At 55.9% G+C, this 114,344-nt stretch carries 103 protein-coding genes, 1 tRNA gene, 3 rRNA genes and 1 pseudogene (1 of these 108 cut by a window edge); 52 read left to right on the top strand and 56 right to left on the bottom strand.

Translation table 11 applies throughout. From position 1 onward, the window contains the following. Together rpmB and radC are read right to left on the bottom strand one after the other, a co-directional pair. Positions 1-75: the start of a 50S ribosomal protein L28 gene (gene rpmB / locus CLM71_RS23295; RefSeq protein WP_015962363.1), read on the bottom strand. Its footprint begins 162 nt before the window's first position; the window shows 75 of its 237 coding nt (coding positions 1-75); the start codon lies at positions 73-75; the stop codon falls past the left edge of the window. A gap of 263 nt (positions 76-338) precedes the next feature. Next, positions 339-1,022 carry a DNA repair protein RadC gene (radC, locus tag CLM71_RS23300; RefSeq protein ID WP_105233088.1) on the bottom strand — a complete coding sequence of 228 codons (684 nt, stop codon included), beginning with the start codon at positions 1,020-1,022 and terminating at the stop codon, positions 339-341. Positions 1,023-1,206: 184 nt separating this feature from the next. Here radC and coaBC point away from each other — a divergent pair, with 184 nt between their 5' ends. The 3 genes from coaBC (at position 1,207) to slmA (ending at position 3,739) form a co-directional block, all read left to right on the top strand. Further along, positions 1,207-2,421 (top strand): bifunctional phosphopantothenoylcysteine decarboxylase/phosphopantothenate--cysteine ligase CoaBC, encoded by a 1,215-nt coding sequence (gene coaBC, locus CLM71_RS23305; protein WP_105233556.1) that lies wholly within the window; start codon positions 1,207-1,209, stop codon positions 2,419-2,421. Then, on the top strand, positions 2,399-2,857 hold the full coding sequence (dut, locus tag CLM71_RS23310) for a dUTP diphosphatase (protein ID WP_105233089.1): 459 nt from the start codon (positions 2,399-2,401) through the stop codon (positions 2,855-2,857). The genes coaBC and dut overlap by 23 nt, the downstream gene beginning before the upstream one ends. Positions 2,858-3,142: 285 nt before the next feature. Then, a complete protein-coding gene (slmA, locus tag CLM71_RS23315; RefSeq protein ID WP_015962367.1) occupies positions 3,143-3,739 on the top strand; it encodes a nucleoid occlusion factor SlmA in 597 nt (198 codons plus the stop codon). Positions 3,740-3,785: 46 nt separating this feature from the next. Here the strand turns inward: slmA and pyrE are convergent, their stop codons facing one another. Next, positions 3,786-4,427 carry an orotate phosphoribosyltransferase gene (gene pyrE / locus CLM71_RS23320; RefSeq protein ID WP_105233090.1) on the bottom strand — a complete coding sequence of 214 codons (642 nt, stop codon included), beginning with the start codon at positions 4,425-4,427 and terminating at the stop codon, positions 3,786-3,788. A gap of 85 nt (positions 4,428-4,512) precedes the next feature. Continuing rightward, entirely contained in the window at positions 4,513-5,229 is a 717-nt protein-coding gene (gene rph, locus CLM71_RS23325) for a ribonuclease PH (RefSeq protein WP_105233091.1), read from the bottom strand. 194 nt (positions 5,230-5,423) lie between these two features. Between rph and CLM71_RS23330 the strand changes: the two genes are divergently transcribed. The 3 genes and pseudogenes from CLM71_RS23330 (at position 5,424) to CLM71_RS23340 (ending at position 7,798) form a co-directional block, all read left to right on the top strand. After that, on the top strand, positions 5,424-6,287 hold the full coding sequence (locus CLM71_RS23330; protein ID WP_061321841.1) for a YicC/YloC family endoribonuclease: 864 nt from the start codon (positions 5,424-5,426) through the stop codon (positions 6,285-6,287). 210 nt (positions 6,288-6,497) lie between these two features. After that, positions 6,498-7,347 (top strand): annotated as a pseudogene (locus tag CLM71_RS23335) (YPO3983 family protein). After that, positions 7,331-7,798, top strand: a complete 468-nt coding sequence (locus CLM71_RS23340) for a DUF943 family protein (protein WP_105233092.1) — start codon at positions 7,331-7,333, stop codon at positions 7,796-7,798. The pseudogene CLM71_RS23335 and the gene CLM71_RS23340 overlap by 17 nt, the downstream one beginning before the upstream one ends. A gap of 229 nt (positions 7,799-8,027) precedes the next feature. Here CLM71_RS23340 and CLM71_RS23345 read toward each other — a convergent pair whose 3' ends face one another. The 13 genes from CLM71_RS23345 to CLM71_RS24070 all read right to left on the bottom strand — a co-directional run bounded on the left by CLM71_RS23345 (position 8,028) and on the right by CLM71_RS24070 (position 19,323). Further along, positions 8,028-8,420 (bottom strand): DUF4150 domain-containing protein, encoded by a 393-nt coding sequence (locus CLM71_RS23345; protein WP_105233093.1) that lies wholly within the window; start codon positions 8,418-8,420, stop codon positions 8,028-8,030. A 9-nt stretch (positions 8,421-8,429) separates the two neighbouring features. Then, complete coding sequence (locus CLM71_RS23350) at positions 8,430-9,035, bottom strand: DUF3540 domain-containing protein (RefSeq protein WP_061321839.1); 606 nt, start codon at positions 9,033-9,035, stop codon at positions 8,430-8,432. Positions 9,036-9,050: 15 nt separating this feature from the next. Continuing rightward, on the bottom strand, positions 9,051-10,121 hold the full coding sequence (locus CLM71_RS23355; protein WP_105233094.1) for a pentapeptide repeat-containing protein: 1,071 nt from the start codon (positions 10,119-10,121) through the stop codon (positions 9,051-9,053). Continuing rightward, a complete protein-coding gene (locus CLM71_RS23360; RefSeq protein WP_105233095.1) occupies positions 10,118-12,658 on the bottom strand; it encodes a DUF2169 domain-containing protein in 2,541 nt (846 codons plus the stop codon). The genes CLM71_RS23355 and CLM71_RS23360 overlap by 4 nt, the downstream gene beginning before the upstream one ends. Before the next feature lie 217 nt (positions 12,659-12,875). Continuing rightward, positions 12,876-13,262, bottom strand: a complete 387-nt coding sequence (locus CLM71_RS23365; RefSeq protein ID WP_234008603.1) for a hypothetical protein — start codon at positions 13,260-13,262, stop codon at positions 12,876-12,878. A 110-nt stretch (positions 13,263-13,372) separates the two neighbouring features. Continuing rightward, complete coding sequence (locus CLM71_RS23370) at positions 13,373-13,759, bottom strand: DUF3592 domain-containing protein (protein ID WP_105233096.1); 387 nt, start codon at positions 13,757-13,759, stop codon at positions 13,373-13,375. Between the two features lie 72 nt (positions 13,760-13,831). Continuing rightward, complete coding sequence (locus CLM71_RS24060) at positions 13,832-14,179, bottom strand: hypothetical protein (protein WP_158684856.1); 348 nt, start codon at positions 14,177-14,179, stop codon at positions 13,832-13,834. 252 nt (positions 14,180-14,431) lie between these two features. Then, entirely contained in the window at positions 14,432-14,821 is a 390-nt protein-coding gene (locus CLM71_RS23375) for a hypothetical protein (protein ID WP_105233097.1), read from the bottom strand. An 18-nt stretch (positions 14,822-14,839) separates the two neighbouring features. After that, on the bottom strand, positions 14,840-17,110 hold the full coding sequence (locus CLM71_RS23380; protein ID WP_105233098.1) for a type VI secretion system Vgr family protein: 2,271 nt from the start codon (positions 17,108-17,110) through the stop codon (positions 14,840-14,842). A 330-nt stretch (positions 17,111-17,440) separates the two neighbouring features. Continuing rightward, complete coding sequence (locus CLM71_RS23385; protein WP_234008604.1) at positions 17,441-17,818, bottom strand: hypothetical protein; 378 nt, start codon at positions 17,816-17,818, stop codon at positions 17,441-17,443. Positions 17,819-17,950: 132 nt separating this feature from the next. After that, positions 17,951-18,325 carry a hypothetical protein gene (locus CLM71_RS23390; protein ID WP_105233100.1) on the bottom strand — a complete coding sequence of 125 codons (375 nt, stop codon included), beginning with the start codon at positions 18,323-18,325 and terminating at the stop codon, positions 17,951-17,953. Between the two features lie 139 nt (positions 18,326-18,464). Next, entirely contained in the window at positions 18,465-18,857 is a 393-nt protein-coding gene (locus CLM71_RS24065; protein ID WP_158684857.1) for a hypothetical protein, read from the bottom strand. A 100-nt stretch (positions 18,858-18,957) separates the two neighbouring features. Next, positions 18,958-19,323, bottom strand: a complete 366-nt coding sequence (locus tag CLM71_RS24070; RefSeq protein WP_158684858.1) for a DUF3592 domain-containing protein — start codon at positions 19,321-19,323, stop codon at positions 18,958-18,960. A 762-nt stretch (positions 19,324-20,085) separates the two neighbouring features. Between CLM71_RS24070 and CLM71_RS23395 the strand changes: the two genes are divergently transcribed. After that, complete coding sequence (locus CLM71_RS23395) at positions 20,086-20,703, top strand: trimeric intracellular cation channel family protein (protein WP_105233101.1); 618 nt, start codon at positions 20,086-20,088, stop codon at positions 20,701-20,703. Here the strand turns inward: CLM71_RS23395 and ligB are convergent. Then, positions 20,678-22,402, bottom strand: coding sequence for an NAD-dependent DNA ligase LigB (gene ligB, locus CLM71_RS23400; protein ID WP_105233102.1), 1,725 nt, complete (start codon positions 22,400-22,402; stop codon positions 20,678-20,680). The two genes, CLM71_RS23395 and ligB, sit on opposite strands and share 26 nt — an antisense overlap. A gap of 282 nt (positions 22,403-22,684) precedes the next feature. Here ligB and gmk point away from each other — a divergent pair, with 282 nt between their 5' ends. The 5 genes from gmk to recG are packed head-to-tail and all read left to right on the top strand — an operon-like array spanning position 22,685 to position 28,541. Then, entirely contained in the window at positions 22,685-23,308 is a 624-nt protein-coding gene (gmk, locus tag CLM71_RS23405; protein ID WP_015962386.1) for a guanylate kinase, read from the top strand. A 54-nt stretch (positions 23,309-23,362) separates the two neighbouring features. Next, positions 23,363-23,638: a DNA-directed RNA polymerase subunit omega gene (gene rpoZ / locus CLM71_RS23410; protein WP_015962387.1), complete on the top strand. Its 276-nt coding sequence runs from the start codon at positions 23,363-23,365 to the stop codon at positions 23,636-23,638. Positions 23,639-23,656: 18 nt separating this feature from the next. Continuing rightward, positions 23,657-25,762, top strand: a complete 2,106-nt coding sequence (gene spoT / locus CLM71_RS23415; protein ID WP_015962388.1) for a bifunctional GTP diphosphokinase/guanosine-3',5'-bis pyrophosphate 3'-pyrophosphohydrolase — start codon at positions 23,657-23,659, stop codon at positions 25,760-25,762. Positions 25,763-25,767: 5 nt separating this feature from the next. Beyond that, entirely contained in the window at positions 25,768-26,463 is a 696-nt protein-coding gene (trmH, locus tag CLM71_RS23420; protein ID WP_105233103.1) for a tRNA (guanosine(18)-2'-O)-methyltransferase TrmH, read from the top strand. Then, entirely contained in the window at positions 26,460-28,541 is a 2,082-nt protein-coding gene (gene recG / locus CLM71_RS23425; RefSeq protein ID WP_105233560.1) for an ATP-dependent DNA helicase RecG, read from the top strand. Before trmH ends, recG begins: the two co-directional genes overlap by 4 nt. Positions 28,542-28,584: 43 nt before the next feature. Here the strand turns inward: recG and gltS are convergent, their stop codons facing one another. Then, complete coding sequence (gene gltS, locus CLM71_RS23430; RefSeq protein ID WP_105233104.1) at positions 28,585-29,796, bottom strand: sodium/glutamate symporter; 1,212 nt, start codon at positions 29,794-29,796, stop codon at positions 28,585-28,587. A 241-nt stretch (positions 29,797-30,037) separates the two neighbouring features. Here gltS and CLM71_RS23435 point away from each other — a divergent pair, with 241 nt between their 5' ends. After that, positions 30,038-31,432, top strand: a complete 1,395-nt coding sequence (locus tag CLM71_RS23435) for an NCS2 family protein (protein ID WP_105233105.1) — start codon at positions 30,038-30,040, stop codon at positions 31,430-31,432. A gap of 151 nt (positions 31,433-31,583) precedes the next feature. Next, positions 31,584-33,245: an AsmA family protein gene (locus tag CLM71_RS23440; RefSeq protein ID WP_105233106.1), complete on the top strand. Its 1,662-nt coding sequence runs from the start codon at positions 31,584-31,586 to the stop codon at positions 33,243-33,245. Positions 33,246-33,275: 30 nt separating this feature from the next. Here CLM71_RS23440 and fabY read toward each other — a convergent pair whose 3' ends face one another. From fabY to typA, 5 genes are all read right to left on the bottom strand, one after another. Further along, positions 33,276-34,223, bottom strand: a complete 948-nt coding sequence (gene fabY, locus CLM71_RS23445; RefSeq protein WP_105233107.1) for a fatty acid biosynthesis protein FabY — start codon at positions 34,221-34,223, stop codon at positions 33,276-33,278. 21 nt (positions 34,224-34,244) lie between these two features. Beyond that, a complete protein-coding gene (gene dtd / locus CLM71_RS23450; protein ID WP_015962395.1) occupies positions 34,245-34,682 on the bottom strand; it encodes a D-aminoacyl-tRNA deacylase in 438 nt (145 codons plus the stop codon). Next, positions 34,679-35,563 carry a virulence factor BrkB family protein gene (locus CLM71_RS23455; RefSeq protein ID WP_105233108.1) on the bottom strand — a complete coding sequence of 295 codons (885 nt, stop codon included), beginning with the start codon at positions 35,561-35,563 and terminating at the stop codon, positions 34,679-34,681. The genes dtd and CLM71_RS23455 overlap by 4 nt, the downstream gene beginning before the upstream one ends. Positions 35,564-35,609: 46 nt before the next feature. Then, complete coding sequence (gene yihX, locus CLM71_RS23460; protein WP_105233109.1) at positions 35,610-36,200, bottom strand: glucose-1-phosphatase; 591 nt, start codon at positions 36,198-36,200, stop codon at positions 35,610-35,612. 165 nt (positions 36,201-36,365) lie between these two features. After that, the gene (gene typA, locus CLM71_RS23465; protein WP_105233110.1) at positions 36,366-38,189 is read right to left on the bottom strand and encodes a ribosome-dependent GTPase TypA; all 1,824 of its coding nucleotides are present in this window, start codon (positions 38,187-38,189) and stop codon (positions 36,366-36,368) included. Between the two features lie 371 nt (positions 38,190-38,560). On the opposite strand from typA, the gene glnA reads away from it, so the two are divergent. The 4 genes from glnA (at position 38,561) to CLM71_RS24075 (ending at position 42,932) form a co-directional block, all read left to right on the top strand. Then, positions 38,561-39,970, top strand: coding sequence for a glutamate--ammonia ligase (glnA, locus tag CLM71_RS23470; protein ID WP_105233111.1), 1,410 nt, complete (start codon positions 38,561-38,563; stop codon positions 39,968-39,970). Between the two features lie 257 nt (positions 39,971-40,227). After that, a complete protein-coding gene (gene glnL, locus CLM71_RS23475) occupies positions 40,228-41,277 on the top strand; it encodes a nitrogen regulation protein NR(II) (RefSeq protein ID WP_105233112.1) in 1,050 nt (349 codons plus the stop codon). Between the two features lie 8 nt (positions 41,278-41,285). Then, positions 41,286-42,698, top strand: coding sequence for a nitrogen regulation protein NR(I) (glnG, locus tag CLM71_RS23480; RefSeq protein ID WP_105233113.1), 1,413 nt, complete (start codon positions 41,286-41,288; stop codon positions 42,696-42,698). Between the two features lie 111 nt (positions 42,699-42,809). Then, entirely contained in the window at positions 42,810-42,932 is a 123-nt protein-coding gene (locus CLM71_RS24075) for a YshB family small membrane protein (protein ID WP_145961165.1), read from the top strand. A gap of 41 nt (positions 42,933-42,973) precedes the next feature. On the opposite strand, the gene hemN is transcribed toward CLM71_RS24075, so the two are convergent. Together hemN and yihI are read right to left on the bottom strand one after the other, a co-directional pair. After that, entirely contained in the window at positions 42,974-44,347 is a 1,374-nt protein-coding gene (gene hemN, locus CLM71_RS23485) for an oxygen-independent coproporphyrinogen III oxidase (protein ID WP_105233114.1), read from the bottom strand. A 235-nt stretch (positions 44,348-44,582) separates the two neighbouring features. After that, the gene (gene yihI / locus CLM71_RS23495; RefSeq protein ID WP_105233116.1) at positions 44,583-45,128 is read right to left on the bottom strand and encodes a Der GTPase-activating protein YihI; all 546 of its coding nucleotides are present in this window, start codon (positions 45,126-45,128) and stop codon (positions 44,583-44,585) included. A gap of 737 nt (positions 45,129-45,865) precedes the next feature. On the opposite strand from yihI, the gene yihA reads away from it, so the two are divergent. Beyond that, positions 45,866-46,516, top strand: coding sequence for a ribosome biogenesis GTP-binding protein YihA/YsxC (yihA, locus tag CLM71_RS23505; RefSeq protein WP_105233117.1), 651 nt, complete (start codon positions 45,866-45,868; stop codon positions 46,514-46,516). A gap of 490 nt (positions 46,517-47,006) precedes the next feature. Here yihA and polA read toward each other — a convergent pair whose 3' ends face one another. Continuing rightward, complete coding sequence (gene polA / locus CLM71_RS23510) at positions 47,007-49,805, bottom strand: DNA polymerase I (RefSeq protein WP_105233118.1); 2,799 nt, start codon at positions 49,803-49,805, stop codon at positions 47,007-47,009. Between the two features lie 535 nt (positions 49,806-50,340). Between polA and CLM71_RS23515 the strand changes: the two genes are divergently transcribed. Next, the gene (locus CLM71_RS23515) at positions 50,341-51,249 is read left to right on the top strand and encodes an acyltransferase (protein ID WP_105233119.1); all 909 of its coding nucleotides are present in this window, start codon (positions 50,341-50,343) and stop codon (positions 51,247-51,249) included. Positions 51,250-51,280: 31 nt separating this feature from the next. Here the strand turns inward: CLM71_RS23515 and dsbA are convergent, their stop codons facing one another. The 3 genes from dsbA to CLM71_RS23530 all read right to left on the bottom strand — a co-directional run bounded on the left by dsbA (position 51,281) and on the right by CLM71_RS23530 (position 53,274). After that, positions 51,281-51,904, bottom strand: coding sequence for a thiol:disulfide interchange protein DsbA (gene dsbA, locus CLM71_RS23520; protein ID WP_015962409.1), 624 nt, complete (start codon positions 51,902-51,904; stop codon positions 51,281-51,283). Positions 51,905-51,933: 29 nt separating this feature from the next. Further along, positions 51,934-52,920, bottom strand: coding sequence for a serine/threonine protein kinase (locus CLM71_RS23525; protein ID WP_105233120.1), 987 nt, complete (start codon positions 52,918-52,920; stop codon positions 51,934-51,936). Between the two features lie 84 nt (positions 52,921-53,004). Next, on the bottom strand, positions 53,005-53,274 hold the full coding sequence (locus CLM71_RS23530; protein WP_105233121.1) for a YihD family protein: 270 nt from the start codon (positions 53,272-53,274) through the stop codon (positions 53,005-53,007). A 149-nt stretch (positions 53,275-53,423) separates the two neighbouring features. On the opposite strand from CLM71_RS23530, the gene mobA reads away from it, so the two are divergent. Together mobA and mobB are read left to right on the top strand one after the other, a co-directional pair. Continuing rightward, positions 53,424-54,017 carry a molybdenum cofactor guanylyltransferase MobA gene (gene mobA / locus CLM71_RS23535; protein ID WP_105233122.1) on the top strand — a complete coding sequence of 198 codons (594 nt, stop codon included), beginning with the start codon at positions 53,424-53,426 and terminating at the stop codon, positions 54,015-54,017. Continuing rightward, the gene (mobB, locus tag CLM71_RS23540; protein WP_105233123.1) at positions 54,010-54,522 is read left to right on the top strand and encodes a molybdopterin-guanine dinucleotide biosynthesis protein MobB; all 513 of its coding nucleotides are present in this window, start codon (positions 54,010-54,012) and stop codon (positions 54,520-54,522) included. The genes mobA and mobB overlap by 8 nt, the downstream gene beginning before the upstream one ends. Before the next feature lie 92 nt (positions 54,523-54,614). On the opposite strand, the gene rrf is transcribed toward mobB, so the two are convergent. The 4 genes from rrf to CLM71_RS23560 form a co-directional block, all read right to left on the bottom strand. Beyond that, a 5S ribosomal RNA gene (rrf, locus tag CLM71_RS23545) occupies positions 54,615-54,730 on the bottom strand. Positions 54,731-54,836: 106 nt separating this feature from the next. Next, positions 54,837-57,744, bottom strand: a 23S ribosomal RNA gene (locus CLM71_RS23550). Positions 57,745-57,965: 221 nt separating this feature from the next. After that, positions 57,966-58,041 (bottom strand) — tRNA-Glu (locus tag CLM71_RS23555). Between the two features lie 173 nt (positions 58,042-58,214). Further along, positions 58,215-59,756, bottom strand: a 16S ribosomal RNA gene (locus CLM71_RS23560). The 16S, 23S and 5S rRNA genes sit together here with 1 tRNA gene alongside, the layout of an rRNA operon. Before the next feature lie 476 nt (positions 59,757-60,232). Between CLM71_RS23560 and CLM71_RS23565 the strand changes: the two genes are divergently transcribed. Then, a complete protein-coding gene (locus tag CLM71_RS23565; RefSeq protein WP_105233124.1) occupies positions 60,233-60,934 on the top strand; it encodes a FadR/GntR family transcriptional regulator in 702 nt (233 codons plus the stop codon). 35 nt (positions 60,935-60,969) lie between these two features. Further along, positions 60,970-62,376, top strand: a complete 1,407-nt coding sequence (mdtD, locus tag CLM71_RS23570; RefSeq protein ID WP_105233125.1) for a multidrug transporter subunit MdtD — start codon at positions 60,970-60,972, stop codon at positions 62,374-62,376. On the opposite strand, the gene rbsR is transcribed toward mdtD, so the two are convergent. The 7 genes from rbsR to kup form a co-directional block, all read right to left on the bottom strand. After that, positions 62,369-63,373, bottom strand: a complete 1,005-nt coding sequence (gene rbsR, locus CLM71_RS23575) for a ribose operon transcriptional repressor RbsR (protein WP_105233126.1) — start codon at positions 63,371-63,373, stop codon at positions 62,369-62,371. The genes mdtD and rbsR overlap by 8 nt on opposite strands. Positions 63,374-63,377: 4 nt before the next feature. Next, positions 63,378-64,304 carry a ribokinase gene (gene rbsK / locus CLM71_RS23580; RefSeq protein WP_105233127.1) on the bottom strand — a complete coding sequence of 309 codons (927 nt, stop codon included), beginning with the start codon at positions 64,302-64,304 and terminating at the stop codon, positions 63,378-63,380. 62 nt (positions 64,305-64,366) lie between these two features. After that, positions 64,367-65,254 (bottom strand): ribose ABC transporter substrate-binding protein RbsB, encoded by an 888-nt coding sequence (gene rbsB / locus CLM71_RS23585; RefSeq protein WP_105233128.1) that lies wholly within the window; start codon positions 65,252-65,254, stop codon positions 64,367-64,369. A gap of 23 nt (positions 65,255-65,277) precedes the next feature. Beyond that, complete coding sequence (gene rbsC / locus CLM71_RS23590) at positions 65,278-66,246, bottom strand: ribose ABC transporter permease (RefSeq protein WP_105233129.1); 969 nt, start codon at positions 66,244-66,246, stop codon at positions 65,278-65,280. Between the two features lie 6 nt (positions 66,247-66,252). Beyond that, a complete protein-coding gene (rbsA, locus tag CLM71_RS23595) occupies positions 66,253-67,758 on the bottom strand; it encodes a ribose ABC transporter ATP-binding protein RbsA (RefSeq protein WP_105233130.1) in 1,506 nt (501 codons plus the stop codon). A 7-nt stretch (positions 67,759-67,765) separates the two neighbouring features. Beyond that, positions 67,766-68,185: a D-ribose pyranase gene (rbsD, locus tag CLM71_RS23600; RefSeq protein ID WP_105233131.1), complete on the bottom strand. Its 420-nt coding sequence runs from the start codon at positions 68,183-68,185 to the stop codon at positions 67,766-67,768. A 194-nt stretch (positions 68,186-68,379) separates the two neighbouring features. Beyond that, a complete protein-coding gene (gene kup / locus CLM71_RS23605) occupies positions 68,380-70,248 on the bottom strand; it encodes a low affinity potassium transporter Kup (RefSeq protein ID WP_105233132.1) in 1,869 nt (622 codons plus the stop codon). A 279-nt stretch (positions 70,249-70,527) separates the two neighbouring features. Between kup and ravA the strand changes: the two genes are divergently transcribed. Both ravA and viaA read left to right on the top strand, forming a co-directional pair. Further along, complete coding sequence (gene ravA, locus CLM71_RS23610; protein ID WP_105233133.1) at positions 70,528-72,036, top strand: ATPase RavA; 1,509 nt, start codon at positions 70,528-70,530, stop codon at positions 72,034-72,036. A gap of 2 nt (positions 72,037-72,038) precedes the next feature. After that, complete coding sequence (gene viaA / locus CLM71_RS23615) at positions 72,039-73,502, top strand: ATPase RavA stimulator ViaA (protein WP_105233134.1); 1,464 nt, start codon at positions 72,039-72,041, stop codon at positions 73,500-73,502. Positions 73,503-73,509: 7 nt separating this feature from the next. Here viaA and asnA read toward each other — a convergent pair whose 3' ends face one another. Next, entirely contained in the window at positions 73,510-74,502 is a 993-nt protein-coding gene (asnA, locus tag CLM71_RS23620; protein WP_105233135.1) for an aspartate--ammonia ligase, read from the bottom strand. A gap of 154 nt (positions 74,503-74,656) precedes the next feature. Between asnA and asnC the strand changes: the two genes are divergently transcribed. The 16 genes from asnC (at position 74,657) to CLM71_RS23700 (ending at position 90,773) form a co-directional block, all read left to right on the top strand. Beyond that, a complete protein-coding gene (asnC, locus tag CLM71_RS23625) occupies positions 74,657-75,118 on the top strand; it encodes a transcriptional regulator AsnC (protein WP_015962426.1) in 462 nt (153 codons plus the stop codon). Positions 75,119-75,214: 96 nt separating this feature from the next. Continuing rightward, complete coding sequence (gene mioC, locus CLM71_RS23630; protein WP_105233136.1) at positions 75,215-75,655, top strand: FMN-binding protein MioC; 441 nt, start codon at positions 75,215-75,217, stop codon at positions 75,653-75,655. Positions 75,656-76,036: 381 nt separating this feature from the next. Further along, on the top strand, positions 76,037-77,926 hold the full coding sequence (gene mnmG, locus CLM71_RS23635; RefSeq protein ID WP_105233137.1) for a tRNA uridine-5-carboxymethylaminomethyl(34) synthesis enzyme MnmG: 1,890 nt from the start codon (positions 76,037-76,039) through the stop codon (positions 77,924-77,926). Positions 77,927-78,051: 125 nt separating this feature from the next. Beyond that, a complete protein-coding gene (gene rsmG, locus CLM71_RS23640; protein ID WP_105233138.1) occupies positions 78,052-78,672 on the top strand; it encodes a 16S rRNA (guanine(527)-N(7))-methyltransferase RsmG in 621 nt (206 codons plus the stop codon). Between the two features lie 642 nt (positions 78,673-79,314). Beyond that, entirely contained in the window at positions 79,315-79,698 is a 384-nt protein-coding gene (gene atpI, locus CLM71_RS23645) for a F0F1 ATP synthase subunit I (protein WP_105233139.1), read from the top strand. A 20-nt stretch (positions 79,699-79,718) separates the two neighbouring features. Next, positions 79,719-80,498, top strand: coding sequence for a F0F1 ATP synthase subunit A (gene atpB, locus CLM71_RS23650; protein ID WP_015962431.1), 780 nt, complete (start codon positions 79,719-79,721; stop codon positions 80,496-80,498). A 50-nt stretch (positions 80,499-80,548) separates the two neighbouring features. After that, positions 80,549-80,788, top strand: a complete 240-nt coding sequence (gene atpE / locus CLM71_RS23655; protein ID WP_004093904.1) for a F0F1 ATP synthase subunit C — start codon at positions 80,549-80,551, stop codon at positions 80,786-80,788. 59 nt (positions 80,789-80,847) lie between these two features. Continuing rightward, positions 80,848-81,318 (top strand): F0F1 ATP synthase subunit B, encoded by a 471-nt coding sequence (gene atpF, locus CLM71_RS23660; protein WP_015962432.1) that lies wholly within the window; start codon positions 80,848-80,850, stop codon positions 81,316-81,318. Positions 81,319-81,332: 14 nt separating this feature from the next. After that, a complete protein-coding gene (atpH, locus tag CLM71_RS23665; protein ID WP_105233140.1) occupies positions 81,333-81,866 on the top strand; it encodes a F0F1 ATP synthase subunit delta in 534 nt (177 codons plus the stop codon). Between the two features lie 12 nt (positions 81,867-81,878). Next, positions 81,879-83,420 (top strand): F0F1 ATP synthase subunit alpha, encoded by a 1,542-nt coding sequence (gene atpA / locus CLM71_RS23670; protein WP_105233141.1) that lies wholly within the window; start codon positions 81,879-81,881, stop codon positions 83,418-83,420. A gap of 57 nt (positions 83,421-83,477) precedes the next feature. Further along, a complete protein-coding gene (atpG, locus tag CLM71_RS23675) occupies positions 83,478-84,341 on the top strand; it encodes a F0F1 ATP synthase subunit gamma (RefSeq protein ID WP_105233142.1) in 864 nt (287 codons plus the stop codon). Positions 84,342-84,497: 156 nt separating this feature from the next. Beyond that, the gene (gene atpD, locus CLM71_RS23680) at positions 84,498-85,880 is read left to right on the top strand and encodes a F0F1 ATP synthase subunit beta (protein WP_105233143.1); all 1,383 of its coding nucleotides are present in this window, start codon (positions 84,498-84,500) and stop codon (positions 85,878-85,880) included. 20 nt (positions 85,881-85,900) lie between these two features. Continuing rightward, positions 85,901-86,320: a F0F1 ATP synthase subunit epsilon gene (locus tag CLM71_RS23685; protein WP_004933814.1), complete on the top strand. Its 420-nt coding sequence runs from the start codon at positions 85,901-85,903 to the stop codon at positions 86,318-86,320. 279 nt (positions 86,321-86,599) lie between these two features. Beyond that, complete coding sequence (glmU, locus tag CLM71_RS23690; RefSeq protein WP_105233144.1) at positions 86,600-87,973, top strand: bifunctional UDP-N-acetylglucosamine diphosphorylase/glucosamine-1-phosphate N-acetyltransferase GlmU; 1,374 nt, start codon at positions 86,600-86,602, stop codon at positions 87,971-87,973. A gap of 197 nt (positions 87,974-88,170) precedes the next feature. Continuing rightward, entirely contained in the window at positions 88,171-90,000 is a 1,830-nt protein-coding gene (gene glmS, locus CLM71_RS23695; protein ID WP_105233145.1) for a glutamine--fructose-6-phosphate transaminase (isomerizing), read from the top strand. A gap of 116 nt (positions 90,001-90,116) precedes the next feature. After that, entirely contained in the window at positions 90,117-90,773 is a 657-nt protein-coding gene (locus CLM71_RS23700; RefSeq protein ID WP_105233146.1) for an O-methyltransferase, read from the top strand. Positions 90,774-90,819: 46 nt separating this feature from the next. Here CLM71_RS23700 and CLM71_RS23705 read toward each other — a convergent pair whose 3' ends face one another. Then, complete coding sequence (locus CLM71_RS23705) at positions 90,820-91,131, bottom strand: hypothetical protein (RefSeq protein ID WP_105233147.1); 312 nt, start codon at positions 91,129-91,131, stop codon at positions 90,820-90,822. 213 nt (positions 91,132-91,344) lie between these two features. Here CLM71_RS23705 and pstS point away from each other — a divergent pair, with 213 nt between their 5' ends. From pstS to CLM71_RS23750, 9 genes are all read left to right on the top strand, one after another. After that, the gene (gene pstS / locus CLM71_RS23710; RefSeq protein ID WP_105233148.1) at positions 91,345-92,385 is read left to right on the top strand and encodes a phosphate ABC transporter substrate-binding protein PstS; all 1,041 of its coding nucleotides are present in this window, start codon (positions 91,345-91,347) and stop codon (positions 92,383-92,385) included. A 78-nt stretch (positions 92,386-92,463) separates the two neighbouring features. Next, positions 92,464-93,420 carry a phosphate ABC transporter permease PstC gene (gene pstC, locus CLM71_RS23715; RefSeq protein ID WP_105233149.1) on the top strand — a complete coding sequence of 319 codons (957 nt, stop codon included), beginning with the start codon at positions 92,464-92,466 and terminating at the stop codon, positions 93,418-93,420. 1 nt (position 93,421) lies between these two features. Then, positions 93,422-94,312: a phosphate ABC transporter permease PstA gene (pstA, locus tag CLM71_RS23720; protein ID WP_105233150.1), complete on the top strand. Its 891-nt coding sequence runs from the start codon at positions 93,422-93,424 to the stop codon at positions 94,310-94,312. A gap of 48 nt (positions 94,313-94,360) precedes the next feature. Continuing rightward, positions 94,361-95,137 carry a phosphate ABC transporter ATP-binding protein PstB gene (pstB, locus tag CLM71_RS23725; RefSeq protein ID WP_105233151.1) on the top strand — a complete coding sequence of 259 codons (777 nt, stop codon included), beginning with the start codon at positions 94,361-94,363 and terminating at the stop codon, positions 95,135-95,137. 12 nt (positions 95,138-95,149) lie between these two features. Further along, entirely contained in the window at positions 95,150-95,893 is a 744-nt protein-coding gene (gene phoU / locus CLM71_RS23730) for a phosphate signaling complex protein PhoU (protein ID WP_105233152.1), read from the top strand. Positions 95,894-96,144: 251 nt separating this feature from the next. Beyond that, positions 96,145-97,989: a polyurethanase gene (locus tag CLM71_RS23735; RefSeq protein ID WP_105233153.1), complete on the top strand. Its 1,845-nt coding sequence runs from the start codon at positions 96,145-96,147 to the stop codon at positions 97,987-97,989. A gap of 169 nt (positions 97,990-98,158) precedes the next feature. Next, the gene (locus CLM71_RS23740; RefSeq protein ID WP_105233154.1) at positions 98,159-98,998 is read left to right on the top strand and encodes an ABC transporter substrate-binding protein; all 840 of its coding nucleotides are present in this window, start codon (positions 98,159-98,161) and stop codon (positions 98,996-98,998) included. A 77-nt stretch (positions 98,999-99,075) separates the two neighbouring features. Then, positions 99,076-99,801, top strand: coding sequence for an amino acid ABC transporter permease (locus tag CLM71_RS23745; protein ID WP_105233155.1), 726 nt, complete (start codon positions 99,076-99,078; stop codon positions 99,799-99,801). Position 99,802: 1 nt separating this feature from the next. Next, positions 99,803-100,540 (top strand): amino acid ABC transporter permease, encoded by a 738-nt coding sequence (locus CLM71_RS23750; protein ID WP_105233156.1) that lies wholly within the window; start codon positions 99,803-99,805, stop codon positions 100,538-100,540. Here CLM71_RS23750 and yieH read toward each other — a convergent pair. After that, positions 100,537-101,202 carry a 6-phosphogluconate phosphatase gene (gene yieH, locus CLM71_RS23755; RefSeq protein ID WP_105233157.1) on the bottom strand — a complete coding sequence of 222 codons (666 nt, stop codon included), beginning with the start codon at positions 101,200-101,202 and terminating at the stop codon, positions 100,537-100,539. The two genes, CLM71_RS23750 and yieH, sit on opposite strands and share 4 nt — an antisense overlap. A 195-nt stretch (positions 101,203-101,397) precedes the next feature. Between yieH and CLM71_RS23760 the strand changes: the two genes are divergently transcribed. Then, positions 101,398-102,735, top strand: coding sequence for an NCS2 family permease (locus CLM71_RS23760; RefSeq protein ID WP_105233158.1), 1,338 nt, complete (start codon positions 101,398-101,400; stop codon positions 102,733-102,735). Between the two features lie 48 nt (positions 102,736-102,783). Here CLM71_RS23760 and CLM71_RS23765 read toward each other — a convergent pair whose 3' ends face one another. The 12 genes from CLM71_RS23765 to rpmH form a co-directional block, all read right to left on the bottom strand. After that, a complete protein-coding gene (locus CLM71_RS23765; RefSeq protein ID WP_105233159.1) occupies positions 102,784-103,827 on the bottom strand; it encodes a hypothetical protein in 1,044 nt (347 codons plus the stop codon). Positions 103,828-103,921: 94 nt separating this feature from the next. Then, positions 103,922-104,488, bottom strand: coding sequence for an NADPH-dependent FMN reductase (locus CLM71_RS23770; RefSeq protein ID WP_105233160.1), 567 nt, complete (start codon positions 104,486-104,488; stop codon positions 103,922-103,924). A gap of 29 nt (positions 104,489-104,517) precedes the next feature. Continuing rightward, positions 104,518-104,835 (bottom strand): hypothetical protein, encoded by a 318-nt coding sequence (locus CLM71_RS24180; protein ID WP_199776391.1) that lies wholly within the window; start codon positions 104,833-104,835, stop codon positions 104,518-104,520. Between the two features lie 67 nt (positions 104,836-104,902). After that, positions 104,903-106,183, bottom strand: coding sequence for a histidine-type phosphatase (locus CLM71_RS23780; RefSeq protein WP_105233161.1), 1,281 nt, complete (start codon positions 106,181-106,183; stop codon positions 104,903-104,905). Between the two features lie 48 nt (positions 106,184-106,231). Beyond that, a complete protein-coding gene (locus CLM71_RS23785; protein ID WP_105233162.1) occupies positions 106,232-107,596 on the bottom strand; it encodes an MFS transporter in 1,365 nt (454 codons plus the stop codon). Positions 107,597-107,749: 153 nt separating this feature from the next. Continuing rightward, positions 107,750-108,559: an inositol monophosphatase family protein gene (locus CLM71_RS23790; RefSeq protein ID WP_105233163.1), complete on the bottom strand. Its 810-nt coding sequence runs from the start codon at positions 108,557-108,559 to the stop codon at positions 107,750-107,752. A gap of 133 nt (positions 108,560-108,692) precedes the next feature. Further along, positions 108,693-109,685 carry a LacI family DNA-binding transcriptional regulator gene (locus CLM71_RS23795; protein WP_105233164.1) on the bottom strand — a complete coding sequence of 331 codons (993 nt, stop codon included), beginning with the start codon at positions 109,683-109,685 and terminating at the stop codon, positions 108,693-108,695. A gap of 47 nt (positions 109,686-109,732) precedes the next feature. Beyond that, positions 109,733-111,097: a tRNA uridine-5-carboxymethylaminomethyl(34) synthesis GTPase MnmE gene (gene mnmE, locus CLM71_RS23800; RefSeq protein ID WP_105233165.1), complete on the bottom strand. Its 1,365-nt coding sequence runs from the start codon at positions 111,095-111,097 to the stop codon at positions 109,733-109,735. Between the two features lie 132 nt (positions 111,098-111,229). Next, a complete protein-coding gene (yidC, locus tag CLM71_RS23805) occupies positions 111,230-112,867 on the bottom strand; it encodes a membrane protein insertase YidC (RefSeq protein ID WP_105233166.1) in 1,638 nt (545 codons plus the stop codon). A 2-nt stretch (positions 112,868-112,869) separates the two neighbouring features. Further along, entirely contained in the window at positions 112,870-113,127 is a 258-nt protein-coding gene (gene yidD / locus CLM71_RS23810; RefSeq protein WP_105233167.1) for a membrane protein insertion efficiency factor YidD, read from the bottom strand. After that, positions 113,091-113,450, bottom strand: coding sequence for a ribonuclease P protein component (gene rnpA / locus CLM71_RS23815; RefSeq protein WP_105233168.1), 360 nt, complete (start codon positions 113,448-113,450; stop codon positions 113,091-113,093). Before rnpA ends, yidD begins: the two co-directional genes overlap by 37 nt. Before the next feature lie 18 nt (positions 113,451-113,468). Continuing rightward, positions 113,469-113,609: a 50S ribosomal protein L34 gene (gene rpmH / locus CLM71_RS23820; protein WP_015842368.1), complete on the bottom strand. Its 141-nt coding sequence runs from the start codon at positions 113,607-113,609 to the stop codon at positions 113,469-113,471. Positions 113,610-114,344 lie beyond the last annotated feature (735 nt).

The raw sequence follows: 114,344 nt of genomic DNA on the forward strand, positions 1-114,344 counted from the left end.
GGTCGCGTTCATTGCGTGGGAACGGTTGTTACCGCTCACCGGGCGCTTGCCAGTAACTTGGCAGACTCGGGACATGTCTATTCTCCAAAAATCAAATCAGCTCGAGCTTCGTATAGGGTATGGCCGCCTCGTCAGGCTTTAGAGCCCATCTCAGCAAACTTCATACTGAGGAGACTCTCGTCATCAGGTCAGAAACCACACATCAGGTCAGAAACCTGCTGAGATAGGCTCTTAACGCCAAACCCAAGATTCTCAAAGGTGGCGTAGTATACGCTCTGAAGCGTAAGTGCTCAAGTCCCGAACAGCTAAAGATCCCTCAAGGATCGCGAAATTTTTTCCTAAAGCCAGCCGCGCTCGGCAAAAGAGACGCATTCGCCCCGGCCGATAACCAGATGATCGAGCACCCGGATCTCCAATAATTGGCAGGCATTGACGATTTGTTCGGTGATTTGGCGGTCGGCCAGGCTGGGTTCAGCCCGCCCCGAGGGGTGATTATGCGCCAAAATAATGGCGGCAGCATTCGCTTTTAAGGCTTCGCGCACGATTTCCCGCGGGTGAACCACCACGCTGCTGATGCTGCCCGCAAACATTTCCTGATGGCGGAGCACCCGGTGCTGGTTATCCAGCAACAACACTAAAAAAACCTCTCGTTCGCGATGCGTCAGCAGACTTTGCAGGTAATTGCGGGTGACCTGCGGGTTCAGCAGCGCGTCCTCCTGCGTCAACCGGCTGGAAAAGCAGCGAAACGCCAGTTCCGACGTAGCGCTCAGCTGGCTGTATGTGGCGTCCCCCACGCCCTTCTGAGCGCACAGCTGGGCATAATCCGCCGACACCAGCCGATGCAGCGAGCCAAACTGCCGCAGCAGCTGTTCCGCACGCGACATAACGTGTACGCCGGGAAAACCGGTACGCAAAAAAATCGCCAGCAGTTCAACATCCGAAAGTGCCGCCGCGCCGTCGCGCAGCAATTTTTCCCTTGGCGCCAGCTCACCCGGCCACGGCGCCAGACCGTGATTATTCATGATTCGTCCTCCCTGAGCTGGCTATCATGCCATGCGATGCCGGGGTTAACGACGGCTGCCGGATAAGCTTGCGATGCACCGCGCAAAGCTCAATGTAACGACCACCAGGTTATGCAGAAACGCTCATCCACGCGGCGAGTATGCTAAAATGGCGCATCTTTCGGTTTTCAATCGGACAATGACGATGACGGGACTTTCCGGCAAACATATCGTACTGGGCATCAGCGGCGGCATCGCCGCGTATAAATGCCCGGAGCTGGTGCGCCGCCTGCGCGACAGGGGCGCCGAAGTACGCGTAGTGATGACCCAGGCTGCGCAGTCGTTCATTACCCCGCTGACGCTGCAGGCGGTTTCCGGCTATCCGGTGTCGGACGATCTGCTGGATCCCGCCGCAGAGGCCGCCATGGGCCATATCGAGCTGGGCAAGTGGGCCGATCTGGTGATTCTGGCGCCGGCAACGGCGGATTTGCTGGCGCGCGTCGCCGCCGGCATGGCCAACGACCTGCTCACCACCCTGTGCCTGGCAACCGCCGCCCCCATCGCAGCCGCACCGGCGATGAACCAACAGATGTACCGTGCCACGGCGACGCAGGCTAACCTGCGCACCCTGCAGGCGCGCGGCATGCTGATGTGGGGGCCGGACAGCGGCAGCCAGGCCTGCGGCGACGTCGGTCCGGGACGCATGCTCGACCCGCTGGAGCTGGTCGACCTGGCGAACCGCCACTTCTCAACGCCGCAGGACCTCACGCACCTTAAGCTGATGGTCACCGCCGGCCCGACGCGCGAGGCGCTGGATCCGGTACGCTTTATCAGCAACCACAGCTCGGGCAAAATGGGCTTTGCCATTGCCGCCGCAGCCGCAGCGCGCGGCGCGCAGGTGACGCTGATCGCCGGGCCGGTGGATCAGCCGACCCCGCCGTCGGTAACGCGTATTGACGTCACCAGCGCGCTGGAGATGGAGCAGGCCGTGCAGCAGCGGGCGGCTCAGCAGGATATTTTCGTCTCCTGCGCCGCGGTGGCGGATTACCGCCCGGCACAGGTGGCCGATGAAAAAATAAAAAAACAGGGTGATGACATCACCATCAAGATGGTAAAAAACCCCGACATTGTCGCCGGCGTTGCCGCCATGAACAAAAACCGACCGTTTGTCGTTGGGTTTGCTGCCGAAACCCAGAATGTGGAAGAATACGCGCGACAAAAACTGGCGCGTAAGAAACTGGATGTAATCTGCGCCAACGATGTATCGCTTGCAGGGCAGGGTTTCAACAGTGACACCAATGCCTTACACCTTTTTTGGCAGGATGGGGAAAAGCGCCTGGCGCTTAGCGATAAAGCTCTCCTTGGCCAACGTTTAATAGACGAGATAGTCAGCCGTTATGATGAAAAAAATCGACGTTAAGATTCTCGACCCGCGTATCGGTCAAGATTTTCCATTACCGACCTACGCCACGCCGGGTTCTGCGGGCCTCGATCTGCGCGCCTGCCTGGACGCTGCGGTCGAGCTGGCGCCGGGGGAAACCACCCTGCTGCCGACCGGTCTGGCCATTCACATCGCTGACGCCAACCTGGCGGCGGTGATCCTGCCGCGCTCCGGCCTGGGCCATAAGCACGGCGTCGTGCTGGGCAATCTGGTCGGCCTGATCGACTCCGACTATCAGGGGCAACTGATGGTTTCCGTATGGAACCGCGGGCAAAAGACGTTCACCATCGAGCCGGGCGAACGCATCGCGCAGATGGTCTTCGTACCGGTGGTGCAGGCGGAATTCAACCTGGTCGAAGAATTCGACAGCAGCGAACGCGGCGAGGGCGGCTTCGGCCACTCGGGTCGCCAATAAGCAATACCGCATTAGGATGGCCGGCAGGGAAGCCGCCTGAAACACCGTATTCCGGAGGCATGGAGACCTCAGCAACGGGTTTCCCGGCTGCCGACAAGGCTCTGCGCGTCATACCATGAGGCGCATAACCGCCGCAGGCCAGGCAATGCGAAGAAAACCGGTCGTAAAGACCGCTGACCCCACACCGTAAAAAAGCTATCACATAAGCCGCACAGAATAGCTTCTGGCGCGGCCGGTGCCGGGTTTCCAAAAGTCCAAGCCGTTTTAGCAAGGGTCTAATCAGACATGGCAGAAAAAGAAAATACCAAAAGGAATCGGCGCGAGGAGATACTGCAGGCGTTAGCCCAGATGCTGGAATCCAGCGACGGCAGCCAGCGCATCACCACGGCAAAACTGGCTGCGAATGTCGGTGTCTCTGAAGCCGCGCTGTACCGGCATTTTCCCAGCAAGACGCGGATGTTCGACAGCCTGATCGAGTTTATCGAAGACAGCCTGATCACGCGTATCAACCTGATCCTGCAGGATGAAAAAGAGACCTTCAGCCGCCTGCGGCTGATTCTGCTGCTCGTCCTCAGCTTTGCCGAGCGCAACCCGGGGTTAACGCGGATTATGACCGGCCATGCGCTGATGTTTGAACAGGATCGCCTGCAGGGCCGGATTAACCAGCTGTTTGAACGCATAGAAGCGCAACTGCGCCAGGTGTTGAAAGAGCGCAAGCTGCGGGAAGGGAAAGGTTTTATCGTGGATGAAACCATGCTGGCCAGCCAGCTGCTGGCATTCTGCGAAGGCATGCTGTCACGCTATGTGCGTTCCGAATTCCGCTACCGCCCAACGGAAGAGTTTGAAGGACGCTGGCCGCTGCTGGCGGCGCAGTTACAGTAAGATAACGCCGGGCATGCCCGGCGTTATTATATCGTCAGCCGCGCGATTAAATGCCGTACTGTTCGCGGTAAGCGCGCACCGCCGCCAGATGCTCCGCCATTTCCGGCTTTTCTGCCAAATAGGCGATCAGATCCTGCAACGTGACGATAGAGATGACCTTGCAGTGATAATCGCGCTCCACTTCCTGAATCGCTGACACTTCGCCACGGCCGCGCTCCTGGCGGTCGAGGGAAATCAGCACGCCGGCCAGGCTGGCGCCGCTGGCGTTGATAATCTCCATAGACTCACGGATAGCAGTACCGGCGGTGATCACATCATCCACCAGCATCACGCGCCCCTGCAACGGGCTGCCGACCAACGAGCCGCCTTCGCCGTGGGTTTTCGCCTCTTTACGGTTGAAGCAGTAAGGCACGTCGCGATCGTGATGTTCGGCCAGCGCGACGGCGGTGGTGGTAGCAATCGGAATGCCTTTATACGCCGGGCCAAACAGCAAATCGAAATCAATGCCGGCATCCACCAGCGCCTCAGCATAAAAACGCCCTAACAGCGCAAGGTCGCGCCCGGTATTGAACAGGCCGGCGTTGAAGAAATACGGGCTGGTGCGGCCGGATTTCAGGGTGAACTCGCCGAACTTCAATACCTGCTTGTTAAGCGCAAACTCGATAAACCGGCGCTGATAGGCTTTCATGACTGCTTCTCCTCGTCTTGATACTGATTCATACTGCGCCCGATCGCCGGGCGTAAAAAAGGCGACTTCTCAGTCGCCTTAAAAATTATTCTGCCAGCGCCGCTTTCTGCGCCTGGAAAATAGTGTCGATGCCCCCTCGGGCCAACGCCAGCAACGCCAGCAGCTCATCATGGCTGAACGGCTCACCTTCTGCGGTGCCCTGCACCTCGATCATGCGGCCATCTTCCATCATCACCACGTTCATATCGGTTTCCGCTGCGGAATCTTCCACATATTCCAGATCGCAGACCGGCTCGCCGCCCACGATGCCGACAGAAACGGCGGCCACCATGCCTTTCATCGGGTTAGCCTTCAGCTTGCCGGCGGCAACCAGCGCATTGAGCGCGTCGGCCAGCGCCACGCAGGCGCCGGTAATCGAGGCGGTGCGGGTGCCGCCATCCGCCTGCAGCACGTCGCAGTCGAGCGTAATGGTGAACTCGCCCAGTTTTTTCAGATCGACCGCCGCACGCAGCGAACGGGCGATCAACCGCTGAATCTCCAGCGTGCGTCCGCCCTGCTTGCCTTTCGCCGCTTCACGGGCGTTGCGGCTGTGGGTCGAACGCGGCAGCATGCCGTATTCTGCAGTGATCCAGCCTTGCCCCTGGCCTTTCAGAAAGCGCGGTACGCCATCTTCAACCGTGGCGGTGCACAGAACTTTGGTATCGCCAAACTCAACCAGCACTGAACCTTCAGCGTGTTTCGTGTAGTGACGGGTGAGTGTCAGGGGGCGAACTTGTTGTGGTGCTCTGCCAGCTGGACGCATGGGGCTTTCTCCGACGTTAAATCATCATTGGCTGCGCATTATACCCAAAATATCGCCAGTTGCAGCAACGTGACGAGATAACCGCCCAAAGTGCCCGCTGCGCGGCGATCTTGCCGCATCGTGACGTTATGCCTATCTTGCCCGCGGCGGCAACGCTATAATCGAACCATCATTTCTTAATTCGGGTACGCACAATGATCCGCAGCATGACCGCCTACGCCCGGCGTGAAATCAAGGGTGAATGGGGCAGCGCAGCTTGGGAGCTGCGTTCCGTTAACCAACGTTACCTGGAAACCTATATCCGCCTGCCGGAGCAGTTCCGCAGCCTGGAGCCGGTGGTTCGTGAACGCATCCGCGGCCGCCTGACACGCGGTAAAGTGGAGTGCAACCTGCGCTTTGAGCTGGATCCCAGCGCGCAAAGCTCGCTGATTCTGAACGAAAAGCTGGCCAAACAGCTGGTGGAAGCCGCCAACTGGGTGAAAATGCAAAGCGACGAAGGGGAAATCAACCCGATCGACGTGCTGCGCTGGCCGGGCGTGATGTCCGCACAGGAGCAGGATCTGGACGCCATCAGCGCACAGCTGCTGCAGGCGCTGGACGGCGCGCTGGATGACTTTATCGCCGCGCGGGAGAGCGAAGGCACCGCACTGAAAGCGCTGATCGAACAGCGCCTGGACGCCGTCGGCGAAGAAGTGGTCAAGGTGCGCGCGCAGATGCCGAATATTCTGCAATGGCAGCGGGAGCGCCTGGTCAGCAAGCTGGAAGAAGCGCAGGTGCAGCTGGAAAATACCCGTCTTGAGCAGGAACTGGTGCTGATGGCGCAGCGTATCGACGTGGCCGAAGAGCTGGACCGCCTGGAGGCGCACGTTAAAGAGACGCGCAACATCCTGAAGAAAAAAGAGGCCGTGGGTCGTCGCCTCGACTTTATGATGCAGGAGTTCAACCGCGAATCGAACACGCTGGCCTCCAAATCCATCAATGCCGACGTCACCACCTCCGCGATTGAGCTGAAGGTGCTGATCGAGCAAATGCGCGAGCAGATTCAGAATATCGAGTGATTTTGCATGCTATCGCATACACAGGCCACCGATGCGAAAGGCATTGCACAGGAGATCCCCTGGCAATCTGAAAGATACTACGTGGCATTTTGAGGATGGACTGAGCGCATAAAGCACCCACTATGCCCCTGCAGAAAATTACGATCAGGGGCTGTACAACGTTTACACGCTGATTACCTCAACGGACTATAATACAAGGAATGTATCACAATGGCCGCACTACAGTTTCCCTGCATCATATTCAAAACTCAAAAGCGGATGGACGACTACAGCGCCAGTGATATGCGCTATGGCGACCTGACAGAAGCACAACTGAAAACTCTTTACGGGCTGGTGGATGTTTCTACCAGAGCCAATCCATATACCCTGACGAAAATCACTCCGTTTAATCAGCCACGGTCTATGTTTTACGGCTCTCGTGGAGAAGGTGAGAAAATTACCCGTCAGCAATGTACTGCCATGCTGTTTGATGAGTTCCGCCACCTGTCAAAACCCTACGCCATCTACAGTCCGTATCGACATCTGATCGAACAGATGATTACTCATATGCAAAATGGCAATGGTTCACCCTTTCGTAGTATGTACCTAGACAGGGCGCTGAAGGATCATATTTTGTCGGATAACACACCAAACAGTACTCGTTTACGGTTAGGTGGGGCTATCGAAAAATATATTGACTGGGAAAATAAACATTACCCGTAAAAAGATAAAGATGAATTGCAAAAAGCTATTCTCGAAGGGAAACTCCCAAAATTTTACCGCTTCCAGGATAATTTTAACGGCATGGGTATAACTGTCCACGACACCTGGGCAACACACATCACTATAAAATCGCTACAGGTTGATAATGGCCGTTACCAGGCGGTGATTCATTACAAAGTCCAAGATCACTTTGGCCTTGATGTTGACGACATTTCAAAATTCAAGTTCAATCAGTTTCGCTTCTTTCGTATCTGGTTTGTGCTACAGCGGTACCGTCAGTTTGGTTTTAAGCCCTTTATGACCAACATGGAAACCACCATAGAAATTTCTGGAGACCGCAAATGAGAGTAAAAAATAAGAAAACTATTGCCTTTCTCACCTTAGCTGTCTCGGTATTGCTTGGCTACTGGCTTTGGTTATCACTGCGTCCGGTAGAGGTTGTTGCAGTTCATGACAATGGTAATCATAGTTATGTTTTAGTCAGGAGTTTCCCGCTGACAGATAAGGGAAAAATAAACTGGTGGTTAAAAAATAAAGATATGCTGAAAGCAAAATATGATATCCCTAAACCATCATCCTCTGGTTATTTCACTATTATTTTTTGGGACTTTGGTGACGGTTATAAAGAGGAAGGAAAATATGACCGACTTTGTTTTGATGATATGAAAACAAAAGTAAACTGTATCGAAAAAGATGCTGTTTTTTCCATAGATAAAAGCAGGAATTTTGGTGTGACTTTCACGGTTTACGATGGTGATAATTATCGCTTGGGCCAAAATAGTGACATTATAAAAGTCGAATCCAATTAGGATTGGATGCCTCGCGGGAAAACAGCATCAAAGAAGCCGCTTCCAATCAGATCGTCACCGGCCAGTCAACAACTACCGATACCTACCAATCTGCTGTCGCACACGCAGGGTGCTTATAAATAGATCCGCTTTCGTTCCATACGTATGATTAACACGAAAACGGCTTCCGCTGGCGGAAGCCGTTTTTTTTATGTCGCTACGCGACGATCGGCCATGATTTTCACGGCGCTTACGGCGCCAGCATCAAGACCTTAAACTGGCTGGGAACAATACGCATCCCCACCGTATTGGTGGAGTTCTGCAAGGATACGCTGGTCAGCCGGGTGGCCGGCGTGCCCTTAAGCAGGACGGTAAACGAGCCGGTCAGGTGGCGCGACGGCCCCATCACCGTGCCGGACGCCACGCCGGTGGCGACGCCCGCATTATCGCCATTGGTCAGCGGCGTCACCGTCGCCATATTGTGGGCCGGCATGCCCATAAACAGAATATTCAGCGCGTTGGGGATCGCCGTCGGCCCCAGCGCGATATCCGGGTAAGGCACCGGCGTCGGTGCAGGCATCGGCGTCAGGCACACGTCCGGGAAGGCCAGATCGACGCCCATCATTTGACAGTTGGCAAACATCGCGGCTCCTTAGCCCATATGGATCTGTTCAGAATCGACTTTGGTGATCGCCTTGGAGGTAATCACCGTGTTGTGCGCGTGCAGACGCGCGTAATCATCGGCCCGGATATCCACCTGCCCGGCCCGCACCTGCTCGGTATTGCGGGTATGACGGAACAGGTTCTGACTGACCTGGGTCACCGTCTGCCATACCGATTCGGCGCGCTTGCCGACCATACGGGTCAGGCTGACCCAGGCGGAAAGCTTATCGCCGCTGTAGTTCATCTCGCCGATATGGCAGTCCCCTTGCTGCGCCTCCACCTTCAGGGTGGCGCCGCTCAGGCTTAACTCTCCGGCGCTGCGGATATGCAGATCCCCCGGCAGCGACAGCTCGGCGCTGCCTTCATCGGCCCGCTCCAGCACCGCCAGCAGCCACGCCTTGTCCGCCGCGCCGGCGATCAGCACGCTGTCGCCGACCGCCGGGGCAATCAGACAGCTTGCCGCCCGGCGGCAGTGCCAGCCGCGGCCTTCGCACTCCACCATCAGGCTGCCGTCGGCAAAACAGTGGGTTACCCGGCCAGCGGCCTGCAGCGGCGGCAGCGCCGCCTGAGCCAGTTTATGATTGATATTGTTCATCACCTCTCCTTAACCTCAACCTCGGCTGTGGCGCTGGGCGCTCCAGGCTTCGGCGGCCAGTAATTCTTCATCGTATTCCAGCATCCCTCTGCGATTTGGGATGTGCGCGCCGTCCTGACGGGCACGGTGAAAGCGGGTTCGGGAAAAACGGACGTCGGTAAAATCCGCCTGACGCAGATCGGCGCCGGAAAAGTCGCTATAGGTCAGATCGCAGAAGCGGAAACGGGTCCCCACGGCAATCGCCTGCTGCAAAATGCTCTGAAACAGCCGGCTCTGACTGAAATCGGCGCCGCTCAGCAGCGCATTGACCATAATCGCCTGATCGAACTGGCTGCCCTGACACTGAGCGCCGCTCAGGTCGGCCTCCATAAACAGCGCCTGACGGGCGTCGACCTGTCGCAGGTTCGCCCGCTGCAGCGAAGCGCCTTTAAAATTGCACTGGGTCAGCTGCGCGCCGCTGAAATCCGCCTCGTCAAGGCGGTTATCGGTAAACTGGCAGCCGGTAAACTGCTGGCGGGCATAGCTTTTATTCCGCTGGTCGCATTCAAAGAACACCACCCGCTCGAAGCTGGCGCCGCCGAAATCGACGCCGCGCAAATCGATACCGTAAAAGGTGGTCATCAGCAGCCGACACTGGGAAAACTGCGCCTTATCCAGCGGCGTTTCAAAGAAGGTGCTGCGATCCAGCGCGCTGCGGCTAAAACGGCTTTGCTGCAACTCGCAGCGCATAAACTGGGTGGTATCAAACTGGCCGTCAGAAAAGTCGCTGGCCGTCAGCACACATTCGTTAAAGACGCACTCGCGCAGCGCCGTACTGGCAGCCCGGAGGTTTGCCATGCCGCACTGGTTAAACACCGTCTGCGCCAGCTGCGCCCCGTCGGCCTGAACATCGTTCAGCTCGCACTCGGTAAACACCGCCTCATGCAGGTTGGCGCCGCGCAGATCGGCACCGTTTAGCGAGACTTCCTGAAAGATACCACCAGACAGGTCGCAGTTGCGCAGATCGAGCCCATCCAGCACCAGCTCGCTAATTGCTTCGCCGCCTTTCACCCGCTGCTGTAAATCTGTTGCGCTAAGATGGCTCATACTGTCTCCCCGTCACGGCCCGGCAACGTTTTAACCCGTTTGGTCCAGGCGCCGTTCAGGCTGGTTTCACTGTCAGTAATGGCCTGCGAGAGATCGGCCCGGAACAGATTGGCGCCGTTAAAGCGGGTACCGCCCAGCAGGCTTTTTTGCAAAATCGCCCCCATCAGGTTGGCGTCGCTGAAGTCGGCCTGGCGGAAATCGCTGCGCACAAACAAACTACCCACTAAATTAGCCCGGGTAAAGTCTGCGCCCTGGCAGCAGGCTTCGCTGAGATCGCTGTTTTCCAGCTTCGCCAGCGTGAAACGAGCGCCGCGCAGCGCCGTCTGGCGCAGGTTGCACTGCTTCAGGGTGGCATTGCTAAAGTCTGCGCCGCTCAGCACGCTTTCCGATGCCGCCGCACAGGTCACCAGCGTCGCGCCATCAAACCGCGCCTGCTCGGCGTGGCTCTCCACCCAGGAACAGCTTTCAAGGCTGGCGCCGCTGAAACAGGCCGCCTCCAGCGTGGTTTTCATAAAGGTGGTTTTATGCAGCCGGGCCGAACTGAAATCGGGCGCCGGCAGCGTCAGCTCCATAAAGACGCAGCCCTCCAGCCGCGCCCGTCGGAAACGGCAGCGGGTCAGCCAGGTTTCACGCAGCAACAGGCCATCCAGAACGGCATCGTCAAAAATACAGTCGTCGAACAGCGTCTGCTGCAGCTGGGTTTCTTTAAAACGCGCGCCACTGAAATCGCTGTGACAACACTGGGCCAACGCCAGGCTGGCACTCTCCAGATCGCATTCCCGCAGTGAGCTGTGATGCAGTTCGCAGCGCGCCAGCATCGCCTCGCGCAAGCAGGCACCATCCAGCCGGCTGTGGCTGAGGTCGGCACACTCCAGCAACGCCCTGCTGAAGTTGGCGCCGCGCAAATCCATACCGGAAAGGTCCGCGCCGGTCAGATCCATACCGCTGAAATCGCCCCCCTGTGCCAGGGTGCGCTGTACGCGGTCGCGAATGATCTGCGCCAGGTCGCCCTTCAGACGCCGGGCCGGCGGCTGGCTCTGTACCGACATCAGGTACATCTGGTGCAACGCCGCCTGACTCTGCGCCAGCTTCTTCTCGCTGATGGCATCCTTATTCTGGTGCAGCATATCCTGCATACGCTGCATCGATTCCGGCCCCCGGGGGCCGTTTTCATCCTCTGCAGCCTCGGGGAAGCGGGCCTCCATCTCGCGCTTGCGCTCTTCGGCTTCGAGACGCTGCGCTTCCGCCTGCTGTTCCAGCTTGTCGATAAACTCCGGCAGTTCGTCCAGCGGCGGGATCTCCGGCTCTTCGAACTCTGGCAGCAGGTCATCTACGCTGTCGCCCTGAGCCTCCAGCCGTGCCCGATGCTGTTCACGTAACAGGTTGGCGCGATTCTTCATATTGTCGCGCATCGGGCTGGGGCTCTGCTCCACTTCACTGTCGATCCAGGGGCCTATGGCGGCTTCCGGCACCAGGTCCTTTTCCCGGAAGGCAAACAGCGCGCCGCGCTCTTTATCCATTCGCTGGCTCAGCACCTTGCGATAGTGGCTGGCCGAACGGGCAGCGCCAACATTCTCCAGAGCGGGCATCAGCTGCAGCACATCGGCGGCGTCATCTTCGTTAATGCGGGTATTGCCCTGCCAAATAAGGATCATCTGCTGCAGATGCGGGAAGAACCAGACGGTGGTGGCGCGCAGCGCGATTTCTTCGAATAACGTCTCATCGCCGCGCTGGCGGTTGATAAAGCAGCGGGCCTGCCACGGCGGCAGCGTGCCCTCCTGCAGCGGCTGTTCCGGATGCATATTCCAGATGCGCCAGCGCGCCTGAGGAGGAAGCGCATCACGCTCCTGCCACCACTGATCGGGCGAGGCGGCGTTAAACACCCGCCAGTCGATATCCCGGGCAAAGCCGGGGAAGTCCTGCTGCAGCCAGCGGGCATCATATTTTTTACCCATGCGCTTAAAGCGTCGCGGCCACAGTAAATCCAGCGCGCCAAAACCCGCCGGTTCCGGCTGCTGACCGGCGGCGGTGATGCGCTCTTGCATTGATTCGATATTGGGCAACGGACGCAGCTGATAGCCACCGACTGCCACCGGATGCAGACCAACGCCGTGAGGGTTTTCATCATGGCCTTCACCGCCCCAGGCGCGGCTCCAGTCCAGCCGCATCTGTTCAAAGGGCTGCGGCGGCGTTGGCCGATCCCCGGCCCAGTAGCGATCGCCATATACCGCCAGGGTTTTGCTCAGACCTTCGATCTCGATACGCGCCGCAACGGCGGTTTTATCCGACTGGTGATGGCTGTAGGCATAACCCGTGGCCAGAAACTCCGCCCGGGCTTTGGGGATCGCCATATCAATCACCCCGCCGCTGGTCTGCAGCTCGCTGGCCGCCAGCTGCCACAGCTCCACTTCCGGCCGCAGCTGCGGCGCCTCCCCCATATCCGCCAGCGCCATCACCGAAACGCCAAGGTGGTTATGGCCCTGCCAGCGATAAGGGCGATTTAATACGCTAAGGCGCAGGGGTTTGATAATTTTCATAGGAGGAGTTCACCATGGCCAAAATAATCATCCGCTAATCGTTTGCATGGAGAATATCATTCTCAAGGTGATAAGTTAACAGAAAAACCATGCGCGACATTCCACTATATAAAAATAAAGTTACCGTCATATTAAACTTGGATTATCCATTAACGCGAACGACCAATATCTCATTACCCTTTCTAAAAAATCAGAGTAAAACCATTGATAAATAACATCAATGGCTAACAATAACGGGTTTTCCAGCGTTATCTTTAATAAAAACAAAATCATTTTTACCATTAGCCTTGGCCTGATATACCAATCCAAGTTGATAAGCCGAAAGCGCAATCAGCAACACGGTTTCCCGGTGTTTTTCCAACATCCAGACGGCTTGGCTTTCAGGATCCTCTAGCCGCAAGTCCATCTCAAGAACAGGGTTATTGTTAATAAACAGGCCGCTTTGCTTTAGCGACAGGATAGTAACGTACACATCTGCGCCCTGTTCAATAATCCCCTGTTCACGCCGACGGGAACCCTTGATAACTCTGTTGGCAAAATAATAACATACCAAGATAATGGTAAACGTTAATATAATATTGGCGGCTTCCAGGATAGCCATCATTTATCCTTATCGGCAATATTTCCTTTAGGTGGAATAGTAACCATACATATCCAACCTGCCAGTAGTACTGGTTTTTATTTCAAACATCTATTATCTATACCACGAATCATTTAATCTCCAAGAATCAATGGCTTATCAATCAAGGCTATTTTGTTCGGATTTTCAGGATCGTACTTTATTGTAGTTATATAGCCTTCTTTAAGGGTTTCAATCTCTTTGAAAGTTAAAGGCTTCATTATTGTTGATTCAACAAGGTCATCTTCTTTTGTTTTAAACCGGAACGTAAGTTTATAAACAGGTTTATTACCATCCCAACTACTTGTTTGAACTGTATTAACAATTTCCGCATCCGTAACCATACCATTTTTTAAAACTGCATCCTGAGAAAAACTATCCTTTAAATATGGGATAAAATTCGTATAGAGGAAGCGTGCCATGGGGAAAACGCCGAACACCAGCGCGATTATTACCATTGTTATAATAAATGCATTGCTCATTTTACTTTCCGCAATTATATTTCCAATTCTTTTTCATACAAAGACACTATTTATCCAATGGGGATTTTATTTTTATCTTGATTTTTTAGGATCAATCCTTGAATATGTCAATGGTATTGAATCACCTTTTTTATATTCTGTTAGTTTCGTTACATCAATAACTGCCCTGCCTTCACTTGTAATGATTTTTTTATCAAAAGTATTAAACCTAACTGTAATCAGAACGTTAACAAACGCAGAGTTTTCGCCACTTGAACTTCTTATCGAAACAATCTCTCCTTGTGTATCAACGGCATCTTGTGGACTAATTTTAACCCCACTCCCTCCACGAATTAGTGCATATACAAAAAAACCATGGCGATGAAAGATATGGCCAATAAAGGGTAAGTTGTAAAATAAGAAAGATTCATTTTCAACCATTAATAGAAGCCACTTTAAAAATAACCATGATAGATTCTCTATCAATCAAATAAAGCATATAAAAAAGTTTTATAAAATTAAAAAATAACTTTCACATTACTAAAAATATAGTTCACTCTAAAAAAACACTCGATACTTACATCCAATATATTAACCAACACCACTACCGAAAAAATGAGTAGTGGTTTCTTGATATCGATAAAAACCTCAATTCGTTAAAATCATAGAGGATTGATATTTTTTAATGAATAGTCACTCATAATCTACAGACATAACCGCGATTTTTTTAGGTGGATTTCCATCATACTTAATAATGATAGGAAGCCCTTTCTTCAACTTAGGTATCTCTGAAGCCCTTACAACAGCAGCTGCACTATATTGCTTATCCTCACCATCAAGATTTGCATCAAAGGTAAAGATGAAATAATAATCAAAATTATTGGTTGCATTTGTTTGTCGCCAACTTACTAGAGATGCATCTTTAATATCCCCTTTCCATCTATCCCTACTTAGCCAGTTTTTTATCTCGGTAAAATCCCCCCCTTGCCCTTTCAGCCCTCTTAGTGATCCAAAAATCATAAAAAATGTCAATGCAAGAGCTGCCAATATTATCAAGAACGAGTGTTGACTTACAAAATTCATCTTACCCCCAAGGAAAAATCAAATAAAAATATGTATTGCACCAATAGCCAAATTCTGTATGGAATTTTCAATTTTAGACAGTGATCTCTGATAATTCATCGGTGCATGGACAACATTTGTTAATGATGTAGACATACTAAAAGGAGTCCAACTGATACTAGCCCCATTAATAGAGTTACTTAACCCATTCATGGAAACATTAACCCCTGTAGAACCAAATGATACTCCCGTAAAGGTAATACTATAACCTTTTGCTGTAGCAAGTTGTGTCGGTGCATCTATAGTTACCTCTGAGTCACTTTTGATATGTATAGAGTTGGGACTAGAGATATCAATCTTTCCACCTGTTACTGTCTGTGTCCAGTTTCCATCATTTACATTAACTGTTAGTCCACCCGCTATAATGGTTTCCGTCTTACCACCATCAGTAATAGTTTCCGTCTTGCCACCAGCTTTTATATTGGTGACCTGTCCACTATCAAAATCCTGCGTGATCTTACCGGTCACGTGATGTGTTTCATCGCCAGTAATGGTGGTATCACGCTTATCTTTAACCTTGACCAAATCACCGCCACTGGTGATTTCGAGATCGCGGCCATTGGTGATCGTCGTTTTTTCACCGTCTTTAAAGGTTTTCGTTTCCTTTTTATCCACCGTCGTGGTGCGGGTAGCGTGATAATTAAAGACCGCATCCCCCGTTACGTCATCCTTCTGCTCTTTAAGAATGGTGGTGGTGCGAGTACCATCGATCGTCACATCTTTATTATTCTCTACCGAAACCCGCATATCTTTTTCCGCATGCATCGACAGCATTTCGGCACCGGGTTTGTCTTCGAAATAGAGATGGCTGGAATTATCAAGATGCCCGTCTTTACTGCGGGTCATAAAGCCCATCTGGGTGGCCGCTGCCGGCAGCGCCCACGGCGGCATGCTGGCTTCGTTATATACCCTGCCCGTCACGATGGGGCGGTCCGGATCGCCGTTGATAAAATCGATCACCACTTCGTCGCCAACGCGCGGGATCTGCACGCCGCCAAACCCCTGACCAGCCCAGGCGCTGGAAACACGCACCCAGCCCGAACTGGTGTCATCGCCATTCGCCAGACGGTCCCAGTGGAACTTCACCTTCACCCGGCCGTATTTATCGGTCCAGATGGATTCGCCCTGCGGCCCTACCACCTTCGCGGTCTGCGGACCGTAGGTACGCGGCCAAGGCGTCGCCTGCTCCGGGCGGAATACGACGGAGGATGGGATCACCGAAAAGTCCAGCCGGTGAACGCTTCCCCCGTCGCTGCCGCTGGCGTAGCGGTTCTCTTCAAACTGGTAGTGCACCGCCGTGGTCAGATACTCGCCGTTATCGCTGAAAAACGGCGCGTTCAGCAGTGCAAAAGTATATCCCGGCGCCAGCCCAACGGCGGTGCCTGTTCCCTGTATCTGCTGGTGATCCACCTGCCAGCGCTCCTGACGGATGCGGGCATAGAACTCGCCGTGGCCATGTTCCACGTAGCGCCCCGGCCAGTCGTAAACGTCGATGCTGCCCGGTGACGGCGAGGCCGGATTCTGACGCGCCTGGAACAGCCAGGCGTTGGGTTTGCGGAAATCGTAGTCGTCCAGGCTGTAGATGCCCGGTGTAACGCTGTCTTCCAGCGCCCACTGGCTGATGCCCTCTTCGTCGGTACTGCCGCCGGAAGGCGTAACATGGTAGGGAATACTCTCGTAACCGCTGAACGGCTGTTGCTGCTGCGGCGCATCCGTCAGCACCAGGGTGTGTTTGTCCGCCTCATGGCTGAAGTGATAGGTAATGCCCTCCAGCTCCATCAAACGGCTGATAAACGCCAGGCTGCTCTCCTGGTACTGCACGCAGTATTCCCAAGGGCGATAGCTACCCGTCAGCCGATCTTCAACATTCACCTGGCTTTCGCCCAGCAAGCTCTTCACTATCTGCGGCACCGTCTGACCCTGGAAGATACGCAGGTTACGGTCACGCTTCATCGGCCACAGATCCGGTTCCATGGTCAGGCGATACTCCGCGTAGCGGGTACCGGACAGCTCCACCGCACTTACCGCCACTCGGGTTACTTTGCCGTTCAGGTAGCGTTTGCCCATCAGGGAACGCGTCGGGATGGTCACCGTAATCGGCTGCCCCAGCAGGCTGCTGCGATCGATGCGCGCATCCGTGCCCAGCAGCGTTACGTTCAGTTCGAACGGCTCCGATAACGCCTCGCGCCCGGAGAGTTTCCAGAAAAGCAGCCCGGGAACGGGTAGCTGGACGGTAATACGATCTAACATGACGGAAGTCCTTTGCCTGACAACGTTAATGCGATAGTGAAGAATCGTCTTTATATCAGGATAGGCCACGATAGTGAAATATAGAATAAGAATATGATGAATATCATCACGTTTATTTATAACATTATAAAGATCGGGTGTTTTGCTCCGCGTAGCTATCCATATCATAAGCCAATAACAGAGTCCTGCACACCGCTTCCCTGTAATGCAAGAGAGGTGCAATGCGCTACGTTCTTTATCCTCACGCTATTTTAGCACTTGGCAAACAGCGTGCGATACGGCGACTCAACTTACTAAAATAAATTACATCCGGTATTAACACGTTATTGCTCAGTCAAAGTCTATACCAATAACGGCCATTTTCTTAGGCGGAACCCCTTGATGCTTTATCGTCACGACTAGCCCTTTCCGCAACTTTCCAGCCTCTGAGGCTTTAACCACTCCTGCAGCGCTGTACTGCTTTAAGCTACCGTCCAACTCGCTTTCAACAGTAAACGAGTAGAAGTAATCAATATTGTGTGTCGCCTGCAGCTGTTTCCATGAGATGAGTCTGGCAGTGGTGACACTACCTTTCCATAAATCTCTACTGCTCCAGTCCTTTATTTCACTACTTTCTTTTTTATTGATCTTTATTCCTTTAAAAGAGAAGTATACATATAGTAAAACAATAACAAACATAGACAAAGAAATATAATCATAATAGTCCACCACTTGCCTCTACAGAATATAAAAATAAATATCGACATCTAAAACAATATCAATCTTATTTATGAGTGTAATTCAACTTAGGATCCAATAAATATAGCATACTAACGCGATAAATTATTATTTCTTGAAAATTTAAAAATCAATATGCATAACTGCTATATTTGATGGAGTGTTATCACTATACTTAATAATTAACCCTAAGCCTTTCTTCAATTTATGAATATCGCTTGGGTTTACAATACCTTTTGCAAAGCATTTCTTTTTCGAATTATTAACATCCAAATAAAAATAGAGATCATAGATGAAACCATCACCGCACTTGGTGCCTGTACGCCTCCATGATTCCAGTGGAACAGTAATCAAATTCCCAGTCCATTGTTCGCGCGAAATCCAACATCTCATTGCAACCAATTGTGATTTTCTTGTCCTGGTCATCATCACTACCAAAATAAAAGAAATTATGGTTGTCAATATACCGAATACAAAAAATGGGTCATTAATAAACATCTTATATTACTTCGTTAAATATATTGGTTATAGGTGTTTTATATTTACACCTAAGAAAACTAACAGATAACAATCCATTCTAATTGAGAGTTCCAACCAGTTTCTTAATAAACACCAAGAATCCTATTCCCTGATGCCATTATCGAGCAAGAAACGGCTGGGGAGCGTCAACTACAACAGTATTAACATCGTTTTTAGAATAACGCAACGGTATCTTTTTTCCAGCTTGATAATCGCTTACATCACTCTTTCTAATAACCATATTAACTCTTCCTATTTTACAGATTCCTTCTTCTGTTTGAAACTCAAACTCCAAGGTAATATTAATAAGATCTATGCTACTCCCAGGGCTTTCATAATACTTTTTAATATCACCTATAACACTCACTCCATTTCTTCGGACATTTCCCTTTCCTCTTTCACTCAAAATACCTTTAACTAAAAACAATACAATAAAAAATATAATTAGAGAAACTATAGATATATGCAATATTGACATGGGATATTGCTGAATAAAATATAATATACTCAAGTTTATTCTCCGTGCACATTTAAATATATAGAACAAATCACAGCCATGGCTTTACCGATACATTCTAGTTGCGAGGATTACAATAAATTAACCATCAGGACTAACAGAAAGGGTTATCCGTGATATGGGTAACCTTTGAAGGGTCATTCCTAGCATAACGTAATGCGAGTTTTTCCCCAACCCGATACTTATCAATGCAAATATCTTTTATAGCTATTTCTTTTTTACCTTTAAATACCTGACCATTCTCCGCTGAGTAAGAAAAATCAATAATTACGTTAATAACACCAGATGTTCCACCTGAACGAGTATATGAACGTGTTATTTTGCCTAACACTTCAACTCCATCCCTCTCAATCTCTCTCTTTTCTTTTTTATTCTTCCAATCTTTTAAGGCAATAGAAATAAATGCATATAAAACAATGCTAATAACAGTAACAAATATTAAATCAGAGACAACTCTCACTCTCCCTCCAGAACATCAACACTCTATAGTATTTATTTTCATCATGCCACAGCCCCACATTAGAGCAAAACTGTTTCAAATAATAGACATGGACCACTAACCTTTTAACCTTAAAAATAAAAGTAATACACCCTATTACAGAAAAGTCTGAATTTGACGTCACAATGATCCAACCACGACGAGGCGACTCCCTGGTCTTAGTTGAATAATTTTCTATAGCATATTAAGCATTAAGGAAAAATCAGCCACAGCCTCTGCAATATTCTCCACCGGAACCGCCTAAGACTCCTCGCGGTATATCCGCTGCATCTTCTCAATCAACCGCAGCAACTCATCATCGGCGCCCGGCTTCCAGAGCGCAACCATCGGGTGCGTCAGGCAGCTCTGGCCCAGCTCGGTGTCAAGCCGGCTTACCGCCGGCTATTGCTGCGCCTGAAAATGCGTCGGTAAACGAGATACTCTGAGTGTGCGCAGCAAGGATGGGAGGGCAATATTCTGGCGCAGGCGAAGTAACGCCAGGCCCGCGCCACACGGCGCGGGCTAGTGCACAAATAGTTTCACCAAGAAATCAGCACGAAATAATTTATGCCTGAGTTTTAATAAAAAACGGCAACAATGCTGTAAGCAGAGAAGAAACCACACTTTGACATTAGTTATAGTAATCCGAATTGATATCGGTGAGAAAAACTCAGTGGCGGCATAATAGGTTGATCATTACCCTTCAGTTAAAAGTTCCGTTCTAGCCGCACAGCGGATTCCCCCATGTTACTGAGTATCCTTTATATCATTGGCATCACCGCAGAAGCCATGACCGGCGCGCTGGCTGCCGGCCGCCGTCAGATGGATATGTTCGGCGTGCTGATCATCGCCTCCGCCACGGCGATCGGCGGCGGCTCGGTGCGCGATGTTCTGCTTGGCCATTACCCTCTTGGCTGGGTTAAACACCCCGAGTACATCGTGATTGTCGCCATTGCCGCCATCGTCACCACCTGGCTCGCCCCGCTGATGCGCCATCTGCGCCGGCTGTTTCTGGTGCTGGATGCCGTCGGCCTGATCGTGTTCTCCATTATCGGCGCACAGGTGGCGCTGGATATGGGCCACAGCCCGATCATCGCCGCCATTGCCGCGGTGATCACCGGCGTGTTCGGCGGAGTATTGCGCGATATGTTCTGCAACCGCATCCCGCTGGTCTTCCAAAAAGAGATTTACGGCGGTATCGCTTTCGCTGCGGCCTGGCTCTATATCGGCCTGCAGTACCTCGACCTGCCGCATAACGTCGTGGTGCTGATTACGCTGTTTGCCGGCCTGAGTGCGCGCCTGCTTGCCCTGCGCTTCCGGCTTGGGCTGCCCGTTTTCAATTATCAGCACCCGGATCACTAACCGCATCGCCGGCAAACCCGGCGATATACTGCTGCCGCAGGATATTTGTCACGCGCAGTAGCGCCGGCTGTCGGAAGAATTCAACCAGCTGCGCCGCCCGTTTGTCCCCGATGCCGGCCTGCCGCTGCCATATGTGCGGCGGCAGCCTTTTGGCCTGTTGCCACCCCGTCACATCGGCAAGTTGATCGGACGACAGCGGCGCCCCCAGCGCCAGCAGCCAGCGGCTGAAAGGCTGCCGCCGCGCCAGCATAAATTGCTGATAGAGACGCCGTGCCTGCTTATCCCCCATCCCCGGCAGCGTCCGCAAACTCTCCGGCGTCAGCATCAGCCAGTCCGCCAGCTCTTTTACCTGCCCATGGTCGACCAACATCCGCCAACTGGCCTCACTGACGCCGTTCATCATCAGCCCCTGCGGGCCGCTCAGCCACACCAGCCGCGCGATAAACTGTTGCCGACAGCCTTCCTGCAGGGTAAAGCAACTGAACGCGTGGTAGCGCGCGGCATCCGGCGCCGTCAGCACCGGCCGTTCCACGCTGCGCCATGCCACTCGGGTAACCAGAGGAATTCCTTGCCCCTTCAGGCTGACGGCAACCTGATCGCCAGGCACGATGTCCCAATACCGCCAGCGGGCAAGCGAACCGATATTGACGCGCCGTATCCACTTGTCATCCAGCCGCAGAGGGTCCAGCGCCAGCACCACCGTAATTTTACCGGTACGCCCGATGCGGAACATCACCTGCTCCACGCGCGTCACCTGCTCTGCCGGCGGATATTTCCACGCTACCGCCCACAACGCCGGCTTATTACGCCAGTAGCGCCCGGACGGCGAACTTGCCTGATGCAGCACCACGCCATCGGTCACAAAGGGCAAGGGGCTGGCAAACCAGGCGTCACGCCAACGGATAACGTCTTCAACCGAGTTCACCGGCTGCGTATAGTCGCGCGCCAGCGTAAACCCCCACGCCGCCAGCTGCGCCAGCCGCTGCGACATCGCGGGCGGGCCGTCGGGCCAGGCCCAGATGAAAATGCCCAGCTGCGTAAGCCGCTCAGAGGGCTGATTACGCATCAATGTACCGGCAACGCTGGCGCGTGCGTTGACGCCGCCATGCAGCTGCTGACGATGACCGGTCATCAGCAAAAACAGCTCTCCCTGCAGCACCAGAAGGTCCGGCGCGTTCGCCAACGTTAACGGCACGCCGGGGATTGCCCTGACCTTTTCCAGCCAGTCTTCGCCCAGCCTGCCGTTGCCACGGCTGATCGCCTGCGCCAGTTTACCGTGCCGGTACACCAGCGTCACGGCGACGCCGTCAACCTTGGGCTGCAGCCACACGTCGCGGCGCTCCGCCAGCCATTGGGCAACCGCCCGGCGATCGGCCAGCTTACGCAGCCCGGTATGGGCGACCGGATGAGGCACCTTTCCCGCCGGTAACTGAGGCAGAGGAATTTCCCCCGTCCGGCCGGCGCAAACTCGCCAAAAGCGCTGTTTTTGCCGCAGGCTGTCGTAAAGTTCGTCGCTAATCAAACTTTTCCCGCGTTGATAATAGGCCGCGTCCCAGCGCGCCAGCTGCTCTTCCAAAGCATTCAGTTCATTGCGCAGGCGCTCCGCCGGCCAGTGCGGGCAGGTTTCTGCCTGTACCCCGACGGAGATGACCATCGCGAGAATAAAAAACACGGCGCCGTAAAAAAGGTGTCCTTTCATTCCTCCTCCCTGGTGCCATGCAGTAAATCTGCTTTTCAGCGCGGCGGCGACGCATAAAATCATCGGGCGCAAAACGCATCGCAAAATAAATTTTCGTTTGCGAAAAACCATCGAAATAACGCGATACGCAAGGCACTTTGTAATTTTCGCCGTGTTTTTCCGCCAAAGCCGCGGGCAAAATGCGCGCAAACGCTGCATCAGCGGCGTTAGCCGTGTATACTGTGCGGAGAAAATACACATCTGCTGTAATTGGCACATCAACCGCTATCAACGAACATCATCATGGCTCAAGGCACGCTTTATATTGTCTCTGCACCCAGCGGCGCAGGTAAATCAAGTCTGATTCAGGCTTTGTTAAAGACCCAACCGCTGTACGACACGCAGGTTTCGGTTTCACACACCACGCGCGACAGTCGCCCGGGTGAAAATCATGGCGAACACTATTTCTTTGTGTCGCACGACGAATTCCGCCGCATGATTGCGCAGGATGCCTTCCTTGAGCACGCCGAAGTGTTCGGCAACTACTACGGTACCTCGCGCGCGGCTATCGAGCAGGTGCTGGCGACCGGCGTGGATGTTTTCCTGGATATCGACTGGCAGGGCGCGCAGCAAATTCGCGCCAAGATGCCGCAGGCGCGCAGCATCTTTATCCTGCCGCCGTCGAAGGAAGAGCTGGGCCGCCGCCTGCGCGGTCGCGGGCAGGACTCCGATGAGGTGATCGCCAAGCGCATGGCGCAGGCGGTAGCGGAAATGACGCACTATGCGGAGTATGATTATTTAATCGTGAACGATGATTTCGATCTGGCGCTGTCCGATCTGAAAACCATTATTCGCGCCGAGCGCTTGCGTTTAGGTCGGCAAATGCTGCGACATGACGCTTTAATCAGCAAACTATTGGCAGACTGAAGACAGTTTCAGTATTATGCCCAGTCTTTTCGTCACCTGTGGAGTAGCACAAATATGGCACGCGTAACTGTTCAAGACGCTGTAGAGAAAATTGGTAACCGTTTTGACCTGGTGTTGGTCGCTGCTCGTCGGGCACGTCAAATCCAGGTCGGCGGCAAAGACGCGCTGGTTCCTGAAGAGAACGATAAGTACACCGTTATCGCTCTGCGCGAAATCGAAGAAGGCCTGATCAACAGCCAGATCCTCGATGTGCGTGAGCGCCAGGAGCAGCAAGAGCAGGAAGCCGCAGAAATTCAGGCGGTTACCGCGATTGCTGAAGGCCGTCGTTAATTAAATAGCGAGTCTGCCTTGTACCTGTTTGAAAGCCTTAACCAGCTGATTCAACGTTACCTGCCTGAGGAGCAAATTAAGCGCCTCAAACAGGCATACCTCGTCGCGCGTGATGCTCACGAGGGTCAGACACGCTCCAGCGGTGAGCCTTATATTACTCACCCGGTCGCCGTGGCCTGCATCCTGGCGGAGATGCGTCTCGATTACGAGACGCTGATGGCCGCCCTGCTGCATGATGTCATTGAAGACACCCCGGCAACCTATCAGGATATGGAACAGCTGTTCGGCAAAAGCGTCGCCGAACTGGTTGAAGGCGTATCCAAGCTCGACAAGCTCAAATTCCAGGATAAAAAAGAAGCGCAGGCGGAAAACTTCCGCAAGATGATCATGGCGATGGTGCAGGATATCCGCGTCGTGCTGATCAAGCTGGCCGACCGTACGCACAATATGCGCACCCTCGGTTCGCTGCGCCCGGACAAACGCCGGCGCATCGCGCGTGAAACCCTGGAAATCTACAGCCCGCTGGCGCACCGCCTGGGCATCCATCACCTGAAAACCGAGCTGGAAGAGCTGGGTTTTGAGGCGCTTTACCCTAACCGCTACCGCGTCATCAAGGAAGTGGTCAAGGCCGCGCGCGGCAACCGTAAGGAAATGATCCAAAAGATTCTTTCCGAGATCGAAGGACGGTTAACCGAAGCCGGCATCGCCTGCCGCGTCAGCGGACGGGAAAAACACCTCTACTCCATTTACTGCAAGATGCACCTGAAAGAACAGCGCTTCCATTCGATTATGGATATCTATGCGTTCCGGGTGATCGTCAAAGAAGTGGATACCTGCTACCGCGTGCTGGGCCAGGTGCATAGCCTGTACAAACCGCGCCCGGGGCGGGTTAAAGACTATATCGCCATTCCCAAGGCCAACGGCTACCAGTCGTTGCATACTTCGCTGATCGGGCCGCACGGCGTGCCGGTCGAAGTGCAGATCCGTACCGAAGATATGGATCAGATGGCGGAAATGGGGGTGGCGGCGCACTGGGCATACAAAGAACAGGGCGAGAGCGGCACTACCGCGCAAATCCGCGCCCAGCGCTGGATGCAAAGCCTGCTGGAGCTGCAGCAAAGCGCCGGCAGCTCCTTCGAATTTATTGAAAGCGTCAAATCCGATCTGTTCCCGGATGAGATTTACGTTTTCACCCCGGAAGGCCGCATCGTCGAACTGCCGGCCGGCGCCACGCCGGTCGACTTCGCTTACGCCGTGCATACCGATATCGGCCATGCCTGCGTCGGCGCCCGCGTCGACCGCCAGCCTTACCCGCTGTCGCAGGCGCTCACCAGCGGCCAGACGGTGGAAATCATCACCGCGCCGGGCGCACGGCCGAATGCCGCCTGGCTGAACTTTGTCGTCAGCTCAAAAGCGCGCGCCAAAATCCGCCAGATGCTGAAGAACCTTAAGCGCGACGACTCTGTCAACCTCGGCCGTCGTCTGCTGAACCATGCGCTGGGCGGCAGCCGCAAGCTGGCCGAAATCCCGCAGGAAAATATTCAGCACGAGCTGGAGCGCATGAAGCTGGCGACGCTGGACGATCTGCTAGCGGAAATCGGCCTCGGCAACGCCATGAGCGTGGTGGTGGCGAAAAACCTGCAGGGCGACCAATCCAGCCTCGGCGCCTCTTCCGGCGTGCGCAACCTGGCCATCAAAGGCGCCGACGGCGTATTGATCACCTTTGCCAAGTGCTGCCGGCCGATTCCGGGAGACCCGATTATCGCCCACGTCAGTCCGGGCAAAGGGCTGGTGATCCACCATGAATCCTGCCGCAACATCCGCGGTTACCAGAAAGAACCGGAAAAATTCATGGCGGTCGAGTGGGATAAGGAAACCGAGCAGGAATTCATCGCCGAAATCAAAGTGGATATGTTTAACCACCAGGGGGCGTTGGCCAACCTGACGGCGGCGATCAATGCAGCTGAGTCCAATATTCAAAGCCTGAATACCGAAGAGAAAGACGGCCGGGTCTACAGCGCCTTTATCCGCCTGACCACTCGCGATCGCATCCATCTGGCAAATATCATGCGTAAAATCCGTATCATGCCGGATGTAATCAAAGTTAACCGTAACCGAAACTAGCGCCTATGAGCCCCGAACGCTATGCGCGGATTTGTGAAATGCTCGCCACCCGTCAACCGGATCTGACGGTTTGTCTGGAACAGGTTCACAAACCGCATAACGTCTCCGCAATTATCCGCACCGCCGACGCCGTCGGCGTGCATCAGGTTCATGCCGTTTGGCCAACGACCCGCATGCGGACGCTGGTTTCTTCCGCCGCCGGCAGCAACAGCTGGGTCAACGTAAAAACGCACCCTACCATCGGCGATGCGGTCGGCCATATGAAGGGCCAGGGCATGCAAATTCTGGCGACGCACCTGTCTGACCGTGCAGTGGATTTTCGTGATATCGACTACACCCGCCCAACCTGTATTCTGCTCGGGCAGGAAAAAACCGGCATCACCGAAGAAGCGCTGCAGCTTGCCGACCAGGACATCATCATTCCGATGATCGGCATGGTGCAATCGCTCAACGTCTCCGTGGCTTCCGCCCTGATCCTGTACGAAGCGCAGCGACAGCGCCAAAATGCCGGCATGTACCGCCGCGATCGCAGCATGCTGGATGCTGAAGAGCAACAGCGCCTGCTGTTTGAGGGTGGCTACCCGGTACTGGCCAACGTCGCCAAGCGTAAAGGCCTGCCGCGCCCGCATATCGATGAAAACGGCGCAGTGATCGCCGAGGCCGAATGGTGGGCCGCCATGCAAGCAACGGTGCGCAGATGAAAGGCCGCCTGCTGGATGCGGTTCCGCTCACCACGTTGACCGGCGTTGGCGCCAGCCAGGCAGCCAAGCTTGCTAAAATCGGGTTGGAAACCATTCAGGATCTGCTGCTGCACCTGCCGCTGCGTTACGAAGACCGCACCCGCCTGTACCCCATCAATGACCTGCTGCCGGGCATTTTCGCCACGGTAGAAGGCGAAGTCCTGCGCAGCGATATCAGTTTTGGCCGCCGCCGTATGCTCACCTGCCAAATCAGCGACGGCACCGGCATCCTCACCATGCGCTTTTTCAATTTCAACGCGGCGATGAAAAACAGCCTGGCGACCGGGCGCCGCGTTACCGCCTACGGGGAAATCAAGCGCGGCAACCACGGTGCGGAAATCATTCATCCGGAATACCGCCTGCAGGGCGAACATGACGACGTCGAGCTGCAGGCCTCGCTGACGCCGGTCTACCCCACTACCGAAGGCGTCCGTCAGGCTACGCTGCGTAAGCTGACCGATCAGGCGCTGGAGCTGCTGGATACCTGCGCCATTACCGAACTGCTGCCGCCGGAACTGAGCGGCGGCCTGATGAGCCTGCCGCAGGCGCTGCATACGCTGCATCGTCCGCCGCCGGATATCCAGCTGGCCGATCTGGAATTGGGCAAACATCCGGCGCAGAAACGGCTGATTATGGAAGAGCTGCTGGCACACAACCTCAGCATGCTGGCGGTACGCGCCGGCGCGCAGAGTTATCACGCCCAGCCGCTTCTGCCGGACGACAGATTGAAAAAAGCGTTTCTGGCCCAGCTGCCGTTTGCCCCGACCGGTGCGCAACAGCGCGTGGTGGCGGATATCGAAGCGGATATGCAAAAAGATTTCCCGATGATGCGTCTGGTTCAGGGCGACGTCGGCTCCGGGAAAACGCTGGTGGCGGCGCTGGCCGCGCTGCGCGCCATTGCCCACGGTAAGCAGGTGGCGCTGATGGCGCCGACCGAGCTGCTGGCGGAACAGCATGCCAATAACTTCCGCCAATGGTTTGCGCCGTTGGGCATTGAAGTCGGCTGGCTGGCCGGGAAGCAGAAAGGCAAAGCGCGCATCGCGCAGCAGGAAGCGATCGCCAGCGGTCAGGTTTCGATGGTGGTCGGCACCCATGCCATTTTTCAGGAGCAGGTTCAGTTCAACGGGCTGGCGCTGGTTATCATTGATGAACAGCACCGCTTTGGCGTCCACCAGCGTCTGGCGCTGTGGGAAAAAGGTGAAGAGCAGGGTTTCCATGCCCACCAGTTGATCATGACCGCCACGCCAATCCCACGCACGCTGGCGATGACCGCCTATGCCGATCTGGACACCTCGGTCATCGACGAACTGCCGCCGGGCCGCACGCCGGTCACCACGGTGGCGATCCCGGATACCCGCCGGGCGGATATTATTGAACGCGTCAGAAACGCCTGCCAGCAGGAAGGCCGTCAGGCTTACTGGGTCTGCACGCTGATTGAAGAGTCCGAACTGCTGGAAGCGCAGGCGGCGGAAGCCACCTGGGAAGAGCTGAAAACGGCGCTGCCGGAGCTGAAGGTGGCGCTGGTGCACGGCCGGATGAAGGCGCAGGAAAAACAGGCGGTGATGCAGGCCTTCAAGCAGGGGGAGCTGCAGCTGCTGGTTGCCACCACGGTGATCGAAGTCGGCGTCGATGTGCCGAACGCCAGCCTGATGATTATCGAAAACCCGGAGCGGCTGGGCCTGGCGCAGCTGCACCAGCTGCGTGGCCGCGTAGGCCGCGGCGCGGTCGCCTCACACTGTGTACTGCTGTACAAAACCCCGCTGAGTAAAACCGCGCAGAAGCGCCTGCAGGTGCTGCGCGACAGCAACGATGGCTTCGTGATCGCCCAGCGCGATCTGGAAATTCGCGGCCCCGGCGAGCTACTCGGCACCCGGCAGACCGGCAATGCCGAATTCAAAGTCGCCGATCTGCTGCGCGACCAGTCGATGATCCCGGAAGTACAGCGGGTCGCGCGCCATATCCACCAGCAATACCCCGAACACGCTCAGGCGCTGATTGAGCGCTGGCTGCCGGAAAAGGCACGCTATTCCAACGCATAAAAAAGGGCGCCGAGAAGGCGCCCTTTTGCTGTCCAGTGGTTACTCAGCCAACCGCCGGGAAGACCGGCAGCAGCAGGTACAGCTTGATAATGATGGCGTTGGCGATATCGATAAAGAACGCCCCCACCATCGGCACTACCAGGAACGCCAGGTGCGATGGGCCGAAACGATCGGTAATCGCCTGCATATTGGCAATCGCGGTCGGCGTAGCGCCCATCCCGAAGCCGCAGTGCCCGGCAGCCAGCACTGCCGCATCATAGTTTTTGCCCATCACCCGGTAGGTGACAAAAATCGCGTACAGCGCCATCACCAGCGTCTGCACCGCCAGGATCGCCAGCATCGGCAGCGCCAGTGACGCCAGCTCCCACAGGCGCAGGCTCATCAGCGCCATCGCCAAGAACAGCGACAGACTGACGTTACCCAGCACCGATACCGCACGCTCAAACACGGTATAAAAGCCGGTGAATGCCAGCGTATTGCTGAGGATCACCCCGACAAACAGCACGCAGACGAAGTTCGGCAGTTCAAATACCGTGCCGCTCAGCAGGCCGGCGATAAGCTGGCCCAGGCTGAGGCAGATGGCGATCATCGCAATGGTTTCAATCATCACCAGCGAGGTAATCAGACGACCGCTCTCCGGTTTTTCAAAGCCGCTCGGCTGGACGCTGTCATCCGGCGAACCTTCCGGCGAGGAAGAGTGCTTCACCAGATAGCGCGCCACCGGGCCGCCAATCAGGCCGCCCAGCACCAGGCCGAAGGTGGCGCAGGCCATCGCCACTTCGGTGGCGTTTTCAAAGCCGTAACGCTCAATAAACAGCTTACTCCAGGCGGCGCCGGTGCCGTGGCCGCCCGACAGGGTGATAGAACCGGCGATCAGGCCCATCAGCGGGTCCATCCCCAGCATCTTCGCCATACCGATGCCGATGGCGTTCTGCACCACCAACAGTCCCAGCACCACAAACAGGAAGATAACCAGTGCCTTACCACCGGCGCGCAACCGCGCCAGGTTGGCATTAAGGCCGATGGTGGCAAAGAAGGCCAGCATCAGCGGATCTTTCAGCGACATGTCGAAGCTGATTTCCCAGTTAACGGTCTTTTTTAAAATCAACAATAACAGCGCAACCAGCAAACCACCGGCGACGGGGGCAGGAATGGTGTATTTTTTCAGCAGAGGAATGCTTCTAACGCACTTGCCCCCAAGGAGCAAAACCAGAGTTGCGGCAACCAAAGTGCCATAAGTATCAAGATGAAACATCCAGGTACTCCATGTGAGGGGATAAATCCAATTATATTAATAAGTTATATAAAACCACTTAGTTTTTTAAACTCGATGAATGCTGGATTAGAAGGAAAAAGTGCTAAGAAGACAAGAAAAAATGCATGAAAATGCGACATAAATAAAAATAAGCGGGGAAGAAAAGTTAGGCGCAACCGTTTGCTTTTAGTGTCCAGACGATTAAAATGCCTGCTTTGCCGTTTCGGAAAAGTGCCACACCATGACCATGCAATCCGCCGAGCTTGAATCCGCGCAAAACGCCTCCGCCTCCCCGCCCAAAAGCGAACTGATCTACCGCCTGGAAGACCGCCCGCCGCTGCCGCAAACGCTGTTTGCCGCCGGCCAGCATCTGCTGGCGATGTTCGTGGCCGTGATTACGCCGGCGCTGCTGATTTGCCAGGCGCTGGGGCTGCCGGCGCAGGATACTCAGCACATTATCAGCATGTCGCTGTTCGCCTCCGGTCTGGCCTCTATTTTACAAATCAAAACCTGGGGTCCGGTCGGCTCCGGCCTGCTGTCGATTCAGGGCACCAGCTTTAACTTCGTATCACCGCTGATTATGGGCGGCATGGCGCTGAAAAACGGCGGCGCAGACGTGCCGACCATGATGGCGGCTCTGTTCGGCACCCTGATGGTCGCCTCCTGCACCGAGATTCTGCTGTCGCGCGTCCTGCACCTGGCACGCCGCATTATTACGCCGCTGGTATCAGGCATTGTGGTGATGATTATCGGCCTGTCGCTGATTCAGGTCGGCCTGACCTCCATCGGCGGTGGCTACGCGGCAATGAACGACCACACCTTCGGCGCGCCAAAAAACCTGCTGCTGGCCGGCGCGGTGCTGGCGGTGATTATTTTGCTCAACCGTCAGCGTAATCCCTATCTGCGCGTTGCCTCGCTGGTAATCGCCATGGCGGTCGGCTATCTGCTGGCCTGGGCGCTCGATATGCTGCCCGCCAGCCAGCCCGTCAGCAACAGCGCGTCGATCACCATCCCTACCCCGCTGTATTACGGGCTGGGCTTTGACTGGAACCTGCTGCTGCCGCTGATGCTGATCTTTATGGTCACCTCGCTGGAAACCATCGGCGATATCACTGCCACCTCTGACGTATCCGAACAGCCGGTGCGCGGCCCGCTGTATATGAAACGCCTGAAGGGCGGCGTGCTGGCCAACGGTTTGAACTCCATGCTGTCGGCGGTCTTCAATACCTTCCCGAACTCCTGCTTCGGCCAGAACAACGGGGTGATCCAACTGACCGGCGTCGCCAGCCGCTACGTCGGCTTTGTGGTGGCGCTGATGCTGATCGCGCTGGGTCTGTTCCCGGCGGTCGCCGGCTTTGTGCAGCATATTCCTGAGCCGGTACTGGGCGGCGCCACCATTGTGATGTTCGGCACCATCGCCGCGTCCGGCGTACGTATCGTTTCACGCGAGAAGCTTAATCGCCGCGCCATCATGATTATGGCGCTGTCGCTGGCGGTCGGTATGGGCGTTTCTCAGCAGCCGCTGATTCTGCAGTTCGCGCCGGACTGGCTGAAAACCCTGCTCTCCTCCGGTATCGCCGCCGGCGGGATTACCGCCATCGTACTGAATCTGGTGTTTCCGCAGGAGAAGGAATAATTCCACTGCGGGGGCGTGTGACCCGGCTTTATCGTTGAAAACGGCCGCCTGCGGCCGTTTTTTTATTGTCAGTCAGACCATTACCCTTGAGATAGCCGGCCAATTGCGGCATAAACGGGGTATCTTTTTTGACCGCTAGGGTGTGCAGGCGATGAAATTTATCGGGAAACTGTTGCTATGGCTGCTGGTGGCAGCGGCAATCGTCATCGTATTACTGTATCTGGTCGGGCAGACCCGCTGGGCCGCCGGTCAGATCGGCAACTGGGTGAGTGGGCACAGCGACTACCGCCTCTCTCTCGGTAAAATCAGCCACTCCTGGGATGAACCGGCGCAGATCGGCCTGGAAGACGTCGCGCTGACGCGCACCAACCAGCCGCGGGCGTTAACGGCCAAGCGCGTCGTTCTGGGCCTCAGCCTGCGTCAGCTCACCAACCCGCGTTACTTCCACAGCGTGACGCTGCACGACGGTACGCTCAATGTGCAACCTGGCTCAGCGGCGTTACCGATCCAGGCCGACGTGCTGCAGCTGAGCAATATGGCATTGCACGCCGGCGACGCCGACTGGCAGCTTAATGCGCAGCGGGTTAACGCCGGGATTACGCCATGGCGGCCTCAGTCCGGGCACCTGCTGGGCGACAACAACCGCTTCCAGTTCAGCGCCGGCTCGCTGACCCTGAACGGCATCCCCGCCTCTCAGGCGCTGGTGCAAGGGCAAATAAAAGATCATCAGCTGCTGCTGGAGGATTTCGGCGCCGATCTGGCCCAGGGCGACCTGACCGGTAAAGCGACGCGTGCCGCCGACGGCAGCTGGCTGGTAGACCGTCTGCGCCTGAACAAGGTACGGCTGCAAACGCCGCTGTCGCTGGAACAATTCTGGCAGCGCTTTACCACTCTGCCGCCGATCACACTGCAACGCTTTGACCTGATCGATGCACGGCTGGAGGGCAAGGGGTGGGCGTTTAACGATCTTGACCTGTCCCTGCAAGACGTCACGCTTCAGCAGGGAGACTGGCGCAGCGAGAACGGCGCATTGCATGCCAACGCCAGCGATATTATCAATGGCCGCTTCCATCTGGTGGATCCGATTATCAGTACGCGGCTGTCGCCGGCCGGTATCGCCATTGAGCAATTCACCTCGCGCTGGGAAGGCGGTTTGCTGCGCGCCAACGGCAGTTGGCTGCGCGCCACCAAACGTTTGCAGCTGGACGACGTCACCGTCGCGGCGTTGGAGTATACGCTGCCGCAAAACTGGCGTGAGCTGTGGCTCAAACCGCTGCCGGCATGGCTGTCGCAGGTATACGTCAATAAGCTGACCACCAACCGTAACCTGATTATCGATATCAATCCGGCGTTCCCGTTCCAGCTGACATCGCTGAACGGTTACGGCAGCAATCTGCTGCTGGCGCACGATGGTCAGTGGGGAATCTGGTCCGGTTCGCTAAACCTGAGCGCCAGCGAAGCAACGTTCAATAAAATCGACGTCCGCCGGCCTTCGCTGGCGCTGACGGCGGACCAGCGGCAAATCGCCGTTACCGAGCTGAGCGCCTTTATGCCTAATGGCCTGCTGGATGCCAAGGCAACCGTCACGCAACTGCCGGGCAAGCCGTTTTCGCTGTCTTTATCCGGTCGTTCGGTGCCGCTCAATACCCTGCAGCAATGGGGCTGGCAGCCGGTGCCGCTGGAGGGCGACGGCAACCTGCAGCTGCAGGTTCAGGGGCTGTTAAACAGCGACGGGCCGTTCCGGGATTCCGTACGGGGTAATCTGCAGGCCACGGCGAAGGACGGGCAAACGGTCAATCAGCAACAGCCGTAAAGCAATAAGGGCGCATAGCGCCCTTATTGCTTATTCGGGAATGGCCTCGCAGCCGCCCTGATCCAGCGGGACTTCCGGCTCGGCCGGCAGCACCATGTAGATGCCCTCAAATACCGCCCCTTTATCATCATCGCCAAACAGCACCACTTCCGCCTGCACGCGGGCACGGCGGCCGCGCGCCAGTCGGTCAAGGTCGCCGCTCAGCGAGCTGAGATCGGCCACCGCGCGCGGGCGACCGGTGATAGGTTTACTGTAACGGATATGCGCATCCGCCAGAATGATGGTGCCGCCCAGATGGCGCTCGCGCAGCAGCAGCCAGATCAGCCCCCAGGCGGTCAGCGTCGCCAGCGAGAACAGGCTGCCGGCAAACAGCGTGTGGTGCGGATTCTGATTGCCGACCTCCGGCATGGTGGTGACAAAACGCTGGCCGGTATACTGGCTGATGCGCACCCCCATCTTTTCACTGAGCGGAATATGATCGTACCAGGCCTGCTGCAGCTGCCCGCACCAGTCGGGACGGTGCAGAATATCGTCCAGCGTCGCCACCGGCTTAATCATCAGGAAGTGGCGGATCGGCGAGGTTTGCGGCGCGCTGATCTCCCCCTGGCTTTCAAACCCCAGTTTGGCGAAGAACGCCACCGCGTCCTCACGCGCGCTGCACACCACGCGCTTCACGCCTTCCTGACGCGCCACCGACTCCAGCGTCATCGCCACCAGCGTACCCAGCCCTTTGTCCTGCACGCCGGGATCGACCGCTAAAAAACGAATCGCCGCTTCGTTATCCGCATTGATATACAGCCGGCCAACGGCGACGATTTTGCCATTCTCATCCACCACCATTTGGTGGTGCGCCATGGCGTCATAGGCATCCTTTTCCGAACCCACCGGCTGGTGCAATGGCTTGCGCAGCATTTCCCAGCGAAACTGGTAATAATCCTTCAGTTCTTGTTCTGTAACGGGTACTCGTAGGTGATACATAGACGCCTTCTCTCCAAATTTTTAAACCTGTAGCCAGAACGTCACCGGACCGTCGTTCACCAGCGCGACCTGCATATCCGCCGCGAACTCGCCGGTCTGTGTTTCCACGCCGCGTTCGCGGCATTGGCCAACAAAATACTGATATAGCCGATCGGCCTGCGCAGGCTCTGCGCCGCGCGAGAAACCGGGCCGCATGCCCTTTTGCGTGTCCGCGGCCAGCGTAAACTGGGAAACCACCAGCACGCTGCCGCCGGCCTGTTGAACGTTAAGGTTCATCTTGCCGTTATCATCACCAAAAATGCGGTAGCCCAGTACGCGTTCACACAAACGCTCGGCTTTCTGTTCGTTATCATCTTGCTCTACACCCAATAACACTAACAAACCTGGGCCAATTTTGCCTACCGTCTCGCCGTTTACCGTGACGCTGGCGTTTAATACTCGCTGAATCAATGCAATCATGACGGTTTATCCTGCTGTTGCTGCTCAATTTTTTGCTGTTTGTACGCGCGGTACTCCGCGAACGTGGCGGCGATCTCCGCGCCGAGCAATACGATACACCAGCTCCAGTAGACCCACAGAAATAAAATCGGGATCACCGCCAGCACGCCATATATCAGCTGATAAGAAGGAAACATGGTGACGTACAGCGCAAAGCCCTTCTTACCCAGTTCGAACAGCAGCCCGGCGACCAACGCGCCGACCAGCGCATCCTTCGGCGGTACCCGGACCGTCGGCACCACGCTGTACAGCAGCCAGAAAGAGACCCACGACAGCAGCAGCGGGAAAATACGCAGCAGCTGATCCACCAGGCTGTTCACGCCGGTTTGCGCCAGCCAGTTCAGCGACAGCAGGTAGGAGCTGATCGCCATACTGGCCCCGACCAGCAGCGGCCCCAGCGTCAGCACCATCCAGTACACTGCAAACGAGTAGACGATCGGCCGCTTGTTTTTACTGCGCCAGATGGTGTTGAGCACGCTGTCGACGGAGGAGATCAGCAGCAGCGCGGTAACGATCAGGCCGCAGGTGCCGACGGCGGTCATTTTGTTGGAATTGGCGACGAACTGCTCAAGGTAGCGCTGGATAACATTGCCGGCCGCCGGCACAAAATTGGAAAAAATAAAGCTCTTCAGCTGCTCGCTGATATCAGAAAACATCGGGAAGGCGGCAAACAGCGCGAACACCACGGTGATCAGCGGCACCAGCGACAACAGAGATACATACGCCAGATGGCCCGCCAACATGGTCAGGCCATCGCTGTCGATGCGCTTGAGCAGCAGCCGGCCGTAGGTGACGCCCGGTTTTACGGATGACGGCAGCTTCTTGCTACGGAAAAACGACATACTCACTCCTTGTCAGTTCGTATGTCTTAAGCTTAACCCGCCTGGCTTAACCGGCAAAATAGGCCGGCACCGTATCGCGATCGGTCACCCATACCGCCGTAATGCCCATGGCCCGCGCAGCCGCTATGTTGTCGGGATGATCGTCAAAGAATACCGCCTGTTCCGCCGGCGTGTTTTCCTCATCCAGCACCCGCTGATAAATGGCCGGCTCCGGTTTACGCAGGCCGAGATCCTGCGACAGGTAGAGATGGTCCGCCGCCGCCGCCACTTCCGGGTAATGCTGCGGCCAGTAATTACAGTGCAGGCGGTTGGTGTTCGACAGCACCACCACCCGGTGGCCCTCATTGCGCAGGCGCTGCATGATGGCGATCACCTCCGGGCGCAGCGCGACAAATACCGCCTGCCAGCCGGCGGCGAACTGCTCAAAGCTCAGCGCGATGCCCATTTCGTCGCACAGGCGGGCGGCAAACTCTTCATCGGTCACTTCCCCCCGCTCGTGGCGCTGAAACACCTCGCCCATGCTAAAACGTTCCGCCAGCGCCGCCAGAGGCGTGCCGCTCAGATTGCTCCATACGCCCAGCACACGTTTGAAATCGATATCGACGATCACGTTACCTAAATCAAAGATATACAGCATAGTCCTCTCCTGACGACCGGTGAGGTTTCACTGTAGCGGGAAAAGCAGAGACTGAACAGATAAGGCGGAGAAAAGCGCATAGCGCGCCGCAGAAAGGGGGGAAAGCAGAAGAAAAAACTCAGGGCGCCCGGCAGGCGCCCCAAGCAGTGCGTTCTAAATCAGCAATTACGCTTCTTTAGGACCGCGGCTTGCACGTTTGCGATCGTTTTCCGTCAGGTGACGTTTACGAATACGCACAGACGTCGGCGTGACTTCAACCAGTTCGTCATCATCGATAAATTCCAGAGCCTGCTCCAGAGTCATCTTGATAGCCGGAACCAGCGTGGTCGCTTCGTCAGTACCGGAAGCACGCATGTTGGTCAGTTTCTTACCGGTCAGGCAGTTCACGGTCAGGTCGTTGGAACGTGAGTGAATACCGATGATCTGGCCTTCATACACTTCCGCACCGTGGCCCAGGAACAGCTTGCCGCGATCTTGCAGACCATACAGGGCGAACGCTACCGCTTTACCCTGGCCGTTGGAGATCAGCACGCCGTTCTGACGCTGGCCGACTTCGCCCGGACGCAGATCGTCGTAGTGGCTGAAGGTGGAGTACAGCAGGCCGGTACCGGAGGTCATGGTCATGAACTCGTTACGGAAGCCGATCAGGCCGCGGCTCGGGATCACATAGTCAAGACGCACACGGCCTTTACCATCCGGATCCATGTTTTTCATGTCGCCCTTACGCTCACCCATCGCCTGCATCACGGAACCCTGATGCTGCTCTTCGATATCCAGCGTGACGTTCTCGAACGGCTCTTGTTTACGGCCATCGATTTCACGGAAGATAACTTTCGGACGGGAAACGGCCAGCTCGAAGCCTTCACGACGCATGTTTTCGATCAGCACCGACAGGTGCAGTTCGCCACGGCCGGACACGCGGAACGCGTCGGCATCGTCGGTTTCTTCTACGCGCAGCGCCACGTTGTGCACCAATTCCTTGTTCAGACGCTCAAGGATCTGGCGAGACGTCACGAACTTGCCTTCTTTACCGCAGAATGGCGAGGTGTTGACGTTGAAGAACATGCTGACGGTCGGCTCATCAACGGACAGCGCAGGCAGCGCTTCCACGTTGGCCGGATCGCAGATGGTGTCGGAGATGTTCAGCTCGCCCAGACCGGTGATGGCGATGATGTCGCCCGCTTCCGCCAGGTCGCTGTCGATACGCTCCAGACCCAGGTGGCCCAGCACTTTGCCCACTTTACCGTTGCGCGTCTTGCCTTCGCTGTCGATAACAGTGACCTGCTGGTTCGGCTTCACTTTACCGCGCTTGATGCGGCCGATGCCGATAACGCCCAGGTAGTTGTTGTAGTCCAGCTGGGAGATCTGCATCTGCAGCGGGCCATCCAGATCAACTGCCGGCGCAGACACGTGGTCGACGATCGCCTGATACAGCGGCGTCATGTCGTCAGCCATATCGGTATGATCGGTGCCGGCGATGCCGTTCAGCGCAGATGCATAGATGATTGGGAAATCCAGTTGCTCATCGGTGGCATCCAGGTTTACGAACAGGTCGAACACCTGATCGACAACCCAGTCAGGACGCGCGCCCGGACGGTCAACCTTGTTAATGACCACGATCGGCTTCAGACCATTTGCAAACGCTTTCTTGGTCACGAAACGGGTTTGCGGCATCGGGCCATCCATTGCATCCACAACCAGCAGCACCGAGTCGACCATTGACATTACACGCTCTACCTCGCCGCCGAAGTCGGCGTGTCCCGGGGTATCCACGATGTTGATGCGGTAGTCATTCCAATTAATGGCGGTGTTTTTTGCGAGGATGGTAATCCCACGCTCTTTCTCCAAATCGTTGGAGTCCATTACGCGCTCGGCGGCTTCCGCACGCTCTCCGAAAGTACCGGATTGTTGCAGCAGCTTGTCGACCAGGGTGGTTTTACCATGGTCAACGTGGGCAATAATGGCGATATTACGCAAATTTTCGATCACAGCTTTGCCTCAGGCATTAGAAATAGCGCGCTATTGTACACGTATTAAGCGAGGGACTAAACAAGATCACAGCCATCTCTGATAAACAATGCTAATCAGGTTAGTTTGTGATCCCTTTCACGGTGCAACGCGTCATCTTTGGACGCATTTTGCACCATTATAGTGCCCTGCGTGGGGTTGTTTGCACACTTATGGTGCAATGCATTCCTATTGGTGCATACTCGGAATGGGTAAAAGCCGCCCAGAATGGCGCAAGGTTGCCATTTTTAAACTTGGCACGCTTTTCGCTTTAGTCTACACAAGGTGAAAAAAAGCCAGTAGTAAAGATTCGTTCCACGACGACGACAACGATAAATCCGGGAGAGTTAAGTATGTCCGCTGAACACGTTTTGACGATGCTGAATGAGCATGAAGTGAAATTCGTAGACCTGCGTTTCACTGACACCAAGGGTAAAGAACAACACGTCACCATTCCTGCACACCAGGTAAACGCTGATTTCTTCGAAGAAGGCAAAATGTTTGACGGTTCGTCGATCGGCGGTTGGAAAGGCATTAACGAATCTGACATGGTGCTGATGCCGGATGCCAGCAGCGCGGTACTGGATCCGTTCTACGAAGAACCCACGCTGATCATTCGCTGCGACATTCTCGAGCCGGGCACCATGCAAGGCTACGACCGCGACCCGCGCTCCATCTCCAAACGTGCGGAAGACTTCCTGCGCTCTTCCGGCATTGCCGACACCGTGCTGTTCGGGCCGGAACCTGAATTCTTCCTGTTCGACGACATCCGCTTCGGCAGCAGCATCAGCGGCTCCCACGTGGCTATCGACGATATCGAAGCCGCCTGGAACTCCGGCACCAAATACGAAGGCGGCAACAAGGGTCACCGTCCAGCGGTCAAAGGGGGTTATTTCCCGGTGCCGCCGGTCGACTCTTCCCAGGACCTGCGTTCAACCATGTGTCTGACCATGGAAGAAATGGGCCTGGTGGTTGAAGCTCACCACCACGAAGTAGCAACCGCCGGTCAGAACGAAGTGGCAACCCGCTTCAACACCATGACCAAGAAAGCCGATGAAATCCAGATCTACAAATACGTGGTTCACAACGTAGCGCACGCATTTGGCAAAACCGCGACCTTTATGCCAAAACCGATGTTCGGCGATAACGGTTCCGGCATGCACTGCCACATGTCACTGTCCAAGAACGGCACCAACCTGTTCGCCGGCGACAAATACGGCGGCCTGTCTGAAACCGCACTGTTCTACATCGGCGGCGTCATCAAGCACGCTAAAGCCATCAACGCCCTGGCCAACCCGACCACCAACTCTTACAAGCGTCTGGTTCCGGGTTACGAAGCGCCGGTGATGCTGGCTTACTCTGCGCGTAACCGCTCCGCCTCCATCCGTATTCCTGTGGTTTCCAGCCCGAAAGCGCGCCGTATTGAAGCCCGCTTCCCGGATCCGGCGGCCAACCCGTACCTGTGCTTCGCTGCACTGCTGATGGCCGGCCTGGACGGCATCATCAACAAGATCCACCCGGGCGACGCCATGGATAAAAACCTGTACGACCTGCCGCCGGAAGAAGAAGCCGAGATTCCAAAAGTGGCCGGTTCTCTGGACGAAGCGCTGGCCGCGCTGGATGAAGACCGCGAGTTCCTGACCCGCGGCGGCGTCTTCACCGACGACGCGATCGACGCCTACATCGCGCTGCGCAAAGAAGAGCTGGACCGCGTGCGCATGACGCCGCACCCGGTTGAATTCGAACTGTACTACAGCGTTTAAGTTTGACCTGCGCCGCCGCGTGCGGCGCCACCTATTTTAGTTGTCGTTTTTTTGTTGCCGTGGAAACTTTCAGCCCATCTTCGGATGGGTTTTTTTCTCCACACTCTTTTTCTGCAAATCCACGCCATTTAGCAATCATCACAGATGGAGTAGGATGGATGCACCAAAACAGTGCAAAGCGTCTGCGCTTAGTCTGCCGGCTGACCGGGTAAGCAAGCTCAGCCCGTGCGCCGCACCCTGGAAGATGAAGGGCATATATGACAACTGAACCACTGCCCGATGCGGGGCAGATCCTCAATTCTCTGATCAACAGCGTACTGCTGCTGGACGATCGGCTGGCGGTGCATTACGCCAACCCTGCTGCGCAACAGCTGTTGGCGCAAAGTTCCCGTAAACTGTTCGGCACGCCGCTGCCCGATTTACTCGGCTATTTTTCGCTGAACGTCGATCTGATGCGCGAAAGCCTGAATACCGGCCAGGGGTTTACCGATAACGAAGTGACGCTGGTGGTCGACGGCCGCGCGCATATTCTGTCGCTGACCGCTCAGGCGCTGCCGGAAGGCTATATCCTGCTGGAGCTGGCGCCGATGGACAATCAGCGCCGTCTGAGCCAGGAACAGCTGCAGCATGCCCAACAGGTCGCCGCACGCGATCTGGTGCGCGGGCTGGCGCACGAGATTAAAAACCCGCTCGGCGGACTGCGCGGCGCGGCGCAGCTGCTGGCCAAAGCGCTGCCCGACCCGGCCCTGACCGAATATACCAAAGTGATCATTGAGCAAGCCGACCGCCTGCGCAATCTGGTCGATCGCCTGCTGGGGCCGCAGCGGCCCGGTCAGCACATCACGCAAAGCATCCACCAGGTAGCGGAGCGGGTATGCCAGCTGGTATCGCTGGAAAAACCGGAAAACGTCACGCTGGTGCGCGATTACGACCCCAGCCTGCCTGAACTGGCGCACGACCCGGAACAAATTGAACAGGTGCTGCTGAATATTACCCGCAACGCGCTGCAGGCGCTGGGGGAGACCGGCGGCACCATCCGCCTGCGCACCCGCACCGCGTTTCAAATCACCCTGCACGGCACGCGCTACCGGCTGGCGGCGCGCATTGATATTGAAGACGACGGCCCCGGCGTGCCGGCGCAGCTGCAGGATACGCTGTTCTACCCGATGGTCAGCGGCCGCGAAGGCGGCACCGGCCTGGGATTATCCATCGCCCGCAGTCTGATCGATCAGCATTGCGGCAAAATTGAATTTAACAGTTGGCCTGGACATACCGAATTTTCGGTTTACCTGCCTATTCGTCAGTGAGGTTTGCTATGCAACGAGGGATTGTCTGGATCGTCGATGATGACAGCTCCATCCGCTGGGTGCTTGAGCGCGCCTTAACCGGCGTCGGCATGCGTTGCGCAACGTTCGACAGCGGTAACGCCGTACTGGAAGCGTTGGCCACACAAACTCCCGACGTTTTACTGTCCGATATCCGCATGCCGGGCATGGACGGATTAGCGCTGCTCAAACAGATCAAACAGCGTCACCCGATGCTGCCGGTGATCATTATGACCGCCCACTCAGATTTGGACGCTGCGGTCAGCGCCTATCAGCAAGGGGCGTTCGACTATCTGCCGAAGCCGTTCGACATTGATGAGGCCGTCGCGCTGGTGGAGCGCGCCATCAGCCACTATCAGGAGCAGCAGCAGCCGGCGCGCAGCCAGCCCGCCAGCAGCCCGACCGCCGATATTATCGGCGAGGCACCGGCGATGCAGGACGTATTCCGCATTATCGGCCGCCTGTCGCGTTCATCCATCAGCGTGTTGATCAACGGCGAATCCGGCACCGGTAAAGAGCTGGTGGCGCATGCGCTGCATCGCCACAGCCCGCGCGCCAAATCGCCGTTCATCGCCCTGAATATGGCGGCGATCCCCAAAGACCTGATCGAATCCGAACTGTTCGGCCATGAAAAAGGCGCGTTTACCGGCGCCAATCAAATCCGTCAGGGGCGTTTTGAACAGGCCGACGGCGGCACGCTGTTCCTGGATGAAATTGGCGATATGCCTCTGGACGTGCAAACCCGTTTACTGCGCGTGTTGGCGGATGGCCAATTCTATCGGGTCGGCGGCTATGCGCCGGTGAAAGTGGACGTGCGCATTATTGCCGCCACGCACCAAAACCTGGAACAGCGGGTACAGGAAGGCAAATTCCGCGAGGATTTGTTCCACCGCCTGAACGTGATTCGCGTTCACCTGCCGCCGCTGCGTGAGCGTCGTGAAGACATCCCGCGGCTGGCGCGCTATTTCCTGCAGGTGGCCGCCAAGGAACTGGGGGTTGAGGCGAAAAACCTGCACCCGGAAACCGAAACCGCGCTGACGCGCCTGCCGTGGCCCGGCAACGTCCGCCAGCTGGAAAATACCTGCCGCTGGCTGACGGTGATGGCCGCCGGTCAGGAAGTACTGATTCAGGATCTGCCTGCCGAGCTGTTTGAAGCCTCGCCGCCGGAGAGCGGCGCACCGGCAGGCGCCGGCAACTGGGCGTCGTTGCTGGCGCAGTGGGCCGAAAGCGCGCTGCGCTCCGGTCATCAAAACCTGCTCTCGGAAGCGCAGCCGGAAATGGAACGCACGCTGCTGACCACGGCGCTGCGCCACACGCAGGGCCATAAACAGGAGGCCGCGCGCCTGCTGGGCTGGGGCAGGAATACCCTGACGCGCAAGCTGAAAGAACTGGGGATGGAATAAACGCCGCGCCCAATGTTGAAAACATCGTTGGGCGCACAAAAAAACAGCAATTTTAGACTTTACAGTCAACGCACTCACAGTATGATCGGGGCGAAAAAACCGGAGGTCGCCATGCTGGATTCTCTTATCGCTTTTATTTCACAAGGTGCGGACGTCAGCGCCGCTGCGGGCCATACGCCGCAGGCCGCCGTTGCCGCCGTGCTGTGCGCCGCCCTGATTAACTTCTTCAGTTAAGGCCACGGCCGCAAACAATGCGGTCGTGGCGGGCAACGCCGTCAGATCACCCGGGAGAACTGCTGCGCGCGCGCCTGTTTGCGCAAATAGATATCAAAACACATGCAGATATTGCGTATCAGCAAGCGTCCCTGCGGCGTCACGCGTATACCCTGCTCATCCCGCTCCACCAGCCCGTCGTGTTCGAATGGCGCCAGCAGCTGCAGATCCTCAGCAAAATAATCAACGAAGTTAATACCGTACTGCTGCTCAACCGGCCGGTAGTTCAGCTGGAAGTTGCAGATCAGCGTTTTGATCACCTCGCGACGCAGGCAGTCGTCTTCGCTCATCGTCAGCCCGCGCCACAGCGCATTTCCCTGCTGTTCGACGCTGTGATAGTACGCTTTCAGCGCCTTCTGGTTCTGCGCGTAGCTGTCCCCAAGCATGCTGATGGCCGACACGCCCAGCCCCAGCAGGTCGCTGTCGCCCTGGGTGGTGTAGCCCTGAAAATTACGGTGCAGCTTCCCTTCGCGCTGCGCCACCGCCAGCTCATCGTCCGGACGGGCGAAATGATCCATGCCGATAAACTGATAGCCGGCGTCGGTCAGCGAGGCGATGGTCTGCTGCAGGATATCCAGCTTTTGCTGCGCGCTGGGCAGATCGGCCTCTTTGATCTTGCGCTGGGCGGCAAACAGGCTCGGCAAATGGGCGTAGTTAAACACGCTGAGCCGGTCCGGGTTCAGTTCGGCAACCCGCTCAAGGGTGAAGGCAAAGCTCTCCGGCGTCTGCTTCGGCAGGCCGTAAATCAGGTCGATATTGGTGGAGTGAAAGCCCAACGCTTTGGCGCGCTCAATCAACGCAAAAATGAACGCCTCATCCTGTTCACGGTTGACCAGCCGCTGCACTTCTTTGTTGAAGTCCTGCACCCCCATGCTCAGGCGGTTAAAACCTTCAGCGCGCAGGTGATCGAGCACGTCCAGCTCGATTTCACGCGGATCGACTTCGATCGACATTTCAGCCTGCGGCAGGAAATCAAAATGCTGGCGCAGCATAGCCACCAGCCGACTAATCTGCGTTTTACTCAGGTAGGTCGGCGTACCGCCGCCCCAATGCATCTGGCTGACCTGACGCCCGGCAAACAGCGGCGCCCGGGCGGCGATTTCCTGCGCCAACACCGCCAGATAGTCATCCGCCTTATGCGTCTGACGCGTCACCTGCTTGTTGCAGCCGCAGAAGTAGCACAGCTTGTGGCAAAACGGGATATGGACATATAACGACAGCGGCCGCTCGGGATAGCGCCCGGCGGCACGTTGGAATGCTGCCTCATCGTAGCTTTGGTTGAACTCCAAAGCGGTTGGGTATGAGGTATAACGCGGGCCTGAATAGTTATATTTTTGGATCAGGGCCAAATCCCAGACGATAGCCTGTTCTGACATTGCTCACTCCTTCCGATCGCCCCAAGGTGTAGCAGGCGACGGACGCCACGGCTCAGAACCCCTTGGGTTTACGTTTTCTGCCGGGCCGGGAAATGGGCAATTGTCGTTGCTGTCTGGCCACGGAAGCGCTGCGAAGGCGCGCTTTGCGCCTCGACAGCCGCCATAGTTTACCGAATAACCACAGCAGATAACATGTTAACAGTAGGGCTATTAGCAGAATTGGCCACATAACCGGTTAGCGCGCGTTTTTCGGACCGCCGCTTTTCAGCAGTTTCAGGATATCTTCCTGCTTTTCCTCTTCTTCATCGATGTCATCGTCATCGTCGCCCAGCTCGATGCCCAGCTGCGCCATCAGCGCATCGATGCGGTCCAGCGTTTGATCGACATAAGCCTGCTCTTCGCCGGTCAGCTTGTCGCCATCGTCGATGCGATCCAACAGCGCATCCAGACGCTCATCATTTTCCAGCTTCGCCAGCTCTTCTTCCGGCGACAGACGCGGCTTCACTTCGGCCTTGGGCTTAGTCTGCGGTTTGACGTTGGCTTGCGCTTCCACCAGCAACGGCACCGGCGTTTTGCTGCCGATGCGCGGATCTTTCACATCCCCGGCTCCTGATTTCTTTTGCTTGGCATTTTCAACCTGGGTGCGTGAACCGGAAGCATGGCCACGGCGCTTTTTCAGGCGCTTACGCTCGCGAGCTTCCATATCAAGCTCAACACGACTTTTCTTTTTCGCTTTTGACGTCGCCGCTTTGCCGCGGGGCGCTTTTGATGACTGGTTCATAGCATATGCTCTTAGGTGTATGTAGATTCAGTATAGAATTGCGGCGGAATCTAGCAGAAAGCAGACAAATAAAAAAGGCGACAGGTTAAACCTGTCGCCTATTTCATACCTTCATACGAAGGATATTCCTGCTACGCACTCCATGCGCACACTCAACATCCCGGTTTTTCCTTCTGCTATCAGCGCATTCCCTGCAATTTAGCCTTTCATCCTGGAAAGAAAAATCATCCCTGTACGCAATCCTTTCGTATCCGCTCATCCTGAGCGCGCGTCCCGCGAGCATCCGACTGCTAATACTTCACCATCCTTGTGTCGTTCACTAATCCTAAGCGAACAAGCCAACGCCGTTTGAAGTCATCCTGTCACTCATCGCACTTCCTGTGCGCTCCCTGAGGTTTTTCGCTCATCCTGAACGTTCCCGATTCCTTCACATCCTGCGTTGGGCGCTACTTTACGCGGATTACGCCCGCGCTCAAGGTACTCACCGCGCATTAGGCGGACTATTTACACCCAGCAAAAAACAATTGTTTGTTTTTTAAGAAAATATAAGTTTATAGCCGATAAATAAAGCGACATATCCCCCTATTGGAATGGCAAATGTCTTACACGCCGATGCGGTTTTCCCAACGGAAAATTATCGCTCTGGGGCTGAAAATCGGAGAAAGCGCCCCTTTTTCACGCTGATGCAGTTATAATCGCCCACCAGAAAGCCCTTCTTCACTTGGAGACGAAACATTTTGACCAGCAAAAATTACAACTACCACATGACCCATTTCGTCACCAGTGCGCCCGACATCCGTCATCTGCCGCCGGATGCAGGGATCGAAGTGGCATTCGCCGGCCGCTCTAACGCCGGCAAGTCCAGCGCGCTGAATACGCTGACTAACCAGAAGGGCCTGGCGCGCACCAGTAAAACCCCGGGACGCACCCAGCTTATCAACCTGTTTGAAGTAGAAGACGGTATCCGTCTGGTCGATCTGCCGGGTTATGGTTACGCCGAGGTGCCGGAAGAGATGAAGCGCAAATGGCAGCGTGCGCTGGGTGAATACCTGCAAATGCGCAATAGCCTGAAAGGGCTGGTCGTGCTGATGGATATCCGCCATCCACTCAAAGATCTCGACCAGCAAATGATTCAGTGGGCGGTGGATGTCGGTACACCGGTTCTGGTGCTGCTGACCAAAGCCGACAAGCTGGCTTCCGGCGCGCGCAAAGCACAGGTCAACATGGTGCGTGAGGCAGTACTGGCATTTATGGGCGATGTTCAGGTCGAGCCGTTCTCTTCACTGAAAAAACTGGGCGTCGATAAGCTGAGCCAGAAACTGAACACCTGGTTCAACGAAATCCCGCCGGAAGTTCTGCCGGAAGAAGACGATATCGGCGGCGAGTAACACCGCAGGCCACATGATAACAAGGGTCCGTCAGCGGGCCCTTTTTTGATCGCGTCAGAAGGTTTTGTTATCTAATTACAGATCTGACCAAAAATCATCAGAAAAAGTTATGACGATATGGCAGAAACATGGCGGCCAGTGAGAGGCAATAGCCGGGGAACTCCGCGGAGAGGCAACACCATAAATCGGTTAATATTCTGTTTTTACAATAAAAAACGCCCCAGTCAATACTGACTGGGGCGGCTAATATTCAGCCAAATCCGATTACGTGAAGTAAAAGGTCTGAAAGATAGAACATCTTACCTCTGTACCCTACGCCTGTAACTTTACATCATTTTTTCACGAGGAAAAAGAATTTTCTGTAGTTTAGTTACAGCAAGAATGGGGGAATAACGGCGATGTTGCGGAAACAATCGCCGTATAATGTAGCTAAATTACGAAAATAGCTGGGTTTTTCGCCGTTTAGCGTAACGTTCGGACAGTTGCGTAATTAATGCGCTTCTTCCCAGTTATTCCCGGTGCCTACGTCCACTTTTAGCGGCACCGCCAGCGTCATGCTACTTTCCATCAGGTCGCGAATGCGCTGGCTGGCTTCTTCCAGCACCGACTCGTGTACTTCAAACACCAGTTCATCGTGCACCTGCATAATCATGCGCACCAGCGGTTCCTTCTGTTCCAGCAGCCAGCTATCCACGGCAATCATCGCGCGTTTGATGATATCGGCCGCAGTGCCCTGCATCGGCGCATTGATCGCCGCACGCTCCGCTGCCTTACGGCGCATACCGTTGCTGGAACGCACATCCGGCAGATAGAGCCGGCGGCCATCCAGCGTGCTGACGAACCCCTGCTCGGAAGCCTGCTGACGCGTACGCTCCATATAATCCAGCACGCCAGGATAGCGCTCAAAATAGAGATCCATATAGCGCTGCGCTTCATTACGCGGAATCCCCAGTTGGCGCGCCAGACCAAAGGCGCTCATGCCGTAGATCAGGCCGAAGTTGATCGCCTTGGCGCTGCGGCGCTGTTCACCGGTGACCTTATCCAACGGCACGCCAAAGACTTCGGCAGCCGTAGCCCGGTGAATGTCCTCACCGGCGGCAAAGGCTTTCAGCAGCCCCTCATCCTGCGACAGATGCGCCATAATGCGCAGCTCAATTTGTGAGTAGTCGGCAGCCAGAATGCGGTATCCCTTCGGCGCGATAAACGCCTGGCGAATACGCCGCCCTTCCTCATTACGCACCGGGATGTTCTGCAGGTTCGGATCGCTTGATGACAGCCGGCCGGTAGCGGTCACCGCCTGATGATATGACGTATGCACCCGGCCGCTGACCGGATTGATCATCTGCGGCAGCTTGTCGGTATAGGTGGACTTCAGCTTCGCCAGTCCGCGATATTCCAGAATCACTTTTGGCAGCGGGTAGTCCAGCGCCAGCTCGGCCAGCACTTCCTCATTGGTCGACGGCGCGCCTCCCGGCGTCTTTTTCAACACCGGCAGCTTTTGCTTCTCATACAAAATCGCCTGCAGCTGCTTGGTCGATGCCAGGTTAAACGGCTCTTCCGCCAGCTCGTGCGCCTGCGTTTCCAGCTCGGCCAGCCGCTTGGTCAGTTCCTGTGAATGGGTCGCCAGAATATGCTGATCGATCAGCACGCCGGTACGCTCGATACGGGAAAGCACCGGCAGTAGCGGCATCTCAATCTCGCTGAACACTTTGCGCTGGCCGTCACTCTCTTTCAGCTTCGGCCACATGGCCAAATGCAGCTGCAGGGTGACATCCGCATCTTCTGCCGCGTACGGTGCCGCCTGCTCCAATGCAATCTGATTGAATGTCAGCTGATTCTTGCCTTTGCCGGCAATCTCTTCAAAGGTGACGGTTTTATGGCCGAGATAGCGATCGGCCAGGCTGTCCATATCATGACGGCCGCCGACGCTGTCCAGTACGTAGGATTCCAGCATGGTGTCATAAGCGATACCGCGCAGATTGATGTCATACCGCGCCAGCAGGCTCTTGTCGAACTTCAGGTTCTGACCGACTTTCAGCGCTTTCTCATCTTCCAGCAGCGGCTTTAGCGTTTCCAGCACATCGTCGCGATCCAGCTGCTCCGGCGCATCCAGATAGTCATGTGCCACCGGCAGATAAGCGGCAATGCCGGGCTCAATCGCGAACGACAGGCCAATCAGGTTCGCACTCTGCGTATCCAGGCCATCGGTTTCGGTATCGAAGGCGAACAGCTCGGCTTTTTTCAGCCGTTCCAGCCATTCGGCAAACGTTTTTTCATCCAGGATGGTGACATAGCCATCCTGTGACAGTTTGGCTTCCACCGCGGCTTTTGGCGTCTCCGCCGCTGCGCCGGATGATTTTGCCGCGCTGGCTGCCTTGGCGCCGCCTTTTTTACCCTGCAGCCAGGTGCCGGACTCAACGTCCGCCAGCCAACGCTTAAACTCATACTGTTTGAACAGCTGATGCAGCTGATCGACATCCGGCGGCAAGACGTTCAGTTCGCTGCAGCCCACCTCCAGCTCAACATCGGTTTTGATGGTCGCCAGCTGATAGGAGAGGTAGGCCACCTCTTTGTTCTGTTCCAGCTTGGCGGCCATGGTTTTGGCGCCGCGGAAACTCAGGGTCGCAATGCTGTCCAGATTGGCATACAGCGTATCCAGCCCGCCCAGCCCTTGCAGCAGCGCCTGTGCTGTTTTCTCACCCACGCCCGGTACGCCGGGGATGTTATCGGAGGAATCGCCCATCAGCGCCAGGAAATCAATGATCAATTCCGGCGGAATGCCGTATTTATCACACACTTCCTGCGGCCCCAGAATGGTGTTGTTCATGGTGTTGATCAGCGTAACGTTTGGCGTCACCAGCTGCGCCATATCTTTATCGCCGGTGCTGATCAAAACGGCATGGCCGGCTTTTTCCGCCTGCAGCGCCAGCGTGCCTATGACATCATCAGCCTCAACGCCCGGCGTCACCAGCAGCGGCAGCCCCATCGCCTTGACCATACGGTGTAAAGGTTCGATCTGCGCACGCAGATCGTCAGGCATTGGCGGACGGTGGGACTTGTACTCCGCGAACAATTCATCGCGGAAAGTTTTGCCTTTGGCATCGAACACTACCGCCACATGGGTTGGCGCGTACTGCTGCAGCAGGCTACGCAACATATTCAGCACGCCGTACATGGCGCCGGTCGGTTCACCGGCAGAGTTAGTCAGCGGCGGGAAGGCATGATAGGCACGATAGAGGTAAGAGGAACCATCTACCAGGATCAAAGGGTTTTCAGCAATCTGGGCCATAGCGTTTCTTTTTGATGATGGACTTACGGTAAGGATGCCATAGCTAGCCGTCGGAGACGATCCTTAGCGCGCATTACGATGAAAAATGATCGCCTTTTGCAAAGCGATCCGCAGGATCTTTCCTGTGGATAACTTTGTGCATAGAAAAGAGAATGAATTATAACAATGGGTTAGTTGTTATAATAACAAATAAAAAAGTCAATAAAATCATGGCGTTTTATGGTAAGCATCGCTTAGCCGCCATAATTTTCATTTTTTGAGATTTGTGGATATAAGTTACACGTGTAGTTTCGCACGCCGTTAATCAAATTCGGCGCCTCAATTACCCTAGCACAATCTGGAAAGGTTGCACGAAAATTCAGCAAATTGTGACCATAAAAAACGCAGCGAAGGCGAACCCCGCATGGCGCCAAAGAAAACAGTTACGCTTTGTGGGCGCTTTCCTCCTCCTGTTTCTGCTAAAATGCGCCCTTCACGCGCGGAAGCGTATGGTATGCCTGCAACGCTGTCTCCAACCAACCGTCAACCGATAACCATGCCAAGATTGTTAGCCCCTGTTATTTTTATTATTTCTACCTTATTGACCATCCTGTTGACGGTATTGTGTTCCATTCCCATCACGCTGGCCGGTATTGTAAAACTATTGGTTCCCGTACCGGCGATCTGGCGGGGCATTTCCGCCTTTGCAGATTTTATGATGTGGTGTTGGTGCCAGGGGCTGGCTCTGCTGCTACGCATCAACCCGCAGCTTAGCTGGGATATTGAAGGGTTAGAAGGATTAAGCCGCAAGAACTGGTATCTGCTGATCAGCAACCATGAAAGCTGGTCAGATATCGTCGTGCTGTGCGTGCTATTTCGCAATCATGCCCCGATGAATAAATACTTTCTTAAGCAGCAGCTCGCCTGGGTGCCTTTTGTCGGCCTGGCCTGCTGGGCGCTGGATATGCCATTTATGAAACGCTATTCACGCGCTTACTTACTTAAGCACCCGGAAAAACGCGGCCAGGATATCGAAACCACCCGCCGCTCTTGCGAAAAGTTTCGCCTGCGGCCGACTACCATCGTCAATTTCGTGGAAGGATCCCGCTTTACCGAAGCGAAAAAAATTAAAACCAATTCGCCCTATCGCAATTTACTGGCGCCAAAGGCCGCCGGCATCGCCTTTACCCTCAGCGCGCTGGGCAGCCAGTTCGACAAAGTACTCAACGTTACGCTGCACTATCCGGATAACAGCGAACGCCCGTTTCTGGACATGCTCTGCGGACGTCTGAAGCGGATCGTGGTGCGCATTGAAACCTTGCCTATCGATGAAAGCCTGCATGGCGATTACTTCAACGATAAACAATATAAACGGCAATTCCAGCTCTGGCTAAATACGCTCTGGCAGGAAAAAGACCGCTTATTGGATAAGCTAAAACGCCAAACGAAAAACGCCGGTCAATGACCGGCGTTGCAACGTTCGGATTAAGGAAAGGTTATTTCTTTTCGCTCAGGAATTTAACCACGTCAGCAAACTGCTTCACGTATGCATCCATTGAGCTGGTATCCAGACCGTCGTTCTTAACCATGTATTTACCGTTAACAAATACCGCTGGCACACCGCGCAGCTGCAGATCTTCCGCAGCTTTTTCCTGCTGAACGACCAAAGACTTCACCACAAAGCTGTTCAGCGCCGCGTCATAGTCCTCTGCCTTCACGCCCGCCTTCACAAACACGTTGCGAATATCGTCCGGCGTCTGCACGGTTTGAGTTTTCTGTACCGCTTCAAACATTGGCTGGGTGATCTTGTCTTCCACGCCCAGCGCCATCGCCACGGCCCATGCCTGAGTCAGCTGTTTGCCCAGCGGGCCCAGGAACTCAACGTGGTACTTGGTCATTTTGGTGCCCGCCGGCAGCGCTTTTTTCACCGCGTCTGAAACATGGTAAACCTCTTCAAACTGGTAGCAGTGCGGGCAGTAGAACGAGAAGAACTCCAGCACCTGCGGCTCGCCGGTTACCGGCTTATCCAGGGTCACATACTGGGTACCATCGCTAAACTGCGCGGCGGAGGCGCTAAACGCCATAACCATACCAACGAGCGCCAACCAAATCTTTTTCATAAGACTAAACTCTCCATTGTGTTAAATCTTCAATACATCGGCATCAACTGCAGAGGAGGTTCCTGTAGCAGCTTAGCCTGTTCAGTAAATGTCGCGGTCTGAGACAACCAGAAATCAGACTCCGCCATCCACGGAAAACTTCTTGGGAATGCAGGATCCTGCCAGCGACGCGCCACCCATGCCAGGTAATACACCATGCGCATCGCACGTAGCGGCTCAATCAGCGCCAGTTCACGTCGATCGAACTCGGCAAACTCGCCATAGGCTTCTAACAATATATCCAACTGCAACAGCTGCTCGCTACGCTCACCGTGCAGCAGCATCCAAAGATCCTGCACCGCAGGACCATTGCGCGCATCGTCAAGATCGACGAACAGCGGGCCATCGCGCCACAGGATATTGCCCGGATGGCAATCACCGTGCAAACGCAGCGGTTGCCAGTCCAGGTGCCAACTCTGCTTAATAGCCTGAATCAACGTATCCGTCGCGCCAAGGAAGGCCTCTCGCTGTGCCGCCGGCACCAAATCACAGCTCGCCAGAATCTCTCTGGGGGCGGTGAGGTACTCCTCAATACCGATAGTCGGACGCTCGGCAAACAGCTTTTCTCGACCGGTTTGGTGGATGCGCCCCAAAAAGCGGCCTACCCATTCCAGCTGATCGAGATTATCTATCTCATACTGCCGTCCGCCGACGCTGGGGAAAACGGTAAAATAGAAGCCACCGAAGCTCTGTAACGTTTTCCCCTGCAGCCGTAACGGTGCAACCGCAGGCACTTCGGCATTGGCCAGGTCGAGCGAGAACTGATGCTCTTCCTCTATCTGCGCGGCGTTCCAGCGCTCGGGACGATAAAACTTCACCACATAGCGACGACGTTCTTCATCGGTAAACTGATAAACGCGGTTTTCATAACTGTTGAGCGCCGTCAGCCCGGAATCAACGCGCAGACCAACCCCTTCTAATGCGGCCAGAATCAGATCGGGAGAAAGGGTATCAAAATTAAACGCAGAATCGTTCATAACAACATTCATTTTAGCCTGATGACAGCACGGGGGCCGGGAATGAAAAATAGTAGCATCAGATGCCCCTGCACCGCAGCAAAGCTAGTCCTTAATCACGCCGCGAGCGCGCAATAATGCCGTTTTGAAATCTTCTTCGTAGTCTTTTTTCAGGCCGGGGATCTGTTCCGTCGCGGCGCTGCCGCGCATTTTCAGATGATAAATTAAAATATCATCGCTTAACTCGGCCAAATTGCCCTGGAAACCCGCTTCCTGCGCCAGCTTTTGCAGAAACTGCATCAGATTGAGGTCGGGCTGTTCCTGCCAGGCCGGATGCAATAGCTCAATCAATTCATCCACGCGATGCGTTTTCATACTCATTCGTCCAATGAAGTTAATAAACCCACAAAGTAGCAGGCTTGTCAGCACAGGGAAAGGAACAGCTTGTCAATAAAGGTAAATCCTGATGTCCGGGTGGCTTTAGCGCTACAATCAGGGCGCAGGCTTCAAGAAGGAATGGTGTTATGCACACAGATATAACCGGAGTAATCCTGGCAGGCGGCAGAGCCACACGTATGGGAGGGGAAGATAAGGGATTAATCTCGCTTGGCGGACTCCCGCTTTATCGCTATGCGCTCGCACGTCTGGCGCCACAGGTTGGTGCCGTTATCATCAGCGCTAATCGTAATCAGGCAGTTTACCAACAGAGCGGTTTGCCGGTGGTCGGCGATCTGACGACAGATTTCGCCGGGCCGCTGGCTGGCATTCTGGCCGGCTTACGGTCGGCAAAAACCGACTGGGTGGCCTTTGTCCCCTGCGACGTGCCCGATTTACCGTTCACGCTGGTTGAGACGTTATGGCAAGGCAAGCAACAGTCATTAGCGGCCTATGCCAGCGACGGTGAGCGCGCGCACCCAACGCTGGCGTTGCTGCATGCAAGCCTGGCGCCGCATTTGGCCGAGTATTTAGCGCGGGGAGAACGTAAGCTGATGCTGTTCCTTAAAGAGGTTGCCGCCAAGCAGGTGGTATTCAACGATCGATCTCATGCCTTTCAGAACCTGAATACTCCCGATGACTGCCGGCGCTGGCAGCAGGAGAAGGGGCTCAGCAATGACTAAGTTCACCACGCCGCTGCTGGCGATTGCCGCTTATAGCGGCACCGGCAAGACCACGCTACTCAAGCAGCTAATCCCGCTGCTGCGAGAAAAACGCATCAGGGTCGGGCTGATAAAGCATACCCATCATGATATGGATATCGATACGCCAGGAAAGGACAGTTATGAACTCCGTAAGGCGGGGGCCGATCAAACCCTGGTTGCCAGCGATCGCCGCTGGGCGCTGATGACGGAAACGCCGGAACAGCAACCACTCGACCTTCACTATCTGGCAAGCCGCTTCGATCACAATAATGTCGATCTCATTTTGGTTGAAGGCTTTAAACATGAGCCAATAAGTAAAATCATCCTCTACCGCGCCGAAATAGGCCGACCGCTCGAAGATATGCTGGATAACTATGTGATTGCAGTGGCCGGCGATCGTACGTTGGATTTTGCCGGCGCCCAACTTGATATCAACGATCCGGCGAGAATTGCCGATTTTATTGTTAGCTGGCTGAATAAATAAACCCGCAGGCAATGATTGCCTGCTTTTTTATTTTTTCTGACCAAACGCAAAAAGCCTCATGCTTTCGCATGAGGCTTCTTACTTTGTTTGATGCCTGGCAGTGTCCTACTCTCGCATGGGGAGACCCCACACTACCATCGGCGCTACGGCGTTTCACTTCTGAGTTCGGCATGGGGTCAGGTGGGACCACCGCGCTATTGCCGCCAGGCAAATTCTGTTTTAATCAACCCGCAACGTTTCCACGCCGCCAGTCAATCCAATCTCGGAACTTCACTGAAAATCAAATCGCGTCTCTAAAACACCTTCGGTGTTGTAAGGTTAAGCCTCACGGTTCATTAGTACTGGTTAGCTCAATGCATCGCTGCACTTACACACCCAGCCTATCAACGTCTTAGTCTTAAACGTTCCTTCAGGGGCCTTAAAGGCCCAGGGAAGACTCATCTTGAGGCAAGTTTCGCGCTTAGATGCTTTCAGCGCTTATCTTTTCCGCACTTAGCTACCGGGCAATGCCATTGGCATGACAACCCGAACACCAGTGGTGCGTTCACTCCGGTCCTCTCGTACTAGGAGCAACCCCTCTCAATCTTCCAACGCCCACGGCAGATAGGGACCGAACTGTCTCACGACGTTCTAAACCCAGCTCGCGTACCACTTTAAATGGCGAACAGCCATACCCTTGGGACCTACTTCAGCCCCAGGATGTGATGAGCCGACATCGAGGTGCCAAACACCGCCGTCGATATGAACTCTTGGGCGGTATCAGCCTGTTATCCCCGGAGTACCTTTTATCCGTTGAGCGATGGCCCTTCCATTCAGAACCACCGGATCACTAAGACCTGCTTTCGCACCTGCTCGAGCCGTCACTCTCGCAGTCAAGCTAGCTTATGCCTTTGCACTAACCTCACGATGTCCGACCGTGATTAGCTAACCTTCGTGCTCCTCCGTTACTCTTTGGGAGGAGACCGCCCCAGTCAAACTACCCACCAGACACTGTCCTCACCCCCGATTAGGGGGCCGAGTTAGAACATCAAACATTAAAGGGTGGTATTTCAAGGTTGGCTCCATGCAGACTGGCGTCCACACTTCAAAGCCTCCCACCTATCCTACACATCAAGGCTCAATGTTCAGTGTCAAGCTATAGTAAAGGTTCACGGGGTCTTTCCGTCTTGCCGCGGGTACACTGCATCTTCACAGCGAGTTCAATTTCACTGAGTCTCGGGTGGAGACAGCCTGGCCATCATTACGCCATTCGTGCAGGTCGGAACTTACCCGACAAGGAATTTCGCTACCTTAGGACCGTTATAGTTACGGCCGCCGTTTACCGGGGCTTCGATCAAGAGCTTCTGGTTACCCATAACCCCATCAATTAACCTTCCGGCACCGGGCAGGCGTCACACCGTATACGTCCACTTTCGTGTTTGCACAGTGCTGTGTTTTTATTAAACAGTTGCAGCCAGCTGGTATCTGCGACTGGCTTCAGCTCCATCCGCAAGGGACTTCACCTACGCGCCAGCGTGCCTTCTCCCGAAGTTACGGCACCATTTTGCCTAGTTCCTTCACCCGAGTTCTCTCAAGCGCCTGGGTATTCTCTACCTGACCACCTGTGTCGGTTTGGGGTACGATTTCGTGTTACCTGGAGCTTAGAGGCTTTTCCTGGAAGCTTGGCATCAACTACTTCTGCACCGTAGTGCATCGTCATCACGCCTCAGGGTTAACAAGCAACCGGATTTACCAGGTCACTCCCCCTACACGCTTAAACCGAGACAACCGTCGCTCGGCTAGCCTAGCCTTCTCCGTCCCCCCTTCGCAGTAACACCAAGTACAGGAATATTAACCTGTTTCCCATCGACTACGCTTTTCAGCCTCGCCTTAGGGGTCGACTCACCCTGCCCCGATTAACGTTGGACAGGAACCCTTGGTCTTCCGGCGTGCGGGTTTTTCACCCGCATTATCGTTACTTATGTCAGCATTCGCACTTCTGATACCTCCAGCATGCCTCGCAGCACACCTTCAACGGCTTACAGAACGCTCCCCTACCCAACAACGCATAAGCGTCGCTGCCGCAGCTTCGGTGCATGGTTTAGCCCCGTTACATCTTCCGCGCAGGCCGACTCGACCAGTGAGCTATTACGCTTTCTTTAAATGATGGCTGCTTCTAAGCCAACATCCTGGCTGTCTGTGCCTTCCCACATCGTTTCCCACTTAACCATGACTTTGGGACCTTAGCTGGCGGTCTGGGTTGTTTCCCTCTTCACGACGGACGTTAGCACCCGCCGTGTGTCTCCCGTGATAACATTCTTCGGTATTCGGAGTTTGCATCGGTTTGGTAAGCCGGGATGGCCCCCTAGCCGAAACAGTGCTCTACCCCCGAAGATGAGTTCACGAGGCGCTACCTAAATAGCTTTCGGGGAGAACCAGCTATCTCCCGGTTTGATTGGCCTTTCACCCCCAGCCACAAGTCATCCGCTAATTTTTCAACATTAGTCGGTTCGGTCCTCCAGTTAGTGTTACCCAACCTTCAACCTGCCCATGGCTAGATCACCGGGTTTCGGGTCTATACCTTGCAACTAGACGCCCAGTTAAGACTCGGTTTCCCTACGGCTCCCCTATTCGGTTAACCTTGCTACAAAATATAAGTCGCTGACCCATTATACAAAAGGTACGCAGTCACACCACGAAGGTGCTCCCACTGCTTGTACGTACACGGTTTCAGGTTCTATTTCACTCCCCTCGCCGGGGTTCTTTTCGCCTTTCCCTCACGGTACTGGTTCACTATCGGTCAGTCAGGAGTATTTAGCCTTGGAGGATGGTCCCCCCATATTCAGACAGGATAACACGTGCCCCGCCCTACTCATCGAACTCACGACCTGTGCATCTTCGTGTACGGGACTATCACCCTTTACTGTGCGACTTTCCAGACGCTTCCACTGACACACAAGCCGATTCAGGTTCTGGGCTCTTCCCCGTTCGCTCGCCGCTACTGGGGGAATCTCGGTTGATTTCTTTTCCTCGGGGTACTTAGATGTTTCAGTTCCCCCGGTTCGCCTCATGCCACTATGTATTCATGACATGATAGTGTGTCGAAACACACTGGGTTTCCCCATTCGGGTATCGTCGGTTATAACGGTTCATATCACCTTACCGACGCTTTTCGCAGATTAGCACGCCCTTCATCGCCTCTGACTGCCTAGGCATCCACCGTGTACGCTTAGTCACTTAACCTCACAACCCGAAGGTGTCTTCCGACATCATCGTGTTGCTACATTTGAGAGACTCTATGACAGGTTACTCCTCATCCCGAACGTCTACGGGGGACAAGTTTCAGCTGCCATGTTTCAATTTTCAGCTTGTTCCAGATTGTTAAAGAGCAAATATCTCAAACATGACTCGCAAGCCAGTTTTGAGATATCGTTTGATACCGTCTTTCACCCGATATCAGCAAGTGGCGTCCCCTAGGGGATTCGAACCCCTGTTACCGCCGTGAAAGGGCGGTGTCCTAGGCCTCTAGACGAAGGGGACACGAAATTTGCTTAGCGAATCACTGATTCGCTAATTTCGTGTAAGGGCGAGATTTTCCCAGGAAAATCGAGCGACAGTGTTATTTGTCACCGTACCCCCAACGCATCGACGCTTTGCTCGTTCTTTTCATCAGACAATCTGTGTGGACACTGCACAGTCAGGATATCTTTAGGTAAGGAGGTGATCCAACCGCAGGTTCCCCTACGGTTACCTTGTTACGACTTCACCCCAGTCATGAATCACAAAGTGGTAAGCGCCCTCCCGAAGGTTAAGCTACCTACTTCTTTTGCAACCCACTCCCATGGTGTGACGGGCGGTGTGTACAAGGCCCGGGAACGTATTCACCGTAGCATTCTGATCTACGATTACTAGCGATTCCGACTTCATGGAGTCGAGTTGCAGACTCCAATCCGGACTACGACGTACTTTATGAGGTCCGCTTGCCTTCGCAGGTTCGCTTCTCTTTGTATACGCCATTGTAGCACGTGTGTAGCCCTACTCGTAAGGGCCATGATGACTTGACGTCATCCCCACCTTCCTCCAGTTTATCACTGGCAGTCTCCTTTGAGTTCCCGGCCGAACCGCTGGCAACAAAGGATAAGGGTTGCGCTCGTTGCGGGACTTAACCCAACATTTCACAACACGAGCTGACGACAGCCATGCAGCACCTGTCTCAGAGTTCCCGAAGGCACCAATCCATCTCTGGAAAGTTCTCTGGATGTCAAGAGTAGGTAAGGTTCTTCGCGTTGCATCGAATTAAACCACATGCTCCACCGCTTGTGCGGGCCCCCGTCAATTCATTTGAGTTTTAACCTTGCGGCCGTACTCCCCAGGCGGTCGATTTAACGCGTTAGCTCCGGAAGCCACGCCTCAAGGGCACAACCTCCAAATCGACATCGTTTACGGCGTGGACTACCAGGGTATCTAATCCTGTTTGCTCCCCACGCTTTCGCACCTGAGCGTCAGTCTTCGTCCAGGGGGCCGCCTTCGCCACCGGTATTCCTCCAGATCTCTACGCATTTCACCGCTACACCTGGAATTCTACCCCCCTCTACGAGACTCTAGTCTGCCAGTTTCAAATGCAGTTCCCAAGTTAAGCTCGGGGATTTCACATCTGACTTAACAAACCGCCTGCGTGCGCTTTACGCCCAGTAATTCCGATTAACGCTTGCACCCTCCGTATTACCGCGGCTGCTGGCACGGAGTTAGCCGGTGCTTCTTCTGCGAGTAACGTCAATGTAATGCCGTATTAAGACACTACCCTTCCTCCTCGCTGAAAGTGCTTTACAACCCGAAGGCCTTCTTCACACACGCGGCATGGCTGCATCAGGCTTGCGCCCATTGTGCAATATTCCCCACTGCTGCCTCCCGTAGGAGTCTGGACCGTGTCTCAGTTCCAGTGTGGCTGGTCATCCTCTCAGACCAGCTAGGGATCGTCGCCTAGGTGAGCCATTACCCCACCTACTAGCTAATCCCATCTGGGCACATCCGATGGTGTGAGGCCCGAAGGTCCCCCACTTTGGTCCGAAGACGTTATGCGGTATTAGCCACCGTTTCCAGTGGTTATCCCCCTCCATCGGGCAGTTTCCCAGACATTACTCACCCGTCCGCCGCTCGCCGGCAAAGTAGCAAGCTACTTTCCGCTGCCGCTCGACTTGCATGTGTTAGGCCTGCCGCCAGCGTTCAATCTGAGCCATGATCAAACTCTTCAATTAAAAGCTTGATTCGCTAAGTTAATAGCTGTTGCTCAAAGATTTACTGCATGAATTTTACTTCAGTTAGTCACTCTTCAAGACTTGATATTTTTTGCATCCGAAGATGCTGGATATCGCCTTGTGAGTGCCCACACAGATTGTCTGATAAATTGTTAAAGAGCATCGCCGGAGATAATTCTCATCGGCGCGGGCTGCGTATACTACGCCTTTCGCCCGGAGAGTCAAGCATTTATTTCGCTTTCTTCTCGCTGACCCGGCGGCTTGTCAGTCGTTGTTCCCGGTCAGTGGAGGCGCATTATAGGGAGTTCTCAGAACGCCGCAACCCCTAATTTCAAAAAACTTTTCAACTGCGTTATTTTTCAGCAAAAGGGGCTAAAAAGCGCATTTTTACATCACTTTTTCCGACAAACAGCCATAAAACCCCGCGCTCAGTAGAGTAAAATAAGAGTAACGACGTAAGCCAAGGACCCGCAGCCATGCAATTAAATGCTCAACAACAGGCCGCACAACGCAATCTTTCTTATTTACTGGCAGAAAAACTCGGCCAACAGATTCTGGCCGGCGAATTTAAAGCGGGCAGCATTCTGCCCGGTGAAATGGAACTGGGAGAAACATTTGGCGTCAGCCGCACCGCCGTACGGGAAGCGGTAAAAATATTGGCGGCCAAAGGCATGCTGCTGCCGCGACCGCGTATCGGGACGCGGGTGATGCCGCAAAATCATTGGAACTTCCTCGACCAGGAGCTGCTGACCTGGTGGATGACGCGGGAAAACTTCGATCAGGTCATGCAGCACTTCCTTATTCTGCGTACGTCGCTGGAGCCGCAGGCCTGTTCACTGGCCGCCATACAGGCTGACGGTGAACAAAGAGCGCAGTTGACGGCGCTGATGGCGGAAATGCGCGCCCTGCACGATGATTTTGACCGCGAACGCTGGATACAGGTGGACACGCAATACCACCAGCTGATTTATGCTTCCAGCGGCAACCCTTTCCTGATCTCGTTCTCGAATCTGTTCAGTTCCGTATACCAGAGCTATTTTAGGGCAATAACCAATAATGAGGTGATCAAGCTGCAGCAGCACCAGGATATTGTCGACGCCATCCTGGCCAAAGACGCCCAGGCCGCCTTTAAGGCATGCCAGACTCTGTTAGGCGAAAAAAATCCTTCTTCTATATAGAAGAAGGGATTTACCCAGGATTAAGCAGGAAAATAATGACGAAAAACGCACGCAGTATGGCAGGGTTGCCTTGGATCGCCGCTATGGCGTTCTTTATGCAGGCGCTGGACGCCACCATTCTCAACACAGCCTTACCGGCGATCGCCCATAGTCTGGAACGTTCGCCGCTGGCCATGCAGTCGGCGGTCATCAGCTATACCCTGACCGTCGCCATGCTTATTCCGGTGAGCGGCTGGCTGGCCGACCGCTTCGGCACGCGGCGGGTGTTTATCTTCGCCGTTTCGCTGTTTACGCTGGGATCATTATTGTGTGCGCTCTCTCCCAGCCTTAGTTTCCTGGTCATGTCCCGCGTTATTCAGGGCGTCGGCGGAGCGATGATGATGCCGGTGGCGCGGTTGGCGCTACTGCGCGCCTATCCGCGCAGCCAACTATTGCCGGTACTCAATTTTGTCACCATGCCCGGTCTGGTGGGGCCGATCCTCGGCCCGATGCTCGGCGGCTGGCTGGTGACCTACGCCACCTGGCACTGGATTTTCCTGATTAATATCCCTATCGGCCTGCTCGGCATTTTTTATGCGCGCAAATATATGCCGGATTTCACCACGCCAAAACGGCCGTTTGATTTCCTCGGCTTTATGCTGTTCGGTTTAAGTCTGGTGATGATATCCACCGGCCTGGAGCTGTTCGGCGAACGCGTGCTGGCCAGTTATATCTCGCTGGGCGTATTTTTAGGCGGGTTTGTGATGCTGGCAGGCTATATCGCCCATGCCCGTCGTCGTACGCAGCCGTTGATTGGCCTGGACTTATTCAAGACACGCACATTCTCTGTCGGCATTGCCGGCAACGTAGCCTCACGCCTTGGCACCGGCTGTATTCCCTTTTTGATGCCGCTGATGCTGCAGGTTGGCTTCGGTTACTCGGCGATTATTGCCGGCTGTATGATGGCGCCGACCGCCATCGGCTCGCTGCTGGCTAAATCGACCGTGTCTCAGGTGCTGCGCTGGTTCGGTTACCGCAGTACGCTGGTTGGCGTTACGGTGATTATCGGCGTGTTGATTGCGCAGTTTGCGCTGCAAAGTCCGGGGATGCCGCTGTGGCTGCTGATTATTCCGCTATTTTTACTGGGGATGGCGATGTCGACCCAGTTTACGGCGATGAATACCATCAGCCTGGGCGATCTTAGCGACGCCAACGCCAGCTCAGGCAACAGCGTGCTGGCGGTAACCCAGCAGCTTTCCATCAGTTTCGGCGTGGCAGTCAGCGCGGCGGTGTTGCGCTTTTATGATTCACTGTCGCTGGGCACCATTATCGACCACTTCCACTATACCTTTATTACCATGGGTATCGTCAGCGCCGTCTCCGCGCTGGTCTTTATGCTGCTGCGCAAAAAAGACGGTCGCAATTTGATCACCGGCAAGGAGAAACGCACCAAAGTCAGTTGAGTTGGCCGACCGAGGCGCGCTCCACCAGCTCCGGGGTCAACACCATCACCTGTGCCGCACGCTGTGGGTTCTGCAGGCGATTGATCAACGCATCGATCGCCAGCTCTCCCAGAGAGTCTTTCGGCTGATGAATGGTGCTTAACGGCGGCGCCAGATATTTCGCCAGTTCTATATCGTCATACCCCATCACCGCCATATCCTGCGGCACGCGCAGCCCGGCCTGGAACAGCGCCTGATACACGCCGACCGCCACCGCGTCATTACCGGCAAACACCGCATGCGGCGGTGCCGGCAAGGCAAGCAGTTGCTGCATGGCGCGAACGCCACCTTCAAACTCAAAGTCACAATGCACTTCATAGCCCGCTGGGATCGGCAACCCCGCCTGCCGCATCGCGCGGCGGTAACCTTCCAGACGGTTGCGCGCGGTGGTTTTATCCTGCGGCCCGGCAATGCAGGCAATCTGCCGGTAGCCACGGGCGATCAGATGTTGCGTAGCCATTTCACCACCGAGCAGCGAGTTGTCCTGAATAATGTCATTAGCCCCTTCAAAAGGCGCCCAGTCCATCATCACAATGGGCAGTGACGGATAACGGCTCAGGTTCGCCGGCGACGGCCGATGGTTTTCGGTGCACATGACCAGCAGGCCGTCGACGCGTTTTTGCAACAGCGTTTCCATGCTGCGGTTCATCCGCGCCGCATCTTCCTCGGTGTTACACAGAATCAGGCTATAGCCACGTTCGTAACAGCTGCGTTCCACGCCGCGCACCACTTCGGCGTAAAACGGGTTATTGCTGGCGGTCACCAGCATACCGATGGTATGCGTCTGTTTGAGCTTCAGGCTGCGCGCCAGCGCCGAAGGCGCATAGTTCAGCTGCTCAACCGCCGCCATCACTTTGTCTCGCACCGCATCGCTGACAAAACGGTTGTTATTAATGACGTGCGACACGGTAGAGGTTGATACGCCCGCCAAACGGGCGACATCTTTCATGGTGGCCAAAAACTTACTCCTGCCGTTGCAAAAAGGCGTCTATCTCTTCACGCCAGGGCACGGAAGGCTGCGCACCCGGACGCGTGACGGCGATCGCCGCGGCGGCATGGCTGAAACGTACGGCCTCCAGCATCGTTTTACCTTCCAGCAGCGCCGTCAGCAGCGCGCCGTTAAAGGTATCGCCGGCGGCGATGGTGTCAACCGCCTCAACCTTAAAGGCCGGTACCAATTTGCCCTCACCGCGTTCGCTCAACCACACGCCGCGGCTGCCGAGTGTAATCAGCACCGTATCAATGCCTTTTTGATGCAGCGCCTGTGCCGCACGCGCGGCATCCTGTTCATTGCCCACCGCAATACCGGTCAGACGCTCGGCTTCGGTTTCATTGGGCGTGATCATATCCAGCATCGCCAGCAGCTCGTCCGGCAGTTCACGCGCCGGCGCCGGATTGAGGATCACCCGCGTCTGATGCTGTTTGGCCAGGCGCGCAGCGGCGATCACCGTATCGAGCGGTGATTCAAGCTGCATCAGCACGGCATCGGCATCGATCACCCGCTGCTGATAGCTCGCCAGATAGTCCGGCGTCAATGCCGCATTGGCTCCGGCATCAATGCCGATCACGTTTTCACCTTCGCCATTGACGAAGATAAGCGCCACGCCGGTGGTGCAGTTTTCAACGGCTTCGATGGATTGCGTATCAACGCGATCGGTCGCCAGTTGCCGGCGAACCCGTTCGCCAACGTCGTCGGCGCCCACGCAGGCAATAAAGGCAATATCGGCGCCGCTGCGGCCAGCGGCCACCGCCTGGTTAGCCCCTTTGCCGCCGAACGCCACCTTATACTGTTTCCCGATCACCGTTTCGCCCGGGCGGGGAAATTGCTCAATATTAAGGATATGGTCGGCATTGATGCTGCCCAGCACCACCAGTTTTCCTGTTTCCATCGCATGGATTCCTTTAACTGCACGCCATCGGCACGTCTGTTCCGATGGCGCGGGTATGACTCTTATTGGGTGACCAGTTTCAAATCAACCGGAATGGTTGCCGCCACTTTTTCGCCTTTCAGCACTTTATCCGCGGTTTCTACGCCGATAACGCCGATTTGATCGGGACGCTGCGCCACCGTTGCCGCCAGCTTACCGCTCTCAACTGCTTTAACGCCGTCGGCGGTGCCGTCAAAGCCGACGACGATTACGTCGCTTTTCCCGGCGGTTTGCAGCGCGCGCAGTGCGCCCAGCGCCATTTCATCGTTCTGAGCGAACACCGCCTGCACGTCCGGGTGCGCCGTCAGCAAGTTCTGCATCACGTTCAGCCCCTTGGTGCGGTCGAAATCCGCTGGTTGGCTGCCCAGCAGCTTAAACTTGTGCTGCGCCTGCGACTGTTTGAAGCCTTCACCACGCTCACGGGCGGCAGAAGTGCCGGCAATGCCCTCCAACTGGATCACTTTGGCGTCCGCACCGACTTTGTCGGCAATAAAGTCGCCGGCCATTTTACCGCCGACGCGGTTATCGGACGCGATATGGCTGACCACCTCGCCTTTGGACGCCACGCGATCCAGCGTAATGACCGGAATTTTCGCCTGGTTGGCCATTTTAATCGCATTACCGACCGCATCGGAATCCGTCGGGTTGATCAACAGCATTTTTGGATTCTGCACCATCAGATCCTGCACATTGGCCAACTCTTTCGCCGGGTTATTCTGCGAATCCAGCACCACCAGCTTATAACCCAGCTTGTTGGCTTCCTGCTGCGCGCCATCCTTCATCGACACGAAGAACGGGTTATTCAGCGTGGAGACCACCAGCGCGATGGTGTCTTTCGCCAACGCATTGGCGCTCAGGGTAGCGCTGAGCGCCACCGCGGAAACCAGCATCGTTACTTTTTTCATTTTCATGGTCATTATTCCTGTAGGGGAGGTTACTTGTTGCTTTTATTGTCTACCAGTACCGCCAGCAGTATCACCACCGCCTTGACGATCATTTGGTAGTAGGAAGAAACACCCAGCAGATTCAGTCCGTTATTCAGGAAGCCGAGGATCAGCGCGCCGATCAGGGTGCCGACGATACGCCCCTTGCCGCCGGCCAGGCTGGTGCCGCCCAGTACTACGGCGGCGATGGCGTCCAGTTCATAACCGGTGCCGGCGGTAGGCTGCGCCGAAGACAGGCGTGCAACTTCAATCACCCCGGCCAGCGCCGCCAGCAGGCCACACAGTGAATACACGATGATTTTGACCCGATCTACGCTGATACCGGACAGGCGCGTCGCCGCTTCATTGCCTCCCAGCGCGTAGATGTAGCGGCCCAGACGGGTATGTTGCAGTATGTACCAGACGGCAATAAACACCATCGCCATAATCCAGATCGGCGTAGGCACGCCCAGCGGACGGCCGATGCCGAACCAGCCAAACGCGTCGGCCACATCGGTAAAGCCGGTATTCACCGGGCTGCCGTTGGTGTAAACCATGGTGACGCCGCGCAGCAGCAGCATCATCACCAAAGTGGCGATAAACGCCTGCACCTTACCTTTGGCGACGATAACGCCGGTACAGGCGCCGACCGCGGCCCCCAGCGCCAGCGCCGCAGCAACCGCCACCAGCGCGTTGACTTCCAGGCCGACGATCGAGGCCGCCACCGCGCCGGTTAGCGCCAGCAGCGATCCCACCGACAGATCGATGCCGGAGGTCAGGATCACCAGCGTCATCCCTACCGCCATGATGGCGTTGACCGAGGTCTGCTGCAGAATGTTAAACAGGTTATTGAGCGTGAAAAAGTTCGGGCTCATGGACGACACCACGGCGATCAGCACCAGCAGCGCAATCAGCGACTTCTGTTCCAACAGCCATTCTTTACTGAACCAGCGCTTGGTTGCGATAGTCTGAGAACTCATAGTTAATTACTCCTGCTTTGCGCCGTATTGCTTGCCGACGGCCGCGGCCATCAACGCTTCCTGAGTGGCCTGCTCAATCGGGAACTCACCGCTGATGTGGCCTTCATGCATCACCAGTACGCGATCGCTCATCCCTAACACTTCCGGCATCTCCGAAGACACCAGAATGATGCTGAGCCCTTCTTGCTTGAACTGGTTGATAAGCTGGTAAATCTCTTTTTTCGCCCCGACGTCGACGCCGCGCGTCGGTTCATCAAGGATCAGTACCTTAGGCCGCGTCATCAGCCCGCGGGCAATCGCCACCTTCTGCTGATTGCCGCCGGAAAGCAGGCCAATCGGCTGCTCCATTGACGGGGTTTTGATGTTAAACAGGCGAATAAAATCCCCTACCGCCTGCCGTTCCTCAGCCTGTTTCAGGCTGCCACCGGTGCGGCTGAAATAGCGCAGCGCGGTCAATGACATGTTTTCTTTGACCGACATGCCGAGCACCAGGCCGTCGCGCTTGCGGTCTTCGGAAATATAAACGATGCCGTTTGCCAGCCCGTCCTGCGGCGAACGGCACAACACTTCGCGGCCGTCCAGCCGCACGCTGCCGCTCTTGCGCGTCGCCGCGCCGTAGAGGATTTTCATTAATTCGGTACGGCCGGCGCCCATCAGCCCGGCAACGCCAAGAATTTCGCCGCGATACAGGGTGAAACTGACATCATGCACGCCGGGGCCAGACAACTGGCTGACTTCCAGCCGTTTGTTGCCGCGCGGCAGGTTCAGCCTCGGGTATTGGTCTTCCAGTTTACGGCCAACCATCATTTCAATCAGCCGCTCTTCCTGCAGCTCATTCACCGGCCGCTCGGCGATAAACTGGCCGTCGCGGAAGATGGTAACGTCATCACAGACCTCGAAAATCTCTTTCATCCGGTGCGAGATATACACAATGCCGCAGCCTGCCGCTTTCAGTTCATTGATCACCTTAAATAAGGAGGCGGTCTCGGTATCGGTCAGCGCGTCGGTAGGCTCATCCATAATGATCACCTGCGACTCAAAGCTCAGCACCTTGGCGATTTCCACCATCTGCTGATCGCCAATCGACAGTTCCCCCACCAGACGGTGGCTGCTGTAACGCAGATTAAGACGCTGAAGCAACTTGTCAGCCTCGGCGTACATGCGTTTCCAGTCGATACGGCCAAAGCGGTTAACGAATTCGCGGCCGAGAAAGATGTTCTCCGCAATGGTCAACTGCGGGATCAGGTTCAGCTCCTGATGAATAATGCCGATGCCCGCATCCTGTGACGCTTTCGGCCCGTGAAACGCCACCTCTTTACCGAGGAAACGCACGCTGCCGGCATCTTTGCTGTAGATGCCGGTCAACACTTTCATCATGGTGGATTTGCCGGCGCCGTTTTCGCCCACCAGCGCCATCACCCTGCCGGGGTACACGCTGAGCGCCGCCCCGGACAGCGCCTTCACGCCGGGAAACGCCTTATCTATCCCGGTCAGTTGCAATAAAGGTTGCATAAATACCTCAGAAAGTTACGCCGGCGCACAGGATAATGTTCGCATAGGGCGAACATTCCCCGCTGCGAATCACCGCCCGGCTGTGCCCGGTTTGCGCTTTGAAATCGCCGTGGCTGATATAGCGCACGCTGATGGTATTTCCCTGCTGCTGCCCCAACTGCGTCAGTTGCGCCAACAGAGCGCTATGGAGCGAGGGGTTTTGCGTGACGAGCTCTTCGGCCAACATGGCACTTTCCACCTGCATTTCCTGCGTGACCGCAGTAAACAGCTGTAAAAAAGTCGGCACGCCGGCCATCAGCGCCACATCGATACGCTCAACGCCGGCCGGGATCGGCAAACCGGCGTCACACAGGGTGAGCTGGTCGGTATGGCCGAGACGGGAAACCGCCGCGGAGATGTCGGCATTAAGCAGCACGCCTTTTTTCATTTCTTTCGCTCCACTTATTCTTTACCAGCGAAACGTTTCGCTTGTCGTGGAGTGTAAAAAAACAACAAAGGAAGGCAACCGACATAGCGTGGAAATGTGATCGCTATCGAAACGTTTCGATATCAGCGCGGCAACGCAGGTAAAAAAGAAGGGGCGCCGCATGCGACGCCCCCGAGAGAAGAGATAACGGAACCTTATATTTCGACCTGCGTTCCCAGCTCGATAACCCGGTTCGGCGGAATTTCAAACTGATCCGGCGCCCGCAGCGCATTACGGCTGAGCGCAATAAACAGCTTACCGCGCAAGAACAGATACCACGGCCGTTTGCTCAACAGCAGCGATTCATGCGACATAAAGAATGAGGTTTCCATCATACGGCACGGTAAACCCTCCAGGCCGCAGCGGTGGAACACCTCCTCGACGTTCGGCGTTTCTCGCCAGCCGTAGCTGGCGACCACGCGCCAGAAGGTCGGCGACAGCTGCTCAATGGTGACCCGCCGGACATTATGGACGTACGGCGCATCTTCGGTACGCAGCGTCAGCAGCACCACACGCTCATGCAGCACCTTGTTATGTTTGAGGTTGTGCAGCAGCGCAAACGGGATCACGTTGGTGGCGCGCGACATAAACACCGCGGTGCCCGGCACCCGCACCGGCGGCGATTTCTCCAGCGAGGCTATCAGCGCCTCCAGGGAGTTGCCGTGCTCATGCATACGGCGCAGCAGGCGAAAACGTTCGCTCTTCCAGGTGGTCATGACGATAAACATCATCAGGCCGATGGTCAGCGGCAACCAGCCGCCGGAGAACAGCTTCAGCGCGTTGGCAGAGAACATCGGCACATCAATCAGCAACAGAGCTATCAATATGCCCACCGCCAGGAAGCGATTCAGGTGCCAGTTTTTAATCGCCACCGAGGTCACCAGAATGCTGGTCAGCACCATGGTGCCGGTTACCGCAATGCCGTAGGCCGCAGCCAGATTGCTCGAATGTTCAAAGCTGACGATCACCAGCACCACCGAGATATACAGCAGCCAGTTAATCACCGGGATATAGATTTGGCCGGACTCCATTTCCGAAGTATGGATAATGCGCATCGGCGGCAGATAGCCCAGACGCACCGCCTGACGGGTTAAGGAGAAGACGCCGGAGATCACCGCCTGCGAGGCGATCACCGTCGCCAGCGTGGCCAAAATCAGCAGAGGAATCAGCGCCCAGTCCGGCGCCAGCAGAAAGAACGGGTTTTTGATCGCTTCCGGGTTCTTTAACAGCAGCGCGCCCTGGCCAAAATAGTTCAGCACCAGCGACGGCAACACCACGGTGAACCAGGCCAGACGAATAGGGAATTTACCGAAGTGGCCCATATCGGCGTACAGCGCCTCAACGCCGGTAATCGACAGCACCACCGCCCCCAGGGCAAAGAACGACACTTTCTTATATTCGAAGAAGAAGTTCAGCGCCCATTTCGGGTTCAGCGCCTGCAGCACCTCCGGGTTATCGATGATGCTGCGCACGCCGAGCAGCGCCAGGGTCAGGAACCAGATCAGCATTACCGGAGCAAACAGTTTGCCCACGCTGCCGGTACCGTGCTTTTGAATAATAAACAGCAGCGTCAGCACCAGAATCGCCAGCGGAACAATATAGGGATCCAGCGCCGGCGCGGCGATTTCCAGACCTTCGATCGCTGACATCACCGAGATCGCCGGGGTGATCACCACCTCGCCGTAAAAGAAGCTGCCGCCAATCAGGCCGAGTATCACCAGCACCGCCGTGGCGCGCGCCGAGGTATTGCGCCCGGCCAGCGACATCAGCGTCAAGATACCGCCTTCACCGGCGTTGTCCGCCCGCATTACGTAGGTGAGGTATTTCAGCGAGACAATAATGACCAGCATCCAGAAAATCAGCGACAGGAAGCCAAACACCACATCGGGCCGGACATCAAAACCATAATGACCTGAAAAACACTCTCTCAGGGTATAAAGCGGGCTGGTGCCAATATCGCCATACACCACGCCGATAGCCGCCAAGGTTACCGCCGCCAGGGACTGCTTACGTTCTGTGCTCATAATTCGTTTTCTTGATTAGAACAACCGTTAGCGCTGCATCCGCCAAGACGGGCTCCAAGATCCATTACGTCCACTAAAAACCGCACAGTATGCACGAATTCCTTAGGTTGCCTACTCTATAAAATGTCTCAGAAAAACGACAAAGTGTGAGCAAACAATACATTTGATAATAGAAAGTTTTGGCTAATCAACCAGCTATACCATTAAAAATGATGGTGGTTTATCATCGCCCATTCGGACAAGATTGGCTAATTTATCTCGGACAACGCGAAAAATCTTATGGCGTCTTCATCACTACTGGCAGAACGAATTTCCCGGCTCAGCAGCGCGCTTGAGAGCGGCCTTTATGAACGTCAGGAAGCCATCCGGCTCTGCCTGCTGGCGGCGTTAAGCGGCGAAAGCGTATTTCTGCTCGGGCCGCCGGGTATTGCAAAAAGTCTGATCGCCCGCCGCCTCAAATTCGCCTTCCGCCATGCCCGCTCCTTTGAATACCTGATGACCCGCTTCTCCACGCCGGAGGAAGTATTCGGCCCGCTCTCCATTCAGGCGCTCAAAGACGAAGGGCGCTACCAGCGCCTGACCGACGGCTACCTGCCGGAAGCGGAAATCGTGTTCCTCGATGAAATCTGGAAGGCTGGCCCCGCCATTCTCAATACCTTGCTGACCGCGATTAACGAACGCCGCTTCCGCAACGGCAACAGCGAAGAGCCGATACCGCTGCGCCTGCTGGTCGCCGCCTCGAATGAACTGCCGGAGGCCGACAATAGCCTGGAGGCGCTGTATGACCGCATGCTGATCCGTCTGTGGCTGGACAAGGTGCAGGATAAGCAGAACTTCCGCTCGCTGCTGACCAACCGGCAAAGTGAAAACCAAAACCCGGTGCCGGAAGCACTGAGCGTCAGCGATGAGGAGTTCCGGCAATGGCAGGCGCAGATCGATAAAATTCAGCTGCCGGAGAACTGCTTTGAACTGATATTCCTGCTGCGCCAGCGGCTGGATGCGCTTGAACAGGCGCCCTATGTTTCCGACCGACGCTGGAAAAAAGCGCTGCGCTTACTGCAGGCCTGCGCCTTCTTCAGCGGCCGCGAAGCCATTGCCCCGATCGATCTGATGCTGCTGAAAGACTGCCTGTGGCACGATCTGGCCTCCATGAAGCTGATGCAGCAACAAATTGACCAACTGCTGAGCGAGCAGGCCTATCAGCAACAGACGTTGCTGCTCCAGCTGCAGCAGTTGCATACCCGCTGGATGCAGCACCAACAACAGCAAAGCGATCGCCGGGCCATCAGCCTGGTGAAAAAAGGCGGCATGTTCAGCCGTAAACCGCAATACGCGCTGGGTGAATCACTCGGCAGCGGCACGCTGACGCTGTTGCTGCAAAAGCCGCTGCAGCTGCATGATATTCAGGTTAACCATTTGAGTATCGACAGCAGCACGCTGGAAAGCTGGCTGCAAAAAGGCGGCGAGGTGCGCGCCAAGCTCAACGGCATTGGTTTCGCGCAGCAGATTGATTTAGAGGTGGATGAGCAGCAGCACCTGACCGTGCTGGACGTCAGCCGCCAGCCATCGCTGCTGGCGCTGCCGGGCAAACAGACCAGCGCCACGCCGCCGGAACTGCTGGAGGAACTGGATACGCTGATGCAGCGGCTGGCGGAACAGCGGCGGTTATTCAGCCAGCATCAGCCCTGCCTGTTCACCCCGGCCGCCGGCCTGGCCAAGATAGAAGCCAGCCTGCTGCAGGTAGCGGAGCAAATTAAACAGCAGCAACAGCAAATGCAGGGCCAGTAACCGTGCTGAACCTGGAGACGCTCAACCTGCTGCTGGCCATTACTGAAGGCGAGCTGATCGAAGATATGATCGTCGCCATGCTGGCTGCGCCGCATCTGTCCGCGTTCTTCAGGAAATTCCCGGCGCTGCGCCGCGCACTGGATCGCGATCTGCCGCGCTGGAAGCTGCAACTAAAGCAGCGGATCCATGAGGCAATGGTCCCGCCGGCGCTGGCGCAGGAATTCTATCGTTACCAACAGTGCCAATTGGAAAGCAACGCGCAGTTTTATCAAAACCTCAACGATACCCTGGAACTGCTGCGCCAGTTGGTTTCCCCCTTCTATGAACAGGCGCGCAAGCTGGTGGACGCCGCCGATCTGCCCAATCATCCGCTGGATGACAGCTTCCAGACCCTATTTTTGCAGCGTTGGCGCATCAGCCTGACGCTGCAGGCCACCATGCTGCACCACCAACTGCTGGAACAGGAGCGCGAACAGCTGATGGCGGAACTGCAGGAGCGCCTGGCGCTGAGCGGCGCGCTGGAGCCGGTGCTGGCGGAGAACGATACCGCCGCCGGCCGGCTGTGGGATATGAGCAAAGGGCAGTTGCAGCGCGGCGACTATCAGCGGCTGGTGGAATACGGCAACTTTCTGCAAACCCAGCCCGAATTGAAGAAACTGGCCCAGCAGTTGGGACGCAGCTACGAGGCAAAAGCCATTCAGCAGCAGGATGCGCAGCCGGAGCCGTACCACGTCATGGTGCGGGTGCCCGCCACACTGCCGGAAGAGGTGAACGGCGTGCATCAAAGCGATGATATTTTACGCCTGCTGCCGCCGGAGCTGGCGACGCTCGGCATTGAGGAACTGGAGTTTGAGTTTTACCGCCGCCTGCTGGAAAAACAGCTACTGAGCTACCGTTTGCAGGGGGATGCCTGGCAGGAGAAGCTGATGATCCGCCAGGTCACTTATCAGCAGCAGGATCAACAGCCGCGCGGGCCGTTTATTGTCTGTGTTGATACCTCCGGCTCAATGGGCGGCTTCAACGAACAGTGCGCCAAGGCGTTTTGTCTGGCGCTGCTGCGCATTGCGCTGGCGGATAACCGCCGCTGCTACATCATGCTGTTTGCCAACCAGATCGTCCATTATGAACTGACCGCCGCCAGCGGTATTGAACAGGCGGTGCGCTTTCTCGCCCAGCATTTCCGCGGCGGCACCGATCTGGCGGCCTGCCTGAGCGCAACGGTGGGGAAAATGGCGGAGAGCGGCTGGTTCGACGCCGACGCGGTGATTATTTCCGACTTTATTGCCCAGCGGCTGCCGGACGAGGTGATTAAAAAGGTGAAACAGCAGCAGCAGAGCCATCAGCAGCGTTTTCATGCGGTGGCAATGTCCGCCTACGGCAAACCCGGCATCATGCGCATCTTCGACCATATCTGGCGCTTTGATACCGGGCTAAAAAGCCGCTTAATGCGCCGCTGGCGGCGCTAACCCGGCGTTACAGCAGGCCTTCCACGCTTTCACGCACTTCCGGCGACCATACGCCGCACTGCACCTGGCCGATATGCGACAGTTGCAGCAGCAGCATCACCAGGCGCGACTGACCAATACCACCGCCGATGGTCTGCGGCATTTCACCTTTCAGCAGCGACTGATGCCACTCCAGCTGCAGGCGATCTTCATCTTCCGTCAGGGCCAGCTGGCGCTGCAATGCGGCGGCGTCAACGCGGATCCCCATTGAAGATAGCTCGAACGCGTCTTCCAGCACCGGGTTCCACACCAGAATATCGCCGTTGAGGCCGGACAGTCCTTCAAAGCTGGTGGTGCTCCAGTCATCATAATCCGGCGCACGCACGTCGTGAGAGCGGCCATGCGACAGCTTGCCGCCGATGCCGATCAGGAATACCGCGCCCAGCTCTTTGGCAATCGCCCGCTCACGCCCTTTAGCGTCCAGTTCGGGGAAACGCTGCAGCAACGCTTCGCTGTGCACGAAGTGAATCTGTTCCGGCAGGAACGGCGCCAGCCCATATTCGCGACTGACCGCCGCTTCCGTTTCCTTGATAGCGCTATAGAGGCTGCGTACGGTGCTTTTCAGGTGATCCAGGTTGCGTTCGCCATCCCCCATCACCCGCTCCCAGTCCCACTGGTCGACATACACCGAGTGGATGGCGCTCAGGCGATCTTCATCCGGGCGCAGTGCCTTCATATGGGTATACAGGCCCTCACCGGCGCTGAAATCATGGGCGCCCAGAGTTTTCCGTTTCCATTTAGCCAGGGAATGCACCACTTCAAACGTCGCGTCCGGCAGGGTTTTCACCTTGACCTGCACCGCTTTTTCGCTGCCGGACAGGTTATCCTGCGTACCGTCGCCCAGGCGGCTGAGAATAGGCGCCTGAACCTCAATCAGACCCAGCCGCTGCTCCAGCTGGCGGGAGAAGAACGATTTTACGAAGCTGATTTGTTGTTGTTTTTGGATAAACTGTTTTTTCATTGCCGTATCTCTTAAATCCTGTCTCTGTTGCTGATGATTAAGCAACACAACAGCGCCTCAATTCAATATCCATCAAACAATATTGCGCTTTGACTTTTAATCGTTCATTTTTAAGCGGTGATAATTCAATAAATCATAATTTATGGGGGATAAAATGGCGGAAATTTATCAGATCGATAATCTCGATCGCGGCATTCTCAACGCGCTGATGGCTAACGCGCGTACGCCTTATGCCGAACTGGCAAAAACCTTTGCCGTCAGCCCGGGGACCATTCACGTACGCGTCGAGAAGATGAAGCAGGCCGGCATCATTACCGGCGCCCGGGTCGATGTGAACCCCAAACAGCTGGGCTACGACGTCTGCTGCTTTATCGGCATCATATTAAAGAGCGCCAAAGACTACCCTTCCGCCCTGAGCAAACTGGAAAGCCTGGAAGAAGTGGTCGAGGCCTACTACACCACCGGCCATTACAGCGTGTTTATCAAGGTGATGTGCCGCTCGATCGATGCGCTGCAACAGGTACTTATCAACAAGATCCAAACGATTGACGAAATTCAGTCGACGGAAACGCTGATCTCGCTGCAGAACCCCATTATGCGCACCATCGTCCCGTGACGGATTTTTACTATACCCATATTATCCACAGGTAGATCCCTGGCGATTCACAGCGTACAATGCAGCCTCTTTGCAGCAGGTTGAGATCATTCATTCATGGCAGACATTACTCTGATCAGCGGCAGTACGCTTGGCAGTGCTGAATATGTGGCGGAACATCTGGCCGAAAAACTGGAAGACGCCGGTTTTTCCACCGAGATGCTGCACGGGCCTGAACTGGATGAACTGACGCAGTCCGGACGCTGGCTGGTGGTCACCTCCACCCACGGCGCCGGCGAACTGCCGGATAATCTGCAACCGCTGTGGGATGAGATCTCCGAACGCCAGCCTGATTTAACCGAGGTGCAGTTCGGCGCAGTCGGTCTAGGCAGTTCGGAATACGATACCTTCTGCGGCGCGATCAAACAGATCGACGATCTGTTACAGGCTCGTGGCGCAAAAAGGATCGGCGATCGCCTGGAGATCGACGTGACGCAGCACGACATTCCGGAAGATCCGGCGGAAGAATGGCTGAAAAGTTGGGTTAATTTACTCTGATTCGTTCAAAGATCGTGCGAACGATTGTGTATAACTAAGCTTAAAAGCAGGGTAAAAGCGGTAGTTATCCAAATAACAACTGCCGTATGCTTTTTGTCCTGTGCATAACTAGCCATTTAGATCCCAGCTTATCAGCGTCAGGATCACCGATCATTCACAGTAAACGATCCTTCCTAATTTCATGATCTCTATCGTGAATACGCGGTTATCCACAGAGGATCGCGATCCTAATAAGAGATCTAATAAAGAGATCTTTAAATAAAAAGATCTTCTTTTAATTACCTGACGATCCGTACCGCTTGGTCGATCGTCTAAACTTGAGTAGAATCCCCCACCCCAGGGCAAACAACGATCGTTCGCAATACGGCGAGGTGCAGTTCCATGTTTTATCCAGAGCAGTTTGACGTCATTATCATCGGCGGCGGCCATGCCGGCACCGAAGCGGCAATGGCCGCGGCAAGAATGGGGCGTCAAACCTTATTACTGACGCACAATATTGATACGCTGGGGCAAATGTCTTGCAACCCGGCGATCGGCGGTATTGGTAAAGGGCATCTGGTTAAGGAAATTGATGCACTGGGCGGCCTGATGGCTACGGCGATCGACCATGCCGGCATTCAGTTTAGGATACTAAACGCCAGCAAAGGCCCTGCGGTACGCGCTACCCGCGCCCAGGCCGACCGCGTGCTCTATCGCCAGGCCGTACGCACTGCCTTGGAGAGCCAGCCCAACCTGATGATCTTCCAGCAGCCGGTAGAAGATCTTATCGTTGAGAACGATCGCGTTGTCGGCGCCGTTACGCAAATGGGGCTGAAGTTCCGCGCTAAAGCAGTGGTGCTCACCGTGGGGACATTCCTCGACGGCAAAATTCATATCGGCCTGGAAAACTACAGCGGCGGCCGTGCCGGCGATCCGCCTGCCATTTCACTGTCGCAGCGTCTGCGAGAACTGCCGCTGCGGGTTGACCGTCTGAAAACCGGCACTCCGCCGCGCATTGACGCCCGCACCATTGATTTCAGCGTGCTGGCCGAACAGCACGGCGACACGCCGACGCCGGTATTTTCGTTTATGGGAAATGCCGACCAGCATCCGCGTCAGGTGCCGTGCTATATCACCCATACCAATGAAAAAACCCATGACGTGATCCGCAGCAACCTCGATCGCAGCCCGATGTACGCCGGGATCATCGAAGGGATCGGCCCACGTTACTGTCCGTCGATCGAAGATAAAGTGATGCGCTTTGCCGATCGCAACGCACACCAGATCTTCCTCGAGCCGGAAGGGCTGACCAGCAACGAAATCTACCCGAACGGTATTTCCACCAGTCTGCCGTTCGACGTACAGATGCAGATCGTCCGCTCGATGGAAGGGATGCAAAATGCCCGCATTATTCGTCCGGGTTACGCTATTGAGTATGATTTCTTCGATCCGCGCGATTTGAAACCAACGCTGGAAAGCAAATTTATTCAGGGCCTGTTCTTTGCCGGTCAGATTAACGGCACCACCGGTTATGAAGAAGCCGGTGCGCAGGGGCTGCTGGCCGGTTTGAATGCCGGACGTTACGCCAACGAAGACGAAGGCTGGGCGCCGCGTCGCGATCAGGCCTACCTTGGCGTGCTGGTGGACGATCTGTGCACGCTGGGCACCAAAGAGCCGTACCGTATGTTCACCTCACGGGCGGAATATCGTCTGATGCTGCGTGAAGACAACGCCGATCTGCGTCTGACGGAAAAAGGCCGCGAGCTGGGCCTGGTGGATGATGTCCGCTGGGCGCGCTATAACGACAAACTCGAACAGATCGAGCGCGAACGTCAGCGTCTGCGCGACGTTTGGCTGCACCCGCATTCGGAAAATGTTGAGCAAGTCAACAAACTGCTGAAAACGCCGCTGTCGCGCGAAGCTAATGGTGAAGAACTGCTGCGCCGTCCGGAAATGGATTACGCACTGCTGACCTCGATCGACGCTTTCCAGCCGCCGTTGGCCGATATTCAGGCCGCCGAGCAGGTGGAAATTCAGGTGAAATACGAAGGCTATATCGCCCGTCAGCAGGAAGAGATCGAGCGCCAGCAGCGCAACGAGAACACCTTGCTGCCGCTTGACCTGGACTACCATCAGGTTTCCGGGCTGTCGAACGAAGTCATCGCCAAGCTCAACGATCACAAACCTACCTCCATCGGACAGGCATCGCGCATCTCGGGGATTACTCCTGCGGCGATCTCTATTCTGCTGGTGTGGTTGAAGAAGCAAGGCCTGCTGCGCCGCAGCGCATAAATCTGCATTTTCGGCGGTCGATTGCCCAATGGATAGGCAATCGGCCGCTGACATCATTTTCAGCCTGAATTATCATAGCCCTTCGCCATCTTCGGCGGATTTCGCGTTGGTCAGAGGACTCCATTGTGGACAAAAAGTTAGACTCGCTGCTGGCTGCAGCCGGTATTTCGCTTCCCGATCGTCAAAAACAGCAGTTGCTGGGCTATGTCGGCATGCTGGATAAGTGGAACAAGGCGTACAATCTGACCTCTGTGCGCGATCCGCAGCAAATGCTGGTCCGCCATATTCTCGACAGCATCGTGGTTAACCCGCACCTTGAAGGCTCACGCTTTATTGATGTCGGCACCGGACCAGGTCTGCCCGGCATTCCGCTGGCCATTGTGCGTCCGGATGCGCATTTTACGCTGCTCGACAGCCTGGGTAAGCGGGTGCGTTTTCTGCGGCAGGTACAGCACGAGCTGGGGCTGACCAATATCGAGCCGGTACAGAGCCGGGTGGAAGAATTCCCGGCCGAGCCGCCGTTTGACGGCGTAATCAGTCGCGCATTCGCCTCACTGCAGGATATGCTGACCTGGTGCCGCCATCTGCCGGCGCAAGGGCAGGGGCGCTTTTATGCACTGAAGGGCGTCCGTCCTGACGAAGAGCTGGCCACGTTGCCCGAAGGCATTACGCTTGAAGAGGTGGTACGTTTGCAGGTGCCGGAATTGGACGGTGAACGTCATCTGGTGGTGCTTAAGGCAAACTGAGTTTGTTTTTGATCAAACAGACGGCAGATTGAACCTTGCTACATATGTAAAAATAAGCAGACTAATTAACTGGCCGCTTTTTTTAGTTAATTTACTTTTTTTTAACACAAAGGCAGCAGTTAATTAGCGAAAATACCCTAATTACGTGTAGTAATTGTCACGTTAGCAATTATGTGAATAAGATCGCCTTTTGCTGCTGTTGTTAACGCGTAATAACAATATTCTTTCTGTGGATGTCAACGAAAGGTTTTTAGCGGGTATAAAGATTGTTTTTGAACGGTTAAATTATACCATTTTGATTTATAAAACATTTTTATCGCCCTAATCGCTAAAGACGTTTTATGCGCACATGGGTTATAAATCGAACGTTAGCCCTATTGTTGTGATCAATTGCACGTTTTAGTGTGCAACAGAGGAATAATCGGACAATAAAATCGAGGTATTATTCCGCCTATTTTCTTGCGAAAATAGTCTGAATTTGGTGAATTTAAATAATTGTTCACCTTTTCGCTACTTATCGATTGAATTCGTTGAAGTGACCCGTATAATTTGCTCGTTTTTTGCTGCTTGACTCTATGCAGCAAAGACAGTGTCATACGTCACTCAGCATACCCCCTTAGGGGTACGGAGAGAACAAACGTCATGTCTGTGTCCCTTTACAGCGGGAAAGTCGCACGCAAACTGCTGTTTTTGCAGTTTATGACTTTTGTTCTGATCAGCGCCGCCTTCGGTTTCAAGGGGCTGGCGTGGGGCGTTTCGGCGTTGGCAGGCGGACTTGCCGCCTGGCTGCCAAGCGTCATGTTTATGCTGTTTGCCTTGCGCCACCAGGCGCAGACGCCGGCGCCCGGTCGGGTTGCCTGGTCGTTCGCCATTGGCGAGGGGCTAAAGGTCGTGATCACCATCTTTTTGCTGATCGTGGCGCTTGGGGTGTTCAAAGCGGAATTTATGCCGCTTGGCCTGACCTATTTAGCGGTGTTAGTGGTGCAGATAGTGGCACCAGCCGTGATTAACAGTTACCGAACTTAACTAAAAGGGTAAGAGGCATCATGTCTGCAGGAGAAGTCTTGACTCCACAGGAGTATATCGGTCACCACCTGACGCAGCTTCAGGTCGGGACGGGGTTCTGGTCGATTAACATCGACTCGATGTTTTTCTCCGTCGTCCTCGGGGCGCTCTTCCTGGTGATCTTCCGTAAAGTGGCCAAAAACGCCACCAGCGGTGTGCCGGGTAAACTGCAAACCGCAGTGGAACTGGTGGTTGGGTTCGTCGACAGCAGCGTGCGCGACATGTATCACGGCAAGAGCAAGGTTATTGCTCCGCTGGCGTTGACCGTGTTCGTCTGGGTCTTCCTGATGAACCTGATGGATTTGCTGCCTATCGATTTCCTGCCGTATATCGGCGAACACGTTCTCGGCCTGCCTGCGCTGCGCGTAGTGCCTACCGCCGATGTCAACGTGACGCTGTCTATGGCGCTGGGCGTGTTTATCCTGATTCTGTTCTACAGCATCAAAATGAAAGGCGTTGGTGGGTTCGTTAAAGAGTTGACCATGCAGCCGTTCAACCACCCTGTATTCATTCCGATTAACCTGATTCTTGAAGGTGTCAGCCTGCTGTCCAAGCCTGTTTCACTGGGCCTGCGACTGTTTGGCAACATGTATGCGGGTGAGTTGATCTTCATCCTGATTGCCGGCCTGTTGCCGTGGTGGTCACAGTGGGTCCTGAGCTTGCCTTGGGCTATCTTCCACATCCTGATTATTACGCTTCAAGCCTTTATTTTCATGGTTCTGACGATCGTCTATCTGTCGATGGCGTCTGAAGAGCACTGATTTTTCCTAAAACACTTGCATTTATAAACTGAAACAAACTGGAGACTGTCATGGAAAACCTGAGTATGGATCTGCTGTACATGGCTGCCGCTGTGATGATGGGCTTAGCGGCAATCGGTGCTGCGATCGGTATCGGCATCCTGGGTGGTAAATTCTTGGAAGGTGCAGCGCGTCAGCCTGACCTGATTCCTCTGCTGCGTACACAGTTCTTTATCGTTATGGGTCTGGTTGACGCCATCCCGATGATCGCTGTTGGTCTGGGTCTGTACGTGATGTTCGCCGTCGCGTAAGCAGAGAAACGCTCTGCCGACTTACCCACACTCATTAACTTTAAAAGAGGCATTGTGCTGTGAATCTTAACGCAACAATCCTCGGCCAGGCCATCGCGTTCGTCCTGTTTGTCTGGTTCTGCATGAAGTATGTATGGCCGCCAATTATGGCTGCCATCGAGAAGCGTCAGAAAGAAATTGCTGACGGTCTCGCTTCTGCAGAGCGTGCCAAAAAAGATTTGGACTTGGCGCAAGCCAATGCGAGCGACCAGCTGAAAACTGCTAAAGCAGAAGCTCAGGTGATCATTGAGCAAGCGAACAAGCGCAAAGCTCAGATCATGGATGAAGCGAAAGCCGAAGCCGAGCAGGAACGTAACAAAATCGTGGCGCAGGCTCAGGCTGAGATCGAAGCTGAACGTAAGCGCGCTCGTGAAGAGTTGCGTAAGCAAGTCGCGATGCTGGCTATCGCCGGCGCCGAGAAGATCATCGAACGTTCCGTGGATGAAGCTGCTAACAGCGACATCGTTGATAAACTGGTCGCTGAACTGTAAGGAGGGAGGGGCTGATGTCTGAATTTGTTACTGTAGCTCGCCCCTACGCCAAAGCAGCTTTTGACTTTGCCGTTGAGCACCAAAGCGTAGAACGCTGGCAGCAGATGCTGGCGTTTGCTGCTGAAGTCACTCGCAACGAACAGATTTCCGAACTGCTGTCCGGCGCTGTTGCACCGGAAACGCTGTCGAATACGTTCACCGCGGTTTGTGGCGATCAACTCGACGAAAATGGCCAAAACCTTATTCGCGTTATGGCCGAAAATGGGCGTTTACTGGCGCTTCCTGACGTAGTGCAGCAGTTCGTTGAACTGCGCGCCGCGCTGGAATCCACCGTCGAAGTCGAGGTGCTCTCTTCAAGCGCACTGAATGACGAACAGCAGGCCAAGATTGCCGCTGCGATGGAAAAACGTCTGTCACGCAAAGTTAAGCTGAATTGCAAAATTGACAAGTCTGTACTGGCCGGCGTGGTTATCCGCGCAGGCGACATGGTGATCGATGGCAGCGTACGCGGCCGTCTTGAACGCCTGGCAGACGTCTTGCAGTCTTAAGGGGACTGGAGCATGCAACTGAATTCCACCGAAATCAGCGAACTGATCAAGCAGCGCATTGCTCAGTTCAATGTAGTGAGCGAAGCTCACAATGAAGGTACTATCGTTTCCGTCAGCGACGGAATCATCCGCGTACACGGCCTGGCCGATGTTATGCAGGGCGAGATGATCGCACTGCCAGGCAACCGTTACGCAATCGCATTGAACCTGGAGCGCGACTCCGTAGGTGCCGTCGTCATGGGTCCGTATGCGGACCTGGCTGAAGGCATGAAGGTAAAATGCACCGGCCGTATCCTGGAAGTTCCAGTCGGCCGCGGCCTGCTGGGCCGCGTGGTTAACACCCTGGGCGCGCCTATCGACGGCAAGGGCCCGGTTGAGCACGACGGTTTCTCCCCGGTTGAGACCATTGCACCGGGCGTTATCGACCGTCAGTCGGTCGACCAGCCGGTACAGACCGGTTATAAATCCGTTGATGCCATGATTCCAATCGGCCGTGGTCAGCGTGAGCTGGTGATCGGTGACCGTCAGACCGGTAAAACCGCGCTGGCGATCGATGCGATCACCAACCAACGCGATTCCGGCATTAAGTGCGTCTACGTGGCTATCGGCCAGAAAGCGTCCACCATTTCTAACGTGGTGCGTAAACTGGAAGAACACGGCGCGCTGGCAAACACCATCGTTGTGGTGGCTACCGCTTCTGAATCCGCTGCACTGCAATACCTGGCGCCATATGCCGGTTGCGCAATGGGCGAATACTTCCGTGACCGCGGTGAAGATGCGCTGATCGTATACGATGACCTGTCCAAACAGGCCGTTGCCTACCGTCAGATCTCCCTGCTGCTGCGTCGTCCGCCAGGTCGTGAAGCATACCCAGGTGACGTATTCTACCTGCACTCCCGTTTGCTGGAGCGTGCAGCGCGCGTTAGCGCCGACTATGTTGAAGCTTTCACCAAGGGTGAAGTGAAAGGCCAGACCGGTTCTCTGACCGCGCTGCCGATCATCGAAACTCAGGCGGGTGACGTTTCCGCGTTCGTTCCGACCAACGTAATCTCGATTACCGATGGTCAGATCTTCCTGGAATCCAACCTGTTCAACTCCGGTATTCGTCCGGCAGTTAACCCGGGTATCTCCGTATCCCGTGTTGGTGGTGCAGCGCAGACCAAGATCATGAAGAAACTGTCCGGCGGCATCCGTACCGCGCTGGCGCAGTATCGTGAACTGGCGGCATTCTCTCAGTTCGCTTCCGATCTGGATGATGCAACCCGCAAGCAGCTGAACCACGGCCAGAAAGTGACTGAACTGCTGAAGCAGAAACAGTACGCGCCAATGTCCGTCGCACAACAGTCTCTGGTGCTGTACGCTGCAGAACGCGGCTACCTGGAAGACGTTGAAGTCGCCAAGGTAGTGAGCTTCGAAGCTGCACTGGTTGCTTACGCGGATCGCGAACACGCCGAGCTGCTGAACCACATCAACCAAACTGGTAATTTCAACGATGAGATCGAGGGCAAACTGAAAAACGTCCTCGAAACCTTCAAGAAAACCCAGTCCTGGTAACGCGCAGCGGCCTGCAGTTGAAAGACAGCAGGCCGCTGGCAATGAGGAGAAGCAGAGATGGCCGGCGCAAAAGAGATACGTAGTAAGATCGGCAGCGTGCAAAACACGCAGAAGATCACTAAAGCGATGGAGATGGTCGCCGCCTCCAAAATGCGTAAATCGCAGGATCGCATGGCGGCCAGCCGTCCTTATGCAGAGACCATGCGCAAAGTGATTGGTCACCTTGCGTTGGGGAATCTGGAATATAAACACCCGTACCTGGAAGAGCGTGATGTTAAGCGCGTCGGGTATCTGGTGGTGTCGACTGACCGTGGTCTCTGCGGCGGCTTGAACATCAACCTGTTCAAAAAGCTGCTGGCGGAGATGAAAGGCTGGTCCGAAAAAGGCGTTGAAACTGATTTGGCGCTGATTGGCTCTAAAGCCGTTTCTTTCTTTGGTTCCGTGGGCGGCAACGTGGTTGCCCAGGTGACCGGCATGGGGGATAAACCTTCCCTGTCGGATCTGATCGGGCCGGTGAAAGTGATGCTGCAGGCCTACGACGAAGGTCGTTTGGACAAGCTGTACATTGTCAGCAACAAATTTGTTAATACGATGTCCCAGGAGCCGCAGGTTCTTCAGTTGCTGCCGCTGCCGCCTGCCGATGACGGCGAGCTGAAGAAGACAGCCTGGGATTACCTGTATGAACCCGATCCAAAAGTGCTGCTTGATACCTTGCTGCGCCGCTATGTGGAATCGCAAGTTTATCAGGGCGTCGTGGAAAACCTGGCCAGTGAGCAGGCCGCGCGAATGGTAGCGATGAAAGCCGCGACCGATAACGGCGGTAGCCTGATCAAAGAGCTGCAGTTGGTATACAACAAGGCACGTCAGGCCAGCATCACTCAGGAACTCACCGAAATCGTTTCGGGAGCCTCCGCGGTTTAACCAGGTTATTACCCTAAGTAGTTCAGATTGCAGGAAGGCGGCAACTGAGCGAGTCCCCAGGCGCTTACTTGAGTAAGCAACTGGGAGGAAAGAAAGCCGTCAACGCATCTGCAGTTTGAAATACGACGGGTAAACGAATTACGTAGAGGATTCAAGATGGCTACTGGAAAGATTATCCAGGTAATCGGCGCCGTGGTGGACGTCGAGTTCCCTCAGGATGCCGTACCAAAAGTGTACGATGCCCTTGAGGTAGAAAACGGTAACGAAAAACTGGTGCTGGAAGTTCAGCAGCAGCTGGGCGGCGGCGTTGTACGCTGTATCGCCATGGGTACTTCCGACGGTCTGCGTCGCGGTCTGAAAGTTAACGACCTGCAGCACCCGATCGAAGTACCAGTAGGTAAAGCAACGCTGGGTCGTATCATGAACGTATTGGGTCAGCCAATCGACATGAAAGGCGACATCGGCGAAGAAGAGCGTTGGGCGATTCACCGCGCGGCGCCAAGCTACGAAGAACTGTCCAGCTCTCAGGATCTGCTGGAAACCGGTATCAAGGTAATGGACCTGATCTGCCCGTTCGCCAAGGGTGGTAAAGTTGGTCTGTTCGGTGGTGCGGGCGTAGGTAAAACCGTAAACATGATGGAGCTGATCCGTAACATCGCGATCGAGCACTCCGGTTACTCTGTGTTTGCGGGCGTGGGTGAGCGTACTCGTGAGGGTAACGACTTCTACCACGAAATGACCGACTCCAACGTACTGGACAAAGTTTCCCTGGTTTACGGCCAGATGAACGAGCCGCCGGGTAACCGTCTGCGCGTTGCACTGACCGGCCTGACCATGGCGGAAAAATTCCGTGATGAAGGCCGTGACGTTCTGCTGTTCGTGGATAACATCTACCGTTACACCCTGGCGGGTACCGAAGTGTCCGCACTGCTCGGCCGTATGCCATCCGCGGTAGGTTATCAGCCAACGCTGGCGGAAGAGATGGGCGTTCTGCAGGAACGTATCACCTCGACCAAGACCGGTTCTATCACCTCCGTACAGGCCGTTTACGTCCCTGCGGATGACTTGACTGACCCGTCTCCAGCCACCACCTTTGCGCACTTGGACGCAACCGTGGTACTGAGCCGTAACATCGCTTCCCTGGGTATCTACCCGGCCGTTGACCCGCTGGATTCCACCAGCCGTCAGCTGGACCCGCTGGTTGTGGGTCAGGAACACTATGACGTTGCGCGTGGCGTGCAGTCTATCCTGCAGCGCTACCAGGAACTGAAGGACATCATCGCGATTCTGGGTATGGACGAACTGTCTGAAGAAGACAAACTGGTCGTATCCCGCGCGCGTAAAATCCAGCGCTTCCTGTCTCAGCCGTTCTTCGTGGCAGAAGTCTTCACCGGCGCGCCGGGCAAGTTCGTATCGCTGAAAGATACCATCCGTGGTTTCAAAGGCATTATGGACGGCGACTACGACCACCTGCCGGAGCAGGCGTTCTACATGGTTGGCACCATTGAAGAAGCAGTGGAAAAAGCCAAGAAACTGTAACGCCTTGAGAGGAGGGTGATATGGCTATGACTTACCATCTGGATGTTGTCAGCGCGGAAAAACAGATGTTTTCCGGCCTGGTGCAGAAGATCCAGGTGACAGGCAGCGAAGGCGAACTGGGTATTTTCCCGGGGCATGCGCCGCTGCTGACTGCCATCAAGCCTGGCATGGTGCGTATTGTTAAACAGCACGGTGAAGAAGAGTTCATCTACCTGTCTGGCGGTATCCTTGAGGTACAGCCAAGCGTGGTGACCGTGCTGGCGGACACTGCCATCCGTGGAACGGACCTCGATGAAGCCAGAGCGCTGGAAGCCAAGCGCAAAGCTGAAGAGCATATCCGTAGCTCTCATGGTGATGTCGACTATGCTCAGGCATCCGCTGAGCTGGCGAAGGCGATCGCGAAACTGCGCGTTATCGAACTCACCAGAAAAGCGATGTAAGCAATACCGAAATAAGAAAGCGACCCAATGCGGTCGCTTTTTTTTTGCATTAAAATAAGCGTTTGACCCTGCTTATCGTTGCGGCGTATTCGAGCAGGCGGCGGCGGTATTGTGTCTCCGAACGCCGACAGTTTGCCAGCTGTGGAATCGGATTGCGCCGAATGACGGCGCGCCTAGAGCCACGCGGCTTAGCTCGGCTTCGTGCAGAGAAATATGTAGTAATTTCGATGCTAAACGGTTTTACTTTCGTCTATTAAAATTGGAGTTATCAGGTTGCTTATGTCGAACAGCGCAATGAGTGTAGTGATCCTCGCCGCGGGCAAGGGAACGCGTATGTATTCCGACCTGCCCAAGGTTTTGCATCCGCTGGCGGGTAAACCGATGGTGCAGCACGTTATTGATGCCGCGATGAAGCTGGGGGCGAAGAATGTCCACCTGGTTTATGGTCATGGCGGTGAACTGCTGCAAAGCACGCTGAATAACGCAGAGCTGAACTGGGTGCTGCAGGCTGAGCAACTGGGCACCGGCCATGCGATGCAGCAGGCGGCGCCGCACTTTGCCGATGATGAAGACGTGCTGATGCTGTACGGCGACGTACCGCTGATCTCCGTCGAGACGCTGACGCGTCTGCTGGCGGCCAAGCCGCAGGGCGGCATTGGCCTGCTGACCGTCAAGCTGAACGACCCGACCGGCTATGGCCGCATCGTGCGTGAACAGGACGACGTGGTCGGCATTGTTGAACATAAGGACGCCAGCGAACAGCAGCGTCAGATTAACGAGATCAATACCGGTATTCTGGTGGCCAACGGCGGCGATCTGAAACGCTGGTTAGGCATGCTGAGCAACGATAACGCGCAGGGTGAATATTACATCACGGATATCATCGCGCTGGCTCATGCCGACGGTAAGAAAATCGAAGCGGTGCATCCTGATCGCCTGAGCGAAGTTGAGGGCGTGAACAACCGCCTGCAGCTGGCGACGCTTGAGCGCATCTACCAGGCCGAACAGGCGGAAAAACTGCTGCTGGCCGGCGTGATGCTGCTGGACCCGGCGCGTTTCGACCTGCGCGGCGAGCTGACGCACGGGCGCGACGTGCTGATTGACGCCAATGTCATCGTTGAAGGGCAGGTACAGCTGGGCAACCGGGTGAAAATCGGCGCCGGCTGCGTGCTGAAAAACTGCGTGATCGGCGATGACTGCGAAATAAGCCCTTACAGCGTGGTCGAAGACGCGGTATTGGCGGCTGATTGCACCGTCGGTCCGTTTGCCCGACTGCGTCCCGGCGCGGAGCTGGCGCAAGGCGCGCACGTTGGCAACTTTGTCGAGATGAAAAAGGCGCGCCTGGGCGTGGGCTCCAAGGCGGGACACCTCAGCTATCTGGGCGATGCGGTGATTGGCGACGACGTGAATATCGGCGCCGGCACCATTACCTGCAACTACGACGGCGCCAACAAGCATCAAACCATTATCGGCGACGGGGTGTTTGTCGGTTCCGATACGCAGCTGGTGGCGCCGGTCACGGTGGCCAAAGGGGCGACGATTGCCGCCGGCACCACGGTCACGCGCAACATCGCGGAAGATGAGCTGGTGCTGAGCCGGGTGAAGCAGGTGCACATCCAGGGCTGGCAGCGTCCGACCAAAGCGAAAAAGTAAAAATAAGGATGGCCGTTATGCGGCCATCCTGTGTTTTGCACTGCCTTTTCGCGGCAGAAGGCAGCGCAAAACATATAAGTCCTCTTCAGAGGATCATCCCCATTCTCTACAAGGCTCGGGGCGCACGGTAATAACCGGCAAAAAATCAGGTCAGGCATCGAAGCGTCCGAAAAGACGCTTAATTAGGAATAGAATCCATGTGTGGAATTGTAGGCGCAGTAGCGCAACGTGATATTGCAGAGATCCTGTTGGAAGGCTTACGCCGTCTTGAATACCGTGGTTATGACTCGGCCGGGCTGGCGGTCGTCGACGCCGAGGGCCACCTTAACCGCGTGCGTCGCGTAGGTAAAGTCAACGCGCTGGCGGAAGCGGTAGAGCAGCAACCTTTGCACGGCGGCACCGGCATCGCGCACACCCGTTGGGCGACCCACGGCGAACCGACCGAAGCTAATGCTCACCCGCACGTTTCTGATTACATTTCCGTGGTGCATAACGGCATCATTGAAAATCACGAGCCGCTGCGCGAGCTGTTGATTGAGCGCGGCTACCGCTTTGCGTCTGAAACCGATACCGAGGTGATCGCGCATCTGGTGCACTGGGAGCAGCTGCAGGGCGGCACGCTGCTGGAAGTGGTCAAGCGTGTGATCCCTCAGCTGCGCGGCGCTTACGGTACCGTGGTGATGGACAGCCGCGACCCAAGCGTGCTGGTGGCCGCCCGTTCCGGCAGCCCGCTGGTGATTGGCCGCGGCGTCGGCGAGAACTTTATCGCCTCCGATCAGCTGGCGCTGCTGCCGGTGACCCGTCGCTTCATCTTCCTGGAAGAGGGTGACGTGGTGGAAGTTACCCGTCGCACCGTGGCGATTTTTGACCAGCAGGGCAACCCGGTCGAGCGCGAGGAAATCGAGTCGCAGGTGCAGTACGACGCCGGTGACAAGGGCGCTTACCGCCACTACATGCAAAAAGAGATCTTCGAACAGCCGTTGGCGCTGAAAAACACCCTGGAGGGGCGCTTCAGCAATGGCCAGATCAACCTGAGCGAACTGGGCCCGCAGAGCGAAGCGCTGCTGGCGCAGGTGCAGCACGTGCAGATCATCGCCTGCGGCACCTCCTATCACTCCGGGATGGTGGCGCGTTACTGGTTTGAAGCGCTGGCCGGCGTGCCGTGCGACGTAGAGATCGCGTCCGAATTCCGTTACCGCAAATCGGCGGTGCGCCCGGGCAGCCTGATTATCACCCTGTCGCAGTCCGGCGAAACCGCAGATACCCTGGCGGCGCTGCGCCTGTCCAAACAGCTGGGCTACCTGGCGTCGCTGGCGGTGTGCAACGTGGCCGGCTCGTCGCTGGTGCGTGAATCCGATATGGCGCTGATGACCAAGGCCGGCACCGAAATCGGCGTGGCGTCCACCAAGGCCTTTACCACTCAGTTAACCGTGCTGCTGATGCTGGTGGCGCGTCTGGGCCGCCTGAAAGGCATGGCGGAAAGCGTCGAGCACGATATCGTGCACGGCCTGCAGGCGCTGCCTGCGCGCATTGAACAGATGCTGTCGCTGGATAAAAACATCGAGGCGCTGGCGGAAGGCTTCTCCGATAAGCATCATGCGCTGTTCCTCGGCCGCGGCGATCAGTACCCGATCGCCATGGAAGGGGCGCTGAAGCTGAAGGAGATCTCCTATATTCACGCCGAGGCCTATGCGGCCGGTGAGCTGAAGCACGGCCCGCTGGCGCTGATTGACGCCGATATGCCGGTGATCGTGGTGGCGCCGAACAACGAGCTGCTGGAAAAACTGAAATCCAACATTGAAGAGGTGCGCGCGCGCGGCGGCCAGCTGTACGTGTTCGCAGATCAGGACGCCGGTTTCGTCAGCAGCGAAGGGATGACCATTATCCCGCTGCCGCACGTGGAAGAGATCGTTGCGCCAATATTCTACACCGTGCCGCTGCAGCTGCTGTCTTATCACGTGGCGCTGATTAAAGGCACCGACGTCGATCAGCCGCGTAACCTGGCGAAGTCGGTAACCGTCGAGTAAAACCGCTGCTTTTTTGCTGATTAATCCGGCGTGCTGTGTAAACGGCGCGCCGGATTTTTTATGGCGGAAGAACGGCTGAACTATACTGAATGCGGTTCAACGATGAGGAGTCAGGTATGCAGCAGTCGTGGCAGGACGTGGATACTTATCTGGAGCGTTGTTTAGCACATCAGGATGATAATTTGGCGCAAACTTTGGCGCTGAACGCCGAGCGTGGTTTACCGGCGTTTGATGTGTCGCCGCTGCAGGGGCAGTTCCTGACGCTGATGGTGCAAATCAGCGGGGCGCGTCGGGTATTGGAGATTGGTACGCTGGGTGGGTACAGCACCCAATATCTTGCCCGCGGGTTGCCGGAGGACGGCCATGTGGTGACGCTGGAAAAAGAGCCGGCCAACGCGGCGGTGGCTCGGGAGAATCTTCAACGCGCCGGCTTGCTGGAGCGGGTGTCGATTGTGGTGGGTGCCGCAGCGCAGACGCTGCCAACGCTACAGTCTCAGCTGCCGTTCGATCTGACGTTTATCGACGCCGATAAACAAAATAGCCTGCTGTACCTGCAGTGGGCGATCAAGCTGAGCCGCACGGGCAGCGTAATTATCATGGATAATGTGGTGCGAGGAGGAGCTATCGTCGCGGCCCAGCGCGATGTTCATGCCGAAGGCATCCGCCAGGCGCTGGAGGCGGTGCAAAATATGCCGGCATTAAGCGGCACCGTATTTCAGACGGTGGGCGAGAAAGGCTGGGACGGTTTCGCAGTCTTGCGCGTGGAAAAGTGAACACCGCGTAATAACAAGCCGGCCTCAGCGCCGGCTTGTTTATTCGCTAGCCTTTCACCTTATTGCTCAGTTCCTGCAACGAACGTTTTAGCTCATCGATCTGACGATCTTTATTCCTGTTTTCATCCTGCAGCTGTTTTAGCTCCCTTTCATGATTTTTCTGTTGATTGATAAGTTCATCGAGATCCCGCTGCGTATAGTTGGATGTTCGGTAACCGTCATCGCCTTCAAACAGAATTTTTTCGCCGCCTGTGGTGCCTGAGAACCTAGAATCGCGTGGAAAATTATTTGCCGCCATAACGTTGGCAGAAGCCAGCAGAGACAGGCCAAGCGCCGATAAGATAAATACTTTTTTCATTTGAGATCCTTTCGTTTTCGTACTACGTAATCGGAGTCATATTCGGAAGGTAGTATAATCAATGAGTTATATTGTTTTATTGCTGGTTGTCATATAACTGTCATATTTCATACATTTTACTGTCACCAAACTGTCCTATTTTCCCTCCTGCAGCAATACTTACTCTGATGAAAACGATTTGAAATCGATTTTTGATGCCCCTTAGGAGGGATTATGAAACTGATGCGTACCACCGTCGCCAGTATTGTAGCAGCGACTTTCTCCATGGCCTCTGTGTCCGCGTTCGCTGCCGCCAGCCTGACCGGTGCAGGTGCGACATTCCCCGCGCCGGTGTATGCCAAGTGGGCAGATTCCTATCAAAAAGAAACCGGCAACAAAGTTAACTATCAGGGGATCGGTTCCTCCGGCGGCGTGAAGCAGATCGTTGCCAATACCGTTGACTTTGGCGCCTCCGACGCACCGCTGTCCGACGAAAAGCTGGCGGCTGACGGCCTGTTCCAGTTCCCGACCGTGATTGGCGGCGTGGTGCTGGCGGTGAATATTCCCGGTATCAAATCCGGCGACCTGACGCTGGACGGCCAGACGCTGGGTGATATCTACCTGGGTAACATCAAAAAATGGAACGACCCGGCAATCGCCAAACTCAACCCGGGCGTGAAACTGCCGGATCAGAATATCGCCGTGGTGCGCCGCGCTGATGGTTCCGGCACTTCCTTCGTCTTCACCAGCTACCTGGCGAAAGTGAACGCGAAGTGGAAAGAGAAAGTGGGTGCCGGCTCGACGGTAAACTGGCCGACCGGTCTGGGTGGTAAAGGCAACGACGGCATCGCCGCCTTTGTTCAGCGCCTGCCGGGTTCTATCGGCTACGTTGAGTATGCCTACGCCAAACAGAATAACCTGGCGTACACCAAGCTGGTCTCCGCCGACGGCAAGCCGGTCAGCCCGACCGAAGATGCCTTCAGCGCCGCCGCCAAAGGCGCGGACTGGAGCAAAACCTTCGCGCAGGATCTGACCAACCAGAAAGGTGATAACGCCTGGCCGATTACCTCCACCACCTTCATCCTGGTGCACAAGGCGCAGAAGAAGCCTGAGCAGGGCACCGAAGTGCTGAAGTTCTTTGACTGGGCGTACAAGTCAGGCGCTGAGCAGGCCAAAGCGCTGGATTACGCGGTACTGCCTGATGAAGTGATCGAGCAGGTGCGCGCCGCATGGAAAACCAACGTGAAAGACAGCGCCGGTAAGGCTCTGTACTAAACGGCCGAAGCAGCACGCGCCGTTTCTGTAGGGGCCCGGTTCGCCGGGCCCTCCAAGCTTTAAACAGAAGAGTAATTTATGGCTGAGTACAAGCCGACCATCAAAGCGCCGAGCAAAAACGGCGACGTCATCTTCAGTGCGCTGGTTAAGCTGGCTGCGCTGATTACCCTATTGTTGCTGGGCGGCATTATCGTTTCGCTGATTTTTGCCTCCTGGCCAAGCATCCAGAAATTCGGCTTCGCCTTCTTGTGGACCAAAGACTGGGATGCGCCGGCGGAGCAGTTTGGTGCGCTGGTGCCGATTTACGGCACCATTGTTACCTCGCTGATTGCGCTGATTATCGCCGTGCCGGTCAGCTTCGGCATTGCGCTGTTCCTGACCGAGCTGGCGCCGAACTGGCTGAAGCGCCCGCTGGGCGTCGCCATTGAGCTGCTGGCGGCGATCCCGAGCATCGTCTACGGCATGTGGGGGCTGTTCGTCTTCGCCCCGCTGTTTGCCGAATACTTCCAGACGCCGGTGGGCAACGTGCTGTCCGGTATCCCGATCGTCGGCGAACTGTTTGCCGGCCCGGCCTTCGGCATCGGCATTCTGGCCGCCGGGGTGATTCTGGCGATTATGATTATTCCGTATATCGCTGCGGTAATGCGCGACGTGTTCGAACAGACGCCGGTGATGATGAAAGAGTCGGCCTACGGCATCGGCTGCACCACCTGGGAAGTGATCTGGCGCATCGTGCTGCCGTTCACCAAAAACGGCGTGATCGGCGGCGTGATGCTGGGACTGGGGCGCGCGCTGGGGGAAACCATGGCGGTGACCTTTATTATCGGCAACACCTACCAGCTCGACAGCGCATCGCTGTACATGCCGGGCAACAGCATCACCTCGGCGCTGGCTAACGAGTTCGCCGAGGCGGAATCCGGGCTGCACACCGCGGCGCTGATGGAGCTGGGGCTGATTCTGTTTGTTATCACCTTTATCGTGCTGGCGCTGTCGAAACTGATGATCATGCGTCTGGCCAAGAATGAGGGGCGTTAACATGGCGACGATGGATATGCAAAACCCTGAAGCGGTGGCGGAAACCCGCCGCAAAATGCAGGCCTGGCGCCGGCAGAAGAACCGCATCGCGCTGTTTTTATCAATGGCGACCATGGCGTTCGGCCTGTTCTGGCTGATTTGGATCCTGTTCTCGACCGTCACCAAAGGCGTGGACGGCATGTCGCTGGCGCTGTTTACCGAAATGACGCCGCCGCCGAATACCGCCGGCGGCGGGCTGGCCAACGCCATTGCCGGCAGCGGCCTGCTGATCCTGTGGGCGACCATCTTCGGCACACCGCTCGGCATTCTGGCCGGTATTTATCTGGCGGAATACGGGCGTAAATCCTGGCTGGCGGAAGTGATTCGCTTTATTAACGACATCCTGCTGTCTGCGCCGTCGATTGTGGTTGGCCTGTTCGTCTACACCATCGTGGTGGCGAAGATGGAGCACTTCTCCGGCTGGGCGGGCATTGTTGCGCTGGCGCTGCTGCAGGTGCCGATCGTTATCCGCACCACGGAGAACATGCTCAAGCTGGTGCCGGATACGCTGCGCGAGGCGGCCTATGCGCTCGGCACGCCGAAGTGGCGCATGATTTCCGCCATCACGCTGAAGGCGTCGGTCTCCGGCATTATCACCGGCGTGCTGCTGGCCATCGCGCGTATCGCCGGCGAAACCGCGCCGCTGCTGTTTACGTCGCTGTCGAACCAGTTCTGGAATACCGATCTGATGCAGCCGATCGCCAACCTGCCGGTCACCATCTTCAAGTTCGCCATGAGCCCGTTTGCCGAATGGCAGCAGCTGGCCTGGGCCGGGGTGCTGTTAATCACGCTGTGCGTACTGCTACTGAATATTCTGGCGCGTGTGGTTTTCGCCAAGAAAAAGCATGCATAAAAATTTTACGCGTCGCTGTGGCGGCGCGGTAACAAGAGAGAAGTCTTGATGAGTACAAGTGAACTCGCTTCCAGCAGCAAAATTCAGGTCCGCGATCTGAACTTTTACTACGGCAAATTCCACGCGCTGAAAAACATCACGCTGGATATTGCCAAAAATAAAGTGACCGCGTTTATCGGCCCGTCCGGCTGCGGTAAATCCACCCTGCTGCGTACCTTCAACAAGATGTACCAGCTGTATCCGGAGCAGCGTGCCGAAGGCGGCATCCTGCTGGATGGTCAGAATATTTTGACCGATAACCAGGATATCGCGCTGTTGCGCGCCAAGGTCGGCATGGTGTTCCAGAAGCCGACGCCGTTCCCGATGTCGATTTACGACAACATCGCCTTCGGCGTACGCCTGTTTGAAAAACTGTCGCGCGCGGATATGGACGAGCGCGTACAGTGGGCGCTGAGCAAGGCGGCGCTGTGGAATGAAACCAAAGACAAGCTGCACCAGAGCGGTTACAGTCTGTCCGGCGGTCAACAGCAGCGTCTGTGCATTGCGCGCGGCATCGCCATTCGCCCGGACGTGCTGCTGCTGGATGAGCCGTGCTCGGCGCTGGATCCGATCTCCACCGGTAAGATTGAAGAGCTGATCAGCGAGCTGAAGTCGGATTACACCGTGGTGATCGTAACGCACAATATGCAGCAGGCGGCGCGCTGTTCCGACTCAACGGCGTTTATGTATCTGGGCGAGCTGGTGGAGTTTAGCGATACTGACACCCTGTTTACTGCGCCGCAGAAGAAACAGACCGAAGATTACATCACTGGTCGTTATGGTTGATTAGGATGCATCATGGATAACCTGAATTTAAACAAGCACATTTCTGGACAGTTCAACGCCGAGCTTGAGCACATCCGCACTCAGGTGCTGACGATGGGCGGGCTGGTGGAACAGCAGCTGACCGACGCCATTACCGCGATGCATAACCAGGACGGCGAGCTGGCCAAGCGGGTGATCGACGGCGATAAAAAGGTCAATATGATGGAGGTGGCGATTGATGAGGCCTGCGTGCGCATCATCGCCAAGCGCCAGCCGACCGCCAGCGATCTGCGCCTGGTGATGGCGATCATCAAGACCATTTCCGAGCTGGAGCGCATTGGCGACGTGGCGGATAAAATCTGCCGCACCGCGCTGGAGAAGTTTTCGCAGCAGCATCAGCCGCTGCTGGTGAGCCTGGAGTCGCTGGGACGCCATACCGTACAGATGCTGCACGACGTGCTGGATGCCTTTGCACGTATGGATCTGGACGAGGCGATACGCATCTACCGCGAAGATAAAAAGGTCGATCAGGAGTATGAAGGCATCGTCCGCCAGCTGATGACCTATATGATGGAAGATTCGCGCACCATTCCCAGCGTGCTGACCGCGCTGTTCTGCGCCCGTTCGATTGAGCGCATCGGCGACCGCTGTCAGAATATCTGCGAATTTATCTTCTACTTCGTCAAGGGGCAGGATTTCCGCCATCTGGGCGGGGATGCGCTGGATGAGCTACTGGCGGACGGCAAAAAGCCCGAGGAAGATGACGAAAGCGAATAACTTTCTGAACGTTTAAAAGGCGCACACTGTGCGCCTTTTTTTATACCTGCCGAGCCAGATAAAAAATAACTCCGCCAAATAAATAATATTTATTTTATATATTTCTTGGTTTCTGATTTCGTAAGAACAAAATAATCGACACCATGGAATGGTGTCGATTAATATCGCCATGAACACTACGGTGGTGTTAATTGACTGACGCTATCTTATCTTCATTGGAAATATAAAATACAAATAAAAAAGGAATTTGTATGGGTATTTTTAATTATAAAGGCTTGAGCGATGCTGAATCGCAGGAATTATTCTCCGATGCATTAGCCATGACTATGTATAGCTACCATAATCTGGATGATGGCTTAGCCTACGGTTATCAACATTATGGTTTTAACCTGGGGTTGCCGCTCACGCTGCTCACCGCGCTGGTCGGCAATTCCCAGTCGCAGGGCATTGTGCCGGGGTTGCCGTGGAACCCCAATTCCGAACAGCAGGCGCTGGATAAGATCAATGCCGCCGGCTGGCAGGTGATTAGCGCAGAACAGCTGGGGTATCAGGGTAAAACCGATAAGCTGGGCACGTATTATGGCGAATCCTGGAAGTACAAAACCTCTCAGGCGGAAGTGCTGGGCAAATACGACAGCGAGGGGAAATTAATCGGCCTGGGCGTCGCGTTTCGCGGCACCAGCGGCCCGCGTGAAACGCTGATTACCGACACCATTGGCGATGCGATCCACGATCTGGTTGCCGGCCTGGGGCCGGCCTCGTTCTCGAACAATTTCGCGTTGAACGCCTTCGGTCGTTTACTGGCCGACGTGGCCAAGTTTGCCGCGGCAAACGGCCTGAGCGGCGAGGATGTGACGATCACCGGCCATAGCCTTGGCGGTCTGGCGACCAATAGTCTGGCCTTTTTAAGTGAAGACTATTGGGGCGGCTTTTATTCAAACTCAAAATATCTGGCTTTTGCTTCGCCGACTCAGCATGAGGGCGATGGTAAGGTGCTGAATATTGGCTATGAAAACGACCCGGTATTTCGCGTGCTCGACGGCACGAGTTTTAATTGGTCGACGCTGGGGGTTCATGATAAACCGCATGAATCAGCGACCAATAATATTGTTAATTTTAACGATTATTACGCGTCGAAATTCTGGGGGATGCTGCCGTCATCAATATTAAATCTGCCCAGCTGGATCTCGCATATGCCGTTCGCCTACGGTGACGGACTGTCGCGTATCGTTAATTCTGAGTTTTATTCGTTTATGGATCGGGATTCCACGGTGGTTGTTTCTACGCTGTCCGATGTGATGCGCGGTAAAACCTGGGTGGAAGATCTGAATCTTGCGGCGCAAAAACATACCGGCACGACCTTTATTATCGGGACGGATAAGAACGATATGATCGGCGGCGGCAAGGGAAATGATTACCTGGAAGGTGGGGGCGGCAATGATACCTTCCGCGACGGCGGCGGGTTTAACTATATCTCCGGTGGTGAAGGGCATGACACCCTGATTCTGCAACAGGGGATCGCCAAGACGCAGGTGGCTTATGACGGGGAAAACCTCTATCTGCGCGACAGCACCGGCGCCATTACCATCGCCAACAGCGTAGAGACGTTGCGCAGTCAGAGCAGCGGCGTATTCGGCAGCAAGAAGCATGTTGATTATCTGGTAAAAGATGACGGGCTGATGGTGGGCAATGTCCATGTTGATTACACCCGGCACGGCATCGGCAGCGAAGCGGACGATGTTCTGCAGGCGGCCGGCAACCAGCGCTGGCTGTTCGGGCTTGACGGTGATGACACCCTGCTGGGCAGCAGCAGTGGTAACCTGACGTTCGTCGGCGGCAGAGGCAATGATGTGATGCACAGCGCCGGCCAGAACAATACCTTCCTGTTTGAAGGCGAGTTTGGTCAGGATCAGGTGATTGATTTTGGTCAGAGCGACAGGCTGGTGTTCTTTACGCCGCAGGATAAGGGCGGTGATTTCCGTCAGTATGCGACGCAGCAAAACGACGATGTGGTGTTTAACTTCGGCGATAATCAGGTCACGCTGGTGGGCGTTTCTCTGGATTATCTCAGCAACAACCAGATCGTGCTGGTATAACGCCATAATCCGGCGTGCGGGCGTGGCATCAAAGGCGCCATGCCCGTTTATAGACTCAATGGCCATAAAGATAAAATGGTTATAAATATAGCGATTTATATTATTTCCAGCCCTAAATGGCGGCTGCTAGCTTAGCTGACAACAGGACATCAACCACTTAGGAGCCTTTATGAAACCGCGCGTTTTAGCATTCACTCTGCTCGCCAGCCTGAGCGGCCTGGCCGTCGGGACCGCCCAGGCGGATAAGCTGGATGATATTAAACAGGCCGGCGTGGTGCGCGTTGCCGTGTTCGACAGTAACCCGCCGTTCGGCTATATCGACCCGCAGAGCAAAAAACTGGTGGGCTATGACGTGGACGTTGCCGAGGCTATCGGCAAGGCGCTGGGCGTGAAGGTTGAACTGCGCGCCACCAACCCGGCTAACCGTATTCCGCTGCTGGCATCGAAAAAGGTGGATTTGATCGCCGCTAACTTCACCATTACCGATGAGCGCGCGAAAGCGGTGAATTTCAGCGTGCCCTATTTCGCCACCGGGCAGAAGTTTATCGCCCGCAAAGGCGTACTGAAAACGCCGGATGACATTAAAACGCTGCGTATCGGCGCCGATAAAGGCACGGTGCAGGAGATCACGCTGCGCGAGCGCTATCCGACGGCGAAGGTGATCTCTTACGACGATACGCCGCTGGCCTTTGTTGCTCTGCGCAATGGCAATGTACAGGCGATCACCCAGGATGACGCCAAGCTGGTGGGGCTGCTCGGCAACCTGACGCCGGCGCAAAAGGCCGACTTTGAAATTTCACCGTTCAGCATCACCAAAGAGTATCAGGGGATCGGCATTCCCAAAGGGGAAACGCGCCTGACGACGACCATCAATGACACCTTGATCAAGCTGGAGCAGGACGGCGAAGCGGTGAAAATTTATAACCGCTGGTTCGGCCCGGACAGCAAATCGGCCCAGCCGCGCGGCGAGTTTAAAATTGCGCCGCTGGATCGGCAGCCTAAAGCCTGACGTACGGCGCATCCGTTGTTTCTGTCAAAGGTGCGGCATGCCGCGCCTTTGGCGCATACTCAGCCCAGAGGATAACCATGAATTTGCCACCCATCGAGGACTGGCTGCTGGCGCCGCAGTATTTACACTGGCTGTGGCAGGGTTTTTTGCTGACGCTGTGGCTGTCTGCCTGCGCCGGAACGGCGGCGACGCTGTTGGGGTTTGTGCTGGCGGCCCTGCGCGACAGCGGGCTGGCGCCGTTACGCTGGTTGGTCACGGGGTACTGTTCACTGTTTCGTAATACGCCGCTGCTGGTGCAGCTGTTTTTCTGGTACTTCGCCGCCGGGCAGCTTCTGCCCGCCAATGCCATGCAGTGGCTGAATATGCCGCATCAGCTCGGCTGGCTGACGTGGCCCTCTTTTGAATTCCTCGCCGGTTTTGTCGGCCTGACGCTCTATTCCGGTGCGTTTATTGCCGAAGAGATCCGCGCCGGCATTCGCGGCGTCGCCGCGGGACAGAAGCAGGCGGCCAGCGCGCTGGGGTTGGGCCGCTGGCAGGCGATGCGCTATGTGGTGCTGCCGCAGGCGCTGAATATCGCGTTGCCTCCTCTGCTGGGCCAGTATATGAATCTTATCAAGAACTCCTCGCTGACGATGGCGATTGGCGTTGCCGAGCTGTCCTATACCTCACGTCAGGTGGAGACCGAAACGCTGCGTACCTTCCAGGCGTTTGGCGTGGCGACGCTGCTGTATATTGCCGTTATTGCGCTGCTGGAGGGCTGGGGGCTGTGGCGCCAGCAGCGACGGCTGCAGAGGGGGCATTAAGATGGATTTTCGCGTTATTCACGACAATCTGGGCTACCTGTTATGGGGAGCCTGGCCGGATGGCGAACTGGGCGGCGCGGCCCTGACGCTGGCGCTCAGCCTGATGGCCGGCGTCGCTTCGGCGTTGATCGGCATCGTTCTGGGAACCCTGCTGGCGATGTCGCGCGGCGTCGCCGCCGGATTGCTGGCCGCCGTGCTGGGGTTCTTCCGCGCGATTCCGGTGATTATGCTGATCTTCTGGGCCTACTTCCTGCTGCCCATGGTGTTCGGCGTCGAGATCCCGGCAATCACCACCGTGGTATGCGCGCTGGCGCTGATTGCGGGCGCCTATCTGGCGCATGCGGTAAAAGCCGGGATCCTGGCAATTGCGCCCGGCCAGTGGCAGGCGGGGCTGTCGCTGGGCCTGACGCGCTGGCAAACGCTGCGGCTGATCGTCCTGCCGCAGGCGCTGCGCATGATGACGCCGTCGTTTATCAACCAGTGGATCGCGCTGATTAAAGATACCTCGCTGGCTTATATCGTTGGCGTGGGCGAGCTGACGTTTCTGGCAACCCAGGTGAATAATCGCAGCATGGTTTACCCGATGGAGATCTTTCTGTTTGTGGCGCTGGTTTACTTTGTGCTGTGCCTGGCGCTCGATCTGCTGGCCAACGCGCTGGGTAAGCGCTTCAGCCCGCAAAGCAAAGCGCCGCGGCGCTTCTGGCATTGGCGGCGTAAGCCGGCCGTCGCAGCCGGCTAGCGGGTCAGCTGCCAGCCGCGCTGTTTCCACAGCGCCGGCAGTTGCGTCAGCGCATCGAACGTAGTCACCAGCGGGTGATCGATCGGCGGATTATGCGGATCGGCGCAGAAGTAAAAGACCGGAATGCCGGCGGCGATGCCCGCCTGCGCACCCGCCGGGGAATCATCCACCATGATGCAGCGTTCCAGCGGCACGTTCATCTGCTGCGCCGCGTGGTAGATCACCGCCGGGTCCGGCTTCCAGCGTTGCAGATCGTAGCCGCTGTACAATCGGTCATCAAAATAGCCTAGCATGCCGGTCAGGCCAAGCGAGTGCTGCATCTTGCTGACCGGCCCGTTGGAGACGGTGCAGACCGGAACGGTGATCTGCGCCAGCAGTTCGCGCGCGCCAGCAATTTCCTGCAGCTCGCTGTCGAACAGCCGCGCCACTTCCTGACGGAACAGCGGTTCCAGCACGTCCCTGGCCAGCGTGACGCCATGCTCGGCATTCACCCGATCGATAATCTCATACAGCTTGATGCCTTTGTATTTCTTGAATACCTCTTCCAGGGACAGCGTGATGCCGTGCTGGGCGAACATATGCACATAGGCCATGCTGCACAGCACTTCGCTGTCCACCAGCGTACCGTCACAGTCAAATAGGATGCAGTCAATCTGGGTCATCGTTGTTATATCCTTATCGGGAAGCAATGCTGCCACTTTAACCGAAGCGGTACGCTATCGGCGAATAAATCAACGGATTAGCGATTCTCTGCGCGCTGAGGACGGAAAAAAACCGCCGAACGACGTCAAATTGCCGAATTTTTGTTATAGGATAGCCCGCAGACCGTTCTGTTCCCTTCTTCGGAATTCTTGATAATGACCAAACCAGTAACCGGCCTTGTTGCTGAACAAGGCTTGCTTGGGCGCGTGTTTAAGCTCAGGCAACATGACACCACGGTGCGTACGGAAACGATTGCCGGCTTCACCACGTTCTTGACCATGGTGTATATCGTGTTCGTTAACCCGCAGATATTGGGCGCGGCAGGGATGGATACGCAGGCGGTATTTGTCACCACCTGCCTGATCGCCGCGTTCGGCAGCATTTTGATGGGCCTGCTTGCCAACCTGCCGGTGGCGCTGGCGCCGGCGATGGGACTGAACGCTTTCTTCGCCTTTGTGGTGGTCGGCGCGATGGGCATCTCATGGCAGGTGGGCATGGGCGCCATCTTCTGGGGCGCGGTCGGCCTGCTGCTGCTGACCATTTTCCGTATTCGCTATTGGATGATCGGCAATATTCCGTTGAGCCTGCGCGTCGGCATTACCAGCGGCATCGGCCTGTTTATCGCCATGATGGGGCTGAAAAACGCCGGCATCGTGGTGGGCAATGCCGATACGCTGGTTACCGTCGGCAACCTGACTTCCCACAGCGTGCTGTTGGGGGCGCTGGGCTTCTTTATTATCGCCATTCTGGCTTCGCGCAATATCCATGCGGCGGTGCTGGTGTCGATTGTCGTCACCACCCTGATAGGCTGGGCGCTGGGGGATGTGCAGTACGGCGGCGTGTTCTCTATGCCGCCGAGCGTCACTTCCGTCGTTGGCCAGGTCGATCTGGCCGGCGCGCTGAATATCGGCCTGGCCGGGGTGATCTTCTCCTTTATGCTGGTTAACCTGTTCGACTCCTCCGGCACCCTGATCGGTGTGACCGACAAAGCCGGCCTGGCCGATGAAAAAGGCAAGTTCCCGCGGATGAAGCAGGCGCTGTACGTTGACAGCATCAGTTCGGTAGCCGGCTCCTTTGTCGGTACGTCGTCCGTGACCGCCTATATTGAAAGCAGCTCCGGCGTTTCCGTCGGCGGCCGCACCGGTTTGACCGCGGTGGTGACCGGCATTTTGTTCCTGCTGGTGATTTTCCTGTCGCCGCTGGCGGGGATGGTGCCGTCGTATGCGGCGGCGGGCGCGCTGATTTACGTTGGGGTGCTGATGACCTCAAGCCTGGCACGCGTTACCTGGAGCGATCTGACCGAAGCGGTGCCGGCCTTTGTGACGGCGGTGATGATGCCGTTTAGCTTCTCGATCACCGAAGGCATCGCACTGGGCTTTATTGCTTACTGCGTGATGAAGCTGGGCACTGGGCGCTGGCGTGAAATCAGCCCTTGCGTGCTGGTGGTGGCGCTGCTGTTTATCCTGAAAATCGTCTTTGTTGACGGTCATTGATCGTTAATCCGACGGGCCAGGCGCCGCTGGCCCGTCGGATTACTCTTGCTATTCAGCGCTTGGCGTCTTGCCGAGCATCCACTCCAGCGGTTGTGCAAAGCGGGCGAGCCAGCTCTGTTTAGCGCTTTCCGGCTGTTCAAAGTGCAGTACCTGCACCTGATTTTTTGCGCCGAAAAGTTCGGAAAAATCTAATGCTATTGCTTGGGTACTAAATTTTTGTCGGTTGTAGTAAGCAATGACGATGCGCTTATTGCCGGCCAGGCTCTGAGTTGCCGGTTTGATTGCCCCCACCGGCGCCACCAGCAGGCCGCCTGAGTAACACTGAGGATATTTCGCCAGCAGATTGGCGGCGTGCAGAGCGCCCTGACCACGGCCAAAAAGATAAACCGCCTGAGGGTTCAGCCCGAGCTGCGGCGTCAAGTCGTGCAGGGTGCGCTGCACCATATTGTGGGTGCTTTCATCGCTGTAGTTTGACCAGCGGAAGCTGTTTTCCGACAGCATCTGCGTGCCATTCAGCTCGATATAGGCAACTCCCATGGCGCCGAACATCAGCTTCTCCTCGGCGCTGATGTTGGCCTGTTTGCCGTAGGCGTGCAGGAACACCACCGTTGGCCAGCCGCCGGCCGGCGGTTCGCCCTGCGGCAGCGTATAGCTGGCTTTGCCTTCATGCCGCTGCGCACGCTGCTGATAGCGGGCTTTGGTTTGCGCCAGGATGGACTGGTAGGTTTTGCCGTGCTGAATGGCGTTAAAGGCATCCTCTTCCAGCAAGTTGTAGTAATACCACAGGCCGCGTTTGGCGCTGAGCTGCAGATAGCGTTCCGCCAGTTCAGTTTGCCCTTTTTCGGCAGAAGAGACGGCAAGCTGATAAGGCGCCCAGATGCTGTGTTCATCTTCACGCATCAGCGTCAGGTAGAGCGACATTGCCTCTGTTTTCTGATCTTCTTTACTGTGTGCCGAACGGGGCAGTTTGTTATGCAGCGGGCTGTCTGTCGGGAGTTCAACCGGTTCTTCTCCCGCAGGGTAATGCATTTCTGTGGCGTTGACAGGACTGGTGTTAAAAGCCGTTAATAAGGCTAAAATTAAAAAATACATGATTATATTATTGATAGGTAAAAATATTTTGGCATATCCATTCCATTATTGGCGTCTTCTGTGCTTTGTTTTTGAAGACGCCAAAAAGGAAGCCTTATCGCAACTGGGCGATATAATCGCGGAATGCGGCTAACTGGCTGCGCAGAAAATCCAGCGTAGCCTGATCGGTCAGCTCTCCCGCCTGCTCATCCACTTTATTTTGAATCACGCCGCCCATAAATTCGGGCCGGTTCATCACCATCGCATCCAGGAACACCATGATCTGCCGCAGGTGATACTGACAACGCGCACCGCCGATCGGCCCCATGGAACTGGTTTGGATCGCCAAGGGTTTACCGGCCAGCGGCTGGTTCGGCAGGCGTGAAATCCAGTCAATGGCGTTTTTCAGGCCGCCGGGTACAGAGTAGTTATATTCCGGCGTAACGATAATGACGCCGTCGGCCTGGCGAATTTTCTCGGCAATGGTTTCAACCGTGGCGGGAAATCCTTCTTCCTGCTGCAGGTCGGCGTCATAAAGCGGGATATCGCGAATGGAGGGTAAGGCTTCGATAACCATGCCTGGCGGCGCCAGTTTGGGCAGCGTATTGGCTACGATGGCGTTGTAAGAGCCTTTACGCAGGCTGCCTAGTAGGGTCACGATCTTTAATGCTTGGTCTGACATGATGATACCTCCCTGACTAATGAACAGATTCAGCTTAGAACAACCGTTAAATAGTATGGCAAATAACCGAGGGTTAACAGTGAGATTTTGTCGTATCTACGCTTTTCTTGCGGTAAAACAAGAAAAAATGGTGAGGGGAATGTGTGTTTTTGCTTGCTTCGTCCTGTTTTTTCTTTCAGTCTGCTATTTTTGTGATAATTGTTTAAGCTGGTCAACTTGATGAAACGTAGGGACTTTACCTGCGATTGCGCGGCAATTTCACCGCTTTTTTCCAGCCCGAACTGCGGGACAAACTGCCAGCATGGCAGCCGCTTCAGCGGCGGTTCGCGCGCGACCGCGTTGGTCATCGTCTTTCTTCTGTGTGATGTGGCCGATAAGACGTGGCGCATCATGGTGCGCCACGTCGCCGGGCCATTACGGCGTGTAATGCACCGCCGGTAATGCCGTCGGGTCAATTGCCGCGCGCAGTTGGTGTAACGATGCAGACCAGGGGCACAGTACGCCAACCGGTGACGGCCGGCAGCCAGGGCGGCTGAGGTCGGTTTTTAACGGCGGGGTCCGGGCGTCCAGCGGCGTCAGACGACGAATTTGATCGAGCGACTGTGCCTGAAAGTAGGTGCGCAGAAAGCGTTGACCGCTCTGTTTATCGCGCCAGCGCTCAAACACCAGACTGCCGGCCGGCGGAATATTTCCGCGCGGGTACCGATCCTGCTGCCAGCTGAAGCCCAGCAGGGTGCGCAGATAGGCGATATTGGTGTCATGCGCGACGAACAACAGCCAGCGCGCCGGCGGCGGGGCATCAGCCGATGCACGATCGGAGGCTAAAGCCTGCGTTATTTGATTCAGCAATACCGAACCGCCGCGCCGGGCGATATAGGGTACGTCATTGGTAAAATCGTAGCGGGCGGTGAGCAAGGGTAGCAGAGGCGCAATCGCCGACGCGCTGCCGCCGTGGCCGAAGGCCACCTGCGCGGCGGGCAGGTTCTCGCTGTATGCCAGGCGAATGCTTTCCGCCATATTAGACAGGGTGCCAAGGCCGGTGATGCTGAAGCGGCCGTCCTCTTTGCGTTCGATGCGCCAGGGTTGCTCAAAGGCCGGGCAGGGCTTGTTCGGCTGGCAGACGGCGGCCTGCAGGCGAGCAATGTCACGGCTGAGGCGCTGCTGAGCCTGCTCCGGGCTGCCGCCCATCGCCTGCTGGATCGCCGCCCGGGCTTTTTCCGCGTCCAGCGGCGTCAGCCCCATTTTATCCGCCTGAAATAACGGATCCTGCTTGTCGCTGACCGCATGGATCGCCACGCCGCAGCCGGGAAATGCCCCATCCATCAGCGCCTGAGCGGTGGCGCGGGTACGTTGCAGCGGGCTGGCCCAGACGTACACCGCGCCGGGAGCCGGGCAGCCGCGCTCAAGCAGCCCTTGACGCCGATAATATTCGGCCTCGTAACGCCCTTTCAGCACGGCGGCCGCGTAGCCGTGGCCGGTGAGCTCGCCGTCGCGGGTGGTCCATTGCGGCCAGGCGCGATCGGTACCGTCCTGCATCGCCTGCCGGTTGCCGGGCGTCGGCGGCCTGACGCCATGACGGCTGACCTCCACCACTTTTTCCAGCACATAGTGTGATTCCGCCTGACTGGCGCAGGAGGCCGCGCCCAGCACAACGGCAAATAACAGGCGTGACCATCCCTTTTGCGAAAGCAACATGACTTATTCCTCGCTATTTTTAATTAAGGTTAATCTATTTATTTAATTTTATGAACGGGATATTTGCGTTTGCCGATGTATTGTCTGGCGGTGAGCAACAATGCCGGCGGTAATAAATGTCAGCGCAGCGGAAAATAAACCGGCGCCGATCCAAAACAGCGATAAGGTGTCAAAATTATACAGCGTTTTACCTGCTTCAATCACCGAGGTGCGATCGATAATCACGCCGGTAATACATTCACCCAGTCCGGCGCCGGCATAGCTGGCAATACCGATGGTGCCGAGCGCGGCGCCGGCCGCTTTCTTCGAAGAGATATCCACCGCGATTAAGCCGCCGAGAAAACAGGTCAGAGCGCCAATCGTCGCGCCGAAGATAATCATCGACAGCACGTCGGTGTAGTCGTTACGCGGAAACCACACCATCAAGGCGAAGCCGGCGGTATTTAACAGGCCGATTGCCCCCGCCATGATGCTGCGGTTACGCGGGAAGATACGATCGGATAGGATACCGGCGATAATGGTGCCGGCGATGCCGGCAATGGCGTTGACGCCGATAATGCCGGAGGCTTCCAGCGTGGTGTAGTGCTTGGCCTGCTGTAAAAAGAAAATGCCCCAGGAGTTGACCGCGTAACGGTCGATATACATAAAGGCCGAGGCCAGCGCCAGCGTCCACAGCGCCGGGTTGCGCAGCGACCACAGCTGGTTTTTCAGCACCGTTCCCTTATCTTCCGACAGGGCTTCCGGTTCGTTGCGGATCACGCCAATCGGCGGATAGCCGGCGCTTTGTGGCGAGTCGCACATAAACAGTAAAATTAACACCACGCCCACGACGCCGAGCATCGCCGTGGTGAAATAGCCAAAATGCCAGCCAAAGGCGGCGATCACCGCGGCGATGGCCATATAGGTCACCGCTTCGCCAATATTGTGCGCCGTGGACCAGATGGCGTAGAAGGTCCCGCGCTCTTTATTGCCGTACCAGCGCGCCAGCGATACGGCGCACGGGCCGACGCCCATGGACTGCGCCCAGCCGTTGATGCCCCAAAACAGCGTCAGCAGCAGCGCGTTGGTGGTCATGCCCATCATAACGTTCATCCCGGCGCTCAACAGCAGCCCCAGGCTCATAAAACGCACGACGTTGGCATGGTCGGCCAGGAACCCGTTCACCAGCTTGCCGATGGCGTAGCAGAAAAACAGGGCGGAACCGATCATACCCAATTCGCCGGGGGTGATGCCGATGTCGACCAGGGCGCTTTTCGCCACGGTGAACGACAGCCGGCAAACGTAAAACATCACGTAAGCCGCCGTCATCGCCAGAAAGGTGCGGCCGCGCAGGAGGCGGAATTTTTTCTCATTCAGCGGGCCATGGGAAGGCGTGGCCGGCGCCGCTTTAAAATAAGCGAAGATACCAGACATAATTTCACTCCATAAGGCGGATTAGCAAAATACACGCCGATTAAGCGCTCTGCGGTTATTCCGTTGGCAGAGAAATTTGTCCTTAACTATTTTAATCTGTAGGGCACATAATCTGAATAAATTGCCTTTCCATTTATTTTTTCGAGCAAGCGGTTATTTAACCTGTTGCTGAATTAATTCACGCAGCTGGGAATAAATCTCCGCGTTGGCCATTAACGCCACGTTGCCTTTCTGTAATCCCCGATCGGCCAGGAAATCATTGGTGACGCCGCCGGCTTCCTGCACCAGCAGCATGCCGGGCAGGCTGTCCCAGGCGTTCATATGTGGCTCGTAATAGCCGATTAAGCGGCCGGCGGCGACCTGAGCGGTCATCAGCGCACCGGAACCGCTGCGGATAAACATGCCGCCGGCGTGCAACAGGCGGCTGACAAACGGCACAAACTCTTCCGGCGTCACGCGGTGCGAGGTGCCGACCCCCATCACGCCATCGCGCAGTGAACGGCCCGGATGCACGCTGATGGGCGCATGATTGAGAAAGGCGCCGCCGCCGCGCCGGGCGTGGAACATTTCCTGATGGTTGGGATCGTAAACCACGCCGATAACCGGATCGCCGTCGAAGATCACGCCGATCGAGACGCACCAGGTATGTAATCCGTTGAGAAAACAGGCGGTGCCGTCGATCGGATCCACCACCCAGGTGTAGGGCGCGGTGCCGTGGCCGCCGCCGCTCTCTTCCCCGAGAAAATCGTCCTGAGGAAAGCGCTGGGCGATCAGACGACGCGTCAGCGTTTCCACTTCCCGATCGGCCTGGCTGACCACGTCCTGCAGGTCGCCGCCCTTGTGCTCAACGGCCAGCTGCTGGCGCCGCTGGTAAAAATCGTACGCCAGCCTGCCGGCCTGTTGCGCAACGTCGCAGGCAAAGCGGTAGCGCGCTGCGATATCCTGTTCAGATGTTGATGCCATTTTCCCTCCGCTGCATTTGCACACGTGTGCAATTTAAATGATAACACGGTGTTGTTACGAGATTGCTACAGGATAATGGCGAAAGTGAAAATTTTATTCCGTGATCGTTCGCGCATAAAACATAATTTTCGTTTTATGCCGATCCTCGCACGATAAGCTCGACGGGGACGCTTTTGCGCACCGCCGGCTGATTGAAGTGGCGGATGCGGCTGACCAACAGGTCTACTGCGGTACGCGCCAGCATTTCCGTATCCTGACGCAGGGTGGTCAGCTGATAGGCGGAAAAATCTGCCTGTGGGATATCGTCGAAACCGATAATCGGCAGCGTGCGTGCGGGGTGATGACGGCGTATAAAATCCATGGCGCCAATGGCCAGCATATCGGTGGCGCAAAACAGGGCGTCGAGCTGCGGCCGTTGCGTCAACAGCGTGGCTGCCGCCTCCCAGCCGGCCTGGTAACCCCCTTGCGGGCAGATCGCGCTGGTGACCGTCAACTGTTGCTCGCTGAGCCGGCGGGTGAACGCCTGTTGCCGCTGATGGCTGCTGAAGGAGGCGTCTTCGCCGATAAACCCCGGATGTTTTACCCCATGCTGCATCAAGCGCTGCGCGGCCTGCTGCGCGCCGTCGCTGTTATCGCTGCATACCTGATCGGCGCCGTCCAGCTCCGCCTGGCGGTTGATCAGCGTCACCGGGATTTTGCGCGCCAGGTATGCTTCCGCCAGCGACAGCGGCGGGGCGCCGGAGGTCAGGATCACGCCCGCGACGTGATAACTTAACAGCTCGCGCAGCTGCGGCTCCAGCTGCTGAGGGTCATCGGCATTGATCAGCAGCGGCATAAACCCCTGTAAGGTCAGGTGGTGCGTCAGCGGCGCCAGCAGTTTACTGCGGAAAGGGTTGTCAAAGCCGGCGGTGACCAGGCCGATGAAGTTACTGCTGCCGGTAATCATCGAACGGGCGATGATATTGACCTGATAACCCAGCTCGGCGGCGGCCGCTTCTACCCGCCGGCGCGTTTTTTCAGAGACGGAAGCGCCGGGGGTGAAGGTGCGTGAAACGGCGGAGCGTGAAACGCCCGCCAGGCGCGCAACGTCGCTGGCGGTAACCCAACTGTTTTTTGCATCACTCATGACTGCCGTTTCCCGCTGGTTGGCGCGGCGCTTTTGCCTCGCGCTGATTATTTCCCGATACAGAAGCTGGAGAAGATGCGCCCCAGCAGGTCGTCGGAGGTAAATTCGCCGGTGATTTCGCTCAGCGCCAGCTGCGCCTGCCGCAGTTCTTCCGCCAATAGCTCACCCGCGTAAGCGCTCACTAACTGTTCCTTGCCCTGCAGCAGGTGCTGCGCCGCCAGTTCCAGCGCCTGCAGATGGCGGCGGCGGGCCAGGAAGCCGCCTTCCATATTGCTGGTGAAGCCCATGCTCTGCTTCAGGTGGTCGCGCAGCACCTCGATACCGTCGCCGGTTCGCGCCGACAGGCGAATAAGTGAGTGACCATTCACTTCCGTTATGCCCTGCGATTCGCCGGTGATGTCTGCCTTGTTGCGCACCACGGTGATCGGCAGTTTGCCGGGCAGGCGCGCCATAAATTCCGGCCAGATCTCGGCGGGTTCGGTGGCGCCGGTGGTGGTGCCGTCCACCATAAACAGCACCCGATCCGCCTGTTCAATCTCGCTCCAGGCGCGTTCGATGCCGATACGTTCCACCTCATCGCTGGCCTCACGCAGGCCGGCGGTGTCGATGATGTGCAGCGGCATGCCGTCGATATGGATATGTTCGCGCAGCACGTCGCGGGTGGTGCCGGCGATATCTGTGACGATGGCCGCTTCACGACCGGCTAACGCATTGAGCAGGCTGGATTTTCCTGCGTTTGGCCGGCCGGCGATCACCACCTTCATGCCCTCGCGCAGCAGGCTGCCCTGACGCGCTTCGCCGCGTACTTCGTCAAGGTCGCCGATCACCGCGTTCAGCTGGGCTTCGATTTTGCCGTCAGAAAGGAAGTCGATTTCCTCATCCGGGAAGTCGATCGCAGCCTCCACATAGATTCGCAGGTGAGTAAGTGCTTCCACAAGCTGGTGGATACGGCTGGAAAAAGCACCCTGCAGCGAGTTCATCGCCGAGCGCGCCGCCTGCTCGGAGCTGGCGTCGATCAGGTCGGCAATCGCCTCCGCCTGCGCCAGATCGAGCTTATCGTTCAGGAAGGCGCGCTCGGAGAATTCGCCGGGCTGCGCAATACGCACGCCGGGCAGCGCCAGCACGCGCTTAAGCAGCAAATCAAGGATCACCGGGCCGCCGTGGCCCTGCAGCTCCAGCACGTCTTCGCCGGTAAATGAATTCGGCCCCGGGAACCACAGCGCAATGCCCTGATCGAGGGTAGCGCCGTCGGCGTCGCGGAACGGCAGATAGTCGGCGTAACGCGGCTTTGGCAGCTTGCCGAGCAGCGTCTGGGCGACCTCGGCAGCTTTCTGGCCGGAGATACGCAGAATGCCGACGCCGCCGCGTCCCGGCGGGGTGGCTTGGGCGACGATGGTATCGGTGGTATTCATAGCCTTTATCCTTCAACGGGCAGCTGCGCTGCTAAAAACCTGTTGTTCATCATATCAGATACAAAAAGGCGGTCTCGCGACCGCCTTTTGGGATGACTGCAAACGTTCGGCAACCGAACGCCTACAATACGCTTATGTCTTTTTCTTGTCGCGGCTGTGCAGGCCGCGTTTTTCCAGGCCGCGATAAATCAGCTGCTGCTGGATGATGGTCACCAGGTTACTGACGATGTAGTACAGCACCAGACCGGACGGGAACCACAGGAAGAACACGGTGAAGATCACCGGCATGAAGGTCATGATCTTCTGCTGCATCGGGTCGGTCACGGTGGTCGGCGACATCTTCTGGATGAAGAACATCGTCACGCCCATCAGGATTGGCAGGATGTAGTACGGGTCCTGCGCCGACAGGTCATGGATCCACAGCGCGAACGGCGCGTGACGCAGTTCTACCGAGCCCATCAGCATGTAGTACAACGCCAGGAAGATTGGCATCTGAATCAGCAGAGGCAGGCAGCCGCCCAGCGGGTTCACTTTCTCCGCCTTGTACAGCGCCATCATTTCCTGACTCATACGCTGCTTGTCTTCGCCGATACGTTCACGCATCGCCTGCAGTTTTGGCTGCAGCATGCGCATTTTCGCCATCGAGGTGTACTGCGCTTTGGTCAGCGGGTACATGATGCCGCGCACGATAAAGGTGATGACGATGATCGAGAAGCCCCAGTTGCCAATAAAGCTGTGCAGGAACTTCAGCAGCTTGAACAGCGGTTGGGAGATGAACCACAGCCAGCCGTAATCCACCGTCAGGTCGAGATGCGGCGCCAGTTCAGCCATTTGGTCCTGCAGTTCCGGGCCAACCCACAGCGTCGAGTTCAGCTGCTGTTGTGCGCCGGCCTGCACCACTACCGGCGTAGACTTGAAGCCGATGGCCGACTGGTCATTGCCCAGCTTGGCGGTATAGAAGGTGTTGGTACCCTGCGTAGCCGGCACCCAGGCGGTAGCGAAGTACTGCTGCAGCATGGCAACCCAGCCGCCCTGCGTGGAGACGCTCAGATTCTCGTCTTTATCAAACGCGTATTTTTCGTACTTGGTGTCGCTGGTGGAGTACGCCGCGCCGCGGAAGGTGTGCAGCGCAAAGTTGCTGCTGCCGGTGTCGCGGTGCTTAGGCAGTTCGGTGGTCTGCTTCAGCTGGCCGAACAGGGTCAGCTCCAGCGGGGTTGAGCCTTTGTTGTCGATGTTGTAATCGACGCCGACCGCATAGTGGTTGCGCTTCAGGACAAAGGTCTTGGTATAGACGGCGCCGTCTTTGCCGGTAAAGGTCAGCGGAATGCGCAGCTCGTCCTGACCGTCGGCCAGGGTATAGCTGTCCTGTGCGCTCTGATACAGAGGACGCTCGCCGTTGGCCGGGTTATCCGGGCCGTTTTTGCCGGTCAGGCCGCTTTGCGCCTGATAAACAAATGACGGTGTGGTTTCCAGCAGCTGGAATGGAGTCGATGAACCCAGGGTATCCGGGTAAGCCAACAGTTTAGCCTGCTCGATATCGCCACCGCGGGTGTTGATAGTCAGCGACAGCACGTCGGTATTAACGGTAATCAGTTTACCTTGGCCGCTGGCGGGTACGCCTGAGCTTGTGGCATCACCGGTTGCGGAATTCGTGGTCTGCGTCGTGGTCTGCGCGGCTGGTTGCGGAGCGTGGTCCGTCTGCCAGGCCTGCCAGATCATGAAAGACACGAACAGCAAAGCGATGAGAAGAAGATTGCGTTGCGAATCCATCGTTAGTGTTCTCTGTTATCGTCGGTTTTCGGCGGCACGGGATCATCGCCACCTGGGTTCAAAGGGTGGCATTTTAATACGCGTTTCACTGTCAACCAACTGCCTTTTATCATGCCGAACCTGCTTAATGCCTCAATTGCGTAATGAGAACATGTCGGCTGGAAGCGACAACGAGGCCCAAGCAGCGGACTGATGACGAGCTGATAGCCTCGCACCAGCCCGATCAGGATGCGGGAGCCTGGCGACAGTGGCGACGCCATAATTTTTCCAAAGCTTCCGTCAACGCGCGGTTATCCAGATCCGCTATCCCCTTTTTCGCCACCACGACAAAATCCATCGGCGGCAGCTCATGCTGACGTAAACGGAAGCTTTCGCGGGTTAGGCGTTTGATTCGGTTACGTTCATGGGCGCGTTTGACGTGTTTTTTGGCGACGGTAAGACCGATGCGGGGATGCCCCAGCTGGTTCAGGCGGCCGAGAATGGTGATTTGCGGCGTGCCGGCCCGTTGTGGCTGCTGGAAGACGAAAGTGAAATGAGTGGGAGTTAACAAACGTAACTCCCTGGGAAAAGCGAGCTTAACCACTCAGAGGGTTAGCTTTTATTACTTAGAAACAGACAGACGAGCACGGCCTTTCGCACGACGGCGGGCCAGAACTTGACGACCATTTTTAGTGGCCATACGAGCACGGAAACCGTGGCTACGGTTGCGCTTCAATACGGACGGTTGGAAAGTGCGTTTCATGGCGATTTCTACCTAAACTTAAATTGATTACTGATCAGTAAACGCGTTTGGCTACTCGGCGTGAAGACGACCGACGCCTCAATCGCAATACATAAAGAGGCGGGATTGTAATAATTGTACAGTCCTGAGTCAATTCACATTGCGTTAGCCTACCTGGTTGCTTGCCAATACGGCATAAAATCCGGCTTGGCCCGTGGTCAACGCAGAATCCCGTCTGGCGAATAACGCACCATGAAGGAACCAGGCATCACACGTAGGGCGAAGATTATACGGACTCAGGGTTAAATCGCAAGGATCCGCGCGCGATCCCGGTGATAAAGCGCAAGATCCGCAGGTGGATAACCGGGTATAACCTGTTACCGATGTAAAAAACGCACCCTGACAGACAATATAATGCGGTGAATGACCGGATTTTGTGGAAAAGATCGCCGCGCGCCGGGGTCTGTGGATAAAATGGATCTAATCTGTGAGGAAGGGGAGGATCTCTGGCTCCATTTGCGCTATGATCCGTTGTTCCGATCGCGATCTCCCATGCCGGGATCGTGGCCGGGCGACCCTGAAATTCGCCGCGCAGCCTCCGGGTGCGACGGTCATGTGGAAGGGATAAACCGTGAAAGGCGGTTCGCATGCCCCCAGGCGGTCAGCCGATACCGGGCCTGTGTCAAAAACCATGAGTTATAAAAAAGTAGCCCGATTCTTTTCTTTATTATTGATCTTGTTCGAGTGGAGTCCGCC

It is taken from the genome of Serratia sp. MYb239, from assembly GCF_002966855.1.
Lineage (GTDB): Bacteria > Pseudomonadota > Gammaproteobacteria > Enterobacterales > Enterobacteriaceae > Serratia_B > Serratia_B rhizosphaerae.

What these genes read in the sequence shown, in the direction of transcription:
- CLM71_RS23330 (WP_061321841.1), top strand. Translation starts at nt 5,424, where the DNA reads ATGATCCGCAGCATGACCGCCTACGCCCGGCGTGAAATCAAGGGTGAA.
- CLM71_RS23785 (WP_105233162.1), bottom strand. Translation starts at nt 107,596, where the DNA reads ATGTCTGGTATCTTCGCTTATTTTAAAGCGGCGCCGGCCACGCCTTCC.
- atpB (WP_015962431.1), top strand. Translation starts at nt 79,719, where the DNA reads ATGTCTGCAGGAGAAGTCTTGACTCCACAGGAGTATATCGGTCACCAC.
- atpA (WP_105233141.1), top strand. Translation starts at nt 81,879, where the DNA reads ATGCAACTGAATTCCACCGAAATCAGCGAACTGATCAAGCAGCGCATT.
- slmA (WP_015962367.1), top strand. Translation starts at nt 3,143, where the DNA reads ATGGCAGAAAAAGAAAATACCAAAAGGAATCGGCGCGAGGAGATACTG.
- atpE (WP_004093904.1), top strand. Translation starts at nt 80,549, where the DNA reads ATGGAAAACCTGAGTATGGATCTGCTGTACATGGCTGCCGCTGTGATG.
- recG (WP_105233560.1), top strand. Translation starts at nt 26,460, where the DNA reads ATGAAAGGCCGCCTGCTGGATGCGGTTCCGCTCACCACGTTGACCGGC.
- CLM71_RS23760 (WP_105233158.1), top strand. Translation starts at nt 101,398, where the DNA reads ATGACCAAACCAGTAACCGGCCTTGTTGCTGAACAAGGCTTGCTTGGG.
- CLM71_RS23740 (WP_105233154.1), top strand. Translation starts at nt 98,159, where the DNA reads ATGAAACCGCGCGTTTTAGCATTCACTCTGCTCGCCAGCCTGAGCGGC.
- CLM71_RS23455 (WP_105233108.1), bottom strand. Translation starts at nt 35,563, where the DNA reads ATGTCGTTTTTCCGTAGCAAGAAGCTGCCGTCATCCGTAAAACCGGGC.
- asnA (WP_105233135.1), bottom strand. Translation starts at nt 74,502, where the DNA reads ATGAAAAAACAGTTTATCCAAAAACAACAACAAATCAGCTTCGTAAAA.
- CLM71_RS23530 (WP_105233121.1), bottom strand. Translation starts at nt 53,274, where the DNA reads ATGAAAACGCATCGCGTGGATGAATTGATTGAGCTATTGCATCCGGCC.
- CLM71_RS23515 (WP_105233119.1), top strand. Translation starts at nt 50,341, where the DNA reads ATGCCAAGATTGTTAGCCCCTGTTATTTTTATTATTTCTACCTTATTG.
- mobA (WP_105233122.1), top strand. Translation starts at nt 53,424, where the DNA reads ATGCACACAGATATAACCGGAGTAATCCTGGCAGGCGGCAGAGCCACA.
- CLM71_RS23745 (WP_105233155.1), top strand. Translation starts at nt 99,076, where the DNA reads ATGAATTTGCCACCCATCGAGGACTGGCTGCTGGCGCCGCAGTATTTA.
- ligB (WP_105233102.1), bottom strand. Translation starts at nt 22,402, where the DNA reads ATGAAAGGACACCTTTTTTACGGCGCCGTGTTTTTTATTCTCGCGATG.
- mnmG (WP_105233137.1), top strand. Translation starts at nt 76,037, where the DNA reads ATGTTTTATCCAGAGCAGTTTGACGTCATTATCATCGGCGGCGGCCAT.
- CLM71_RS23375 (WP_105233097.1), bottom strand. Translation starts at nt 14,821, where the DNA reads ATGAATTTTGTAAGTCAACACTCGTTCTTGATAATATTGGCAGCTCTT.
- CLM71_RS23355 (WP_105233094.1), bottom strand. Translation starts at nt 10,121, where the DNA reads ATGAGCCATCTTAGCGCAACAGATTTACAGCAGCGGGTGAAAGGCGGC.
- rbsK (WP_105233127.1), bottom strand. Translation starts at nt 64,304, where the DNA reads ATGGAAACAGGAAAACTGGTGGTGCTGGGCAGCATCAATGCCGACCAT.
- rbsC (WP_105233129.1), bottom strand. Translation starts at nt 66,246, where the DNA reads ATGAGTTCTCAGACTATCGCAACCAAGCGCTGGTTCAGTAAAGAATGG.
- CLM71_RS23370 (WP_105233096.1), bottom strand. Translation starts at nt 13,759, where the DNA reads ATGAGCAATGCATTTATTATAACAATGGTAATAATCGCGCTGGTGTTC.
- CLM71_RS23360 (WP_105233095.1), bottom strand. Translation starts at nt 12,658, where the DNA reads ATGAAAATTATCAAACCCCTGCGCCTTAGCGTATTAAATCGCCCTTAT.
- yihX (WP_105233109.1), bottom strand. Translation starts at nt 36,200, where the DNA reads ATGCTGTATATCTTTGATTTAGGTAACGTGATCGTCGATATCGATTTC.
- atpG (WP_105233142.1), top strand. Translation starts at nt 83,478, where the DNA reads ATGGCCGGCGCAAAAGAGATACGTAGTAAGATCGGCAGCGTGCAAAAC.
- glnG (WP_105233113.1), top strand. Translation starts at nt 41,286, where the DNA reads ATGCAACGAGGGATTGTCTGGATCGTCGATGATGACAGCTCCATCCGC.
- dsbA (WP_015962409.1), bottom strand. Translation starts at nt 51,904, where the DNA reads ATGAAAAAGATTTGGTTGGCGCTCGTTGGTATGGTTATGGCGTTTAGC.
- rpoZ (WP_015962387.1), top strand. Translation starts at nt 23,363, where the DNA reads ATGGCACGCGTAACTGTTCAAGACGCTGTAGAGAAAATTGGTAACCGT.
- CLM71_RS23340 (WP_105233092.1), top strand. Translation starts at nt 7,331, where the DNA reads ATGAGAGTAAAAAATAAGAAAACTATTGCCTTTCTCACCTTAGCTGTC.
- polA (WP_105233118.1), bottom strand. Translation starts at nt 49,805, where the DNA reads ATGGCCCAGATTGCTGAAAACCCTTTGATCCTGGTAGATGGTTCCTCT.
- mobB (WP_105233123.1), top strand. Translation starts at nt 54,010, where the DNA reads ATGACTAAGTTCACCACGCCGCTGCTGGCGATTGCCGCTTATAGCGGC.
- atpI (WP_105233139.1), top strand. Translation starts at nt 79,315, where the DNA reads ATGTCTGTGTCCCTTTACAGCGGGAAAGTCGCACGCAAACTGCTGTTT.
- yidC (WP_105233166.1), bottom strand. Translation starts at nt 112,867, where the DNA reads ATGGATTCGCAACGCAATCTTCTTCTCATCGCTTTGCTGTTCGTGTCT.
- gmk (WP_015962386.1), top strand. Translation starts at nt 22,685, where the DNA reads ATGGCTCAAGGCACGCTTTATATTGTCTCTGCACCCAGCGGCGCAGGT.
- CLM71_RS24060 (WP_158684856.1), bottom strand. Translation starts at nt 14,179, where the DNA reads ATGGTTGAAAATGAATCTTTCTTATTTTACAACTTACCCTTTATTGGC.
- CLM71_RS23780 (WP_105233161.1), bottom strand. Translation starts at nt 106,183, where the DNA reads ATGTTGCTTTCGCAAAAGGGATGGTCACGCCTGTTATTTGCCGTTGTG.
- CLM71_RS23565 (WP_105233124.1), top strand. Translation starts at nt 60,233, where the DNA reads ATGCAATTAAATGCTCAACAACAGGCCGCACAACGCAATCTTTCTTAT.
- CLM71_RS23345 (WP_105233093.1), bottom strand. Translation starts at nt 8,420, where the DNA reads ATGTTTGCCAACTGTCAAATGATGGGCGTCGATCTGGCCTTCCCGGAC.
- CLM71_RS23390 (WP_105233100.1), bottom strand. Translation starts at nt 18,325, where the DNA reads ATGTTTATTAATGACCCATTTTTTGTATTCGGTATATTGACAACCATA.
- trmH (WP_105233103.1), top strand. Translation starts at nt 25,768, where the DNA reads ATGAGCCCCGAACGCTATGCGCGGATTTGTGAAATGCTCGCCACCCGT.
- ravA (WP_105233133.1), top strand. Translation starts at nt 70,528, where the DNA reads ATGGCGTCTTCATCACTACTGGCAGAACGAATTTCCCGGCTCAGCAGC.
- glmS (WP_105233145.1), top strand. Translation starts at nt 88,171, where the DNA reads ATGTGTGGAATTGTAGGCGCAGTAGCGCAACGTGATATTGCAGAGATC.
- yihI (WP_105233116.1), bottom strand. Translation starts at nt 45,128, where the DNA reads ATGAACCAGTCATCAAAAGCGCCCCGCGGCAAAGCGGCGACGTCAAAA.
- CLM71_RS23685 (WP_004933814.1), top strand. Translation starts at nt 85,901, where the DNA reads ATGGCTATGACTTACCATCTGGATGTTGTCAGCGCGGAAAAACAGATG.
- rbsB (WP_105233128.1), bottom strand. Translation starts at nt 65,254, where the DNA reads ATGAAAATGAAAAAAGTAACGATGCTGGTTTCCGCGGTGGCGCTCAGC.
- rpmH (WP_015842368.1), bottom strand. Translation starts at nt 113,609, where the DNA reads ATGAAACGCACTTTCCAACCGTCCGTATTGAAGCGCAACCGTAGCCAC.
- rbsA (WP_105233130.1), bottom strand. Translation starts at nt 67,758, where the DNA reads ATGCAACCTTTATTGCAACTGACCGGGATAGATAAGGCGTTTCCCGGC.
- CLM71_RS23380 (WP_105233098.1), bottom strand. Translation starts at nt 17,110, where the DNA reads ATGTTAGATCGTATTACCGTCCAGCTACCCGTTCCCGGGCTGCTTTTC.
- CLM71_RS23395 (WP_105233101.1), top strand. Translation starts at nt 20,086, where the DNA reads ATGTTACTGAGTATCCTTTATATCATTGGCATCACCGCAGAAGCCATG.
- CLM71_RS23765 (WP_105233159.1), bottom strand. Translation starts at nt 103,827, where the DNA reads ATGTATTTTTTAATTTTAGCCTTATTAACGGCTTTTAACACCAGTCCT.
- kup (WP_105233132.1), bottom strand. Translation starts at nt 70,248, where the DNA reads ATGAGCACAGAACGTAAGCAGTCCCTGGCGGCGGTAACCTTGGCGGCT.
- CLM71_RS23350 (WP_061321839.1), bottom strand. Translation starts at nt 9,035, where the DNA reads ATGAACAATATCAATCATAAACTGGCTCAGGCGGCGCTGCCGCCGCTG.
- CLM71_RS23770 (WP_105233160.1), bottom strand. Translation starts at nt 104,488, where the DNA reads ATGTCAGACCAAGCATTAAAGATCGTGACCCTACTAGGCAGCCTGCGT.
- yidD (WP_105233167.1), bottom strand. Translation starts at nt 113,127, where the DNA reads ATGGCGTCGCCACTGTCGCCAGGCTCCCGCATCCTGATCGGGCTGGTG.
- fabY (WP_105233107.1), bottom strand. Translation starts at nt 34,223, where the DNA reads ATGTATCACCTACGAGTACCCGTTACAGAACAAGAACTGAAGGATTAT.
- CLM71_RS23700 (WP_105233146.1), top strand. Translation starts at nt 90,117, where the DNA reads ATGCAGCAGTCGTGGCAGGACGTGGATACTTATCTGGAGCGTTGTTTA.
- yieH (WP_105233157.1), bottom strand. Translation starts at nt 101,202, where the DNA reads ATGACCCAGATTGACTGCATCCTATTTGACTGTGACGGTACGCTGGTG.
- CLM71_RS23365 (WP_234008603.1), bottom strand. Translation starts at nt 13,262, where the DNA reads ATGATGGCTATCCTGGAAGCCGCCAATATTATATTAACGTTTACCATT.
- radC (WP_105233088.1), bottom strand. Translation starts at nt 1,022, where the DNA reads ATGAATAATCACGGTCTGGCGCCGTGGCCGGGTGAGCTGGCGCCAAGG.
- rph (WP_105233091.1), bottom strand. Translation starts at nt 5,229, where the DNA reads ATGCGTCCAGCTGGCAGAGCACCACAACAAGTTCGCCCCCTGACACTC.
- CLM71_RS24180 (WP_199776391.1), bottom strand. Translation starts at nt 104,835, where the DNA reads ATGACCAACGCGGTCGCGCGCGAACCGCCGCTGAAGCGGCTGCCATGC.
- dut (WP_105233089.1), top strand. Translation starts at nt 2,399, where the DNA reads ATGATGAAAAAAATCGACGTTAAGATTCTCGACCCGCGTATCGGTCAA.
- mdtD (WP_105233125.1), top strand. Translation starts at nt 60,970, where the DNA reads ATGACGAAAAACGCACGCAGTATGGCAGGGTTGCCTTGGATCGCCGCT.
- CLM71_RS23440 (WP_105233106.1), top strand. Translation starts at nt 31,584, where the DNA reads ATGAAATTTATCGGGAAACTGTTGCTATGGCTGCTGGTGGCAGCGGCA.
- CLM71_RS24075 (WP_145961165.1), top strand. Translation starts at nt 42,810, where the DNA reads ATGCTGGATTCTCTTATCGCTTTTATTTCACAAGGTGCGGACGTCAGC.
- atpD (WP_105233143.1), top strand. Translation starts at nt 84,498, where the DNA reads ATGGCTACTGGAAAGATTATCCAGGTAATCGGCGCCGTGGTGGACGTC.
- coaBC (WP_105233556.1), top strand. Translation starts at nt 1,207, where the DNA reads ATGACGGGACTTTCCGGCAAACATATCGTACTGGGCATCAGCGGCGGC.
- pstB (WP_105233151.1), top strand. Translation starts at nt 94,361, where the DNA reads ATGAGTACAAGTGAACTCGCTTCCAGCAGCAAAATTCAGGTCCGCGAT.
- hemN (WP_105233114.1), bottom strand. Translation starts at nt 44,347, where the DNA reads ATGTCAGAACAGGCTATCGTCTGGGATTTGGCCCTGATCCAAAAATAT.
- CLM71_RS23750 (WP_105233156.1), top strand. Translation starts at nt 99,803, where the DNA reads ATGGATTTTCGCGTTATTCACGACAATCTGGGCTACCTGTTATGGGGA.
- phoU (WP_105233152.1), top strand. Translation starts at nt 95,150, where the DNA reads ATGGATAACCTGAATTTAAACAAGCACATTTCTGGACAGTTCAACGCC.
- glmU (WP_105233144.1), top strand. Translation starts at nt 86,600, where the DNA reads ATGTCGAACAGCGCAATGAGTGTAGTGATCCTCGCCGCGGGCAAGGGA.
- pstA (WP_105233150.1), top strand. Translation starts at nt 93,422, where the DNA reads ATGGCGACGATGGATATGCAAAACCCTGAAGCGGTGGCGGAAACCCGC.
- CLM71_RS23435 (WP_105233105.1), top strand. Translation starts at nt 30,038, where the DNA reads ATGACCATGCAATCCGCCGAGCTTGAATCCGCGCAAAACGCCTCCGCC.
- pyrE (WP_105233090.1), bottom strand. Translation starts at nt 4,427, where the DNA reads ATGAAAGCCTATCAGCGCCGGTTTATCGAGTTTGCGCTTAACAAGCAG.
- gltS (WP_105233104.1), bottom strand. Translation starts at nt 29,796, where the DNA reads ATGTTTCATCTTGATACTTATGGCACTTTGGTTGCCGCAACTCTGGTT.
- mioC (WP_105233136.1), top strand. Translation starts at nt 75,215, where the DNA reads ATGGCAGACATTACTCTGATCAGCGGCAGTACGCTTGGCAGTGCTGAA.
- rbsD (WP_105233131.1), bottom strand. Translation starts at nt 68,185, where the DNA reads ATGAAAAAAGGCGTGCTGCTTAATGCCGACATCTCCGCGGCGGTTTCC.
- asnC (WP_015962426.1), top strand. Translation starts at nt 74,657, where the DNA reads ATGGCGGAAATTTATCAGATCGATAATCTCGATCGCGGCATTCTCAAC.
- atpH (WP_105233140.1), top strand. Translation starts at nt 81,333, where the DNA reads ATGTCTGAATTTGTTACTGTAGCTCGCCCCTACGCCAAAGCAGCTTTT.
- glnL (WP_105233112.1), top strand. Translation starts at nt 40,228, where the DNA reads ATGACAACTGAACCACTGCCCGATGCGGGGCAGATCCTCAATTCTCTG.
- dtd (WP_015962395.1), bottom strand. Translation starts at nt 34,682, where the DNA reads ATGATTGCATTGATTCAGCGAGTATTAAACGCCAGCGTCACGGTAAAC.
- mnmE (WP_105233165.1), bottom strand. Translation starts at nt 111,097, where the DNA reads ATGAATACCACCGATACCATCGTCGCCCAAGCCACCCCGCCGGGACGC.
- CLM71_RS23705 (WP_105233147.1), bottom strand. Translation starts at nt 91,131, where the DNA reads ATGAAAAAAGTATTTATCTTATCGGCGCTTGGCCTGTCTCTGCTGGCT.
- CLM71_RS23795 (WP_105233164.1), bottom strand. Translation starts at nt 109,685, where the DNA reads ATGAGTGATGCAAAAAACAGTTGGGTTACCGCCAGCGACGTTGCGCGC.
- glnA (WP_105233111.1), top strand. Translation starts at nt 38,561, where the DNA reads ATGTCCGCTGAACACGTTTTGACGATGCTGAATGAGCATGAAGTGAAA.
- pstC (WP_105233149.1), top strand. Translation starts at nt 92,464, where the DNA reads ATGGCTGAGTACAAGCCGACCATCAAAGCGCCGAGCAAAAACGGCGAC.
- CLM71_RS23525 (WP_105233120.1), bottom strand. Translation starts at nt 52,920, where the DNA reads ATGAACGATTCTGCGTTTAATTTTGATACCCTTTCTCCCGATCTGATT.
- pstS (WP_105233148.1), top strand. Translation starts at nt 91,345, where the DNA reads ATGAAACTGATGCGTACCACCGTCGCCAGTATTGTAGCAGCGACTTTC.
- CLM71_RS23735 (WP_105233153.1), top strand. Translation starts at nt 96,145, where the DNA reads ATGGGTATTTTTAATTATAAAGGCTTGAGCGATGCTGAATCGCAGGAA.
- CLM71_RS23790 (WP_105233163.1), bottom strand. Translation starts at nt 108,559, where the DNA reads ATGGCATCAACATCTGAACAGGATATCGCAGCGCGCTACCGCTTTGCC.